At 73.6% G+C, this 112567-nt stretch carries 105 protein-coding genes and 1 pseudogene (2 of these 106 cut by a window edge); 43 read left to right on the top strand and 63 right to left on the bottom strand.

Annotation, left to right across the window (positions count from 1 at the left end; all coding sequences use genetic code 11):
• The 4 genes from HUT06_RS11110 to sodX all read right to left on the bottom strand — a co-directional run.
• Positions 1-332: the 5' portion of a metal transporter gene (locus HUT06_RS11110; RefSeq protein ID WP_176195649.1), read on the bottom strand. The gene continues 190 nt to the left of window position 1, outside the view; 332 of the gene's 522 nt are visible here — the first part of the coding sequence; the start codon lies at positions 330-332; its stop codon lies beyond the left edge, outside the window.
• Positions 333-339: 7 nt separating this feature from the next.
• The gene (locus HUT06_RS11105; protein WP_176195648.1) at positions 340-1359 is read right to left on the bottom strand and encodes an ABC transporter permease subunit; all 1020 of its coding nucleotides are present in this window, start codon (positions 1357-1359) and stop codon (positions 340-342) included.
• Entirely contained in the window at positions 1356-2252 is an 897-nt protein-coding gene (locus HUT06_RS11100; RefSeq protein ID WP_176195647.1) for an ABC transporter ATP-binding protein, read from the bottom strand. Before HUT06_RS11100 ends, HUT06_RS11105 begins: the two co-directional genes overlap by 4 nt.
• Positions 2253-2379: 127 nt before the next feature.
• Positions 2380-2787, bottom strand: a complete 408-nt coding sequence (sodX, locus tag HUT06_RS11095; RefSeq protein ID WP_176195646.1) for a nickel-type superoxide dismutase maturation protease — start codon at positions 2785-2787, stop codon at positions 2380-2382.
• Between the two features lie 180 nt (positions 2788-2967).
• Between sodX and sodN the strand changes: the two genes are divergently transcribed.
• Positions 2968-3369, top strand: coding sequence for a superoxide dismutase, Ni (sodN, locus tag HUT06_RS11090; RefSeq protein ID WP_217711280.1), 402 nt, complete (start codon positions 2968-2970; stop codon positions 3367-3369).
• Positions 3370-3462: 93 nt separating this feature from the next.
• Here sodN and HUT06_RS11085 read toward each other — a convergent pair whose 3' ends face one another.
• The 12 genes from HUT06_RS11085 to HUT06_RS11030 form a co-directional block, all read right to left on the bottom strand.
• Positions 3463-3933, bottom strand: coding sequence for a GNAT family N-acetyltransferase (locus HUT06_RS11085; protein WP_176195644.1), 471 nt, complete (start codon positions 3931-3933; stop codon positions 3463-3465).
• Between the two features lie 10 nt (positions 3934-3943).
• Entirely contained in the window at positions 3944-5179 is a 1236-nt protein-coding gene (locus HUT06_RS11080) for an enolase C-terminal domain-like protein (RefSeq protein ID WP_176195643.1), read from the bottom strand.
• Positions 5180-5196: 17 nt separating this feature from the next.
• Complete coding sequence (locus tag HUT06_RS11075) at positions 5197-8352, bottom strand: glycoside hydrolase family 38 C-terminal domain-containing protein (RefSeq protein WP_176195642.1); 3156 nt, start codon at positions 8350-8352, stop codon at positions 5197-5199.
• Positions 8353-8529: 177 nt separating this feature from the next.
• Positions 8530-9357, bottom strand: a complete 828-nt coding sequence (locus HUT06_RS11070) for a carbohydrate ABC transporter permease (RefSeq protein ID WP_176195641.1) — start codon at positions 9355-9357, stop codon at positions 8530-8532.
• Positions 9354-10322: a carbohydrate ABC transporter permease gene (locus tag HUT06_RS11065; RefSeq protein ID WP_176195640.1), complete on the bottom strand. Its 969-nt coding sequence runs from the start codon at positions 10320-10322 to the stop codon at positions 9354-9356. Before HUT06_RS11065 ends, HUT06_RS11070 begins: the two co-directional genes overlap by 4 nt.
• Positions 10323-10326: 4 nt before the next feature.
• Positions 10327-11583 carry an ABC transporter substrate-binding protein gene (locus HUT06_RS11060; RefSeq protein ID WP_176195639.1) on the bottom strand — a complete coding sequence of 419 codons (1257 nt, stop codon included), beginning with the start codon at positions 11581-11583 and terminating at the stop codon, positions 10327-10329.
• 143 nt (positions 11584-11726) lie between these two features.
• Positions 11727-12509, bottom strand: a complete 783-nt coding sequence (locus HUT06_RS11055; RefSeq protein WP_176195638.1) for a FadR/GntR family transcriptional regulator — start codon at positions 12507-12509, stop codon at positions 11727-11729.
• 30 nt (positions 12510-12539) lie between these two features.
• On the bottom strand, positions 12540-13556 hold the full coding sequence (locus tag HUT06_RS11050; RefSeq protein ID WP_176195637.1) for an alpha/beta hydrolase: 1017 nt from the start codon (positions 13554-13556) through the stop codon (positions 12540-12542).
• A 154-nt stretch (positions 13557-13710) separates the two neighbouring features.
• Positions 13711-15000 carry a DUF5005 domain-containing protein gene (locus tag HUT06_RS11045; protein WP_254715113.1) on the bottom strand — a complete coding sequence of 430 codons (1290 nt, stop codon included), beginning with the start codon at positions 14998-15000 and terminating at the stop codon, positions 13711-13713.
• A gap of 175 nt (positions 15001-15175) precedes the next feature.
• Complete coding sequence (locus HUT06_RS11040) at positions 15176-16003, bottom strand: SDR family NAD(P)-dependent oxidoreductase (protein ID WP_176195635.1); 828 nt, start codon at positions 16001-16003, stop codon at positions 15176-15178.
• Positions 16000-17052, bottom strand: coding sequence for a DUF4432 family protein (locus tag HUT06_RS11035; protein ID WP_176195634.1), 1053 nt, complete (start codon positions 17050-17052; stop codon positions 16000-16002). Before HUT06_RS11035 ends, HUT06_RS11040 begins: the two co-directional genes overlap by 4 nt.
• Positions 17052-17819 (bottom strand): phytanoyl-CoA dioxygenase family protein, encoded by a 768-nt coding sequence (locus HUT06_RS11030; protein ID WP_254715112.1) that lies wholly within the window; start codon positions 17817-17819, stop codon positions 17052-17054. Before HUT06_RS11030 ends, HUT06_RS11035 begins: the two co-directional genes overlap by 1 nt.
• Before the next feature lie 155 nt (positions 17820-17974).
• On the opposite strand from HUT06_RS11030, the gene HUT06_RS11025 reads away from it, so the two are divergent.
• From HUT06_RS11025 to HUT06_RS11015, 3 genes are all read left to right on the top strand, one after another.
• The gene (locus HUT06_RS11025) at positions 17975-18997 is read left to right on the top strand and encodes a sugar kinase (RefSeq protein WP_176195632.1); all 1023 of its coding nucleotides are present in this window, start codon (positions 17975-17977) and stop codon (positions 18995-18997) included.
• 155 nt (positions 18998-19152) lie between these two features.
• Complete coding sequence (locus HUT06_RS11020; protein WP_176195631.1) at positions 19153-19581, top strand: anti-sigma factor; 429 nt, start codon at positions 19153-19155, stop codon at positions 19579-19581.
• A gap of 62 nt (positions 19582-19643) precedes the next feature.
• A complete protein-coding gene (locus tag HUT06_RS11015) occupies positions 19644-20402 on the top strand; it encodes an RNA polymerase sigma factor SigF (RefSeq protein ID WP_024935411.1) in 759 nt (252 codons plus the stop codon).
• Positions 20403-20504: 102 nt separating this feature from the next.
• Here HUT06_RS11015 and HUT06_RS11010 read toward each other — a convergent pair whose 3' ends face one another.
• Entirely contained in the window at positions 20505-21044 is a 540-nt protein-coding gene (locus HUT06_RS11010; RefSeq protein ID WP_254715111.1) for a hypothetical protein, read from the bottom strand.
• A gap of 50 nt (positions 21045-21094) precedes the next feature.
• Between HUT06_RS11010 and HUT06_RS11005 the strand changes: the two genes are divergently transcribed.
• A complete protein-coding gene (locus HUT06_RS11005; RefSeq protein ID WP_176195630.1) occupies positions 21095-22036 on the top strand; it encodes a diacylglycerol kinase family protein in 942 nt (313 codons plus the stop codon).
• A gap of 344 nt (positions 22037-22380) precedes the next feature.
• A complete protein-coding gene (locus tag HUT06_RS11000; RefSeq protein WP_138640679.1) occupies positions 22381-22641 on the top strand; it encodes a WhiB family transcriptional regulator in 261 nt (86 codons plus the stop codon).
• A 105-nt stretch (positions 22642-22746) separates the two neighbouring features.
• Here the strand turns inward: HUT06_RS11000 and HUT06_RS10995 are convergent, their stop codons facing one another.
• Complete coding sequence (locus tag HUT06_RS10995; RefSeq protein ID WP_176195629.1) at positions 22747-24414, bottom strand: PAS domain-containing sensor histidine kinase; 1668 nt, start codon at positions 24412-24414, stop codon at positions 22747-22749.
• Between the two features lie 76 nt (positions 24415-24490).
• Here HUT06_RS10995 and HUT06_RS10990 point away from each other — a divergent pair, with 76 nt between their 5' ends.
• The 3 genes from HUT06_RS10990 to HUT06_RS10980 all read left to right on the top strand — a co-directional run bounded on the left by HUT06_RS10990 (position 24491) and on the right by HUT06_RS10980 (position 27290).
• Positions 24491-25666: an 8-amino-7-oxononanoate synthase gene (locus HUT06_RS10990; RefSeq protein ID WP_176195628.1), complete on the top strand. Its 1176-nt coding sequence runs from the start codon at positions 24491-24493 to the stop codon at positions 25664-25666.
• A 112-nt stretch (positions 25667-25778) separates the two neighbouring features.
• On the top strand, positions 25779-26507 hold the full coding sequence (locus HUT06_RS10985) for a GntR family transcriptional regulator (protein ID WP_254715742.1): 729 nt from the start codon (positions 25779-25781) through the stop codon (positions 26505-26507).
• Between the two features lie 186 nt (positions 26508-26693).
• Positions 26694-27290 (top strand): Uma2 family endonuclease, encoded by a 597-nt coding sequence (locus tag HUT06_RS10980; RefSeq protein WP_176195626.1) that lies wholly within the window; start codon positions 26694-26696, stop codon positions 27288-27290.
• A 36-nt stretch (positions 27291-27326) separates the two neighbouring features.
• Here the strand turns inward: HUT06_RS10980 and bioB are convergent, their stop codons facing one another.
• Together bioB and bioD are read right to left on the bottom strand one after the other, a co-directional pair.
• Positions 27327-28322, bottom strand: coding sequence for a biotin synthase BioB (bioB, locus tag HUT06_RS10975; RefSeq protein ID WP_176195625.1), 996 nt, complete (start codon positions 28320-28322; stop codon positions 27327-27329).
• Positions 28319-29050 carry a dethiobiotin synthase gene (bioD, locus tag HUT06_RS10970; RefSeq protein ID WP_176195624.1) on the bottom strand — a complete coding sequence of 244 codons (732 nt, stop codon included), beginning with the start codon at positions 29048-29050 and terminating at the stop codon, positions 28319-28321. The genes bioB and bioD overlap by 4 nt, the downstream gene beginning before the upstream one ends.
• A gap of 144 nt (positions 29051-29194) precedes the next feature.
• Between bioD and HUT06_RS10965 the strand changes: the two genes are divergently transcribed.
• Complete coding sequence (locus tag HUT06_RS10965; RefSeq protein ID WP_176195623.1) at positions 29195-29941, top strand: hypothetical protein; 747 nt, start codon at positions 29195-29197, stop codon at positions 29939-29941.
• On the opposite strand, the gene HUT06_RS10960 is transcribed toward HUT06_RS10965, so the two are convergent.
• On the bottom strand, positions 29938-31602 hold the full coding sequence (locus tag HUT06_RS10960) for a carotenoid oxygenase family protein (RefSeq protein WP_176195622.1): 1665 nt from the start codon (positions 31600-31602) through the stop codon (positions 29938-29940). The genes HUT06_RS10965 and HUT06_RS10960 overlap by 4 nt on opposite strands.
• A gap of 118 nt (positions 31603-31720) precedes the next feature.
• Here HUT06_RS10960 and HUT06_RS10955 point away from each other — a divergent pair, with 118 nt between their 5' ends.
• Positions 31721-32251 (top strand): GNAT family N-acetyltransferase, encoded by a 531-nt coding sequence (locus HUT06_RS10955; RefSeq protein ID WP_254715110.1) that lies wholly within the window; start codon positions 31721-31723, stop codon positions 32249-32251.
• Here HUT06_RS10955 and HUT06_RS10950 read toward each other — a convergent pair.
• The 4 genes from HUT06_RS10950 to HUT06_RS10935 form a co-directional block, all read right to left on the bottom strand.
• Positions 32233-32424 (bottom strand): hypothetical protein, encoded by a 192-nt coding sequence (locus tag HUT06_RS10950; RefSeq protein WP_254715109.1) that lies wholly within the window; start codon positions 32422-32424, stop codon positions 32233-32235. The two genes, HUT06_RS10955 and HUT06_RS10950, sit on opposite strands and share 19 nt — an antisense overlap.
• Before the next feature lie 10 nt (positions 32425-32434).
• Positions 32435-33781, bottom strand: coding sequence for an acetyl/propionyl/methylcrotonyl-CoA carboxylase subunit alpha (locus HUT06_RS10945; RefSeq protein WP_176195621.1), 1347 nt, complete (start codon positions 33779-33781; stop codon positions 32435-32437).
• A gap of 175 nt (positions 33782-33956) precedes the next feature.
• Positions 33957-35984, bottom strand: a complete 2028-nt coding sequence (fusA, locus tag HUT06_RS10940) for an elongation factor G (RefSeq protein WP_176195620.1) — start codon at positions 35982-35984, stop codon at positions 33957-33959.
• Positions 35985-36092: 108 nt separating this feature from the next.
• Positions 36093-36725, bottom strand: a complete 633-nt coding sequence (locus tag HUT06_RS10935; RefSeq protein ID WP_254715108.1) for a GntR family transcriptional regulator — start codon at positions 36723-36725, stop codon at positions 36093-36095.
• A gap of 140 nt (positions 36726-36865) precedes the next feature.
• Here HUT06_RS10935 and HUT06_RS10930 point away from each other — a divergent pair, with 140 nt between their 5' ends.
• On the top strand, positions 36866-37627 hold the full coding sequence (locus tag HUT06_RS10930; RefSeq protein ID WP_176195619.1) for an NAD(P)-dependent oxidoreductase: 762 nt from the start codon (positions 36866-36868) through the stop codon (positions 37625-37627).
• Here the strand turns inward: HUT06_RS10930 and HUT06_RS10925 are convergent.
• The 6 genes from HUT06_RS10925 to HUT06_RS10900 form a co-directional block, all read right to left on the bottom strand.
• Complete coding sequence (locus HUT06_RS10925; RefSeq protein ID WP_176195618.1) at positions 37620-38573, bottom strand: catechol 2,3-dioxygenase; 954 nt, start codon at positions 38571-38573, stop codon at positions 37620-37622. The two genes, HUT06_RS10930 and HUT06_RS10925, sit on opposite strands and share 8 nt — an antisense overlap.
• The gene (locus HUT06_RS10920; protein WP_217711278.1) at positions 38570-39613 is read right to left on the bottom strand and encodes a 4-oxalomesaconate tautomerase; all 1044 of its coding nucleotides are present in this window, start codon (positions 39611-39613) and stop codon (positions 38570-38572) included. Before HUT06_RS10920 ends, HUT06_RS10925 begins: the two co-directional genes overlap by 4 nt.
• Positions 39610-40317 carry a 4-carboxy-4-hydroxy-2-oxoadipate aldolase/oxaloacetate decarboxylase gene (locus HUT06_RS10915; RefSeq protein ID WP_176195617.1) on the bottom strand — a complete coding sequence of 236 codons (708 nt, stop codon included), beginning with the start codon at positions 40315-40317 and terminating at the stop codon, positions 39610-39612. The genes HUT06_RS10920 and HUT06_RS10915 overlap by 4 nt, the downstream gene beginning before the upstream one ends.
• Positions 40314-41054 (bottom strand): PIG-L deacetylase family protein, encoded by a 741-nt coding sequence (locus tag HUT06_RS10910; protein ID WP_176195616.1) that lies wholly within the window; start codon positions 41052-41054, stop codon positions 40314-40316. The genes HUT06_RS10915 and HUT06_RS10910 overlap by 4 nt, the downstream gene beginning before the upstream one ends.
• Before the next feature lie 62 nt (positions 41055-41116).
• On the bottom strand, positions 41117-42214 hold the full coding sequence (locus tag HUT06_RS10905) for an aromatic acid exporter family protein (RefSeq protein ID WP_176195615.1): 1098 nt from the start codon (positions 42212-42214) through the stop codon (positions 41117-41119).
• Between the two features lie 125 nt (positions 42215-42339).
• Positions 42340-43572, bottom strand: a complete 1233-nt coding sequence (locus tag HUT06_RS10900) for a YncE family protein (RefSeq protein ID WP_176195614.1) — start codon at positions 43570-43572, stop codon at positions 42340-42342.
• A 140-nt stretch (positions 43573-43712) separates the two neighbouring features.
• Here HUT06_RS10900 and HUT06_RS10895 point away from each other — a divergent pair, with 140 nt between their 5' ends.
• Positions 43713-44417 (top strand): TetR/AcrR family transcriptional regulator, encoded by a 705-nt coding sequence (locus HUT06_RS10895; protein WP_254715107.1) that lies wholly within the window; start codon positions 43713-43715, stop codon positions 44415-44417.
• A gap of 71 nt (positions 44418-44488) precedes the next feature.
• Here HUT06_RS10895 and HUT06_RS10890 read toward each other — a convergent pair whose 3' ends face one another.
• The 10 genes from HUT06_RS10890 to HUT06_RS10845 form a co-directional block, all read right to left on the bottom strand.
• Positions 44489-45295, bottom strand: coding sequence for a VOC family protein (locus HUT06_RS10890; RefSeq protein ID WP_176195613.1), 807 nt, complete (start codon positions 45293-45295; stop codon positions 44489-44491).
• Between the two features lie 90 nt (positions 45296-45385).
• On the bottom strand, positions 45386-45943 hold the full coding sequence (locus HUT06_RS10885; RefSeq protein ID WP_176195612.1) for a hypothetical protein: 558 nt from the start codon (positions 45941-45943) through the stop codon (positions 45386-45388).
• Positions 45944-46037: 94 nt separating this feature from the next.
• Positions 46038-46994, bottom strand: a complete 957-nt coding sequence (locus HUT06_RS10880; protein WP_176195611.1) for a DUF5954 family protein — start codon at positions 46992-46994, stop codon at positions 46038-46040.
• A 128-nt stretch (positions 46995-47122) separates the two neighbouring features.
• Positions 47123-48373: an alpha/beta hydrolase family protein gene (locus tag HUT06_RS10875; RefSeq protein WP_176195610.1), complete on the bottom strand. Its 1251-nt coding sequence runs from the start codon at positions 48371-48373 to the stop codon at positions 47123-47125.
• Positions 48374-48529: 156 nt separating this feature from the next.
• Positions 48530-50071: an FAD-binding oxidoreductase gene (locus tag HUT06_RS10870; protein ID WP_176195609.1), complete on the bottom strand. Its 1542-nt coding sequence runs from the start codon at positions 50069-50071 to the stop codon at positions 48530-48532.
• Between the two features lie 73 nt (positions 50072-50144).
• Positions 50145-51380 (bottom strand): TIGR02679 family protein, encoded by a 1236-nt coding sequence (locus HUT06_RS10865; RefSeq protein ID WP_176195608.1) that lies wholly within the window; start codon positions 51378-51380, stop codon positions 50145-50147.
• Positions 51377-55432 carry a TIGR02680 family protein gene (locus tag HUT06_RS10860; RefSeq protein ID WP_176195607.1) on the bottom strand — a complete coding sequence of 1352 codons (4056 nt, stop codon included), beginning with the start codon at positions 55430-55432 and terminating at the stop codon, positions 51377-51379. Before HUT06_RS10860 ends, HUT06_RS10865 begins: the two co-directional genes overlap by 4 nt.
• Entirely contained in the window at positions 55429-56613 is a 1185-nt protein-coding gene (locus HUT06_RS10855; protein ID WP_176195606.1) for a TIGR02678 family protein, read from the bottom strand. Before HUT06_RS10855 ends, HUT06_RS10860 begins: the two co-directional genes overlap by 4 nt.
• Positions 56610-58148 (bottom strand): TIGR02677 family protein, encoded by a 1539-nt coding sequence (locus HUT06_RS10850; RefSeq protein ID WP_176195605.1) that lies wholly within the window; start codon positions 58146-58148, stop codon positions 56610-56612. The genes HUT06_RS10855 and HUT06_RS10850 overlap by 4 nt, the downstream gene beginning before the upstream one ends.
• A 436-nt stretch (positions 58149-58584) precedes the next feature.
• Positions 58585-59523 (bottom strand): LuxR family transcriptional regulator, encoded by a 939-nt coding sequence (locus HUT06_RS10845; protein ID WP_176195604.1) that lies wholly within the window; start codon positions 59521-59523, stop codon positions 58585-58587.
• A gap of 129 nt (positions 59524-59652) precedes the next feature.
• On the opposite strand from HUT06_RS10845, the gene HUT06_RS10840 reads away from it, so the two are divergent.
• Positions 59653-61932 carry a PA domain-containing protein gene (locus HUT06_RS10840; RefSeq protein ID WP_176195603.1) on the top strand — a complete coding sequence of 760 codons (2280 nt, stop codon included), beginning with the start codon at positions 59653-59655 and terminating at the stop codon, positions 61930-61932.
• Positions 61933-62032: 100 nt separating this feature from the next.
• Here HUT06_RS10840 and HUT06_RS10835 read toward each other — a convergent pair whose 3' ends face one another.
• The 3 genes from HUT06_RS10835 to HUT06_RS10825 all read right to left on the bottom strand — a co-directional run bounded on the left by HUT06_RS10835 (position 62033) and on the right by HUT06_RS10825 (position 64386).
• On the bottom strand, positions 62033-62515 hold the full coding sequence (locus HUT06_RS10835; RefSeq protein WP_176195602.1) for a hypothetical protein: 483 nt from the start codon (positions 62513-62515) through the stop codon (positions 62033-62035).
• 331 nt (positions 62516-62846) lie between these two features.
• On the bottom strand, positions 62847-63815 hold the full coding sequence (locus tag HUT06_RS10830) for a TIGR03557 family F420-dependent LLM class oxidoreductase (RefSeq protein ID WP_176195601.1): 969 nt from the start codon (positions 63813-63815) through the stop codon (positions 62847-62849).
• 34 nt (positions 63816-63849) lie between these two features.
• The gene (locus tag HUT06_RS10825; protein ID WP_176195600.1) at positions 63850-64386 is read right to left on the bottom strand and encodes a bacterioferritin; all 537 of its coding nucleotides are present in this window, start codon (positions 64384-64386) and stop codon (positions 63850-63852) included.
• Positions 64387-64614: 228 nt separating this feature from the next.
• Between HUT06_RS10825 and HUT06_RS10820 the strand changes: the two genes are divergently transcribed.
• From HUT06_RS10820 to HUT06_RS10805, 4 genes are all read left to right on the top strand, one after another.
• Positions 64615-64902 carry a hypothetical protein gene (locus tag HUT06_RS10820; RefSeq protein ID WP_176195599.1) on the top strand — a complete coding sequence of 96 codons (288 nt, stop codon included), beginning with the start codon at positions 64615-64617 and terminating at the stop codon, positions 64900-64902.
• A gap of 118 nt (positions 64903-65020) precedes the next feature.
• Positions 65021-65242 (top strand): hypothetical protein, encoded by a 222-nt coding sequence (locus HUT06_RS10815; protein ID WP_176195598.1) that lies wholly within the window; start codon positions 65021-65023, stop codon positions 65240-65242.
• Positions 65242-66588, top strand: coding sequence for a hypothetical protein (locus HUT06_RS10810; RefSeq protein ID WP_176195597.1), 1347 nt, complete (start codon positions 65242-65244; stop codon positions 66586-66588). Before HUT06_RS10815 ends, HUT06_RS10810 begins: the two co-directional genes overlap by 1 nt.
• 293 nt (positions 66589-66881) lie before the next feature.
• On the top strand, positions 66882-67796 hold the full coding sequence (locus tag HUT06_RS10805) for an alpha/beta hydrolase family protein (protein WP_254715106.1): 915 nt from the start codon (positions 66882-66884) through the stop codon (positions 67794-67796).
• 19 nt (positions 67797-67815) lie between these two features.
• Here HUT06_RS10805 and HUT06_RS10800 read toward each other — a convergent pair whose 3' ends face one another.
• Positions 67816-69033: a PP2C family protein-serine/threonine phosphatase gene (locus tag HUT06_RS10800; protein ID WP_176195595.1), complete on the bottom strand. Its 1218-nt coding sequence runs from the start codon at positions 69031-69033 to the stop codon at positions 67816-67818.
• Positions 69034-69080: 47 nt separating this feature from the next.
• Positions 69081-69608, bottom strand: coding sequence for an MSMEG_6728 family protein (locus tag HUT06_RS10795; RefSeq protein WP_176195594.1), 528 nt, complete (start codon positions 69606-69608; stop codon positions 69081-69083).
• Between the two features lie 253 nt (positions 69609-69861).
• Between HUT06_RS10795 and HUT06_RS10790 the strand changes: the two genes are divergently transcribed.
• The 3 genes from HUT06_RS10790 (at position 69862) to HUT06_RS10780 (ending at position 73447) form a co-directional block, all read left to right on the top strand.
• Positions 69862-70725, top strand: coding sequence for an arpA protein (locus HUT06_RS10790; protein ID WP_176195593.1), 864 nt, complete (start codon positions 69862-69864; stop codon positions 70723-70725).
• 11 nt (positions 70726-70736) lie between these two features.
• Positions 70737-71582, top strand: coding sequence for a class I SAM-dependent methyltransferase (locus tag HUT06_RS10785; RefSeq protein WP_176195592.1), 846 nt, complete (start codon positions 70737-70739; stop codon positions 71580-71582).
• Positions 71583-71653: 71 nt separating this feature from the next.
• Entirely contained in the window at positions 71654-73447 is a 1794-nt protein-coding gene (locus tag HUT06_RS10780; protein ID WP_176195591.1) for a choline/carnitine O-acyltransferase, read from the top strand.
• 33 nt (positions 73448-73480) lie between these two features.
• Here HUT06_RS10780 and HUT06_RS10775 read toward each other — a convergent pair whose 3' ends face one another.
• Genes HUT06_RS10775 through HUT06_RS10755 form a run of 5 tightly spaced genes read right to left on the bottom strand, consistent with a single transcriptional unit; the run spans position 73481 to position 77678 of the window.
• Positions 73481-74056 (bottom strand): antibiotic biosynthesis monooxygenase, encoded by a 576-nt coding sequence (locus HUT06_RS10775; RefSeq protein WP_176195590.1) that lies wholly within the window; start codon positions 74054-74056, stop codon positions 73481-73483.
• A gap of 46 nt (positions 74057-74102) precedes the next feature.
• On the bottom strand, positions 74103-75311 hold the full coding sequence (locus HUT06_RS10770; protein WP_254715105.1) for an ABC transporter permease: 1209 nt from the start codon (positions 75309-75311) through the stop codon (positions 74103-74105).
• Positions 75308-76048 carry an ABC transporter ATP-binding protein gene (locus HUT06_RS10765; protein ID WP_176195589.1) on the bottom strand — a complete coding sequence of 247 codons (741 nt, stop codon included), beginning with the start codon at positions 76046-76048 and terminating at the stop codon, positions 75308-75310. Before HUT06_RS10765 ends, HUT06_RS10770 begins: the two co-directional genes overlap by 4 nt.
• The gene (locus HUT06_RS10760) at positions 76045-77172 is read right to left on the bottom strand and encodes a peptidoglycan-binding domain-containing protein (RefSeq protein WP_176195588.1); all 1128 of its coding nucleotides are present in this window, start codon (positions 77170-77172) and stop codon (positions 76045-76047) included. The genes HUT06_RS10765 and HUT06_RS10760 overlap by 4 nt, the downstream gene beginning before the upstream one ends.
• Positions 77172-77678 (bottom strand): hypothetical protein, encoded by a 507-nt coding sequence (locus HUT06_RS10755; protein WP_176195587.1) that lies wholly within the window; start codon positions 77676-77678, stop codon positions 77172-77174. The genes HUT06_RS10760 and HUT06_RS10755 overlap by 1 nt, the downstream gene beginning before the upstream one ends.
• Positions 77679-77834: 156 nt before the next feature.
• Between HUT06_RS10755 and HUT06_RS10750 the strand changes: the two genes are divergently transcribed.
• Both HUT06_RS10750 and HUT06_RS10745 read left to right on the top strand, forming a co-directional pair.
• Positions 77835-78491, top strand: a complete 657-nt coding sequence (locus HUT06_RS10750) for a response regulator transcription factor (RefSeq protein WP_176195586.1) — start codon at positions 77835-77837, stop codon at positions 78489-78491.
• Entirely contained in the window at positions 78488-79684 is a 1197-nt protein-coding gene (locus tag HUT06_RS10745; protein WP_176195585.1) for a cell wall metabolism sensor histidine kinase WalK, read from the top strand. The genes HUT06_RS10750 and HUT06_RS10745 overlap by 4 nt, the downstream gene beginning before the upstream one ends.
• Here HUT06_RS10745 and HUT06_RS10740 read toward each other — a convergent pair.
• Positions 79681-80940 carry an FAD-binding protein gene (locus tag HUT06_RS10740; RefSeq protein ID WP_217711276.1) on the bottom strand — a complete coding sequence of 420 codons (1260 nt, stop codon included), beginning with the start codon at positions 80938-80940 and terminating at the stop codon, positions 79681-79683. The two genes, HUT06_RS10745 and HUT06_RS10740, sit on opposite strands and share 4 nt — an antisense overlap.
• A gap of 121 nt (positions 80941-81061) precedes the next feature.
• Here HUT06_RS10740 and HUT06_RS10735 point away from each other — a divergent pair, with 121 nt between their 5' ends.
• Positions 81062-83839, top strand: a complete 2778-nt coding sequence (locus HUT06_RS10735; RefSeq protein WP_176195584.1) for a tetratricopeptide repeat protein — start codon at positions 81062-81064, stop codon at positions 83837-83839.
• Between the two features lie 142 nt (positions 83840-83981).
• Positions 83982-85022, top strand: a complete 1041-nt coding sequence (locus tag HUT06_RS10730; RefSeq protein ID WP_368406966.1) for a phosphotransferase — start codon at positions 83982-83984, stop codon at positions 85020-85022.
• On the opposite strand, the gene HUT06_RS10725 is transcribed toward HUT06_RS10730, so the two are convergent.
• Complete coding sequence (locus HUT06_RS10725) at positions 84924-85682, bottom strand: hypothetical protein (RefSeq protein ID WP_176195582.1); 759 nt, start codon at positions 85680-85682, stop codon at positions 84924-84926. The two genes, HUT06_RS10730 and HUT06_RS10725, sit on opposite strands and share 99 nt — an antisense overlap.
• Before the next feature lie 227 nt (positions 85683-85909).
• On the opposite strand from HUT06_RS10725, the gene HUT06_RS10720 reads away from it, so the two are divergent.
• Both HUT06_RS10720 and HUT06_RS10715 read left to right on the top strand, forming a co-directional pair.
• Positions 85910-86482 carry a papain-like cysteine protease family protein gene (locus HUT06_RS10720; RefSeq protein WP_176195581.1) on the top strand — a complete coding sequence of 191 codons (573 nt, stop codon included), beginning with the start codon at positions 85910-85912 and terminating at the stop codon, positions 86480-86482.
• Position 86483: 1 nt separating this feature from the next.
• Positions 86484-87272 carry a hypothetical protein gene (locus tag HUT06_RS10715; protein WP_217711275.1) on the top strand — a complete coding sequence of 263 codons (789 nt, stop codon included), beginning with the start codon at positions 86484-86486 and terminating at the stop codon, positions 87270-87272.
• Here HUT06_RS10715 and HUT06_RS10710 read toward each other — a convergent pair.
• Both HUT06_RS10710 and HUT06_RS10705 read right to left on the bottom strand, forming a co-directional pair.
• The gene (locus HUT06_RS10710) at positions 87269-88282 is read right to left on the bottom strand and encodes a LysR family transcriptional regulator (protein ID WP_176195579.1); all 1014 of its coding nucleotides are present in this window, start codon (positions 88280-88282) and stop codon (positions 87269-87271) included. The genes HUT06_RS10715 and HUT06_RS10710 overlap by 4 nt on opposite strands.
• A 98-nt stretch (positions 88283-88380) precedes the next feature.
• Positions 88381-89271, bottom strand: a complete 891-nt coding sequence (locus HUT06_RS10705) for a helix-turn-helix domain-containing protein (protein WP_254715104.1) — start codon at positions 89269-89271, stop codon at positions 88381-88383.
• Positions 89272-89482: 211 nt separating this feature from the next.
• Here HUT06_RS10705 and HUT06_RS10700 point away from each other — a divergent pair, with 211 nt between their 5' ends.
• The 6 genes and pseudogenes from HUT06_RS10700 to HUT06_RS45585 all read left to right on the top strand — a co-directional run.
• A complete protein-coding gene (locus tag HUT06_RS10700) occupies positions 89483-90823 on the top strand; it encodes an ATP-binding protein (RefSeq protein ID WP_176195577.1) in 1341 nt (446 codons plus the stop codon).
• Positions 90820-91254, top strand: coding sequence for a roadblock/LC7 domain-containing protein (locus tag HUT06_RS10695; RefSeq protein ID WP_254715103.1), 435 nt, complete (start codon positions 90820-90822; stop codon positions 91252-91254). The genes HUT06_RS10700 and HUT06_RS10695 overlap by 4 nt, the downstream gene beginning before the upstream one ends.
• Positions 91251-91607, top strand: a complete 357-nt coding sequence (locus HUT06_RS10690) for a DUF742 domain-containing protein (protein ID WP_176195576.1) — start codon at positions 91251-91253, stop codon at positions 91605-91607. Before HUT06_RS10695 ends, HUT06_RS10690 begins: the two co-directional genes overlap by 4 nt.
• The gene (locus tag HUT06_RS10685; RefSeq protein ID WP_176195575.1) at positions 91585-92181 is read left to right on the top strand and encodes an ATP/GTP-binding protein; all 597 of its coding nucleotides are present in this window, start codon (positions 91585-91587) and stop codon (positions 92179-92181) included. The genes HUT06_RS10690 and HUT06_RS10685 overlap by 23 nt, the downstream gene beginning before the upstream one ends.
• Positions 92178-93359: a cytochrome P450 gene (locus HUT06_RS10680; protein ID WP_217711274.1), complete on the top strand. Its 1182-nt coding sequence runs from the start codon at positions 92178-92180 to the stop codon at positions 93357-93359. Before HUT06_RS10685 ends, HUT06_RS10680 begins: the two co-directional genes overlap by 4 nt.
• 95 nt (positions 93360-93454) lie before the next feature.
• Positions 93455-95158 (top strand): annotated as a pseudogene (locus HUT06_RS45585) (cytochrome c oxidase assembly protein); the annotation flags it as partial.
• Between the two features lie 74 nt (positions 95159-95232).
• On the opposite strand, the gene HUT06_RS44470 reads toward HUT06_RS45585, so the two are convergent.
• The 5 genes from HUT06_RS44470 to HUT06_RS10655 all read right to left on the bottom strand — a co-directional run bounded on the left by HUT06_RS44470 (position 95233) and on the right by HUT06_RS10655 (position 100395).
• Complete coding sequence (locus HUT06_RS44470; protein WP_254715102.1) at positions 95233-96564, bottom strand: HD-GYP domain-containing protein; 1332 nt, start codon at positions 96562-96564, stop codon at positions 95233-95235.
• On the bottom strand, positions 96561-97913 hold the full coding sequence (locus HUT06_RS10670; RefSeq protein ID WP_176195573.1) for an HD-GYP domain-containing protein: 1353 nt from the start codon (positions 97911-97913) through the stop codon (positions 96561-96563). Before HUT06_RS10670 ends, HUT06_RS44470 begins: the two co-directional genes overlap by 4 nt.
• A 595-nt stretch (positions 97914-98508) precedes the next feature.
• Positions 98509-99435, bottom strand: a complete 927-nt coding sequence (locus tag HUT06_RS10665; protein WP_176195572.1) for an NAD-dependent epimerase/dehydratase family protein — start codon at positions 99433-99435, stop codon at positions 98509-98511.
• A 61-nt stretch (positions 99436-99496) separates the two neighbouring features.
• Complete coding sequence (gene rsrA / locus HUT06_RS10660) at positions 99497-99793, bottom strand: mycothiol system anti-sigma-R factor (protein ID WP_176195571.1); 297 nt, start codon at positions 99791-99793, stop codon at positions 99497-99499.
• Positions 99790-100395 carry a sigma-70 family RNA polymerase sigma factor gene (locus HUT06_RS10655; protein ID WP_138638246.1) on the bottom strand — a complete coding sequence of 202 codons (606 nt, stop codon included), beginning with the start codon at positions 100393-100395 and terminating at the stop codon, positions 99790-99792. Before HUT06_RS10655 ends, rsrA begins: the two co-directional genes overlap by 4 nt.
• 338 nt (positions 100396-100733) lie before the next feature.
• On the opposite strand from HUT06_RS10655, the gene HUT06_RS10650 reads away from it, so the two are divergent.
• On the top strand, positions 100734-101606 hold the full coding sequence (locus tag HUT06_RS10650; RefSeq protein WP_254715101.1) for a class I SAM-dependent methyltransferase: 873 nt from the start codon (positions 100734-100736) through the stop codon (positions 101604-101606).
• A gap of 61 nt (positions 101607-101667) precedes the next feature.
• On the opposite strand, the gene HUT06_RS10645 is transcribed toward HUT06_RS10650, so the two are convergent.
• Positions 101668-102009 (bottom strand): TraR/DksA C4-type zinc finger protein, encoded by a 342-nt coding sequence (locus tag HUT06_RS10645; protein ID WP_254715100.1) that lies wholly within the window; start codon positions 102007-102009, stop codon positions 101668-101670.
• 54 nt (positions 102010-102063) lie between these two features.
• Positions 102064-102903 (bottom strand): SOS response-associated peptidase, encoded by an 840-nt coding sequence (locus HUT06_RS10640; protein ID WP_176195570.1) that lies wholly within the window; start codon positions 102901-102903, stop codon positions 102064-102066.
• Positions 102904-103015: 112 nt separating this feature from the next.
• Here HUT06_RS10640 and HUT06_RS10635 point away from each other — a divergent pair, with 112 nt between their 5' ends.
• From HUT06_RS10635 to HUT06_RS10610, 6 genes are all read left to right on the top strand, one after another.
• The gene (locus HUT06_RS10635) at positions 103016-103990 is read left to right on the top strand and encodes a DoxX family membrane protein (protein ID WP_176195569.1); all 975 of its coding nucleotides are present in this window, start codon (positions 103016-103018) and stop codon (positions 103988-103990) included.
• A 216-nt stretch (positions 103991-104206) separates the two neighbouring features.
• The gene (locus HUT06_RS10630; protein WP_254715741.1) at positions 104207-104698 is read left to right on the top strand and encodes a sigma-70 family RNA polymerase sigma factor; all 492 of its coding nucleotides are present in this window, start codon (positions 104207-104209) and stop codon (positions 104696-104698) included.
• Positions 104695-105420, top strand: a complete 726-nt coding sequence (locus HUT06_RS10625; RefSeq protein WP_176195567.1) for an anti-sigma factor — start codon at positions 104695-104697, stop codon at positions 105418-105420. Before HUT06_RS10630 ends, HUT06_RS10625 begins: the two co-directional genes overlap by 4 nt.
• A gap of 27 nt (positions 105421-105447) precedes the next feature.
• Positions 105448-106722: a 3-phosphoshikimate 1-carboxyvinyltransferase gene (gene aroA, locus HUT06_RS10620; protein WP_176195566.1), complete on the top strand. Its 1275-nt coding sequence runs from the start codon at positions 105448-105450 to the stop codon at positions 106720-106722.
• A gap of 57 nt (positions 106723-106779) precedes the next feature.
• A complete protein-coding gene (rsgA, locus tag HUT06_RS10615) occupies positions 106780-107745 on the top strand; it encodes a ribosome small subunit-dependent GTPase A (RefSeq protein WP_217711272.1) in 966 nt (321 codons plus the stop codon).
• A gap of 74 nt (positions 107746-107819) precedes the next feature.
• The gene (locus HUT06_RS10610; RefSeq protein WP_176195565.1) at positions 107820-109337 is read left to right on the top strand and encodes a serine/threonine-protein kinase; all 1518 of its coding nucleotides are present in this window, start codon (positions 107820-107822) and stop codon (positions 109335-109337) included.
• A gap of 9 nt (positions 109338-109346) precedes the next feature.
• Here HUT06_RS10610 and HUT06_RS10605 read toward each other — a convergent pair whose 3' ends face one another.
• The gene (locus tag HUT06_RS10605) at positions 109347-110195 is read right to left on the bottom strand and encodes a hypothetical protein (RefSeq protein WP_176195564.1); all 849 of its coding nucleotides are present in this window, start codon (positions 110193-110195) and stop codon (positions 109347-109349) included.
• A gap of 135 nt (positions 110196-110330) precedes the next feature.
• On the opposite strand from HUT06_RS10605, the gene hisN reads away from it, so the two are divergent.
• The 3 genes from hisN to lhgO form a co-directional block, all read left to right on the top strand.
• Positions 110331-111134, top strand: coding sequence for a histidinol-phosphatase (gene hisN / locus HUT06_RS10600; protein WP_176195563.1), 804 nt, complete (start codon positions 110331-110333; stop codon positions 111132-111134).
• Between the two features lie 150 nt (positions 111135-111284).
• Positions 111285-111476, top strand: coding sequence for a hypothetical protein (locus HUT06_RS10595; protein WP_176195562.1), 192 nt, complete (start codon positions 111285-111287; stop codon positions 111474-111476).
• Positions 111477-111502: 26 nt separating this feature from the next.
• A protein-coding gene (gene lhgO, locus HUT06_RS10590; protein ID WP_176195561.1) for an L-2-hydroxyglutarate oxidase crosses the window boundary here: on the top strand, positions 111503-112567 show its 5' portion. Its footprint extends 123 nt past the window's final position; the window shows 1065 of its 1188 coding nt (coding positions 1-1065); it begins with the start codon at positions 111503-111505; its stop codon lies off the right edge, out of view.

Raw genomic sequence — 112567 nt, 5'->3', positions numbered from 1 at the left:
ACGGCCCTGAGGGCGGAGCCGATGAGGACGGCGAGGGCCAAGGCCGTCGTGGGTGCGGGCTCCTGCGGCAGATCCGTCGCCAAGGACACGCCCACGGCACCGGCCGCCACGGTCAGGCCCGCCGCTGCGGGCCACACCCTTCGGCGCCCTCGCAGCAGGGCCAGCCCGCTCACGACCACTGCGACGGCGGTGGTGAAGACGCAGTAGGCCCCGCCCCAGCTGACGGCGAGCATCAACGCCGTGAAGGCGCTGCCCAGGGCGAACATCAGACCCAGACCTATGTTGAGCAGCACGTATGACCGGTCGGCGGCATTTCCGCGGTTGTTCTCCATGAGTGCTTCACACCCGCCTGATGCGGCGTAGGGCGGCGGCGGTCAGAAGCGCGCCGGTCAGCAGGTAGAGGCCCGTCTCGGCCAGTTGGAAGTACCAGTAGCGGTCGCCGGGCTGGTACTCGATGTCGACGTGCAGGTCGAGTGCGGACAGGCACAGCGCGGCGTCACCGAACGTCCCGCCCGCGCCCGTCTTGGACGGGGTGTCGAGGCAAGCGTTGAACTTCTTCTCGCTGAGCGTCCGCCCGTCGGCGGTGCGCATCGGGCTGGTGTCGCTGATCCACGCGTCGGGTGCGCCGGGGACCTGCAGCCCGCCGATGACCGGGGCGCCGGTGATGCTGCCCAGGTTCTTGGCCCCGTTGATGGCCTGCGCGGTCATCGGCAAGGTCACCTCCTCCGACGGCATGAGGTGTGGCCGCACCATGTTCGGCACCGTGAACTGGACGGCGAGGAAGACGACGCCCGTGATGGCCATCGCCGGGAGCGTCCGGCGGACGAGGAGCCCGACGGTGGTGCCGAGGGTGAAGGCGAGGAAGGCATAGCCGATCGGGGCGATGTTGCGGGCACCGAACTCGATCGCACCGAAGCGGTCGGAGGCGACCTGGTCGTACGGGGCGGCAGCCCACGTCAGCAGCAGGGCGGCGAGGCCCGTCACGGCCATCGCGGCCAGGGCGGTGAACGCCATCCTGGCGATCAGCCAGCGGCGGCGGGTCACGCTCTGGCTCCATACCAGCCGGTGGGTGCCGAGTTCCAGTTCCCGGGCGATCAGCGGCGCTCCCCAGAAGGCCCCGAGGACGACGGGGATCAGCCCCAGGCCGGCGGCCATGAACAGCAGCGTGCTCCGGTAGGTCCCCGCGAACTGGCTCGCGGCCTGCGCGCACGCGGCGGTGTCGGCGCACCGGGACCGGTAGGCGTCGTGCGCGTCCCGGATGTCCATGCCGAGGTACAGCAGGTAGGCGGCGATCAGTGCGAGCCCGATGGCGCCGGCGAGCGCGTGGATGCGGAACTGCCGCCAGTTCAGCCAGGTCATCGTGATCCCTCCCCGGCCACGGCGCCGACCCGGGCGACAGGCGTGTTCGCCCGCGACATGTACGCGAGCACCAACTCTTCGAGCGAGACGGGACCGGCCCGGAACGGGAGCTCCGATGGCGGAAGGGCGCCGCGCACGATCGCACCGCGCTGCTCCGCCCGGACGATCTCGACGCCCGCCGGGAGCCGGTCGATATCGCCGGACACCCGGTGATGACGGGCCAGCAGGTCGCGGACGTCCCCGGCGACCTGGACCCGCGCGTCGCACAGCACGATGAGGTAGTCGCAGACCTGCTCGATGTCGCCGAGCAGGTGCGACGACAGCACCGCACTGGCCCCGAGTTCGGCGACGAACTCCATCAGGTTCGCCAGGAAGCCCTGGCGCGCCAGCGGGTCCAGCGCGGCGGCCGGCTCGTCGAAGACCAGCAGTTCGGGACGTTTGGCGGCGGCGATCGTCAGCGCCAGTTGCGCGCGCTGGCCGCCCGACAGCCGTCCCGCCTTCTGGCCCGGGTTGAGTCCGACCTGCGCGAGGCGTCGCTCGGCCATGCCCTGGTCCCAGGACGGGTTCAGGCGCGCCCCCAGACGCAGATGGTCGGCCACGCTGAACGAGGGGTAGACCGGGGTGTTCTGCGCGACGAACCCGACCCTGGCCAGGTGCGCGGCACTCGCCGCCGGTGGGGACCCCAGTACGCGCAGCGAGCCCGACGTCGGCTCCAGCAGCCCGCAGGCCATGTTCAGCAACGTCGACTTGCCCGCGCCGTTCGGCCCTACGAGGCCCACGATGCGCCCGGCCGGAACGTGCAGATCGACTCCGCTCAGCGCCTCTCGCCGTCGGCCATATCGTTTCGTCAGTCCCTCGGCGTGCAGCATCGGGACGGGGTCTTCATGTGGCATGACGGCATCGTCGTCAACGGCGCCGTCCCAGATCACCGGCCCAAAGCATGGTTCGCCCCAGCAGCGGTCGTACTTTCGGCCAGTTCGTCCTGTCCCCGTCCCCGTTCCCGTCCCCGTCCCGCCAGGGCTAGGGCACGCGCTTCACCGGAAGGGGCCAGTAGCGGGCCAGAACACGTCCCATCACGAGGGCGTCGGGGACGGCCCCGAAGTCCCAACTGTCACTGCGCCCAGGGGCGCGCTGGTTGTCGCTCTCCAGCCACCAGCCTTCATCAGTGCGGTGCGTCGCGCGCTTCACGACGAGAAGCCCAGGCCGCTGCGGATGCTCCGCGACAACAACGGCACCGGGCGTGGGACGGGCTCCAGCCCGGACGATGAGCCAGTCACCCGGACGCAGCCCCGGCAGCATCGACTCCCCCGTGACCTCCACCGTCCGCACCCGCCGCACCCCAGCCACCACAAGCACCACCCCACCGGCGAGCGCCACCCCACCGGCAAGCGCCCAGAACACCCCGCGCCGCGTCCCGCAGATTCGCATGATCCTCCTTGGTGGGCCGCATAGTCCGGCGGATGGGGGTGACGAACACTGAAGGTTCCGGGCCGCGTGCGGTCCGGGTCTTAGGCCGAAATACCGAGTGCCCTGGACGGACGCGCCCCGCGGCACAAGGGTAATGTCGGTGCCCTGAGCATGATCCGCAACGAGGGAAGGGATTCGCAGGTGTTGCTCAAGATTCTGCGCCCGAAGACCACGGTGTCCGCGCACTGCGACCTGCCGTGCGGCGTCTACGACCCGGCGCAGGCCCGGATCGAAGCCGAGTCGGTCAAGGCGATCTGCGAGAAGTACGCCGCCAACGAGGACCCGGAGTTCCGCGCCCGGGCGATCCTGATCAAGGAGCAGCGCTCCGAGCTGGTCAAGCATCACCTGTGGGTGCTCTGGACCGACTACTTCAAGCCGCCGCACTTCGAGAAGTACCCGCAGCTGCACCAGCTGTTCAACGAGGCCACCAAGCTGGCCGGCGCGGCCGGCACCAAGGGGAGCATGGACCCCAAGGTCGCCGATGACCTGCTGGGCAAGATCGCGGAGATCGACAAGATCTTCTGGGAGACCAAGCAGGGCTGATCTGCCCAACAGGGCTGATCTGCCCAAGCAGGGCTGATCTGGACGAACGCTGAGGCCCGGCCTGCGGCTGGCCGGGCCTCTGCCATGTCCGGGTCAGGCTCGGGCGGCCTTGGTGAGGGCGTCGCCGGTGAGGCGGTAGACCGTCCACTCGTCCTGGGGGCGGGCGCCGAGGGACTCGTAGAAGCCGATGGCCGGTTCGTTCCAGTTGAGGACGGCCCATTCGACGCGTTCGTAGCCGCGGTCGTCGGCGATGCGGGTGAGCTCGGTGAGCAGGGCCTTGCCGTAGCCGTGGCCGCGGACGTCCGGCTCGACGAACAGGTCCTCCAGGTAGATGCCGTGGGTGCCGTTCCACGTGGAGAACGTGAGGAACCACAGGGCGAACCCGACGACGCGCCCTTCGTGCTCTGCGACGTGGGCGAAGACCTTGGGGTCGTCGCCGAAGAGCCGCTCACGCAGCTGCTCCTCGGTGGCCTTGACCTCGTGGAGGGCGCGCTCGTAGTCCGCCAGTTCGCGGATCAGCCGCAGGATGTCGGGGACGTCGTCGGGGGTCGCGTAACGAATCACAGGTGGCAGGTTATTCGAGCGGCGCCAGTGGGACGGCAGGGTCCGCCCAGCGGTCGTTCGGGATGATCGGGTACCAGCCGGGACGGCCCGGGTCGCGGTCGTAGGGGTAGCCGCCCAGCTCCTTGTACAGCTCCGCGTACTCGGCGAGTTTGTCACGGTCCAGGCGGACGCCCAGGCCCGGCCCGCTGGGCACCGCGATCCTGCCGTCGGCGTACTTCATGAGGCCGCCCTCGATGACGTCGTCGGCCAGGTGGTGGTAGTGCGCGTCGGCGGCATAGGTGAGGTTGGGCAGGACGGCGCCGAGGTGCAGCATGGTGGCGAGCTGGATGCCGAGTTCGCCGGACGAGTGGACGGCGACGCCGATCTGGAACGTCTCGCACACCCCGGCCGCCTTCACGCAGGCCCGGATGCCGCCCCAGAACGTCGTGTCGAGCAGGACGACGTCCACGCTGCGGCGCAGCACGTTCGCGGCGAGCTGCTCGAAGTTGACGACGACGGTGTTGGTGGCGAGCGGGACGTCCACGCGCTCGCGGACGAGCCGCAGCCCCTCCAGGCCGAGGACGGGGTCTTCGAGGTAGTCGTTGTCGAGGTCCTCGATGGCCTTCCCGAAGCGCAGGCCCTCCTTCAGGCTGAGCACGGAGTTCGGGTCGTAGCGCAGGCCGTCGCCGGGGAACGCCTCGGCGAGGGCCCGGTAGCTCTCCAGCTCGTGCTCCGGCGGGAACACGCCGCCCTTGAGCTTGTGGACGCCGAACCCGTGCCGGGCCTTGAGGTCGCGGGCGTGCGCGACGAGCTGCTCCGGCGTGCGGACCTCCGGGACCCCGCCGGGTCCCGGCGGCCGGAAGAACAGGTAGGACGCGAACGGGACGGAGTCACGGATGCGCCCGCCGAGCAGGTCGTGCACCGGGACGCCGAGGTGCTGGCCGATGAGGTCCAGGCAGGCGAACTCGATGGCGGCGAGCATCTGCACGCGGTTGTCGTACAGGCTCGCCGTCGGGTTGGCGATCTTGAAGCGGAGCGCCTCCAGCTCGAAGGGGTCGTGCCCCTCCAGGTGCGGGGCGAGGGCCTGGAAGGCGGCCTCGGCGCTCTGCCCACCGCCGCCCATCTCGCCGAGGCCGATCAGCCCGTTGTCGGCCTCGACCTCGACGATCGTCCGGACGAAGCGGCCCCAGTGGGCGCCGTTGCTGTGCAGGAGCGGCGCCTCCAGCGGCACGGTGACCGTGGTCGCGCGGATGCCTGTGATCTTCATGTGTCCCCGATCCGTGGTCAACGCCGAACGGTGACGGTGGCGACGCCGCAGGCGGGCAGCCGGACCGTCATCGTGCCGTCCCGGACGGGTAGTTCCGCCGGGTCACGCTCCAAACCGCCGCTGAGCCGCGCGCTCACCGCGCCGGGCACGTGCAGTTCCGCCTCCACCGGGCCGGCGGCGAGCGACTGGAGCCGGACGGCGAGGCCGTCGCCGTCGCGGGCGCGGCCCACCGAGGTGACGAGCACGTCCGGGTCGTCGACGCGCAGGAACGTCCCGGACTCGGCCGCGGGCGCGGTGCCGGTGGCGAGGGTGGCGACGAACGGGTCGGTGAGGCCGGCGGCGGTGCGGGCGCCGAGGCGGCGGCCGGAGCCGGCGGCACCGGACGCGAACGCGTACCGGAAGGTCGTCTCCCCCTGCTGCTGGGACGGGAAGTTGGTGTCCCAGATGTTGTTGAGCGCCCACGAGTAGACGGTGCCGTCCTCGTTGTCGAGCGTGGGCGGGAACGGCGCGTACGGCATGTGGATGGAGCCGAACTGGACGAGCGGCGCCTCCAGCGTCGCCCACGCGACGGTCAGCTCGGGGTCCTCGAACGCGACCCAGTGCCGGATCGGGCGCATGTGCTCCGCCGATCCGGGGACGCTCGGGACGCCGGTGCCGCCGACGCCGCCGGTCAGCTCCCAGGCGGCGGGCGGGCCGTCCACGGCGAACGGGAAGGAGAAGAACACCGCCTCCTTCGCGGCGGTGGGCTGCTTGCCGAGCTGGTAGCGGACGTCCACGCGCGGCACGCCCGCGTACAGGTCGATCGTGGTGCGCAGCCAGTCGACGCCCTTGCCGTGCAGTTCGATGACGAGGCGCTCACCGGCGGGGGTGCGCTCGCACTTGGTGACGGTCGCGTGGGTCGCCACGGCGCGGTCGCCGAGCATCGTCTTGTCGTGGACGAGCATGTGCCCGGACATGTGGTTGAAGTGCGGCGCGGTCGCGTACCGGTCGTAGATGTACTGGCCGAACCCGGCGATGCCGTCGGTGTTCACCAGCTCGCGGCCGGCGACCTTGTCGAAGACCGACGCGATGTGGCCTTCCTTGAGGTCGTAGGCGACGCGGTAGAACTCGTTCTCGATCGTCCCGTCCGGGCCGAGGTCGACCGGTTCGGCGGCCGCGGCCCCGGCCTCGGCCTCGGCGACATCGGTGTTAACGACATCAGCGCGGACGACATCAGCGCGGACGACATCAGCGCTGACGACATCAGCGCTGACGACATCGACGCGGACGTGCCCGTGGCCGGGGACGTCCGGCAGGACGGCCTCCAGGTGGCGGCCGATCGGGCGGGTGGGCCACTCGTCCGGGTCGACCTCCTCCTCGCGGTGCGGGACGGGCTCGCCGGTGCGGGCGTCCACGAGCGCGATGGGGACGTCCGCCGCGACGACGTCGCGGGGCAGGAACGCGCGGGCCACATCGGTGCGGGCGGCCGTGCCCGGGTTGACGACGAGGAACGAGGCGAGCGCGTCCGGCGACGGCCCGAACGTCGCGCCGAGCCGCCGCGCGCCCGCCTGGAGCAGGTCGAGGGCGTCGTCGTGCGCCTGGTAGCCGACCTGCGACTTGCGGGTCCACTGCAGGGCGCCGGAGTCGCCGCCCTCCTCGGCGTCCTCCCACGGGTTGGCGGCGCCCCAGGTGTGCTCGTCGAACAGCGCGGCCCGGTCGTAGGCCTCGTCGATCAGCTTGGACGCGCCGGTGTGCTCATCGCCGCGCTCGTCGGCGAGGGCGTGCAGCGTCTCGGCCGACCGCAGGACGTTCTGCGCCCGCCGGACGTAACCGAGCGGCCGGGCGCCGGAGCCGAGGCCGTCGGCCCACCAGTCCGTCCAGTCGCCCTCGTGGGTCTGGAGCCGGTCGCCGTGGTGCTCCTCGACGTACTCGAAGAAGTCGGCGTTGGTCGCCATCCGCAGCCGCGGGTACGCCCAGGTCTCGTTCCAGCGGTGCGCGATGTCGGCGGGGACGATCGACGGCCCGGCGTTGTCGGCGTGGGCGCCCTGCACGCGCAGGTGGACGGCGTCCAGGAAGTCGGGGTCCTTGGCGGCGCCGACCTGGCCGGGCGCCGCGTACCAGCCGAACGTGCCCGGCCCGTACGGGTAGGGGCGGTCGGCGAGGGAGCCGAGGTAGCGGGGCAGCAGGTCCTCGGCGAGGTCGTAGGAGTCGACGAGGCCGACGGTGTTGCCCTCCATGTAGGCCATGCCGTGCGGGGTGTCGGTGAACCAGACGATCAGCTCGCCGCCGCCCGGCGACCGCCACCGGAACGGCCGGGCCAGCTTGTCGCCGCCGGTGATGTAGGGCACGGACCGCCCGGCCCAGTTGTGCGCGGCGGCCAGGTAGCGGACGCCGGCCGCGTTCAGGGCGTCCACCGTCCCGACGACGGCGCCGGGGATGTCGGTGTGCATCGCGGACCGGACCTCGATGCCGTACGTGCGCCGCAGGTCCTCGACGAAGCGGAGCTGGCGGTACAGCTCCTCGGTCGAGCACGCCTCGGTGTGCAGCTGCATCGGGAACGCGGTGACCTCGATGTCGCCCGCGCGCACCCGCTCGGTGAACTCGGCGACCTGGTCGGCGGAGCGGGTCGCGAGCCAGCGCAGCGCCGGCATCGACGACTCGACCGACCAGCGGAAGCGCGCGTCGTCCGGCCGCCCGTCGGTCTCCCGCGCGAGCCGCAGCGCCGCGTCGAGGTAGTCGAGGTGGTGCCGCAGGACGGTGCCCTGGGTGTCGGTGTAGCCGATGTCGAGGTGCGAGTGGTGGACGACGAAGACGTTCCACTTGCGCTGCGGGGTGAGGTCGAGCGGCGCGGCGCCGACGAGCCCGGCGGAGTCGCGCACCTCCAGGGTGACGCGGCGCGGGGCCTCGACCTCGGGGACGAGCAGCGTCAGCGTGCCGCCGTCCCCGGTGGCGGACGCGAGTTCGGCGTCGCCGTCCTTGAGGGCCACCTCCACGGCGCCGCCTCCGGAGAGGGTCACCCGGACGGCCTGCCGGAGCCCGCCGTCCTCACCGCGCTTGAACAGCGGCAGCACGGCGGCGCGGACGGACAGCCCGCGCACGGCGAGCACCTCGGTGGAGGTGTCCTGGCGCAGCGCGTCGCGGATCCCGTCATAGTCGGGCGAACCGAGGCTCGCCTGAAGCAGACGACTCGTCATCGTGAAGCGCAATCCTCTCTGATGCTTCTCATGGTCACGGGCCGGGCGGCCGGAGGGCGCTCTGGCGCCCGGAGGTCGTCCGGCCCGCCGGGCGGGAGGCCGTTTCGCGAGACGCGGAGCGGATCGGGAAACGGCCTCCCGCCCGTGGCGGGGGTTCCAGGGGGTCGCCCCCCTGGGTCAGAACTGAGCGAGGGTGAGGCCGCGGGTGAAGAGGCGTTGGGTCGCCAGGAACAGCGCGACGGTCGGGAGGGAGACCACCAGGCCGGCGGCCAGCGCGATCGGCACGGGGGTCCCGGCGTACACGTCGGTGGTCAGGGCGGACAGCTCGGCCCACACCGGCCGGACCGTCTCCGACTGGGAGAGCGTCAGGCCGAACAGCAGGTCGTTCCAGACGAAGGTGAACTCCAGGATGAACACGGCGGCGAGGGCCGCCGAGGACAGCGGGAGGTAGATCCGCCAGAAGATGCGGAAGGTGGACGCGCCGTCCAGCCGCGCCGCCTCGAAGATCGACACGGCGACGTTGCCGAAGAAGTTGCGCATGACGAGCGCGGCCAGCGGCACGTTGATCGCCGAGTAGATGATGATCAGGCCCAGCTGGCTGTCGTACAGCGAGACCTCGCTGTAGCCGACGAACAGCGGGATGAGCAGCATCTGGAACGGCACGACCGTCCCGGCGAAGATCACCACGAACCACGCGAAGCCGTGCTTGAGGCGCAGCACCACGATCGCGTACCCGGCGAGCGCGCCCAGCAGGACGGCGACCGCGGGCGAGACGACGCTGTACAGCAGGGTGCTGAGCAGCGTGTCGCCGACGGCCGTCCGGTCCCATGCCTGGGAGACGTTGTCGAACAGGCCGAGCGAGGACGGCGGCTTCACCGCGTCCGACGGGTCGTAGTCGTCGGCCGGCCGCACGGCGTTCGCGATGATCAGGTACGTCGGGAACAGCCACGCCAGGCCCAGCACCAGGAGGACGGCGCGCCGCAGGTTCAGCGTCAACCGGTTCATCGGGTCTCCTCCCCGCCGATCTGCCTGCGCAGGTACACGTAGGAGGCCAGGCCGGTGACGGTGGTGAGCAGGACCGCGACCGCCGAGCCGTAGCCGTACTCGTTGGCGACGAACACGTCCCGGTACATGGTCACGGCGAGGGTCTCGGACGAGCGTCCGGGTCCGCCCTGCGTCATCACCCAGACGATGTCGAAGTTCTTCAGCCCGGCGACGAGCGCGAGGCCGAACACGACCGTGGTGATCGGGCGCATCAGCGGCCAGATGACGTGCCGGAACATCGACCAGCCGGACGCGCCGTCGATGCGGGCCGCCTCGATCGGCGCCTTCGGGATCGACTGGAGCCCGACGACGAACAGCAGCATGTTGACGCCGAGCTGCTGCCACGTCCACACGACGATCATCGCGATGGTGTTGCGGGGGCCGTCCTGCAGGAACGCGGTGTCGCCGCCCGGCATCCCGAACAGGGTGAGGATCTGGTTGGCCATGCCGTCCGGCTGGAGGATGAAGCCCCAGATCACGCCGAGGCCGGCGCCCGACATCGCGTACGGGAGCAGGAACGGCAGCCGGAACCAGCCGCCGCCCTTGAGGTCGTAGGACATGACCGCGACGAGGAGCCCGAGCCCCACCGGCAGGACGACGGTCCCGACGACCCACAGCAGCGTGTTGCGGAGGGAGGTGACGAGCGCGTCATCCTCAAGGAGCCGCGTGTAGTTGTCCAGGCCGGTGAACTCCGGTGACGCCAGCCCGTCGTAGCTGGTGAAGCTCAGGTAGGCCGTCCACAGGAACGGCAGGTACAGCAGGACGGCGACGAACAGGACGGCCGGGGAGATGTAGGCGTGCCGGAACCGGCCGTGCAGCGCGAAGCCCTTCCCCGCCCGGCCGCCGCGCCCCGCGCGGCGGCCGGATCCCGGCGCCTTCGCCACCGCCGTCTTCGGGCGGGTGGCGGTGGCCTTGTGCGTGCTCATGGATCTAGTTCGACTTCCAGTACGCCTCGTTCGCCTTCTGGATGCCCTTGAGGACGTCCATATAGGTCTCCGGCTTGTTCAGGAACTTGTCGAAGCCGCTCAGCGCCTCGGTGAGGACGGGCGAGGGCGCGGCCTCGAAGTAGCGCAGCACGAGCCGGTTCTCCGGCGACGCCGCCTCCTTGGTGACCTTCGTCAGCTCGGGGTCGGCGATCTTCACCTTGGGGTTGCCGGACACGTCGCCGCGCGCGTTCGCCCACTTCTCCTGGGCGGCGGGGGTGACCCACCACTTGAGGTACTTGGTGCTGGCGGCCGGGTCGGGGGCCTTGCGCAGCGAGCAGAGCGGGCCGCTCTCGAAGACCAGCGACCGCTTCGGCAGCGCGGGGTCGACGTTGGGGATGAAGAAGAACCCGTAGTCCTTGCCCTGCTTGAGGCCGCGCTGGGTCATGCTCGTGTTGAACCAGGTCCCGTTGATGACCATCGCGGCGTCGCCGGACTTGAAGTGGTCGGCGGGGTCGGCCTTGTCGCCGGGCTTGGAGAACCAGCCCTTGTCGATCATCGACTTCCAGCGCTCCATCACCTTCACCACGCCGGGGTCGGTGTAGGACGCCTGGCCCTTCGACAGCCGCTCGTACAGGTCGGGGTCGGTACCGGCGAGGAGCTGCTCGAACCAGGCGAAGGAGAACAGCGACGTCGGCGTGGTGTGGTTGAAGGGGACCTGCCCCTTCGACTTCAGCGTCGCCGCGGCCTTCTCCAGCTCCGCCCAGGTCGTGGGCGGCTTCAGGTCGTACTTCGCGAAGATCTTCTTGTTGTAGAACATGCCCCAGTAGGCGGTGTTCAGCGGGACGCAGTACTGCTTGCCGTCGACCGTGTAGTACTTCTTCAGGTCCTCGGTGAGGTCGCCGCTCTTGACGGCGCTCTGCCAGATGTCGGTGGTCTCGGCCACCTGGTTCTGCTCGACGATCTCTTCCAGGCGCCCGCCGGTCGACCAGGTGAACAGGTCGGGCTTGACGTTCGTGCGGAACGAGGTCTTGATGAACGCGGTGTAGGTCGGCTCGTCGGTGTAGCCGACGGGCGTCATGCCGAGTCCCGTCTGCTGCTTGCCGAGGGCGGCCATCTGCTCGAAGAAGGGCTTCCAGGCGCCCTTGTCGTTGTACAGCTTGAGCTCGGACTTGCTCCCGCCGGAGTCGCCGGACCCGCAGCCGGCGGCGAGCAGGAGCGCGCCCACGGTGAGCGCGGTCGCCCGCAGTCGCTTGGACACCATGGTGGCCTCCTTCATCGGGCGCCGATGCCCGATCGGGGTGGTCGAAGGTCGGTTTCGGGGATGGGTGAACCGGCCGCGCGGCGCACGGGCCGCGCGGCTGGGGTCAGGGGGCTGGGGTCAGGGGGGCTGGGGGCGGCCCGCGCTCAGGCGAGCCGCTGCTCGATCACGTGCTTGATGTCGGTGAGGTGGGACCGCATGAGCGCCTCGGCGTCCCGCGCCGCGCCCGCCTCGATGGCGGCGAGGATCGCGGTGTGCTCCTCGAAGTCGCGGACGCGGTCGTCGAAGATCCGCTGTATCTCGCGCTGCTCGGACGCGTGCACCGTGAGCAGCGAGTCGATGACCTCGCAGAGCACGGAGTTGCCCGCGACGCCCGCGACCTCGCTGTGGAAGCTCATGTTGGCCTTGTGGAGACGCGCCTCCGCGTCGGACGCGTGCGCGGCGTGCGCAGTGTGCGAGGCGTGCGAGGCGTGCGCGGTGCGTCGCGCGGGCGTGTTCCGTTCGGCGGGTTCGCCGCCGCGCAGGTCCGCGCCCGCCTGGTCGAGGATGGCGCGGAGCAGTTCGACGTCGGCGGGACCGGCCAGCCGGGCCGCCCGGCCGGCCAGCGGCGGCTCGATGAGCAGCCGGGCGTCCAGCAGCTGGAGCAGCCGGTCGGCCTCCAGCTCGCCGACGTTGGGGTTGGGGATGACCACGCGTTCGAGGTCGGCGCCGACGTAGATCCCCGAGCCGTGCCGGAGCTGGACCGCTCCGGTCGCCTCCAGCCGGCGCAGCGCCTCGCGCAGCGTCGGCGTGGTCACCGCGAACCGCTGGGACAGCTCACGCGCGGACGGCAGCCGGTCGCCGGGGCGCAGTCCGTCCGCCCTGATCAGCTCCAGCATCCGCTCGGTGAGCGCGTCCGCCAGGCTCGGCCGGGCCACATCCTGTGCCATCGCCACCTCGTTCCCAAGAAGTAAAGTCATCTAATCACTTAGCGACTGGCCGTGTCCACCCCCTCCGGAGAGGCCCGTGTCCCCCCTTCCGGAGAGGCCCGTGTCCCCCCTTCCGGAGAGGCATCGCCGCAGGACGGCGCGCTCCTCCTCGAACGCGAGCCGCCCCAGCCGCGCCGACATGATGCCGTCGAAGCCGTGGCAGGCGCCCGGCACATGGTGAAGCTCGGTGGGGACGCCCGCGACGATCAGCCGGTGCGCGTAGCCGAGGCCCTCGTCCCGCAGCGGGTCGTACTCGGCGACGAGGACGTAGGCGCGCGGCAGCCCCGCCAGGTCGGCGGCGCGGGCGGGCGCCGCGTAGGCGGGGACGTCCGCGCCGCCCGCAGCCCGCCCGCCGAGGTAGTGCCGCCACATGTGGCCGACATCGGCCCGGTTGAACAGCGGCGGCTCGGTGAACGCCCGCATCGACGGCGTCTCCATGCGATCGTCCAGGACGGGGTAGAGCAGCATCTGGAAGACCAGCGGCGGGCCGGCCTGGTCCCGCGCGCGCAGCGCCACGGCGGCGGCCAGGGCACCGCCCGCGCTCCCGCCGCCGACCGCGACCCGCTCCGGGTCGCCGCCGAACTCGGCCGCGTGCGCGTGCGCCCAGACCGTCGCGGCGTAGCAGTCGTCGAACCCGGCCGGGAACGGGTGCTCGGGCGCGAGCCGGTAGTCGACCGACACGACGGCGATGCCGTCCTCGCCGGCGAACGCCAGGCAGCGCTCGTGCTCGTTGTCCAGGCCGCCGGTGACGAACCCGCCGCCGTGGAAGTACACGAGGACGGGCGCCGGGCTCGGCGCCCCGCGCGGCCGGTAGATCCGCACGGGGACGGGCGGCGCGCCGGGCGGGCCGGGGATCGTCCGGTCCGTCACGTCCGCCCCTTCGGCGGTGGTGGGACGGGCCAGGACGGAGACCAGGTCGCGCATGGCGGCGCGGGCCTCGGCCGGGTCCGCCAGGCCGACGTAGGGCATGCCGTCGAACGCGGCGGCGAGTTCGGCGTCCAGGGTCATGGTCCGGACCTCCTGGTGGGTGGACGGGCGCGCGCCCCCGGGCGGGAGGTCACCCGGGGGCGCGCGGGGAGCGGTCCCACCGTGGACGGAACGGTGGAGCCGCGGCTTAACGGGCGGCCGTCAGCCCTTGCGGGCGAGCCGACCGCACGGACGGTCAGTTGGAGACCGGCAGATTGATGTAGCGCGGCCGGTAGATGCTGACGTCGCGGTAGTTGTCGTTCGTCGGTCCCTTGGTCGCGTCCAGGCTGTTCACGTTGTAGGAGATGACGAGGTTGCCGCTCGACGACAGCGACACGTGCTGATGGGCGTTGTAGGTGAAGATGTCCGGGTCGCCGTAGGAGCCGAACTGACCGGTCTCGGGCGTGCGGTAGACGGTCTGCTCACCGGTGAACGGGCCTGCGGGCGAGCACGAGAGCAGGACGTCGATCTCCCCGCCGAAGGCGATGTTCGCGTCCTGGTTGACCATGATGTAGTGCGAGCCGCGCTTGGCCACGCTGAACTCGTTGGAGACGCCGCTCATCAGCCGGGCCGAGTCGGTCTCCGATGCCGACCAGCCGGTGGCCGTCCGGTACTTCCAGGCTTCGCGCAGGTCGCTGCCCTTCACCCGTGCGACGTGCAGGTACTTGGTGTTGGCCTTGGTGTCGGGGTCGATGTAGTCCTCGGTGCCGTAGACGTAGGTGTAGCCGCCGTCCTTGAACAGCGCCGACCCCCACTGGACGCCCGACGCCGAGGGCATCGCCGTGACCTGCGTGGGCGCGGACAGGTTGCCGGTGGAGAACCGGGCCAGGACGTTGCTCTTGAACGTCATGTCCCAGCCGGTGCCGTTGTCCGGGTCCGGGTCGTAGTACTGGCGGTAGAGCTGCTGGACCTCGGCACCGCTCTGGGTGAGGTCCCCCGCCCAGTACCAGTGCGCCGCCTTCGGCGGCGGCATCACGGCCTTCGGCGCGGCGGCCGTCCCGCCGTGCACGGTGGTCGTCTCGCCGCCCGTCCCCTGGACGACGAACGAGTTGTTGATGAACGGCGTGGTGCCGCCCTCCTCGATGACGACCGAGCGCGACCCGTCCGCGTTGACCTTGCCGAGGAAGGTGTCGGAGTAGGCGTAGACGATGCGCCCGTCCGTGAGCTTCAGCGAGTAGGTCGAGTCGCCGCCGGTCCAGTCGTCCAGCAGCGTGTTGCTGTTGCCGTAGGCGGTGAACTTGCCGTTCAGCGCGGTGTTCTGCGTGGCCGTGCCGAACGTCGGCGGCGCCTGCCCGGAGCAGGTGGGCGCCGCTGCCTCGGCGGCGTGGCCCTTGCCGCGGGCCTTCTCGTGCCCGAGGCCGCGTCCCTGGTGGGCGCCGTGGCCGTGGGTGTCGGCCGCGGCGGGGACGGCGGGCACGGCCGCGAGGCCGGCGCCGAGCAGCAGGGAGGACGCGAGGACGGCGGCGCGCCTGCCTGTTCCGAGCACGCGCCGCCGACGCCCCGCGTGAACGGAAGAGAGCCGGTCGGGAGAGTAAGGACGGGAGGGGTCGGACTCCTGCATGGAAACCTCCGCGAGGTCGCTGCACGCGCCGCTCGGGCACGCTGCGCCAACATCATGAGTGATCAAATGACTTGGTGTCTAGATCTTTCGCGATCCGGGTTCAGGTTTCCGGCGAGCCGACATCCGGAAGGGCGGCGTCCGGAAGGGCGGCGGGGTTGCGGGCGAGGAGCCCGCCGTCCACCCGGTGCTCGGCGCCGGTCACGAACGACGAGCGCGGCCCGGCGAGGAACGCCACGACCTCGGCGACCTCGGCCGCCGTCGCGACGCGGCCGAGCGGATGCGCCCGCCCCCACTCGGCGACCTGCGCGTCCTGGCTCGTCCCGCCGCGGAACAGGTCGGCCGCCCAGCGCAGCATCGGCGTGTCGACCGACCCCGGGCACACCACGTTCGCGCGGATCCCGTCGGCGGCGTGGTCCAGCGCCATCGCCCTGGTCAGCGCGTTGATCGCGGCCTTGCTCGCGCTGTAGGCGGCGACCCGGTCCTGGGAGACGAACGCCTGCACCGACGACATCGTGACGATCGTCCCGCCGCCCCGGCGGCGCAGCTCCGGCACGGCGGCGCGGCAGGCGAGGAACACGCCCTTGACGTTCACGTCGAGGACCTCGTCCCACAGCTCCTCGGTGGTCTCCTCGACCGTCCCGTACCGCTGGACGCCCGCGCACGTCACGACCACGTCCAGGCCGCCGTGCCGGGACACCGCCTCCGCGACCAGCGCGTCCATCCGCGCGGCGGCGGTGACGTCGGCCTCCACGCCGGTGACCTCCAGGCCGTCCGCGCGCAGCTCCGCCTCGGCCCGCCGGACGGCGTCCTCGCCGACGCCGCAGAACACCACGGCGGCGCCGTCGCGCGCGAGCCGCTCCACCACGGCCCGGCCGATCCCGAGCGACCCGCCGGTCACGACGGCGGCCTTGCCTTCGAACTCCCTCACGTGTCCTCCCCCTCGATCACCGCCGCGCGCAGCCACAGGCTCCGGCGCGCGTGCGGTTCCAGCGCGAGCGCGGTGCCGTTCGCGACCGCGGCGGCCAGCCCGTCCGTCGGGCGGCCGGCGAACGGCTCCAGGCCCATCACGTACGCGCGGCCCCACCACGGGTGCCCGGTCGTCGCGCCCAGCTCCTGCCACAGCCACAGGTGCGGCAGGACGGCCGCGTCCCAGCGCACCCGCATGCCCAGGCCGCCGTCCGGATCGACGACCTCGTAGCGGCCCTCGTCCAGGCCGGTGAGGTAAACGATCTCACTCGGCTCGCCGTGAGCTGGGACGACGTCCAGGTCGACGGTGCCGCCGCCGGCCGCCGGGACGCGCGGCCACGCGTGCGGGCCGCCCGCGCGGACCCGCCGCCCGCCCGGCGCGATCGCCGTCTCGTGCGGGACGACCCGCGCGCCGCCCGGCAGCCTGATCCGGTGCCCGGGGCGCAGGAACGGCGCGCCGAACACGATGTGGTGGCCCCACATCGCGTGCAGCGCCACCCCCGACTCGTTGACCAGCTCCTCCTCGATCGCGAGTTCGGGCTCGCCGGAGCGGAGCCGGAGCGTCTTGGTCACCCGCAGCGGCATCCGCCGGGCCCGGACGGTGAGCCGCACAACGACCTCGCCGGCGTCGTCGGCGACGATGTCGTGGTCCCACGGCAGCCCGGCCACCTCGCCGTGCTGCGCGAACGCCGCGCCCTCGTAGGTGCTCGGCGCGCCGCCGTTCGGCAGGACCTCCTGCCAGCCGCCCTCGTAGCCGTCGAGGAAGGCGGCGGTGTCGTCGGCCGCTCCCCCGGCGAGGTCGCGCGGATCGCGCGGGCCGTCCGGCGACAGCCACACGAAGTCCAGGTCGCGCGGCTTGTAGCAGAACTCGGCGATGTCGCCGCCCTTGCCCGCGAGGACGGTCACCCGCAGCAGCTCGTTCTCCAGCACCACGGCGTCCAGCCCGGCCCAGGTGATCTCGTGGACGCGGGCGCCCCAGTTGCGGGACGGCCGGTGCCGCCGGCGCCCCATCAGCTCCAGTTCTCCGCGCCGCGGAACGGGTAGTGCTCGCCGGGCGCGTACCGGGGCCGCGGCTGGTACTCGTTCACGCCCGGGTCGCCGCGCAGCAGCAGCGCGGACGGGAACGGCAGCGGCTCCTCGGTGATCCGGGTCGAGGTCGGGATGTAGCGGATGGTCAGGCCGCAGCGGCGGTGCGGCGACTCGTTGGCGTTGCTGCCGTGCATGATGTTCGGGTGGTGGACCTCGACGTCGCCCGGTTCGAGGACGAGGTCGGCGGCCCGCGACTCGTCCACGCCGACGGCGCTCTCCACGCCGAAGACGGCCCCGGCGTCGTCGCGCTCGCGGACGTCGTGCAGGTCCTCCTTGTGGCTGCCGGGGATGACGCGCAGGCAGCCGTTCTCGGGCGTGGAGCGGTCGATGGCGAGCCAGAGCGTCACCACGCGCATCGGGTCGAGCGGCCAGAACGCGCCGTCCTGGTGCCAGAGCACGGCCTTGCCCGTGTAGGGCGGCTTGGAGATGTAGGCGGACGCGAACAGGGCGATGTCCGGACCGATGAAGCGCTCGGCGACGTCCAGCAGGCGGTCGTCGGAGACCAGCCGCACCCAGAACGGGTCCTTGGCGACCAGTTCGGTGGACAGGTCCTCGCCGGTGCGGTCGGGGTGGCGCTCCTGCAGCCAGCGGACGTGCCCGTCCGCCTCGGCGATCAGCTCGGGGTCCAGAACGCCCTTGAAGATCGCGTACCCGTCGTCGTCGTAGCCTCGCATCGGATCGTTGCCCATGGGCGTCCCTTCTCTGTGGAGCGGCTCTCTGGCGGGAGCGGCTCTCTGGCGGAGCGACATCCGAAGTCTTAGTCATCAGATCACTTGTTGTCTAGATGTATTGTCGCCCTATCGCGGACGCCCCCAGAGTCGCGGACGCCCCCAGAGAGGACGCCATGAGCGCGCTGGACACCCTGGCCGGCGGCGGCCGGCCCGCCCGGGTCGCCCTGATCGGCGAATGCATGATCGAACTGAGCCCGGTCGCCCCCGAGCTGATGGCCGTCGGCTACGCCGGCGACGTCCTCAACACCGCCGCCTACCTCGCCCGCTGCGCGGCGCCGGAGACGGCCGACGTCCAGTTCGTCACCCTCGTCGGCGACGACCCCTACAGCACCCGGATGCGGGAGGCGTGGGCCGAGCACGGCGTCGGCTCCGCCCACAGCCGCACCGTCCCCGGCGGGAGGGCCGGCCTCTACCTCATCCGCACCGACGAGCACGGCGAGCGGACGTTCACCTACTACCGCTCCCAGTCGGCGGCCCGCGGGCTGTTCGGCCCCGGACAGCCCGCCGGGACCGACGACGCCATCGCCGGGCACGACCTGGTCTACCTCTCCGGGATCACGCTGTCGATCATCGGCCCGGCGGCCCGCGACCGGCTCCTGGACGTCCTCGACGAGACCCGGCGGCGCGGCGGCCTGGTCGCCTTCGACGGCAACTACCGCCCCGCCGGCTGGCCGTCCCCCGACGCCGCCGCCGGCGCGATGGCGGCCGTCCTCGCCCGCACCGACGTCGCGCTGCCCACGCTCACCGACGACCGGGCCGTGTTCGGGGACGCCACCGCCGCCGGCGCCGTCGCCCGGCTGCGCGCCGCCGGCGTGTCCGAGATCGTCGTCAAGCTCGGCGGGCGGGGCTGCGTGATCGCCGGCGCCGGCGGCGCGGAGGAGGCCGTCCCCGCCGTCCCGGACGTCGAGGTGGTCGACACCACCGCCGCAGGCGACGCCTTCAACGGCGGCTACCTCGCCGCCCGGCTCGCCGGACGGGGCCGCCGCGCCGCCGCCGAGGCCGCGAGCACCCTCGCCGCCCGCGTGATCGGCCACCGCGGCGCGCTGCTGCCGCCCGTCCCGCGCGGGGCCGAGAGCGGGGCCGAGAGCGGGGCCGAAACCGCCTCCGGGAGCGGGCCGGCGCCCGCGAGGACCTGATCACCGCGTGACGCATGCCTCTCCCGGCACGGGTTTGGAACGCGTCCGTTCAGGTCGGCCCGGCGTTCGTAAGAAAGCCACGCGCGCCGAAGTCTCCCAGTGGGCTCCGCAGGCGGTAGTTTCGAAGCAGCGGGACCATCCTGCGAGGGAGTGACGTGACCGAGGAAACCGCTGCAATGCCGGCCAGTATGAAGTTGTCCGTCCGCGACGTGGTGACGGTGAAGCTGCCGGCCGCGAGCGCGTACCTGTCCGTGCTGCGGACGGCGACCGCGGGGCTCGCGGCCAGGCTCGACTTCACGCTGGACGAAATAGAGGACCTGCGCATCGCCGTCGACGAGGCGTGCGCGATGCTGCTCGCCCAGGCCCTGCCCGGGACCGACCTGACCTGCGAGTTCGAGCTGACCGGGGACGCCATGCGCATCTCCGTGTCGGTGCTCACGGTGGACGGCGAGGAACCGAGCCGCGACACCTTCGCCTGGACGGTGCTGTCGTCCCTGGCGGGCGAGGTCGACGCGGCGGTGGGCTCTGACGACCGGGTCACCGTGACGCTGCAGAAGCGGCGCGGTGCGGCGGGGGCCCCGTGACGGAGAAGACGGAGGAGACGACGACGGTCACCGCCGCGACCAGCGAGCGGTCGGAGTCCGCGGTGCCCGACCGCGCGCGGGCCCGCGCGCTGTTCGAACGCCTCACCGAGCTTCCGGAGGGCGACCCCGAGCGCCAGCGCATCCGCGACCAGCTCGTGGAGCTGCACCTGCCGCTGGTGGAGTACCTCGCCCGCCGCTTCCGCAACCGCGGCGAGTGGCTGGACGACCTGATCCAGGTCGCCACCATCGGCCTGATCAAGTCGATCGACCGGTTCGACCTGGAGCGCGGTGTGGAGTTCTCCACCTACGCCACGCCCACGATCGTCGGCGAGATCAAGCGCCATTTCCGCGACAAGGGCTGGGCGGTACGCGTCCCGCGCCGGCTGCAGGAGCTGAAGCTGTCGCTGACCAAGGCGATCAGCGACCTCGCGCAGCGCGAGGGCCGCGCGCCCACGGTGAGCGAGCTGGCCGCGCACCTGCAGATGAGCGAGGAGGAGGTGCTGGAGGGCCTGGAGTCGGCGAACGCCTACTCCACCGTGTCCCTGGACGCCCCCGACTCCGGCGACGAGGACGCCCCGGCGGTCGCCGACTCGCTCGGCATGGTCGACGAGTCGCTGGAGGGCGTGGAGTACCGCGAGTCCCTCAAGCCGCTGCTGGAGAAGCTGCCCGCGCGCGAGAAGAAGATCCTGCTGCTGCGCTTCTTCGGCAACATGACGCAGTCGCAGATCGCCGCCGAGCTCGGCATCTCCCAGATGCACGTGTCCCGGCTGCTCGCCCGCACCCTCGCGCAGCTCCGCGAGGGCCTGACCGCCGACGAGTGACGACCAGCCGACGAGTGACGAGCATGGGAAGGCCCCGGGACGCGCGTCCCGGGGCCTTCCCATGCCGGCGACACATGTCTCATGCCGGTCAGCACATGCCGGTCAGTTCTTGGTGGGCTGCTCCTTGAGCCGCTCTCTGAGGCGGCGGCCCAGGGAGCGCGGCGCGCCCGGCGTCCCGGTGGCGACGGCCGGTTCCGGCCCCGTCGGCGCGGCGGCCCCGCGCGGCTCGGTGCCGCTCTCGCCATCGCCGGCGCCGTCCTCGTCGTGGTCCTCGATCAGCCAGGCGGTGCTCGGCGGGCTGAGGACGGTGACCAGCGCCGCGACCGCGACCACGCCCAGCGGGATCGCGAGGGCGGGCTGGTCGCTCTGCCACAGCGACCAGGCGATCGGCAGCGCGAACAGCTGGGTGAGGACCGTGGGGGCGCGGCTCCACTGGTCGGCGCGCACCAGGCCACGCGCGCACGCGAGCATGCCCAGCCCGCCCGCGAGGGCGAGGACGGTGACCCCGATCGCGCTGGCCGGGTCGACGGCCGCGCCGGCCGCGGTCTCCACACCGGTGAAGACGCCGAACCCGACGGCGGCGAGACCCTCGGCGCCGATCAGAGCGGCGGCGGCCTGCACGGTGAAGGGGCGCTTGCTCACACCTGAACCCTACTCGTCCGTCCGGCGTGCGCGTCCCATACCCTGACCGCGTGCGCGCCATGCTCATCGCCAACCCCAAGGCGACCTCCACCTCCCGGCGGGCCCGCGGCATCCTCATGCGGGCCTTCACCGGCGACATCGACCTCGTGCTCGCCGAGACGGGGCACCGCGGCCACGCGACCGAGCTGGCCCGGCAGGCCGCCGTCGAGGGCTACGACGTCGTGATCGCGCTCGGCGGCGACGGCACGGTGAACGAGGCGGTCAACGGCCTGCTCGCCGACGGCCCGTCCCCCGAGCTGCCGGCGCTGGCGGTGCTGCCGTCCGGGAGCGCGAACGTCTTCGCCCGCGCGCTCGGCCTGCCGGACGACCCGGTCGGCGCGACGCGGGCGGTGCTGGAGGCGCTGCGCGCGGGCCGGTACCGCTCGGTCGGGCTCGGCACGGCGACCCCGCCGGACGGCCCGGAGCGGTACTTCACGTTCTGCGCGGGCGTCGGGCTCGACGCCGAGGTGATCCGCGAGGTGGAGGCGCGCCGCGCGTCGGGGGTCCGCGCGCTGCCGTCGCTGTACGCGCGCACCGCCGCCCGGCATTTCTTCTCCGGCACGGATCGGCGGCGTCCCGCGCTCACATTGGAGCAGCCCGGACGGCCGCCGAAATCGGGGCTGTTCCTCACCTTCATCTGCAATACCTCGCCATGGACTTTCCTCGGCCGGCTGCCGGTGAATCCGGCTCCGCGGGCGAACTTCGGGCGCGGCCTGGACCTGTTCGGGATGCGTTCGCTGGAGCTCGGCCCGACGGCGGCGGCGCTCGCCCAGATGATGACCGCGCGGACCCGCCCGGTGCAGGGCCGCAACGTCGTGAACGTGCACGACGCGGCCGAGCTCACGGTGCGCGCGGCGCGCCCGGCGGCCTTCCAGCTGGACGGCGAGTACCTCGGCGAACTGCGGAGTGTGACCTTCCGCTCGGTTCCGAAGGCGATACGCGTCGTCATTTGAGGGCACCGGGCCGTTCGGGGCGCGGAACCGTTCCGGTGACGCACGTCATTTGCGGCGCATGGGCGGCCAGGTGAGAGCCAAGTAACACGTTCGACCCACGGGTGTGACACATGCGACACCCATACTTTGAGAATCCTTTCTCAAAGGTCTTGCGTCGTCCGGCGCCCCCCTGACACGCTCAAAGTGCGCCCGCAGGACAGGGACCCCGATGACGCCGGTCCCCCGCTCGCGGCGTCGCCGAACATTCACCCCTGGACCTGGCCGTGGTCTCCCGGGCGTTCGCGACATGTGAAACCGTTCACAAAAGTGGAGTTCCTCCACCACCTGACGAAGGAGTGGACCGCATGGACTGGCGCCACCGAGCAGCCTGCCGTGACGTGGACCCCGAGCTGTTCTTCCCGATCGGCAACACCGGGCCCGCGATCCTGCAGATCGAAGAGGCCAAGCAGGTGTGCCGGCGTTGCGACGTGAGCGACGCGTGCCTGCGCTGGGCGCTGGAGTCCGGCCAGGACTCCGGCGTATGGGGCGGCATGGGCGAGGACGAGCGCCGCGCCCTCAAGCGCCGCGCCTCCCGCGCCCGGGCCCGCGCGAACATCGGCCTCTAGGCCCCGCCGCTCCGCCCCTCCCCGTTCCCCGGCGACGCGGCGCCACCGCCTCAAAGCCCTCCGGCAAGAGAGCCCGTGGCGCCGCCCCGCTCGGAACCTGCGCTGTCAGAACCTCCGGTGGACGTGGTCCAAGGGCACGTCCACCACCACCTCGGTGCCTCCGCCCGCGCGGGGGCGGAAGTCCAGCCGGCCGCCCAGCTCCCCCACGATCAGCGTGCGGACGATCTGCAGGCCGAGGCTGTTGGTGCTCTCCACGTCGAAGTCCGCGGGCAGGCCGACGCCGTCGTCCGCGATGACCGTCACCAGCCGCCGCCCGGACCCGTCCTCCGCCGGCTCATCCTCGTGCGGGGCGCGCGGCTCATGGGCGCCCGGCACCGGCCACTCCCCCCAGACCTCCACCCCGCCCGGCTCGCGGCGCTCCTCGCCCTCGCCGTAGCGGCGCGCGACGACCTCCAGCGTCCCGAACCGGTTGGCGAGGCCGTGCTCCAGGGCGTTCTGCAGCAGCTCGGTGAGCGCCATCGCCAGCGGCGTCGCGATCTCGGCGGGCAGCACCCCGAAGCTGCCGGACCGCTTCGGGGTCACCTTCGTCTCCGGCGTCGACACCTCCCCCGCCATCGTGATGACGCGGTCGGCGATGTCGTCGAAGTCGATCAGCTCGTCCGGGGTGTGCGACAGGGTCTCGTGCACGATCGCTATGGACCCGACCCGCCGGACCGCCTCGTCCAAGGCCGCACGGCCCTCCGGGATCCGCAGCCGCCGCGCCTGGAGCCGCAGCAGCGCCGCGACCGTCTGCAGGTTGTTCTTCACCCGGTGGTGGATCTCCCGGATGGTGGCGTCCTTGGTCATCAGCTCCCGGTCGCGCCACCGCAGCTCGGTGACGTCCCGGCACAGCACGATCGCGCCGATCCGGGTGCCGCCGACGACCAGCGGGATCGTCCGCAACTGCATGATCGACCCGTGCGACTCGACCTCGACCTCGCGCGGCGCCCGCCCGGACAGCACCACGCTCAGCGCCTCCTCCATCGGCTCGCCGGTGTCGCACAGGTCCGCGGTGATCAGGCCGAGCGCCTCGCCGACCAGGTCGGCCGGGAAGCCGAGCCGCCGGTACGCCGACTGCGCGTTCGGGCTGGCGTAGGTGACCTTGCCGGACCGGTCGAGCCGCATCAGCCCGTCGCCGACGCGCGGCGAGCGGACCATGTTCGGCTCCTCGCCCGGCACCGGGAACCGGCCCTCGGCGATCATCGTGGCGAGGTCGCTGGCGCTCTGCAGGTAGGTCAGCTCCAGCCGGGACGGGGTGCGCGCCGAACTGAGGTTCGTGCTGCGCTGGATCACCCCGAGGATCTTGGCGCCGCGCCGGACCGGGATCGACTCCTCCCGGACGGGGATGCCGCTGCCCCACTCCGGGTCGCCCTCCCGGACGATCCGGCGCTCCCGCCACGCCACGTCGATCAGCCCGCGCCGCCCCGTCCGGACGACCTTCCCGACGAGGTCCTCGGGGTAGGCGGTCGGGCCGGTCGTCGGGCGCATCTGCGCGATCGCCACCCAGCCGGGGACGGCGGCGCCGGTGTCGAGCCGGCCGCGCTGGCCGCGGCCGCCGCGCGAGGCGGCCTCGGCGGGCAGCGCGTCGGCCGACCGCAGCGGGACCCACAGCAGCAGGTCCGCGAACGACAGGTCGGCCAGCAGCTGCCAGTCCGACACGAGCGCGTGCAGCCATTCCAGGTCGGTCTCGGTGAGATCGGTGTGATCACGGACCAGATCGGTCAAGGTAGGCACCCGACCATCATCGCCCATCGTTCTTGGTGCCCGGGCGGTTGCCCCGGCCCCCGCGCGACCTGGCAGGATTCCCCGCATGACCGCGGTACGAGACCCCCTGGCCAGGCTCCGGGACGCCGCCGCGCGCCGTGCCGACGCGGGGCTGCGGCGGACGCTGCGCCCCCGCCCGGCCGGGCCTGCCGACGGGCCGACCGACCTGGCGTCCAACGACTACCTCGGGCTCGCCGGCGACCCCCGGCTGGTCGAGGGCGCCTGCGCCGCGGCCCGCGCGTGGGGCACCGGCTCCACCGGGTCCCGGCTGGTCACCGGGACGACCGCGCTGCACGCCGAGCTGGACCGGCGGCTCGCCGCGTTCACCGGCAGCGCCGCCGGCCTGGTGTTCTCCTCCGGCTTCCTCGCCAACCTCGGCGCCGTCACCGCCCTCGCCGGGCCCGGCACGCTCGTCGTGTCCGACCAGGTGAACCACGCTTCGATCGTGGACGCGTGCCGGCTGTCGCGGGCCCGCGTCGCGATCGTTCCGCACCGGGACGCCGCCGCCGTCGAGCGGGCCCTCTCCGAGCGCGAGGAGGACGACGCGCTCGTGGTCACCGACGCGGTGTTCTCCGTGGACGGCGACCTCGCGCCGCTGGGGGCGCTGCACGCCGCCGCCCGCGCGCACGGCGCGCTGCTGGTGGTCGACGAGGCGCACGCGCTCGGCGTCGTCGGCGCCGGCGGCCGGGGCGCCGCGCACGCCGCCGGCCTCGCGGGCGAGCCCGACGTCGTCCTCACCCTCACGCTGTCGAAGTCGCTCGCGTCCCAGGGCGGCGCCGTCCTCGGCGCGCCCGAGGTGATCGAGACGCTGGTCGACACGGGCCGGTCGTTCATCTTCGACAGCGGCCTGAATCCGCCCGCCGCCGGCGCCGCCCTCGCCGCCCTGGACGTGCTGGAATCCGACCCCGGCCTGCCCGCCCGCGCCCGCGACCGGGCCCGCCGGATCGCAAACCTCGCGGCCGGTTCCGGCCTGGAGACCGCCGCGCCGGCCGCCGCCGTCGTCCCCGTCTTCCTCGGCGAGCCGCACGCCGCGCTCCGGGCCGCCGAGATCTGCGCTGAGCATGGGCTCCGCGCCGGCTGCTTCCGCCCGCCGTCGGTCCCGAAGGGCCGCGCGTGCCTGCGCCTGACCGCCCGCGCCACCCTGGACGAGTCGGACCTCACACGCCTCGGTGCGGCCCTGGCTGATGTCGCGTCTTCTACCGGCCGTAGTCTTCACGCATAACATCGGGGAAAACCCGTGATGAACGTGAGGAGATGCCGTGACGGAGGTCAGGGGCGGGCCCCGGCACGGGGGCGGGTTCGAGCACGGCTTCGACCGTGCCTCGCTCGCCGGCATCGGCCAGCGGCATCCGAACCAGGCGCCGCGGATCCCGAAGTACTACAAGCTCAAAGAGCTGCTGGTCGAGCTGATCCAGTCGCTCCCGGCCGGCAGCCCGCTGCCCCCTGAGCGCACCCTCGCCGAGAAGTACGAGACGTCCCGCACCACCGTCCGGCAGGCCCTCGCCGAACTCGTGGTCGAGGGCCGGCTCCAGCGCATCCAGGGCAAGGGCACCTTCGTCGCCAAGCCGAAGGTCGCGCAGGAGCTCCAACTCGTCAGCTACACCGAGGACATGCGGCACCACGGGCTGCGCCCCGAGACCCGCATCCTGGAGGCCGGCTACGTCAGCGCCGACGAGAGCCTGGCGTCCCTGCTGTGCATCCGCCCCGGCGGCCGCGTCCTGCGCGTCCACCGCCTCCGCCTGGCCGACGGCGAGCCGATGTCGATCGACACCTCGCACCTCCCGGCCCGCCGCTTCCCCGGCCTGCGCCGCGAGCTGTCGCGCCACCACTCCCTCTACGAGACCCTCGCGACCGCCTACGACGTCCACCTGACCGAGGCGGAGGAGACGATCGAGACCGTCCTCGCCACCCCCCACGACGCCCAGCTCCTCGGCGTCGACGTCGGCCTCCCCATGCTCCTGCTGTCCCGCCACGCCTTCGACACGACGGGCCAGCCGGTCGAATGGGCCCAGTCCCTCTACCGGGGCGACCGCTACAAGTTCATCACCCGCCTCAGCCGCTGACCCGACCACCCCGCCGCCGCCCGGGGGAGTTCGGACTTCGACCACAAGTTCGAAGCTTTTGACTACGCTGGGTACATCACTTCTCTACGATGACTGGAGCAGATCGTGAGAGGGGAGTCACGGAACGTGAAAGTTCTGTCAAAGGAAGAAGTGGCAAGGTTGCCGGATACGCCCTACAACCTGTGGGTGCGCGGCGAACTTGACGAGCACGTCGATGCCCCCGAAGGATCCCGGATCGAGATCATCGGAGGAGAGGTCGTCGTGTCCCCGCCCCCAGGGCTCCCGCACAACGCCATCGCCGGGGACATCAACTACGCGACGGTCCGCGCCCACGTGCTCCGGTCCGACTTCGGCTGGAAGACCGACCAGGGAAGCGGGCTGTCCCTCGTCGGGGTGGGTGACGGGTTCGTCCCCGACCTGATGATCCTAGACGAAGAGGTGTACCTTGCCGCGCGCCGCTCCCAGGTGCGCACACTGGTCCCCGACCAGGTCGAACTGGTCGTGGAGGTCACTTCGTACAGCAATGCCGAGAACGATCAGGAGCGCACAGGACGGGGCCGCGGCAAGAACAAATGGAACGGCTACGCCAGAGCCGAGATCCCCTACTACCTTCTGGTGGACCGCTCTCCGAAGGTCGCGCGGTCCATCCTCTACTCCATTCCGGACCACGCACTGGGCGCCTACCTACACCAGGAGTCCTGGGCGTTCGGCGAGACGATCCGCCTTCCCGACCCGTTCGACATCGAAATCGGCACCACCGAGTGGAAGCCCTGGGACGCGTGACCATGGCTCGCATGGGCTGTTACGCGGGGTGAGTCCCTACAGGGTCTGGCTGAGGGCCTTGATGGGCATCTGGAGGTCGGTGAGGAGGTCCAGGTCCTTCTGCGCCGGGCGGCCGAGGGTGGTCAGGTAGTTGCCGACGATGATGGCGTTGATGCCGCCGAGCATGCCGTCGCGGGTGCCGAGGTCGCCGAGGGTGAGCTCGCGGCCGCCGGCGTAGCGCAGGATGGTGCGGGGCAGGGCCAGCCGGAACGCGGCGATGGTCGTGAGGGCCTCGGTGCCCTCGACCAGCGGGAGGTCGGCGAACGGCGTGCCGGGGCGGGGCGCCAGGAAGTTCAGCGGGACCTCGTCGGGCTCCAGCTCGGCGAGCTGGGCGGCGAACTCGGCGCGCTGCCCGACGGTCTCGCCCATGCCGACGATGCCGCCGCAGCACACCTCCATGCCGGCGTCCTTCACCATGCGGAGGGTGTCCCAGCGCTCCTCCCACGAGTGGGTGGTGACCACGTTCGGGAAGTGGGAGCGGGCCGTCTCCAGGTTGTGGTTGTAGCGGTGGACGCCCATCGCGGCCAGCTCGTCCACCTGCTCCTGGGTGAGCATGCCGAGCGAGCAGGCGATATTGATCTCGACGGCGTCGTTGATGGCCTTGACGCCCTCGCGGACCTGCGACATCAGCCGCTCGTCCGGGCCGCGCACGGCGGCGACGATGCAGAACTCGGTGGCGCCGGTCTTCGCGGTCTCCCGGGCGGCCTCGACGAGTTCGGGGATGTTCAGCCACACCGACCGCACCGGCGACTCGAACTTGCCGGACTGGGAGCAGAAGTGGCAGTCCTCGGGGCAGCCGCCGGTCTTCAGCGACACGATGCCCTCGACCTCGACCTCCGGGCCGCACCAGCGCACCCGGACCTCGTGCGCGAGCGCGAGGAGGTCCTCCAGCCGGTCTTCGGGCAGGGCCAGGACGTCCAGGACCTGCTGTTCGGTCAGGCCCCGGCCCTCGTCCAGGACCTGGCGGCGGGCGGTGTCGAGGATGTCCGTCACGTGCTCTCCTTGTCGAGACCGAAGCTGTCGCGGAAGGCGGCGGCGTCGAAGCCGCCGCCGAACGAGGGGGCGAGGCCGCGGTGCGCGGCCACCAGGAACTCCGCCGGGTCCAGGGCGCCCGCGCCCGCGGGCAGCGCGCCGGACAGCGGGCGGGCGGCGATGGTCTCCAGGTCGCGGACGTTGCTGCGCATCGCGAGGTCGGGGTCGTCCGGCCAGGCGCCGATCACGACGCCGGCGAGCTGCACCCCGCGGTGCGCCATCGCCTCCAGCGTGAGCGCGGTGTGGTTGAGCGTGCCGAGGCCGGGCCGGGCCACGACGACGACGGCGGCGCCGAGCCAGCGCGCCAGGTCGGCGATCGTGGTGCCCTCCTCGTCGTAGCGGACGAGGAGCCCGCCCGCGCCCTCCACCAGCACCAGCCGGCGGGTGGCGGCGAGGTCCCCGACGCGCTCGGCGGCCTCCGCCAGCCGCACCGGCGGCAGCCCGGCGGCGCGGGCCGCGGCGGCCGGGGACAGCGGGTCGGGGAAGCGCGCGAACTCGTGCACGTCGTCGAGTGCGGCGAGCCGGCGCACGTCGTCGAGGTCGCCGGGCCCGGCGCCGTCCGCCCCGGTCTGGCCGGGCTTGACGACGGCGACCGACGCGCCGCGAGCGGCGGCGACCGCGGCCAGCGCCGCGGTGACGACCGTCTTGCCCACGCCGGTACAGGTCCCGGTCACAACGAGCACACTCACAAGGCGGCACACTAGCGCGGGCCCGCGACGGGGGCGCCCGCCGGATCCCACAGTCTTCGGCGGCCGTTTTTGTAACGGACGGAACCTCGGGCGGCACGGGCGCGTCCAAGCTCCATGGCCGGTCCGTACACACGTTCCCGCTGGGTGCCGGCTCTCGCCTGCGCGGCGCTGACCGCCTGCGCGGCGGCCGCCTGCGGCGAAGGGGCCGGCGATGCCGGGCCTCCGGCGCCCACCACGTCCCCGACCTCGTCTCCCGCCAAGGACACCCCCGCCGGCGAGAAGCTCGTGCTGCGCCGGCGCCAGACCGGAGGCATCGCCGGCATCGGCGGCCCCGGCAGCGTCCCCGACTTCTCGCTCTACTCGACGGGCCGCGCGGTCGCCGCCGCCCGGGGCGGGCTGACCGAGTACCGCCTGACACCGGACGCGCTGCGCCGCCTCCTGGACGAGGCGCGTGCGGCGGGTCTCGACCGCTCGCACACGGTCGGCTCCGACCGCATCGCCGACGCGATCACCACGGTCGTGACCATGGGCGGCGCGACGACCCGCATCATCCAGCCGGAGTCGCAGGCGGGCGCGCAGGCCCGGTTCCTGAAGCGGCTCGACCCGACCGGCTGGTCCGCGTCCGACCAGGCCGCGAAGCCGGCGCCGTACCGGCCCGCGAGGACGGCCGTCCTCGCCGGCGAGGCGGCCGGCACCGGCACCGTGAGGGCCTGGCCGCTGGAACCGCTCGGCGACGGCCTGCCGGTGGCCGGTGCCGTCTGCACGCTCGCCCCGTCCGCGAAGGTCCCGGAGGCGAAGCCCGGCACGGCCTGGCGCAGCGGGGGCAGGACCTACTCGGTCCGCCTGCGCCCCCTCCTACCCGACGAGTCCTCCTGCCGCGACCTGTCCTAGCGTCCGTCCAGCTCGGCGGCGACCTCGCGCGCGGTCGCCGCCAGGTCCGGGTCGAGCCGGTCGAGGCGCTCGTCGAGGTCGTCGGCGAAGCGGAGGCGTTCGGCCTCGGGCGCCGGGACGGCCTCCGGCATCCACGCCGAGTGGATCAGGAACGGCACCGTCGTCCCGCGCGGCGGCGCCAGGACGGCGACGGGGCCGCGCCCGACGTCGGCGGCGTCGAACAGCTCGACGCGGAACCGGTCGTCGTTGTGGACGGCCACGACCAGGTACCCCTCGTGCCCGCCGGGGGCCGCGCCCGCGTAGCGGCTGCCGCCGTGCCCGCGCGGGACGAAGGACGGCGACGTCGGGTAGTCGTCCAGCGCGAACGTCCATTCCGACAGGGCCTTGAGGTCCTCCCGGTCGTGGCTCACCAGGACGGCCGGGGTCTCCTCGGGCGGGAACAGTGACGGGTCGATCCGGCCCGCGTAGTTGCGCATGGCGCGCCGGTTGACCGCCTCCGGGTGGAACCCGAGGTAGATGAGGTGGTGCCGGGTCGGGGCGCACTGCCCCTCGAAGCTCCAGTCGATCGCGGACAGCTCCGCCTGCCACCAGCGCTCGGGGTCGCGGGCGCGGGCGCGCTCCAGGACCCGGCCGGTCTCCGGGTCGAACTGCATGACGGTGGTGAGCGCGGGTGCCATGCCGTGGCAGTACATGCCGCGCAGGGCGGGGTCGATCGGGCGGCCGTGGACGTCGATGTCGTCCTCGCGCAGGTACATGCCGATGTCGACGCCCTCGCCGTGCTCCATGACGACCTGGACGCCGTCGGAGTCGTCGTAGCGGGCGTAGAAGTGGTTGACCTCGGGTGCGAGGCGGAACTGCGCGCAGGGGACGGTCGCCGATCCCGGCGTGAGGTCGTCCTTGCGGATCAGCAGGACGGGACCGTCCGGGTTGTTGGGCGCGGTCCGCTCCCCGCCGAAGACCTCGTCGACCTCCAGCTTGAACGCGGTGTCGGCCAGCACCAGCCAGTCGCGGGTCTGGGTGATGGTGTGCGTGGCCTGCGGCAGTGCCGCGCCCTCGACCTCCCAGCGCCGGACGCGGGTGCCCGTCCCGTCGTAGCGGATCACCGAGACGGCGCCGGACAGCACGTCGCGGCTCACGCTCCACAGGCAGCCGCGCTCGGGGTCGACGACGGGGTGCGCGGTGGTGGCGACGAGCGGCAGGACGGCGTGGTCCATCGCGGGCCGCCAGTCGTCGCGGTGCCCGACCTCGGCGACGAACTCCAGCGTGACCGGGTCGACCTCGACCGGGCGCCCGGCGTCCCAGGTGGCGAACAGCCGGTCGCCCCACGGCAGCGGCGCGGTGTTGGCGGCGTTGACGAACCCCCACGGCGAGTCGGTGCCGACCGGGCCGGCGGTGAACAGGTCGGGCCGCCTCCGGCGCAGCCGGACCGACGGTGTGCCGATGACGCGGGCCCGCCAGGGGAACCGGCCGCCCGGTCCCGGCCGCAGCGGCATCCGCGCGATGATCCCGTCGCCGAAGAACGCGTGCCGGGGCCGGGTGCGCTGGTCGGAGGTGCTGACGACGTAGTGGCCGCGCACGTCGTCCGGCCAGGTCCCGGCGACGACCTCCAGGTCCAGGTCGGTGACGTCCTGCGTGCCGAGGATGGAGCGGGGAACCGGCATCAGTCCTCCAGGGCGTTATTGGCTCCCCGTCAATCAACAGGCGCGGGCGCGGCGCCGTCAAGCCCGGCCGGACACCGCTGTGCGTGGCGAATACCCTGGTTCGGCACATTTGTCGGTCGTGGTGGCAGTTGGGGGGACGCGGATGCTCATGGAGGACGCCGGACAGGTCGTCGTGCGACCGGCGCGGCCGGAGGAGTACGGCCTCGTCGGGGAGCTGACCGTGGAGGTCTACGTGCACGGCGGGCTGGTGTCGCCCGAGTCGTCGTACGTGCGGACGCTGCGGGACGCGGGCGACCGGGCCGCCAAGTCGGAGCTGCTCGTCGCCGAGGTCGGGGGCGAGATCGCCGGGGCGGTGGCGTACTGCCCGCCCGGGAGTCCGTACGCGGAGCTGGCCGGGCCCGGTGAGGCCGAGTTCCGGATGCTCGCCGTCCGGGAGGCGGCGCGCCGGACGGGCGTGGGGCGCGCCCTGGTGCGGGCGTGCGTCGAGCGGGCGCGCGAGGCCGGGTTGACGGGGCTGCGGCTGTCGACGCAGCGCAACATGGCCGCCGCGCAGCGGATGTACGAGCGGATGGGGTTCGTCCGGTCGCCCGAGCGGGACTGGTCGCCCGTGCCGGGGGTCGACCTGCTGACCTACGCGCTGCCGCTCTGAGGCTGCAGTTCGCCGTGCGCGACGCAGCGGGCCGTCCAGCCGAGCGGGGTCACCTGGACGACCATGCGGCGGCGGCAGTGCGCGCAGTAGCGGGGCGGTTCCATCTCGCGGGCGGCGCGGCAGGCGGCGTGGTCGCCCTCGGCGGCGGGCTCGCCGCAGCGGTCGCAGTACACGGGGCCCAGCCTATGCCGGGCCGCCGGCGCGCATGCGGGCGACGGTCCCGGTGTCGTAGGTCCCGTCCGCGAACTCGGGGCGGTCGAGCAGCTCGCGCAGGAACGGCAGGTTCGTCGGCGGCCCCTCGATGCGGAAGGCGTCGACGGCCGCCCGGGCGAGGGCGAGCGCGTGGGCGCGGTCGGCGCCGTGCACGGACAGCTTCGCGATCAGCGGGTGGTAGTACGGGGTGACGGTGTTGCCCTCGGCGTAGCCGGCGTCGATGCGGATGCCGTCGCCGACGGGCTCCTCCCACACCTTGATCTCGCCGGAGCCGGGCAGGAAGCGGTCCGGGTCCTCGGCGTGGACGCGGAACGCGATGGCGTGGCCGCGCGGTTCGGCGGCGGTGAACGAGACGGGCTCGCCGGCGGCGATCCGGAACTGCTGCTCGACGAGGTCGATGCCGGTGACCATCTCGGTGACGATGTGCCCGGACGGCAGGCGGGTGCTCATCTCCAGGAAGTAGCACTCCTGCGCGGCGGGGTCGACGAGGAACTCGATGCTGCCGGCGCCCCGGTAGCCGACGGTCTCGCCCGCGCGGACGGCGGCCGCCAGCATGCGGGCGCGCAGCGCGGGGGTGAGGCCCGGCGACGGGGTCTCCTCGACGATCTTCTGGAAGTGGCGCTGGACGGAGCAGTCGCGCTCGCCGAGCGCGAGCACGGTGCCGTCCGCGAGGCCGAGGATCTGCACCTCGATGTGCAGGGCCCCCGGCACGTACCGCTCCAGCAGCACCTCGCCGTGCCCGAAGACGCGGTCGGCGGCGGCGCGGGCGGTCGCGTACGCGGCCTGGACGGACCGCTCGTCGTGCGCGACGGCCAGGCCGATGCCGCCGTCGCCCGCGGCGGGCTTGAGCATCACGGGGTAGCCGACGCGCGCGGCCTCCTCGGCGGCGGTGCCGGCGTCCGGGACCGGCTCCCACGCGCCGGGCGCGACGGGGACGCCGACGTCCTTCATCAGGTTCCGAGAGTTGATCTTGTCGCCCATCCGGGCGACGGCGAGCGGCGGCGGGCCGACCCAGGCCATGCCGCGGCCGGCGACCTGGCGGGCGAACGAGGCGCTCTCGGCGAGGACGCCGTCGCCGGGGTGGACGGCCCGCGCGTTGGTGCGGTGCGCGGCCTCCAGGATCGCGGCCGCGTTGAGGTAGCCGCGGGCGGGGTCGGCGGGGCCGATGAGGACGGCCTCGTCCGCCTCGGCGACGAACGGCAGGTCGGCGTCGGCCTCGGAGTACACGGCGATGGCCTTGAGGCCCATCGCGCGGGCGGTGCGCAGGATCCGGCCCGCGATCTCACCGCGGTTCGCCACGAGCACGGACTCGAACACTGCGGACTCCTCCTCGCACGCGGCGGGACCGGGCGTCCCGTCCCGGCAGAGACTAGTGCGAATCGCCGCCGCGCGCGGCCCGCCGGCGAGGGGCGGCCCCGCCGGTGACGAGCGGCACCGCCGGTGACGGGCGTCCGGCCCCGCCCCCGGGCGGGGACGGGGCCGGACGGTGTGCTCAGCCCGCCGCGATGATCTTCGCGGCGGCCGCGGGCGGGACCTCGGCGTGCGCCGCGAACCGCATGGTGAAGACGCCGCGGCCGGACGTCATGCCGCGCAGGTGCCCGACATAGCCGAACATCTCCGCCAGCGGGACGAGGGCCTGGACGGTCCGGGCGCCGCCGCGCTCACCCGTCCCCTCGACCCGGCCCCGGCGGCCGTTGAGGTCGCCGATGACCGCGCCCAGGTACTCCTCGGGCGTGGTGACCTCGACGGTCATCACGGGTTCCAGCAGCACCGGGGACGCGCGCCGGACCGCCTCCCGGACCGCCAGCGAACCGGCGATCTTGAAGGCGAGCTCGGACGAGTCGACGGGGTGGAAGTCGCCGTCGGTGAGGACGACCCGCACGCCCGTCATCTCGTAGCCCGCGACGGCGCCGGCGCGCAGCGCCTCCTGGCAGCCCGCGTCCACGGACGGGACGAACTCCTTCGGGATCCGCCCGCCGGTGATCCGGTTGACGAACTCGTACTCGTCCTCGATGGGTTCGAGGGCGAGCTGCACCTTCGCGTACTGGCCCTTGCCTCCCGTCTGCTTGCGGTGCGTCAGGTCGACCCGCGCGACCGCCCGGCGGATCGTCTCGCGGTAGGCGACGCGGGGGCGGCCCACGTTGGCCTCGACATGGAACTCCTCCTTCAGGCGGTCGACGAGGACCTCCAGATGGAGCTCCCCCATGCCGCCGATGACGGTCTGCCCGTCCTCGTCGCGGACCTGGAGGGACGGGTCCTCCTCCGACAGCCGGTGGACGGCCGCGCCCAGCTTCTCCACCTCGCCCCGGGAGCGCGGCTCGATCGCGACCTCGATGACCGGGGCCGGGAAGTCCATGGACTCCAGGACCACCGGATGCGCGGGGTCGCACAGCGTCTCGCCGGTGGCGGTCTGCTTGAGGCCCATGACGGCGACGATGTCGCCCGCGCCCGCCGCGCCGATCTCCACCCGCTTGTCCGCGTGGACGCGGTAGATCTTGCCGATCCGCTCCTTGCGGGCCTTGGCGCCGTTCAGCACCGCGGCCCCCGACTCCAGGCGCCCGGAGTAGATCCGGACGAAGGTGAACCGGCCCAGGTGCCGGTCGGTCACGACCTTGAACGCGAGCGCGGCCAGCGGCGCCTCGTCCGAGGCCGGCGCCTCGCCGGAGACCGGCGCGACGTCCAGCGGCGACGGCAGGTACCGCACGACCGCGTCCAGGAGGGGCTGGACGCCCTTGTTCTTGAACGCGCTGCCGCACAGCACCGGCGTCGCGGCCGACGCGACCGTCAGCCGGCGGATCGCCGCGTGGAGCTGCTCCTCGGACGGCTCGGCGCCGTCGAGGTACAGCGCCATGGCCTGCTCGTCGTGCTCGGCCACCGTCTCGATGAGCGCGCGCCGCCAGCGGAGCGCGTCCTCGGCCAGCTCGGACGGGACGTCCACGACCGTGTGCCGGTCGTCGGGCCAGACGTGCGCCCGCATGGCGACGAGGTCGACGACGCCCTCGAACCCGGCCTCGGCCCCGATCGGCAGCTGCACGACCAGCGGGACGGCCCCGAGCCGTTCGCGGATCATGTCGACGCACCGGTGGTAGCCCGCGCCCGCGCGGTCGAGCTTGTTGACGAAGCAGACGCGCGGCACGCCGTACCGGTCGGCCTGCCGCCACACCGTCTCCGACTGCGGCTCGACGCCCGCGACGCCGTCGAACACGGCCACGGCCCCGTCGAGCACGCGCAGGCACCGCTCGACCTCGATGGTGAAGTCGACGTGGCCCGGCGTGTCGATCAGGTTGACCGTGTGGCCGTCCCAGTGGCAGGTCGTCGCGGCCGAGGTGATCGTGATGCCGCGGTCGCGCTCCTGCTTCAGGTAGTCGAGCGCGGCGGCGCCGTCGTGGACCTCGCCGATCCGGTGCGAGACGCCGGTGAAGAACAGGATCCGCTCGGCGGTCGTCGTCTTGCCGGCGTCGATGTGCGCCATGATCCCGATGTTGCGGACCTTGGCGAGAGCAAGGGCGGTGGTTGTCATCGGGATCCTCCTTTTCGCTCGATGACGACCGCCGCGGGACAAGATCGTCCTCTGCGGCATCCGCGACGGTAACGGCCGGGGGCGCACGCGCGCGAGGGGTTTTCCGGGTCAGGGGCCGGCGCCGCGCTCGACGTCCGGGAGGGTTTCGATGACGCTGCGCAGGTGGGCGCGGGCGGCGCGCTCGGCGGCGCCGGAGTCGCCGGCGGCGATCGCCTCGATGATGTCCAGGTGCTGCGGCAGCGAGGTCTGCGGCCGCCCCGGATGCATGGCCAGCCGGAACTGGTGCCGGACGTTCTGCGCCCGCAGCCGCTCCAGGACGCCGGCCGCCGTCCGCTGCCCGCTGATCTCGCGGACGCGGCGGTGCAGGCGCTCGTTCAGCCGGGAGTAGCCGAGCACGTCGCCGGACGCCACGGCGGCGCGCATCGCCTCCCCGATCTCCCGCAGCTCGGCGGCGTCGGCCGCGGTGGCCCGCGCGGCGGCCTTGGCGGCGCACAGGCCCTCGACCACCATCCGGACCTCGGAGATCTCGACGGCCTCCGCGAGGGACACCGCGCGGACGCGGGCGCCGCGGTTCTGCACGCGCTCGATGAGCCCCTCGCCGGCCAGCTCGGCGAGGGCCGCGCGGACGCCGGCGCGGCTCGCGGCGAACTCCTCGGACAGGTCCGCCTCGATCAGCCGCTGGTTCGGCACGAACCGGCCGCTCAGGATCGCCTCGCGGATCCCGTTCACCACGTCGGTCACCGGCACTCCCCGATTGTCGCCATTTTTGTCGCTGATCTAGGGTAGCCGGTGCGGGACATCTCGGCAGGGACGTCAGGCACGGGCACGGTAGGGACGGCAGGCACGGCAGGCACGGCAGGCACGGCAGGGAGGAGAGCGGCATGGCCATCATCGCCGTACTGGGGCTGGGCGAGGCGGGCGGCGCCATCGCGGGCGACCTCGCCGCGGCCGGCGCGACCGTGCGGGGCCACGACCCGGCCGTCCCCGTGCCGGACGGCATGGCGGCCTGCCGGAGCGAGGCGGAGGCCGCGGCCGGGGCCGATCTCGTGCTGAGCGTCAACAGCGCGCACGACGCCGCCGCCGCGCTCAGGGCCGGCGCCGGGGCGGTCGGCGGCGGCGCCGTCTGGGCCGACCTGAACACCGGCTCCCCCGGCCTCAAGCGGGAGCTCGACGCGATCGCGCGGGAACGCGGCGTCCGGTTCGCCGACGTGGCGATCATGGCGCCGGTGCCGGGGCGCGGACTGCGCACCCCGCTGCTGGTCAGCGGCGCGGGCGCGGCGCGGGTCGCGGACCTGCTCGGCCCGCTCGGCGCCGACGTCGAGGTGATGGACGGCCCCGCCGGGCTCGCCGCCGAGCGCAAGCTGCTGCGCAGCGTGTTCTTCAAGGGCCTCGCCGGGGCGGTCGTCGAGGCCCTCGAAGCCGCGCGGGCCGCCGGCTGCGAGGACTGGCTCCGCGCGAACATCGTCGAGGAGCTGACCGCCGCCGGCGAGCACACCGTGGACCGGCTGGTCAGCGGCACCCACAAGCACGCCGGCCGGCGCGCCGCCGAGATGGAGGCGGCGGCGGCGATGCTGGCGGAGCTGGACGTCCCGCCCGCGATGGCCGCCGCCAGCCGCGACCTGCTGCGCCGCCTGGCTAGCTGACGTCCACCGGCGGCGTGCCGTGGGTGTGGAACGACTCGATCGTCTTCAGCCCCCACGCCTGGCCCTTCGCGCGCTCGGCCTCGGTCCAGGTGATCGTCTTCCAGTCCGGCGCGAGGATGAGCCGTGCGCACGGGTTGCACAGCTCGACGCGGTTGCCGCCCGGCTCGTAGACGTAGAGGAAGAACGTCTGCTGGATGGCGTGCTTGTGCGGCCCGGTCTCGATGAAGACGCCGTTGTCGAGGAAGATGTCGGCGGCGCGGAGGATGTCCTCGCGGGTGTCGGTCGCGAACGCGATGTGGTGCAGGCGGCCGTTGCTGCGCGTCCAGTCCCGCGTGTAGACGAGGTCGTAGGACTTGTTGGTGAAGGTCAGCCACCGCGCGCCGATGGCGCCGTCGTCCAGCCGGATCTGCTCGGTCGGGTGCCCGCCGAGCACGTCCCGCACGAAGTCGGTGCTGGGCTCGACGTCGGCGGCGAGGAAGTTGACGTGGTCGAGGCGGCGGACGCACACGCCCATCGCCGGGTACGCCTGCGCCTGGTTCTTCAGCGACGGCGCCAGCTCGGGCGGCGCCTCGTACCACTGCGACTCCCAGTAGATCTCCAGCTCGTGCCCGTCGGGATCGCGGAAGACGTACGTCGGACCGAGGCCGGGGTCGCCGTCGCGCCAGCCGATGCCGAGCCCCGCGTCCTCGATCGCCCGGACGCGCCGGTCGAGCGCCTCCCGGGAGGACGCGCGCAGCCCGGTCCGCCGGATGCCGGACGTGGTGTGCGCGGTGAGCTTGAGGGTGTGGTGCTCGTAGTCGTCCCAGGTCCGCAGGTACACCGAGTCGCCCTCGGCGCCGACCTCGGTGAGGCCCATGACCCGGGTGAAGAACCACAGGCTCCTGTCGGGCTCGGGGGTGAGCAGCTCGACGTGCGCGACGTGGGCGATCTCGTGCTCAACGCTCATGGGCAGCTCCGGGGGAAGACGGTTCCGTCGAAGAGTTTGCGCGCGGTCCGGACGACGGCGGCGCGCCGGACGGCCGTGCCGTCGAGCTCGACCGCCACGTCCAGCCGGCCGGTCGGGTGCTCGATGCTCAGGGGGGCGCCCGGCGGCGGGAACGCGGCGAGGTCGCGGCCGACCGCGCCGTCCAGCAGCAGTGCGGTCGCGACGGTGACGGCGCCGAGGACGCCGATGGAGGCGTGCATGCGCAGCGGGATGAACGTGCGGGTGCAGATCATCCCGCCGTCGCGGGGCGGCGCGACGAGGGTCGTCTTCGGCACCGAGGACGCCGCGACGTCGCCGAGGCCCATCAGCCCGCCCGCCGCGAGCCGCAGCGACTGGATCCGGTCGCGCAGGTGGGACAGGTCGGTCTCGTAGCCGGTGACGCCGAGGTCGGACGCGGCGGCCACGACGACCGGCATCCCGTTGTCGACGCAGGTGACCTCGACGCCGTCGACCACGTCGCGGACGCGACCGGTCGGCAGCAGCGCCCCGCACGACGAGCCCGCCGTCCCGGCGAAGTCGAGGTCGATCCGCGCCGCCGTGCCGGGCACGCCGGAGATCGCGGTGCCGCCGGCGTAGTCGACGGCGCCGCCCGGCGTCGGGAACGTCGCGGTCGCGACGCTGCCGGAGTTCACCATCCGGACGCGGACGCTCGTCCGGTCGCCGCCCGCCGGCACGAGGCCGCGCTCGACGGCGAACGGGCCGACGCCGGCGAGCAGGTTGCCGCAGTTCTGCCGGTCGGAGACCACCGGCTCCTCGACGCCGAGCTGGAGGAACAGGTAGTCGACGTCGGCGTCCGGGCCGGTGGACGGCGCCACGATCGCGACCTTGCTGGTCAGCGGGTGCGCGCCGCCGATCCCGTCGATCTGCCGGGGGTCGGGGGTGCCCATGATCCGCAGCAGCAGGCCGTCGCGCGCGGCCGGGTCGGACGGCAGGTCCCCGGCGAGGAAGTAGGCGCCCTTGGACGTCCCGCCCCGCATCATCATGCAGCGGACGCCGTTCACGCGTCCCCTCGCCCGATGTAGTCGGCGTGGTCGACGTACTCGATGCCCATCCCGGCGAGCCGGGCCCGCAGCCCGTACCGGTCGAGGCCGAGTTCGCCCCGCTGGAAGGCGGCGCGGGTCGCGGCCTCCTTCTCCTCGCGGGCCCGCGCGGCCTCCACCGCCTCGGCGGCGGACTCCCGCGCGACGCGGACGACCCCGTCGTCGTCGGCGAGCAGCACGTCGCCGGGCCGGACGACCTGCCCGCCGATGGTGACCGGCACGTTCACCGCGCCGGGCGTGGCCTTCACCGTGCCCTGCGCGCTGACGGCCGCCGACCAGACCGGGAAGCCCATCGCGTGCAGTTCGGCGACGTCCCGCACGCCCGCGTCGATGACGAGCCCGCGCACGCCCCGGTGCTGGAGCGCGGTCGCGAACAGCTCGCCGAACATGCCGTCGGTGGACGGCGAGGTCGTGGCGACCACCAGCACGTCGCCGGGGCGGCACTGCTCCACCGCGACATGGATCATCAGGTTGTCGCCCGGCCACGACAGCACCGTCACCGCCGTCCCGGCGACGCGCGACCCGAGGTGCACCGGCCGGATCGACGGGCCGAGGTAGCCGGTGCGGCCCATGGCCTCGTGGACGGTCGCGACGCCGTACCCGGCGAGGGCGTCCACCGCGGCGGCGTCGGCGCGCGGCGGGTCCGTGACGACGACGGTCCTCATGCCAGCTCCGTCGTGGTCTGCGGGTACAGCCGGACGAACGCCTCGGCGCGGGTGTCGTGCGGCAGCCCGAGGTTCGGGCCGGCGTTGCGCTTCAGCTGGACGCCGCGCCGCTTGGCGAGGTCGGTGTAGTAGTCCCACATGTGGACCTGCGCGGGCAGGCACTCCATCGCCTTGCGCTTCTTGTCGAAGACGGGGGTGATGTCGAGCAGCACGTCCGGCTTGAAGTCGCACTGCTCCGGCTGGTGCGGCTCGAAGAAGAACACCGGCGGCGCCCCGAGCGGCTCGCCCGGCGCGTCGTAGCCGATCGCCTGCGCGAGCACGCGCGCCTGCAGCGCCATCCGCGCCGCCGCCGGGTGGTCGCCGTTGTAGGGGTCGGCGAGGGTGTGGGTCAGCACGACGGCCGGCTCGACGTCCCGGTAGAGGCGGACCAGGCGGTCGACCAGCTCCGGCGACTCGACGAGCGGGTAGTCGCCGGCGTCCAGGAACTCGATCTCGGCGCCCAGTTCCGCCGCGGCGGCCTCGGCCTCGTCCCGCCGCAGCTTCTTGATCTCCTCCAGCCGCCTGCCCTCGCGCCACGCGCGGGCGGACTCGCCGCGCTCGCCGTAGCTGAGGCACACGACGACGGCGCGGTCGCCGCGCGCCGCGGCCAGCGCGATCGCGCCGGCGGCGCGCCAGACGAAGTCGCCCGCGTGGGCGCTGATGACGAGCAGGGGGCCGGGAGAGGCGGAAGAACTCATGGGCCGTACTCTCCAACTTGTCACCCAAATTGTCAACAATTCTGCGGACAAGCCGCCGGGCGCTAGGGCGGTGCGCGCAGGCCGTCCAGCAGCAGTCGGCTCAGCCGCAGGAGCTCCTTCTGCGGATCCCACAGGCCGGGGGCGTCCGTGCCCGGCCCGAGGTGCGGTTCCTCCAGCAGGAGCTGCGTCCGCTCGGTCGCGGCGAGCGCCTCCCCCGCCGGCGTCTCCGGCAGCTCGCGGACGATCCCGGCGAGGCCGCTCAGCAGGTCGGCGTAGGCGCGCCGGAACCGCGGGCCGAGCGCCGGCTCCGCCGTGTCCTCGCCGTCCCCGTCGAGCTGGCGCAGCGTCCCGGAGATCGACCGGGCGTAGGCGGCGGTGTGGTCGAGCGTGTTCAGCTCGCGCGGCGCCGGCCACCGGTCGCGGTGGCCCTGCCAGCGCAGCGGGTAGCCGCGCAGCTTCGCGCGCGGGTTGGCGCGCAGCGTCTCCTCGCCCTGCTCCAGCGAGAAGCGCGCCTCCTCCTGGACCCGGGACAGCCGCGTCTCGCGCTCGTCCCAGCGCGCCCGGCCGCCCTCGTCCTCGGCGACCTCCCCGGCGAGGGCGTCGAGCCCGTCGGCGAGCGCGTCCCGCACCTCCCGCACCGCGTACTCGGCGCGGCGCAGGTACAGCGGCGGGAAGAGCGTCGCGTTCACAATCAGCCCGACCGCCAGCCCGAGCGCGACGTCGCCCAGGCGCGGCAGGGTGTAGCCGACGACCTCGTGGCCGCCGAGCAGCAGCGCGAACAGCGCGGTGAACGCGACCTGGGACGACTGGTCGCCGAGCCGCCGCCACCCCGAGGCCATCATCGCCAGGACGAGCACGGCCGCGATGCCGAGCGTGGTGGGGCCGAGCAGCAGCCCGACCGGGATCGCGAGCCCGGCGCCGATCACGAACCCGGCGGCGTACGCCACGCTCTCCCGGACGGACCGGACGACCGACGGGTACACGCCGAGCAGCGCGGCCAGCGGCGCGAAGTACGGCTGCGGGTGCCCGACCGGATACTTCGCGATCAGCCACGCGACGACGGCCGCGACGACGGCCTTGGCCGTCAGCCTGGCCCGCTCCGCCCAGTAGCGGCGCCCCGCGAAGGGCAGCAGCCGGCTTCGAAGTCCTCCGGTCGGCACCGCATGGCGGTTCCCCGCGCCCGCGCGCCCAATCATGGGCCGCCGCGCGGCCCCGCCGGGATGTGGGTGGCGGCGGGGCGCGCGGCGGCCGGTCTCGGAGCGGGCCCATGGCGGGCCCGCGCGGGTCAGCCCTTGGCGGGGTCCAGGGCGGCGATGGCCGCCGGGGTCAGCTTGGCGGCCCGCTCCCGCTGCGGGAAGCGGCCGACGTCGATGCGGGCGACCTCCTTGGCGGTGCGGTAGTCGACGACGGAGATCTGGTCGTCCTCGGCGAGCGAGACGAAGCAGTCGTGGCCGTTGGGGCTCGTCTGCGTCCAGTACGGCAGCGCGTCGGTGGGGTAGTGGACGGTCCCGTCCGCGGTCAGGCCGGGCCGGGAGACGATGGAGACGTAGTCGTCGATCGTCCCGGCCATGCACAGCTTGGTCTCGTCGGCGTTCATCGCCATGCCGTGGTGCGCGGAGTTCTGCGGGTAGTCGTCCGGCTTCATCTTCGCGGCCTTGTCGCTGAACGGCATGTTCACCGTCCGGGTGGTCTTACCGGCCGCCAGGTCGTACTCGATGAACCCGTTGAGGTAGGACAGCTGCGCGTACATCGTCCTGTTGTCGCGGGTGAACACCGCAGGGCGGATCCCGTACTCGAAGGTGTAGGTGCGCAGCGGCTTGAACGTCTGCGCGTCCACCGCCGTCACGGCCCTCGAACCCTTCAGCCCGTTCAGCAGCTTCGGCAGCGAGGTGATGCCGATGCTGGAGTTGTAGAGGACCGTCCCGTCGGGCGAGTAGTCGTTCGCGTGCGGGTAGGTGCCGGTGGCGAAGCTGGTCTGGAGCTTCCCGGTGGCGGTGTCGATGACCTCGGCCTTGCTCGCGGTGGTGGCCGAGACGACGAACTGCTTCCCGTCCGCCGAGAGCGCCGCGTGGTCGGCCTTGAAGCCCTCGGTCTTGTGCCGCCACAGCATCTTCTTGGTGGCGATGTCGAACGCGACGGCGTCCGACAGCACGCCGCGTGAGATGTAGAGGGTCGTGCCGTCAGGGGAGACGGCCATGTCGTCGACGAGCTTGCGGTATCCCTGCGCGGCGTTGACGGCCTCGTAGCCGATCCGCTCGACGATGTTCATCGCGTCCAGGCGCTCTTGCAGGTCCGGGACGACGTCGATGGAGCCGAGGTTCCGGTAGGTCGCGGTGTCGATGAAGCTGACGGTGCCGCCCTGGCCGTTGCCGACGGCCATCACGTCGCGCAGCGCGGCGGCTCCGGCGGGCGCCCCGGCGGGCCGGGCCTGCGCGGGCGGCGCGCCGGACATCGCGGTCGCCGCGAGCACGGCGCAGCCGAGCAGTGCGGTTCGTCTTCGGAGACGTCGGGAAGGCATCGCGTCCTCCAGCGGGGTGGGGGTCTCCAGTGTGAAAACGGCCGTCTTCCGACTTGGTTACTGGACAGTAATGCAGGGTGATGTGCGACACAAGACCCAAGATGAGGGAAAATGCGATCCGAGTGACGGGGAGGGACGAGGTGGCGGGGAGGGACGAGGTCGCGGGGAGAGACGAGGTGGCGGGGAGGGACGAGGTGGCGGGCAGGCGGGCGAGTCCGACCGGCCGGTACGGCGGCAGGTCCGCGGCCGACCGGCGCGCCGAGCGGCACCGCCGGTTCCTGGACGCCGGGCTGGAGATGTTCGGCCGCGGCCCCGGCTACCGCGGCACCACGGTCGCCGCGCTGAGCGAGGCCGCCGGGCTCTCCACCCGCCAGTTCTACGAGGAGTTCCGCACCCTGGAGGACCTGCTCGCCGAGCTGCACCTGGAGGTCAACGACACCGCCGAGCGGGACGTCGTCGCCGCGCTGCCGTCCGTCGAGGGCCTCGGCCTCGCCGAGCGCACGGCCCGACTCTTTCGCGCCTACGCCGCCGCCATCACCGCCGACCGGGCCCGCATCCGGATCGCGTTCGTCGAGATCGTCGGGGTCAGTCCCCGGCTGGACCGCCAGCGCCTCACCCGCCGCTCCCGCTGGGTCGACTTCCTCTGCGCGGAGGCGGCGGCCGCCGCCGCGCGCGGCGAGATCGCCGACCGCGACTACCGGATCGCCGCGACCGCCTTCATCGGCAGCATCAACGGCCTCCTTCACGACTGGAGCGCCGGCTGGGTCGACGCCACCCTCGACGAGGTCATCGACGAGCTGGTGCTGATGCTCCTCGGCCGGCTGCACGCCCCCGACGCGGGCTGAGGCGCGGACAGAGGCACAGGCTGAGGTGCGGACAGAGGCGCGGGCTGAGGCGCGGGCCGGGGGCCTCGGGGTCAGGGACGGGTCCGGGTCTCGGTGACGTCGCGGACGGTCGGGGCGATGAAGGCCAGCCGGGCGCCGGTCGGGTCGGTGATGATGGAGAAGCGGCCCAGCGAGATGTCGCTCGGCGGCACCCGGACCCGGCCGCCCAGCTCGGCGGCCTTGGCCGCCGCCGCGTCGCAGTCGGCCACCCAGTAGTAGGGGATCCAGTGGGGCGGGTAGTCGGGCGGCCAGTGCTGCCCCATCGGCACCAGGCCCGCGACGGACCACTCGCCGACCTTCCAGTCGGTGTAGCCGGCGGTGTAGTAATCGCGTTCCACGGGCCTCCAGCCGAAGACCTCGCCGTAGAAGCGGCGGGCCTGCGCGATGTCGCGGGACGCCAGCTCCACCCAGCACATCGCGGACGGCTCGTCCTGCACCCCGGCGCCTTGCAGGTCGTAGGGGTACCAGAAGGCGAAGTCGGCGCCCTCCGGGTCCGAGCACAGCGCCATCCGCCCGAGGTTGGCGATGTCGGTCGGCTCCACCAGGACCAGGCCGCCCGCCGACTGCACGGCCTCCACCGACGCCTCGACGTCGTCGCTGCGGAAGTAGCACGTCCAGGACGAGGGCAGCGAGTCGTCGGCGAGGGACTGCATCCCGCCGACCTCCGGCCCCTGGAGGCCGCCGAGGGTGAAGATCTCGTAGTCGCCGATGTCGACGGTCAGCGTGTAGGAGTGCCAGCCGAACAGCTCGCAGTAGAACCGCCTGGAGGTGTCCGGGTCGGGGCTGGCCAGCTCCGCCCAGGTCGGGAAGCCCGGGGCGTAGGAGGTCACCTCGGGCATCGCCGGACCCTGACAGCTCGCATGCCACCACCGTAGGGAGGCGCGCGCAATCTGCGCTGTCCGGAATCGCCAAGATCGCTCAAAGCGGTCTCAGGCGCTCACCACCGTCTGGAGGAGACCCCACACGAAATGGGCGACATACCGGTCGCCGTCCGGCAGCGTGATGGTCGCGTGCCAGCGGCTCGGCGCGTCGCCGTCCTGGTGGGCCACCGCGCCGAACCGCGCGTCGACGTCGCCCACCACGCACGACCAGGGGACGAGGTCGTCGACGCCGGCGAGCCGCGGCACGGGGGCGGCGTCGTCCCGGACGAGCCACTCCTGCACGACCGAGCCGTCCGGCGCCATCATGATCTCGAAGCGGAGCCCCGGCCACAGCGGCAGCGGCGGCCACCACGCGGTCGCGCAGGCGACGTCGCCGACACGCCGCTCCGCGGTCCCGGCGGGCGGGCCGAGGACGGCCTCGTAGCGGCGCCGGCCGCGCGGGAACGTCCGGGACCGCAGGACGCGCTGCCAGCGGGCGTTGGCCTCCCGCATCTCGGTGCGGGACGCGCCGAGCGCGCGCACCGCGTCCTCGACCATGCCGGGCTGGTAGTCGGCCATGCGGCGGAGCAGGACGAGCTGGAACTCCCGCCGCGCGAATCCCTTCATCGCCGGCCACGCTACCCCTCCCCCGCGCCGCCCGGACGCCGGGGCGGCGCGGCCGGCGGGTCAGCACGGCCGCCGGGTCAGCGCGGCCGCCGGGTCAGCGCGGGGGCCGTCCGGTGACGGGCTCCTCCAGGTCGCGCTCGGACGGCCGGGGCGGCTCGGGGCCGTCCGGGCCGCGGCGCACGACGTACTCGACGCGGGCCACCCGGAAGCGGCGGCCGCGGACGCCGATCTCGGTGCGCCGCGTGCCGTCGCGCAGCAGCCTCGCCGCCGCCCGGAAGGCGGCGACGTCGCCGGGGGACGGCCCGTCCAGCAGCGGCACGACGAGGTCGAAGTAGGAGGCCAGGTGCTCGCGCACGGCGGCGGGGCTGTGCAGGAACGGCCCCTGCAGGGCCGGGGGTCCGTCGCCCGGTTCGGCGACGGTGAAGCGGGTCGGCAGCCGGACGGCCCGGGGGTGGCTGGCGAGCGCGCGGCGCGCGTCCCTGGCCAGTTCGGGCGGCACCGCGGGCCCGGCGGGGACCCACGCGTCCCCGGGCGGCGCCGCGGGCCCCGGCCCGGGCGCGTCCGGGAGCAGGCCGTGGTCGAACCGGCCGGCGTCGCGGCGGGTGCGCGGCTCGGGGAGCACGTCGGGATCGCCGGGGCGGGGCGGTTCCGGACCGTCGGGGCCGCACCGGCAGAACCGGTCGGCGCGCACCACCCGGAACACCCGCCCGGCGACGGTCAGCTCGTCCGGCCGGTCGCGGTCGAGCCGGCCGGCGCCGCGCCGGTAGGCCGCGCGGGCCGCCGCGGGCACGCCGGGGTCACCGGCCAGGCGGCCGAACCACCAGCCGAGGGAGTCGCGGGCGTCCTGCGGGGTCGCCCGCTCCATTCCGGACATCATCCAGCCGCCGGGTACCCGCTCCATCACCCCGTACGTGGCGCCGCACCAGCGCACCGCGGGATACGCCAGCCGGGCGCGCACCTCGCCGAGCCGCGCCGCTCCGCGCACCGGCACCGGCGGCGGCGGCGCGAGCGGGAGAAGGCCGGCGAGGGCCGCTCCATCACTACCCCTCATGTCCCCATGGTCACAGGGAAGGGCGCTCACCGCTCGTGTTTCGGCGATTCCGAGCGGTCAGGCATTACGGTCAGGCATTACGGTCGGGCAAGAGGGCCCGCGGAAAAGAGCCGCGCCGCGGCCGCCGGTCAGGACTTGCGGGCGCCGATGGCGGCGGCGATGCCCGGCCAGCTCCTGACCAGCTCGCGCTTCCAGTACTTCCAGTTGTGCATGCCGGGCCCGTAGAGGTTCGCGGTGATCGGGACGCCCGCGCGCTTCGCCGCGGCGACGAAGTTCTCGTTCATCGTCCCGGCGAGCTGCTCGCCGACCCGGCCGCCGTCGAGCGGCCCGGCGTTCGGGTTGTCGAAGGGGCCGGGCCGGCCGTCGCCGCAGGAGACGTAGACGCCGATGCCCTTCAGCTTGGCCACGTTGACGGTCGCGTCGTGCGCCCGCCAGTTCGCCCGCGCGATGATCGGGTCGCCCCAGATGGCGGTGCCCGCCTCCCGGTTCATGGACGTCAGGATGGCCGGCATGCCCGGCGCGGTGATGTTGAGGGCGCCGCTGTAGGACGCGGCGTACTTGAACATCCCGGCGTGCCGCTCGGCGTAGGTGATCGCCCCCTGCCCGCCGGACGACAGGCCGATCGCCGCGCGCGACGTCCCGGCGCGGAAGTTGCGCTCCATCAGCGGGATGACTTCCTGGATGTGGAACCTCTCCCACTCGGGGATGCCGCCCTTGCCGCCGTTCCACCAGTTCGTGTAGGAGCCGTTCCAACCGCCGTCGGGCATCACGACGATCGCGTCGTAGGGGCCGACGACCTCTTCGATGTTGGAGTCCCGCGTCCAGGACAGGTAGGTGTTGTTGCCGCCGTGGTAGGCGTACACGGTCGGCCAGGTCCGCTTGGCGGTGGACTTCCAGCCCTTGGGGACCATGATCCGGGTCTTCACGGCCGCGCCGAGCGCCGGCGAGGCGATCGTGATGTCGTACTGCCGCGCCCTGACCTTCGACACCTTGGTGATCGCGGCGCCGTCCGGGGCCTTGGCGTACTTGCTGCTCCCGGCGCCGGGCGGCAGGTGCGGCTTCTTGCCGTGGCTGCGGCGGTCGGTGTCGGGGTCGCCGCCGGCGGGCTTGCCGCCGCCCGTCTTGAACGGGTTGCTGTTCAGCGGCACGCTCGGCAGCTTCGCGGCCTTCGGCGACTTGCTCGGCGACGCCGAGGTCGCCGGCGCCTGCTGCGTCGGCGGCCCGAACGAGGGGATCGGCTGGGAGTCGCCCGACGCCTCCGACCGGCCCGTCGGCACGCCGATGCCGGCCTGCGCGAGGCCGACCATGACGGTCGGCAGCAGCACGGCGGCGGCCGCGGTGCCCGCGATGGCGATCTTGCGGTCGGTACGCTTCTTCATGGACTCCCCAGCCGCTCAGGCCCCCCGGGCCCGACGCTCTGCTTCGTCCGAAGAAACTACTGTCCCGGCAGTCACAGCCGCAAGTATTGGCAGTAAATGCAATAAAGGCGAGACAGAAGGCGCGGCGGCCCCTCGCTTTCCGTGACGTGACCGGGGTCACTCCCCCGTTCCGGGCCGGATCGACTGGGCGTGCCGGAACACCTCGCCCGGGTCCCAGTACCGCTTGGCGTCCTGGAGTTCCGGGTAGGCGTCCTTGTAGTAGAGCGTCTCCCACGACTGCCCCGACGCGTTCCAGCGGTGATCACCGAGATCGGCGTCCGGATACCCGATGTAGCAGCCGTCGGTGCGCTCGCCGTCCGCCACGGGCACGCCGCCGGTCTCCTCGAACACCGCCCTGTAGGCGTCGCGTATCCAGCCGATGTGGGCGTCCTCGCGGGGGTCCTGCTCCGCCCAGTAGACCTGGAATTGCAGTTTCAGAATCGAGTCGCGCTGCCGCACCGCGGTGGGGTGCAGCGGCCTGTTGACGGCACCGCCGTACGAGTCGACCTGGATGAGCGCCCGCGGGCCGGCATAGCCGGCCCCGTCGCCGAGATAAGCCCACATCGCGGCGATCTGCCGGTCGCTGAAAGGTTTCCGCAGATAGGCGGACTTGTGTTTGCCGCACCGATTGTCGCCGCCGGAGTTCAGCGCCCGCGCGGCGGTCAGCCAGGGCATCGTCCGCGGAATGTCCAGGTGGACGAGGTGCTCGCCCATCACCGACCGCATCTTCGTCGCGGGCGGCCGGACCCGACCGCCGAGGGCCGTGACGAAGTCGGCCATCGCCCGCGGCCCGTCGGGGTCGTCCGCGTCCACCTGGGCGAGCAGCCCGAGTTGCCCGTTGCCGACATGGTTGAGCTTGAGCATCGCGAACAGCTTCCCGGCCGCCGCCGACGGGTCCTGGTGGTCGCGGAAGTACTCCCCGAACGCCGTCACCAGCGCGCCGAAGTCGTCCTCGGTGAAGCCCTCCCAGTCCCAGGCCAGAGCGGTCAGCAGCACCCGCTCGGGCGGCTGCGGCAGCCCCCGGAACCAGAACCGGGTGGCCACGCCGAAGTTCCCGCCGCCGCCTCCGGTGTGCGCCCACCACAACTGGCGCAGCCGCGGGTCGGGATCGTCGCGCCGCGCCACCACCAGCCGGACGTTCTTCTCCGCGTCCACCACCGCCGCCTCCACCGCGTAGAGGTAGTCGACGGTCAGCCCGTGCTGCCGCGACAGCACCCCGAACCCGCCCGCCGGAATGTGGCCGCCCAGCCCCACGGAGAAGCACGAACCGCCCGGCAGCACCTTCCCGGTGAGCGGGTACAGCCGGCTGTAGACGTGCCCGTTCGTCGCCCCGGCCCCGACGCAGTACGCCTTCATGGCCTCGTCGTAGGACACGCCGCACATGGGGCTCACGTCCAGGATGGCCCGCACGTCCGCGCCGCACACGAAGTCCTCGTAGCAGTGCCCGCCGCTCCGCACCGCGATCCGCGCCCGCCCCGGGTCGTCCGGCGCCTCCCGCACCGCCTCGGCCAGCGCCGCCCGCGCCTCCTCCGGCGTCCGCACCAGCCGCACGTACTCGGGCGCCGCGATCCACCGCTGGTTGAACCCTCGACACAGCGCCGGATACCTCTTGTCCCCGGGCCGCACGACCGTGGTCGGCAGTGTCGACAGCTCACTCATGACCGCAACGCCTCCGCACATCCGGGACAGCAACCGCGAAGAACCCTTCCCAACCACCCCGTCGGGTAGTCGGTCAGATACACGTAGTTATCGCCCCAGAAAGATCCCCGAGCAGCACGTCGGCGACCTTCTCCTCTAGGACGGCCGCGCGGCGCTCTCCCATGTTGAGGGCCAGTTCCGGGTCCCAGGGAGCCTCGCCGACCCTGCCGGGAGCCGGGAGGGCGCCCTCCTCCGCGCCGTCCAACGCGGCGAGGTAGTCGCCGGACGACATGCGCCACGGCACGGCCCCGGTCTTGGCCATCACGTGCGCGGCGATCCGCAGGCCCTCGCCGTCGAAGTCGCCGTGGTAGCGCAGCGCGGCGCCGGACTCGCCGAGCGCGCGCAGCAGCCTGATGACGGCGCTGTTCGGCCAGCCCGACGAGCACATCAGCGGCGGGCACCGGGCTCCGAAACGCCGGACGGCCAGCGCGAGGACGGTGGGGTTCTCGGTCACCCACACGACCGGCACGTCCACGCGAAGGCCGGACGAGTCGCGCAGTTGCTCCAGGGTCACCGGCGTGGCGTGGCCCGCGTCCGCCCACATCCGGAGCGTCCGGGCGAGGACGCCGTCGCCGGCCGGTCTCAACCCCGCGACGAGAACGGTCGTGGACAGCGTGTCGGACGCCACGCCCGAACGCTCCCACAGCGCCCTGCGGTCGGACGCTTCCGCGGGCGGCTCGATCCCGTACCGGATCGCCTGGGCGCGCAGGACGAGCCCGGACAGCCGTCCGCCGTCGTCCAGCGCGTGCGAGTCGCCGAACAGGCCGGTCGCGAAGGACTGCAGCGGCCTGCCGTCCGACGGCAGCGCGGCGAGCACTTTCAACGCCCGCACAAGAAGAGTGCGAGTGGACGGCACGGAGCCCATGACGAGCCCTTGCCGGCGGACGTCGTCGACCCACCGGGCCAGTTCCGGTTCTCCGCGGACCACCGGATGCGCCGCGAGCCACTCCCAGAGGGCGCTCCGCTCGCGCTCCCGTTCCCTCCTTTCGCGCGCCCGGTCGCCGATCGGCCCGAGGACGGACTCCGTGACCGCCCTGCTGTCCGAGCCGGTGAGTTCTCGCAGGACACCGTCCAGCCGGGCCACCGGGACGGTGACCGTGGAGCCCGGATAGCGGTCCATGCCCAGCAGGTCGGCCAGGGCCGCGCGCTGGCCGCCGTCCAGGTCCTTGATCGTGATCCGGGCGACCGCCGCACCGGTGGAGAACCGCTTGTGCAGCTCTGTCCACAGCGGCCGCAGGTCGGCGTCGCGCAACCGGTCGGGGACGCTCATTCCGCGACGCCCTCCTCGACGGCCTCGGTCCGGTGGCCGTTCCAGATGAACCGCGCCGTCGTGACGGCGTTGTCGCCGTCCCCGTCGGCGCCGGTGATGAGCTGGTGGATGGCGATGCCGTCCAGCTCCCGGTAGTCGCACCACTCGTGGTCCGAGGTGAGCACCATGTCGAGCTCCAGGTTCACCAGGAGGTCGAAGACCTGGCCGCGGTTCGTGGTGTCCACGCCGACGAACACCTCGTCGAGGAGGATGAAGCGCGGGCACCGGGGGTCGGTCTGGTAGTGCGCGGCGACTGCGGCGAACAGGGGCAGGTGCAGCGCGATCGCCTTCTCCCCGCCCGACAGCGCGCCGTGGAGCTTGCGGGTGAGGTCCTGCCAGCCCTTGCCGTCCCCGCGTTCGAGCCGGACGGTGAACCGGTGCCAGGCGGTGTAGTCGAGGACCTCCATGAGCTGCTCCTCCCAGCTCGCCGCGGTGTTCGCGGCCCGCGCCTCCTCCACGCGGTCGCGGAAGAACCGGTAGAGCGCCTCCCGGTCGGCACCGCTCAGCCGTGCCGGGTCGCGGAGCAGCAGGTCGCGCGCCGCGCGTATCCCGGCGCTCTGCTGCGGATCGACCTGCCAGACCAGCCGTACCGCGACCCGCGAGGCCGTCCGCACCCGCTCCAGACGGCGGTTCATGCCGTCCACGAGCTCCGTGGCCTGCCGGATGCGGTCGGCGAGGTGCCTGCGCGTGTCGCCCGCGAGCGTCCGGTCGAACAGGTCGCGTTCCTTGTCGGTGATGTCCTGGCGCCGCCGGTCGCGTTCCGCGCGAAGCGCGGTGCTCAGCTCGGCCGCGCCGACCCGCATCCCGTTCATGGTCGCGGTGAGGACCTTGACGTCCTCGTCCGGGGCGAGTTCGAGGTCGGCCTGATCGGCCAGGACGTCCCGCGCGCGGTGCATCGCCTCCGACAGCCGGTCCTCGGCGTCCCGGACGTTCTTCGGCTCGTACGGCGTCCGCGTCCGATCCAGGGACGCGGCGACCGAGCGTGCGCCTTCCAGCGTGGCCTTCACTCCTCTGTCCGGGTCGAGCCGAGCATCGAGCCCGGCGTCGTCGGCCAGGTGGCCGGTGACCAGATGACGGAACCGGGCCGCGGCCTGGTCCCGGGCGGCGACCGCGTCGTCCCGCGCCCGCTCCGCGACGCCGACGGCCTCTTCCAGGCGGCCGAGGCGCTTCTCCAGTTCGAGCAGGGCGCGGCGGAGCGTCCGGCACCGGGTCTCGCACTCCGCGGCCTCGTCCTTGGCCTTCCGCAGGTTCTCCAGCACCTGCCGGTGCTCGACGCCGATCGAGGCGTCGATGGCCGCGAGCTTCTCGCTCGTCTCGGCGGCCTCCTCGGCGTTGTCCCGGGCGCGTTCCGCGGACTCGGCCGCGGTCGCCTCGTAGTCGCCGGCCGTCCGGGCCGCGGCGGCGGCGCGCGTTCCGGCGGACCGGAGCGCGTCGCAGTGCTGGAGCCACACCTGCCCGTTGTCGCGGAAATCGCGGACCGCGCCGGCCAGTGCGTCCAGCGCCGGTTCGCCGACCGGCAGGCCGTTCTCGGCGCCGAGCGCGGTGAGGGCGCGCAACGCGGTGGAGGCGGCCGACTCCCGCCCGCGCAGCCGTTCCTCGGCGCGCTTCAGCTCGTCGCCGCGCTGGGCGAGCGCGCGCTCGGCGGCGTCCAGGGCGCCGGACGCGGCGCCGAGCGGCTGGTACGGCGGGCGGTCCCCCAGCTCGGCGTCGAGTGCGGCGCGGGCGGCACCGACCTGCCCGAGCCCCTCGTCGCAGGCCGCCTCCTCCGCCTCCAGGGCGCCGATCTCCGCGTCGAGTGCGGCGATGCGGCGGCGCCGGGCGCGCTCCCGGGCGGTGGCACCGATGAACGCGGGCTCCGGTTTGGTCCAGCGGCCGGTGAGGGTACCGAGCCGCCAGGACCCGTCCATCCCGGCCACAGCGGGGTGGTCGGTCTCCAGAGCGCTCGGCGCGCAGGCGACACCGGACAGGACGGCGTGCAGCACCTCCGCCGGCACCGGGCTCCCGGGCTCGGCGACCAGGACCTCGGCGAGGCTGGTCCCCGGCGCGGGACGGGCGAGCAGCGCCGTGGCGAAGGCGTCGTGCTCCTCGTGGAGGAGGGCCCCGTCGGGCAGGACCCAGGCGTCCAGCAGCCCGGCCGCCTGGAGCGCGGCCTCGACGCCGGCCTGCGCGGCGGGCGCGACACCGGGGGCGAAGGCGACCAGGCGCCAGAGCGGGCCGCCCGGCCGTCCCGCCCGGTCGGCGGGGCGTGTCCCCGGTGCGTCCGGTTCGACGGCGGTCTGGGCGGCGAGGTCCGCGCGCCGCCGCCGCCCGGCGGCCAGCTTCTCCAGCACGCCGGCCCGCCGAGCCCGCCACCCGGCCTCGTCCGCGGCGAACCGGTCGACGGCGTCCGTACGGGCGGCGAACACCAGCTCATCGCATTCGCGCTCGTCCTCCACGGCGCCCACCAGCGCCTCGGCGTCAAGCGCCGCGAGCTGGACGCAGCCGCGCGCCCAGCCGTCGAGCGCTTCGGCGAGCCGGTCCCGTTCCTGCTCGTGCCGCCGCCGGGCCCCGTCGCGCAGCGTGACGGCCTCGTCCAGCCGCGCCCGGTTCTGGTCGCGCTCGGACAGCGCGTCGTCGCGGCGTTCCACGGCCGCGCGGTGCCGCTGGATCGCCGCACGCAGCGCGCCGATCTGGTCCTCGCGGCTGCGCACCGCCGCTCGCAGCAGGCCGCGCGCCCGGTGGACGCCGTCCGCCGTTTCCTCGGCGGCGGCCGCAAGGGCCTCTTCGTGGACGGCGGCAAGCCCGGCGCGGTCGGCCGCGCGGCGCGTGTCGGCCAGTGCTCGGCCGGTGAGAGAGCGCTGCGTCGCCGCCTCCGCCTGCGCCTGCTCGGCCTCTTCCCCGCGCCGCTGGGCGTCCGCGGCGTGCTTGTCCGCGGTCCGCCGCGCCTGATCCGCCGCCTTGCCCGCGGCGCGCACTCGTTCGCGGAGGTCGGCCAGCTCGTGGCCGGCGCGGTAGGCGTCGCTCTCCTTGAGGCCGTCGATGCGGGCGGCGAGTGCGCGACCCCGCGCCTCGTCCTCCGCCAGCCGCCCGGCCGTCTCGTCGCGTTCCCGAGACGCCCTCTCGTGCTCCTCACGGCCGGTGCGGGCCCTGGCGGTGAGGCCGTCCATGGTGCTGGTCGCCGAGACGAGCCGGGCCGCGGCGGCGCGCAGGACGCGCTGGGCGTAGGTGCGCTGGCGGGCGGCGAGGCGGCCGGCCTCCTGGACGTGCTCGTCCAGCCGCCGCAGTTCCTCGCGCTGCCGGTCCAGCCGCTCGAAGCCCTCCGCGATCTCGTGGATCTCCCCCTCGCCGAGCGGCGGAAGCGCGCTGGACAGCAGGTCCGAGAGCAGGCCGGGGTCGAGCCGCTCCGACAGCTTCGGCGTGCGGAGCTGCCGCAGCGCGGTGAGCAGCGAATCGTAGCGTTGCTCGGTCAGCCCGCCGAAGAGCGTCCGCCGGACGGCCGTGCGGTACTCCTCCGCCGAGTCGTGGACCTTGCCGTACGCGCCGATGGCGTCGCCGAGGTGCGCCCGGGTGAGGGGCTGGCCGCCGGCGCCGGTCAGGCTCAGCCCGCCCGGGATTCCGACGCGCTGCGCGGTGCTGAAGTAGGCGACCGCGACGTTCCTGGTGTTGGCCGTGGCCTGGAGGCGGGCCCCGCACGTGAACCAGCGGGAACCGTGCGCGAATTCGAGCCACACGTACCCGACGCGGGTCTTGCCGGTGTGGCCGTCGCCCATGAGGTTCCAGTGCATGGTCCGCTCGCTGCCGCCGAACGTCGACAGGCGGCTCGGCTTGAGGCTGGCGTCCAGCAGGTAGGGCAGGAGCAGTTCCAGGGCCTTGCTCTTTCCGCTGCCGTTGGGACCGCGCAGCAGGAGCCGTCCCTTATGGAATTCGAGGACCTCGTCGTAGTAGCGCCAGATGTTGAGGATGCCGGCCCGGACGGGCCGCCAGCGCGCCGCGGTCTCCTCCTTCTCCGCCGGGACGAGCGCGGTGACGGTCACGGAGACTCCTCTCTGATGACGCTGTAGCGGTGTGCCGCGGGCAGCACCTGGACGAGGCCGTCCCGTGGTCTCGCGAGCGCGAACCCGTACAGGACGGAGAGCGCGTCGTCGACCAGCCGTGCGGCGCCGCCCTCGGACTGGTAGGCCATCGCCCAGCGCGGGCGGCGCTCCAGGAGCCGCGCCGCCTCCTCCACCAGCGCCGCACGGGACGACTCCCCGTCCTTGACCAGGCGGTCGAGCAGGAGGAGCGCCGCCACCTTCGCGTGGCTCCCGTCGTCGGGGAACTTCGAGTCGGTGGCGATGGCGTCGGTGTCGACCAGCAGGTAGCCCTCGGCCCGCTCTTCGAGTTCCAGCCCGGCCTCCTCCGCCGCACGGCGGAGGATCTGCCGCCCGGTCAGGGAGCCCGCGTAGGCGATCTCGGCCGGAGACAGATCCGCCCGGTAGACGACGGGGTCGTCCAGCAGCCTGCGCAGCAGGGAGTGCCTGGCCCACAGGTTCTTCTGCGTCTCCGTGGGCTCCTCGGATCCGTACCTGCGCTCGACCGCCAGCCGTCCGAGGTCGGGCCAGTCGGTACCGGCCAGCCGCGACGGGGCGACCGGAGCGGCAAGGAGCCGCATCACGCGGGTCGCGTCGACCCGGTACAGCACCTTGGCCTCGGCGCTGTCGAGGAAGGCGTCCGTCGCGCCGTCGACGGCCGTCACCGCGCCGTAGTGCTCCAGCAGCTTCAGCGCGTCCACGAACGCGGCCCGCTCCTCGCCGCGCACCGGGTCGAAGGGCATGATCCCCTCTTCGGCGCCGGCCGCCTGCACGACCCGCTGCGCGAGCATCCCGATCGTCGTCACCGGCGCGGCGAGCGCCTCGGCCGCGACCAGGCACAGCAGCGTGTACCTGCGCCGGTCGAACGGCGCCCGCGTCGACCGCCGCCGCCTCGCGGGCCGCGACCGGTCCGCGTCCGCGCGGACCTTGACCAGCCGCGCGTAGCCGAGGCGCGGCTCCATGAACAGCCGCCAGCCGCAGTAGTAGTCGAACCACCGGGCGAGGGCGGAGTGGCGCCGCCGGATCAGGTCGAACCCGTCGGGGTCGGTGTGCAGCGAGACCAGCGGCCGTCCGAGCAGCAGCCGGATCGCCCGCGCCACCTCCTCCTTCTCCTCCCGGGCCTGCTGGTTCGCCAGCGTGCTCACGCGCCGGCCGCCTTCCGCGACGGGCCGGCGGCCGTGAAGCGGATGTCGACCACGTAGTCGGGGCCGCGGAACAGGCCGCGCGGCGTGCGCAGCTCGGCGGCGCGGCCGTCCGACGGCGGCCACAGCCGGACCTCGATGCGGCCGTCGGACGTGCCGGCCCGCCGCAGCCCGTCGCCGCCGGGACGCACGGCGAGCGCCCGGCCGACCAGGTCCAGGAGCCGCCGCAGCGTGTCGTGCTCGACGCGCCCGAACGAGGACAGCCGGACCGGGCCGTCGGTGGCGAGCCACTGCCAGGCCGCCTCCAGCTCTGCCCGCTCGCGCCGCGCGCGTTCCCGCCGCTCCGCGCGCAGCGCGCGGACGTCCCGCACCTTGGCGGTCCGTCCCACGCGTTCGGTGCGTCCGCTGGTGCGCAGCAGCGCCGACACCTCCACCGGCGGGGTCTCGTCCCAGCTCGCCCCCGTGGGGATGGGCTCGGCGTCCCCGTGGGCCAGATGCGCGTGCCGCGCGGACGCCAGCCCGAACGCCGCCCCCCACAGCCGGTGGGCGTCGTCCTCGGACGGCGCGTTGGCGAACCAGCGGGCGAGCGTCCGGAAGTCGGCCGCCGCGCCGGACGACCGCCGCCGCGACTCGGTGATCCGGTCGAGCACCTGCAGCAGCGAAACGATCGCCCGGCGCGCCACGTCGTGCAACTGCCGGACGCGCGGCGTCCCCTCCGCGGGCCGGAACCACAGCCGCAGCCCTTCCCATTTCGCCTGCCGCGCGGCCAGCCAGGCGATCCCAGGGTCGGCGCCTTGTACCGGCGGCAGTTCCGCCCCCGCCAGCGCCCGGCCGTGCAGGACGCCGACACCGCGTTCCTCCACGTCCCCGAGCGTGGAGTGAATGGCGTCGGCGCGCATGTCCAGATTGGTGACGAACTCCTGGAGATAGGCGACCGTCGCGCTCTTGACGTCATTGAAGGTGGCGAAGTCGGCGCCTTCCGCGCGCATGAGCCGCTGCAGCTCGCCGTTGAACGACTTGGTGTTGTTCCGCAGCGCGTCGAGATGGCCCTCCAACTCCTGCAGCGTGGTGAAGATGCGCCGGTTGACGGCGGGATCGTCGTCCTTGAGCAGCTCGCCCAGCTCTCCGAGCCGGTCTGCGATCGCGTCCAGCACGGCCGTCTGCAACGCGCCCGACGAGCTGAGCACGGCCAGCGCGTGCTGCACCCCGGCGAACGCGGCCTCACCCCGCTGCGTCAGCGAGTACTGGAGGTTCTTGCGCTCGTACTCCTCGGCCGTCGCGTAACTACCCGCATGGTTCTGCACGACGTCGAGCAACTGCCATTTGACGAGTTGCTGCAAGGCGCGCGTCAGCAGGGCGTCGTCCACGGGCGCGTAAAACCCTGCGTCCCGCAGTCGCTCCCGCACCTCATCGAACGCCAGCGACGTCTCCAGCCGCTCGTTCGCCTCCCCGAACGCGTACATGACCGCGGTGTGCAGGTCGGCGCGCTCGGTGGCGGTGAACGAGAACATCCCCTCCGGAACCCGCGGCAACGCCATCCCCGCATCCCCTCCCGAGCGCGACCCAACGGCAACGGGACGAGCCTACGCAGAGGCGTCGGCGAAGGTCGTCCGGATGTGGTCGTGGGTCACGCCGGGCTTACCCCTGCCGGTGCTGCTGCACGTCGCCGGCCGGAACGCCACCGCGCACCCACGCCTGCACGGCTGGCTGGCCGGACGCCTCTTGCAGGATTACCCAGCCCCGCGCTCTGACCAACTGGGCACCCAGACCGTCCGCGCCCTCACGGTCGGCGGAAGCCGCCGACCACCTCGAACCGGCGCTCCCGCCTGCCCGCACTGCGGTCTGGCATGAATCCTCACCGACCTGCGCACCGACCCGGCGTCCGCGCTCGGCGAGATCACCGCGCCCCCGCTGGGCCTCTGGCTGTTGCGCTCCGTCCATGCGGCCTCAGGTCCGCCCCGGCCCCGCTCGGGGTCAGTGGTCTGGGGGGCGGAGGGAGAGGGCGCCGGCTTGGAAGCGGGTGCGGGCGCCCAGGCGGTCGCACAGTTCGCGGACGCGGCGCTGGACGGTGCGGGTGCTGATGGAGAGGCGGCGCGCGATGGCCTCGTCGGTGAGGCCCGCGGCGAGGAGGGTGAGGACGGCGTCGTCCGGGGCGTCGCCGCCGGGGAGGGGGAGGCCGGTGCGCCACAGGGCCTCGAAGAGGGAGACAAGGGCGTCCAGCAGGGCCGAGGGGTGGACGACGAGGGAGCTGTCGACGCTGCTGGCGTGCTCGGAGGTCAGCGGGAGCATCGCGGTGCGGCAGTCGGCGATGGCGAGCTTGATGGGGACGGCGCCGAGGCGGGCCTCCTCGCCGGCCGCGGCGGCGCGGCGGATCTCCTCCAGGGCGTGCGGCTGGTCGAGCGCCTCGGCGCCGTAGATGCCGCGCACCCGGATGCCGCGGCGCATCGTGCGCTCCTGCTCGGCGCCGGAGAGCGCGGCGTCGGTGGCGAACGGCGGCTGGACGAGGACGCGCAGCTCCTCCCTGGCGCCGCGCAGCAGTTGCATGTAGCGGCGGGCCACGGCGGTGCGGCCGCTGACGACCTCGACCAGCTCCTCGGGGTGCGGGGCGGCCTCGGCGAGCAGCGGGCCGATCGCGGCGCGGCTGCGGGCGATCTCCTCCTGGCGGCTCGCGACAAGGGCCTCCACCGCGACGTGCGGCGGGGTGGCGAGCAGGCGCAGCGGGCGGCCGGCGAGCCGGGTCACGAGGCCGAGCTCCTCCAGGCGGGGCAGGAGGCGGCGCAGGGCGGCGACCGACGTGCCGTGGCGCGCGGCGAGGTCGGCGAGGGTGGACGGTCCCTCCCGCAGCAGGGCGCGGTACGCCGACTCCTCGGCGGCGGCCACGCCGAGCCCCTCCAGCAGGCGCGAATCGGACACGTCCTAAATGTAGGGGTTCCCTGGCCGTTTGGCGGGTTCCCGCCATGGCGGAAGCCGCCACCGCCGTCCCTGGATCGCCGCCGGGCGGCGGCCCGACAATCAAGATCCACTTCTTGGGGAGGGATGGCCATGTGGCTGAAGACCGCGGCGGCCCTGGCGCTCGGCGCCCTCGGGCTCGCGGCGCCCGCGGCGGCGGGCACCGGGCCGGCGGCCGGGCTGCGCGCCGCCGCCGGAGCCTATGACGTCACGCTGCCCACCGGCGACGCGGTGCGCGTCGCGGGCGGCGCCGCGACGGTGAAGCCCGCGCCGGGACGCGCGCCCGCGTTCTCGGTGCGGCACAGCGGTGGGGACCTGTACGTCGTCCCGGACGACCGGCTCACCGACGACCCGGAGCGCTACAACGTGACGGCGCTGCACGAGGGCCGCGGTCCCGCCCCGGCGCGCTCGGCGGCGCCCGCGGAGGACCTGGTCACCGTGCGGGTGCGGAGCATCGCACGGGACGGGCGGCCGGGGCCCGGCACGGTCGGCTTCGTGAACGTCGAGGACGCGGCGCTCGGCAACGCGCACCGGCCGCTGCCGGGTTCCGCCGGCGGCCCGTGCACCGACGAGCGCTGGAACGACTCGAACTGCGTACGGCTCCGGCCGGGGACGTACTCCGTGATGGGCGTCGTCAAGACGATGCCGTCGTGGGCGCCGGCCACCGGTCCCGGGAAGCCGCTCAACTACAGCCTCGTGGGGTACCCGGAGATCGACATCACCGGGGACACCGAGATCGTCCTGGACGCGCGCAAGGCCGAGGAGGTGACCGTCCGGACGCCCGACCACGCGACCAGGCCGAATCTCGGCGCGATCAGCCATCTGATGTGGACCCGCGGCCCCGCGAACGGTCCATCGGTGGACGAGGGCGTCTACCTGAACGCCGGCGCGACGCTGGAGCAGCGGGTGTTCCTGCAGCCGACCCGGCAGGTCCGCACCGGCACGTTCGAGGTCTACACGCGGTGGCGGCTGGAGGCGCCGGCCGTCACCATGCGGGCGCGGGGGCGCTCCCTGCACCCCTCGTACTATCCCGCCGGCTACTTCAGCGACACCTCCGACCAGTTCCCCCGCCTGGACGGCACTGCCCGCATGCGGGTCGCGGACGGGGACGACCCCGGCGCCCGTCTGCGCGGCGCCCTCGCTCTTGTCGAGCGCAAGGACGGCGTGCCGGTCGCCGAGCAGTCCACCAGGGCCGCCAAGGCGGGCGCCCGGATGGTCGCCGTCTACAACGACGAGCCCGGGGTGAACGACGACCCCGGCGGCTACGGGGTCCAGTTGCGGGTCCCGACCGTGCGGCTGTCCCGGGAGGAGGGCCTGGCCCTGCTGCGCCAGAGGCACGCCACGGTGACCGCCAAGGGCGTCGCGGACAGCCCGTACCAGTACGACCTGGTGCTCCCGGAGACCGGACGGATTCCCCGCGACCTCGGCCATGTCGTCCGCACGCGGGACCTGGCACGCGTCGACAGCGCCTACCACGGCAGCGGCGCCATGTCCTTCGCGCGCTACGGCAAGCGCCCGTGGGAGGAGTTCGCGATCGCCTACAGCAGCCCGGTCACCGGCACGCCCCGGACGCGCGCGGAGTACGTCTCGGCCGACCCGCGGACCCAGTGGTCGGCGATGGCGATCACACCGGAGCAGCCGTACAACAACGCCTTCCCCGGCCCGGAGACGCCGCACCTCGTGCTCGGCGAGACGAAGTGGTCGGCGTACGAGCCGCGCGACCGCGAGGCGCACTCCTGGGGCAGGGCACCGCTCGCCGGCGGGATCAACGCGCTGGACCCGATCACCCGCGCCGGCGACCAGATCCGCCTCCACGTGGGGATGGTGGACGCCGCGCGCAACTTCTCCAACGCCTATTCCAGTTCATTCCCGAACGGATTCACCACCGATTTCCGCGTTTACCGGAACGGGGAACTCGTCGCCCAGACTCCGCACCGCGCGAACGGCACGCTGACGACGACGCCGGACGACGCCGAATACCGCGTCGAATACGACTTCGCCAACAACGCCCCATGGGCCAGGCTGTCGACGCGCACCAGGACGTCCTGGAAGTTCCGTTCCGCGCACACCTCCGGCGTGACCGTCCTGCCACTTCTCCAGGTGGAATACGACGCCCGTCTGGATGTGCGTAACAGAACACGTTCTAGAACGCTGCGGCTGGCCGCCGGCTACCAGGACGGCTCCGCCGCGCGGCTGCAGCGGCTGTCGCTCCAGACGTCCTTCGACGACGGTGCGACGTGGACGGACGTCCCGGTGCGGGGCGGTGCCGCGCGGCTGCGCGGCAAGGGTGCGGTCTCCCTCCGGGTCACCGCCGAGGACACCCGGGGCAGCGCGGTGACCCAGGAGGTCATCCGCGCCTACGAGCTGCGCTGACGACGGACGCGGCCGGGCGCCGCGGCCCCGGCGGGGTGCCGGGGCCGCGGCGCGGCACGGTGCGCGGCCGGTGACGTCGGGCCGGCCGCGCACCGCCGGGTCAGGAGGCGGCGAAGTCGTACGTCGCCGACACGGTCGCGGGGTCGGGGCAGAGCCAGCCGCTGGTCTTGCGGACGGTCTGGTTCGCGAACGCGGCGGTCACCGGCAGGTCGGAGCCGGTGAAGGTGCCCGACAGGTTGCCGCCGTAGGTGCAGCCGATGGCGCTCATCGCGAACCCGTTGATGGTCGCGACGCCGCCGTCGAGCTTGCCGCTCCACGGCAGGTTCTGCGGCGTGACCGTGACGCCGCAGCCGCCGACGGACGCCGAGGTGATGGACAGCGTGCCGTCCGAGGCGATCGTGCCGGACAGGGTCGAGCTGGTGCAGGTGGCCGAGACCCCTGCGTTGATGGTCATGTTCCCGTTGAGGGTGGCCGTGAAGTCGCCGGCCGTCCAGGCCAGCGCGGGGGTGGCGGTCATGGCGACGGCGACGGCGGCCGCGGCCGTGATCGAGGCGATCGCGGCCGGCTTCGTGATGCGGGACAAGGGAGTCCTCATTTCGAACGGTGGGCGTCGCGCCTGCACCCGGCGATACGGGGTGGGAGGCCCGCCGCCTCGCACGCCGGCCCCGCCCTGGCCAAGGGCGTGGCGGCGCCGATCCGGGGGCCGGGAGCCGGGCGCCGTCTCGCTTCGTCGCGCGGCACCTGCGACTCCAAGTAGAACGCGTTCTATCCAGAACATAAGAAAGATTCTCCGGCCGGTCAATGATCGGCCGGAGATCTTCTGTTTTCTTTTCCTTAGGGCGTCCGCAACTCGGTGTAATGAACGTCCGTTAGCAGCCCCAAGTCAGGGGTCCGGTCTCGGGCGCGGCCGAGGCTCAGCCGAAGCGTTCGCGGAGCGCGGGCAGCAGGTCCGCCTCCGCCCACGTGCGGAAGTCCTTCTGGTGGTCCGGGCCGGACTGGCAGAAGGAGATGTGCGTGAAGCCCGCGTCGGCCCACTGCCGGACGGCCTCGACGTAGTCGCCGACGTCGTCGCCGCACGGGACGGACGCCACGACGTCCTCCGGCCGGACGGTCTTCGTCGCCGCCTCGAAGTTCACCGGTCCCGGCAGCTCCGACATCACCTTCCAGGCCGGCGCCGAGAACCGCCAGATCCGGTGGGCGCGCCGCTCGCACTCGTCGCGGTCCTCGCCGAACGCGACCGGGATCATGCCGTAGACGGGCTTGCCGGCCCCGCCCTGCTCGCCGAAGAGGCGGACGACGTCGCCGACGGGCTGGTCGGACATCAGGATGTCGGCGTGCTCGGCCGCGAGCCGCCCGGCCTGCGGGCCGAACGCCGCCATCCCGATCGGGACGGGCCGGTCCGGCAGGTCGTAGAGCTTCGCCGAGTCCACCCGGTAGTGCTCGCCCCGGTAGTTGACGTAGCCGCCGCCGAACAGCCGCCGGATGATCTCGACGGCCTCGCCGAACATCGCGTGCCGGACGTCCACCGGCGGCCAGTCCCGCCCGACGACGTGCTCGTTCAGGTTCTCCCCCGCGCCGAGGCCGAGGATGAACCGGCCGTCCGACAGCACGCCCATCGTCGCGGCCTTCTGCGCCACCACGGCCGGGTGGTAGCGCATCGTCGGGCACGTCACCAGCGTCACCAGGGGCACGCGGTGGGTCGCGTGGGCGAGCGCGCCCAGCACCGACCACGCGTAGGCGGAGTGCCCCTGGTCCTCCAGCCACGGGAAGTAGTGATCGGAGATGGTGACGTAGTCGAAGCCCGCCTCCTCGGCCTCCACGCCGTCGCTGATGAGCTGCTTGGGCGGTGTCTGCTCGCAGAGCAGCGAGTATCCGAATTCCATGCGGCTCGCATACCCGAGTGCGCCGGGTGAACCCTCAGTTGCCCAGCAGGTCCATCAGGTCGTCGGCGTGCTCCTCCTCCTCGGCGAGGATGTCCTCCATGATGCGGCGCGTCGTGACGTCGCCGTCGCCGAGCCAGCGGATGATCTCCTGGTAGGACTCGATGACGATCCGCTCGGCGACCAGGTTCTCCTGCAGCATGCCGCGCAGGTCGCCGTCGTCGAACGTCGCGTAGGTGGTGTGGGAGCGCCGGGCGAGGGTCTCGGGGTCGAAGTCGGGGTCGCCGCCGAGCTGGCTGATGCGCTCGGCGGCGCGCATCGCGTGGTCGCGCTCCTCCGCGGCGTGCTCCGCGAACTCCGCGGCGACCTGCGCCCGGTCGATCCCGGTCGCGCTGATCGCGTGCTGCGCGTAGCGCATCCAGCAGACGATCTCGGTGGCGAGGACGTCGTTGAGGACCCCGATGACCTCCTCGGCGCTCCTGCCGTAGCCGGCCGTCACCGGCCCGTCGGTCATCTTGCGCCGGGCGCGTTCCCGGATCGCCGCCACGTCGATGCTGAAGCTGCTTTCGGCCATTCCCGTCCTCCTCCTGATCATGTGCGGGCGTAGCCCGTCCTACCCAGCAGGGCGGCCTCATGCGCCGGTACGCGAAACGACGCGCGGAAGCGGCTGGACACGTCACGCTTGGCCACGGACCGTCACACGTGCTATACGTAGAGCTACCTCGCTGCGACCCTGTGGCGAGGAAGGGACATCCGGTATCCACCTTGAGATCCGGGCGTGACAAGGAAGAAAAGGAACCACATGAAGTCCTTCAGCTACACCGAGCTGGACAAGCTGGCCGGCGAGGTTCTGCCCGAGCGGGCCGTGCTGTCCACCCTTCTCGTCGGTGGCGGCGACGACGACAACCACAACTTCAACCTCAACGCCAACCACGGCGACAACGGCGGCGACGACGGTCACACGGTGACCACCAGCTCGTGCTCCGCCAACTCCAACCAGCCGCAGATGGGCCTCCTCACCCTGTGGCAGACGTCGCCGGCGGCCAACTCGCAGATCTGCACGCCGGCCAGCGCCGCGCTCAACGGCTGAGCTCAGGTCTGACACCGCGGGTTTCGGCCCGCACCGGAAGGGCTGGCGTTCACGCGCCAGCCCTTCCCCCTTTTCCTCGATGAACATGCGGTCAACGGACTGATCCCGAAAGGGAGCCATGAACCCTCAGAAACTTTCGTACAGCGATCTGGACCAGCTCTCGGGCGAGGTCCTGCCACCCCGGCTCGCGCTGTCCTCCGGCGGCGACACGGTCGTCATGTACGCCTGCCAGGCGACGTACTCCTCGGGCACCACGGGGCTGCTCGGCAGCGGGCTGTTCGCCCAGCCGGCCTACTCCACGATGACCTGCGTCCCGGCCACCGTGGTCGAGCACCACTGATGGGCTCTCCCGCGACCCCTGACGTGGCGGGCGGCGGGCGGCCCGCCGCCCTCACCCTGCCCGCCCTCGTCGACGGCGCCGAGATGGTCGGCGAGTTCAAGAACTCCGGCTACCGGGAGCCGCCGCAGCTGGTGCGGCTGCCGGACGGCCAGCTCGTCCGGCTGCCGCCGCTGCTGTTCCTGGTCGCCAAGGCGCTGCACGAGCACCGCGACCTCGCCGGCGCGGACGTCGCGCAGGCGCTCGACCGGGTGGCCGCGGCCGTCACCGAGGAGGCCGGCGCCCAGCTCACCGGCGAGCAGATCGTCTACCTCGCCGACCGCAAGCTCGCCCCGCTCGGCGTCACCACCTACAGCGACGGCACGGCGCCCGCGCCCGTGAAGGCCGACCCGTGGCTCGCGCTGCGGTGGCGGGTCGCGGTCATGCCCGAGTCGTTCACCTGGTTCGTCGGCGGGCTGTTCTGCTGGCTGTTCCGGCCGGTCGCGATCGCCATGATGCTCGTCGCGTTCGCGGTCAGCGAGGCGTGGCTGCTCACCAGCCACTCGGTGGCCGGCGCCATCACCACGGCGATCATGAACCCGGTCAGCATCCTGCTGATCCTCGCCCTCGGCATCGCGTCGTGCGCGTTCCACGAGGTCGGGCACGCCACCGCCTGCCGGTACGGGGGCGTCCGGCCGGGGGTCATGGGCTGCGGGATCTACCTGGTCTGGCCCGCGTTCTACACCGACATCACCGAGTCGTACCGGCTCGGGCGGGCCGGCCGGCTGCGCGCCGACCTCGCCGGGGTGTACTTCAACGCCATCTTCGTGGTGGGGCTGACGCTGGCGTACCTGCAGACGGGGTTCGAGCCGCTGCTCGTCGCCGTCCTCTACGTCAACCTGGAGATGATGCAGCAGCTCCTGCCGACGCTCCGGTTCGACGGGTACTACATCATGTCCGACCTGGTCGGCATCCCCGACCTGTTCAAGTACATCGGGCCGATCCTGCGCCGGGCGCTGCTGCGCCGCCCCGCCGACGCGCGGCTGGACGAGCTCAAGCGCTGGCCGCAGGTCTTCGTCACGGTGTGGGTGCTGACCGTCATCCCGCTGCTGGTCTTCCAGATCGGGCTCATCGTCAGCCAGGTCCCGGCGCTCGTCGCCAAAGACTGGATGATGATGCGGCGGCTCGGCGCCGAGGCGGCGCACGGGGCCGGGGCGCTCGAACTGGTCACCTCCGGGCTGCAGATCATCCTGCTGATCCTGCCGCTGGCCGGCGTGGCGCTGATCCTGTACGGGGTCGGGCGACGGCTGGTGCGGTGGGCCGTCCGCTACGTCCAGGGGCCCCCGCCCCAGCCGATGCCGGACGCCTAAGCCCGCCCGGACGAGCGCCGGACGCCCGCGACGGGCGTCCGGCGCTCGCGCGTCGGGCCTCGGAGAATGCATTTTATACAGTTTTTGATTGGCGCTTCACAATGGCGGCGCACGGGAACCCAATACGTATAGGGAGAGAAAAGACCGCACCACGGCGCTCCCCTTTCCCGCCAAGGCCGGCCCATCCCGCCGGTGTTTCCGGAAGGCCCCCATTGCTTCGCCGCAGCACCCCCGCCGCATGCTCGGCGGCCTTCGCACTGCTCCTCCCCGCACTCCCGCCGGCCGCTTCCCTGGTGCTCGCCTCCCCCGTGCTCGCGGGCGCCTCCGCCACCGGCGCGCGGGTCGTCGCCGAGCGGTCCGTCGCGTCCCGCACCCTGGACCTGACCATCGCCTCGCCGGCCATGGACGGCCGGCAGAAGGTCCGCCTCCTGCTCCCCCGCGGCTGGTCGCGGGACGCGCACCGCACCTGGCCCACGCTGTGGCTGCTGCACGGCGGCGTCGACGACTACACCGCCTGGACGCGCGACACCGACGTCGCCCGGCTCACCGCGGGCAGCGGCGCCATCGTCGTCATGCCGAACGGCGGCCGCTGCGGCAACTACTCCGACTGGTGGAACTACGGGCGCGGCGGCTCCCCGCGCTGGGAGACGTTCCACCTGACCGAACTCCGCCGCATTCTCGAACGCGATTACCGCGCCGGCACCGCCCGGGTGGTCGCGGGCAATTCCATGGGCGGTCTCGGCGCCATGCTGTACGCGGCCCGCCACCCCGGCATGTTCAGGGCCGCCGCGTCGTTCAGCGGGTACGTGGACACCCTCCACGGCCACGAGCCGGGCGACGACTCGACCGGCTGGGGACCGTCGTTCGCCTGCCCCGGCACCGACTGGCGGCGCGTCTGGGGCGACCCCGACGACCAGGCGGCGATCTGGCGTGCGCACAATCCGACGGACATCGCCGGGCGGCTGCGCGGCGTCCGGCTGTGGGTGGCGAGCGGCAACGGAAGGGCGGGGTCGCTCGGCGGGCTGCCGTTCACCGATCCGGTGGAGGCCGCCGCGAACGGCAACGCGCGCGCGTTCACGGCCCGGCTGCGCGCCCTCGGCATCCCGGTGACCGTGCGCTTCTTCGACGGGCAGCACGACTGGCCGTACTGGCAGCGCGACCTGCACCAGGCGTACCCGATGCTGATGGCGGCCCTCGGAGCCGGCTAGCTCGGGTCCGCCGGCCGGCTCAGGTCTGCCGGATCGCCTGCAGCGCGGCCTGCCGCCCGCCCCAGCCGTGCCATTCGAGGAGCAGGACGGTGGCGTCGTCGTCCAGCCGCCCCGCGTGGTGCGCCAGGATGCTGTGGATCAGGCGGCGCAACGTCTCCGGTGCCGCCAGCCCGTCGGCCTCCCGCTTGATGATGAAATCGACGAAGCGGGCCAGCCCGAACTCCCGCTTGCCCGGGTCGCGGGCCTCCACGATGCCGTCGGTGTAGAGCAGGATGCGGTCACCCGGTTCGAGCTGCTCGGTGCACAGCGCCGGCTCGACGCCGAGGCCGGTGCCGAGCGGCGTGCCGGGGCGGCATTCGAGCCTGGTCACCCAGCGCCCCTTGCGGATGATCACCGGCGGGGGATGCCCGTAGGACGCCCAGGACAGCACGCCGGACCGCAGGTCGAGCTCCCCCAGGACGGACGTCACGAAGCGTCCGCTGCTGTCCTGCTCGGCCAGCACCTCCTCGATCCCCTGCCCGACCCCCAGGAGGTCGGCGCCCTGCAGCCGGTGGTTGCGGAACGCGGCGACGGCGAGGCTGGAGGTCAGCCCCGCCGTGGTGTCGTGCCCCATGGCGTCGAAGACCCCGAAGTGCACGGTCTCGCCCGCCAGCGCGTAGTCGAAGGTGTCGCCGCCGAGGTTGTAGGCGGGCTCCAGCGCCGCGCTGATCACCACCTGGTCGTTGGCGAACGTCAGCGGCGGCAGCAGCCGCCACTGCATCTCCGCCGACACCGTCATCTCCCGCGTGCGCACCAGCCGGGAGAACGAGTCGCTGTAGGGGCCCTTGCTGACGACGATCAGCGCGATCATCCCGGCCAGGTAGTCGGCGTCGTCCCTGGCCCGCGGGTCGTCCCGGCGGATGGTCGCCCGGACCACACCGAGCCGCTCGGTGCCGTCGAGGATCGGCAGCCAGTAGTGGCAGGTCCCGTCGCCGAAGGTCTGCCCGACCACCGATGCCATGGTCTGGAACGCCCGGCCCGCGACGGTGCCCTCGATCTTCAGTTCCGGGATCTCGCCGCCGGGGTCGGCACCGGCGTCCGGGCCCCTGCCGGTCAGCAGCCGCAGGACGTTCTGCTGGAGGTCGGAGACGTAGATCACCACGTCGTGCAGGCCCACGTCGGCGGCGTGCCGGGCGGCCGCGCCCGGCAGCTGCTCCATGGACATCAGGTGGCTCTCCGCCACCAGCTCCCTCAGCATCGGCTCACCGTCCTCCGGGACCCCTCGTCCGTGCGGTCGCGGGGTACCTACCCGCCCTCGTCCCCGCCATGAGGCCCGCCCCCGCCGCCCCGCGGCGCGTCCTGCACGCTGGGGCGCCGGTCCGAGTCGGGCCAGACGTAGGGCAGGTCGTCCGGGACGCCGGGGAACTCGGGCCCGTAGAAGGCGGGGTCCTTGCGGACGAGCGCCGAGCGGTGGCTCAGATGGAACGCCGGGTCGCCCAGCCAGGGCGGCAGCTCGCCCGCGGCGGCGAGCCGCTCCTGCCCGCGCGGCTCCCGCACGCCCCGTGCCCCGGCGAGGTCGGCCGCCAGGGTCGCGGCGCAGGTGTCGGCGTGGCCGAGGTCGCACCACCGGGCGCACATCTCCAGGCCGTACCGGACGAGCGCCTCCTCGTAGCCCGTCCACATCAGCGCGGCCGGGTGGTGCCGCCAGCCGTAACCGGGCACCGTGAGCGCGCGCAGCACCTGGATCGTCTCGACGCGCTGCTTGCCGAGCCGCCGCCGGTCCAGTGCCCGGGCCGTGGCGGCGAAGTCCGCGTACGGCAGAAAGGTCTGCACGACCGCCCCCTGTCGCTCCCCCTGTCACTCCCTCTGTGCCCCGGTCCTACCCGCCGCGGGGCACCGCCGCGCACGGCGGGTGAGATGGGACACACCCGGCGCCGTCGCGGCGCGCGCGGCGGAACGTTCGAATCCACAGGTCACGGGCCGGGCTTATCGAATTCTGACAAACCGCCCCGGAAAGGCGGGCCATGAATTCCCGGAAGGACTGTGCTAAAACCCGTCTTGGGTTCGGCGACGCGGAAGGAACGTCATGGGCGCGGCGGAGTCTCTCGCACAGGTGGCCGACACGGAACGCCATCCGCTCGCCGAGCCGGACGGCCCCGGCTGGGCCGCGGCCGTTTCGCACACGCGCGCCGAGCTGGCCAAAACCGGGTGCTGCGTGCTGCCCGACTTCATTCGCCCCGCATTGCGGGACGTACTGCGCACGGAATGTGCGGAGATCGCGCCGTCCGCGCATTATGACGTCGAAACGGTGAACGCCTACAACATCGACATCGGCACGCCTTTGCCGGACGGTCATCCGGGCCGCATCACGGTCCAGCGGGGCAACGCGTTCGTCGCGCGCGACCGCGTCCCGGCGGACGCCGTGATCCACCGGCTCTACGCGAACGGGCTTCTCCAGCGGTTCGTGGCGAGCTGCTTCGGACTGCCGCGCGTGCACGAGCTGGCCGACCCGCTGTCGGGGCTGGTCCTCAACGTGGTCGGCCCCGGGATGGAGCACCCCTGGCACTTCGACACCAACGAGTTCACCGTCAGCCTGCTCACGCAGGAGCCCGAGGACGGGGGCGTCTTCGAGTACTGCCCGAACATCAGGACGGCGGAGCGGGAGAACCTCGCCGACGTCCGGGACGTGCTGACCGGCCGCGGCGAGCGCCTCGTCCGCCGGCTGACGCTGCGTCCCGGCGACCTGCAGCTGTTCAAGGGCCGGTACTCGCTGCACCGGGTGAGCACGGTCCGGGGGGACACGGCGCGGCACACGGCGATCTTCGCCTACAGCGAGCGCCCGGGGGTCATCGGCAGCGTCGCGCGCACGAGGCAGCTCTTCGGCCGCGTCCTGCCCGAGCACCTGGCGGCGGAGGGGCGCGCCGTCCGGGTGGACCAGCTGCTCGACTAGGAGGCCCGCCGTTGCGCGTCGACACGACCGGCAAGATCTCGCTCGACCACATCTACACGCGGCCCGATCCCCGCGCCTATTTCAGCACGCTCCGCGATCTCGACTACAACATCCCGGAACTGGCCAAACCGCATTTCCAGCGGCTCATCGCCGAATACCGGGAGACGCGCGGCGTTCCGGTCCCGACCGTCCTGGACATCGGCTGCTCGTACGGGATCAACGCGGCCCTGGTGAAACACGGCGCCACCATGGCCGAACTGTACGAGCGCTACAGCGGCCGCGACGCCCACCGGCGGACGCGCGCCGCCCTGGTGACCCTCGACCGGGAGCTGGTCGATGCGGGCGCACCGGCGAACCGCGTCCGCTTCCTCGGCCTCGACGCCTCCGACAGCGCCCTCGCCTACGCGCTGGACGCCGGTTTCCTGGACGGCGCCGTCCACGCCGACCTGGAGAACGGCGAGCCGACCGGCGAGCAGCGGACCCGGCTCGCGGCGGCCGACCTGGTCGTCTCCACCGGCTGCCTCGGCTACGTCACCGAGCGCACCATCGCCCGGATCGTCGACGCCGCAGGAGAGCGCACCGGAGAGCGCACCGGGGAGCGCACCGGGGGGCGGCTACCGTGGATGGCGCATTTCGTCCTGCGCATGTTCCCGTTCGACCCGATCGCCGACACCCTCGCCGCCGCCGGGTACGAGACCGTCCGCCGCGACGGCCTGTTCCGGCAGCGGCGGTTCGCGACGCGCGAGGAGCAGGCGTCCGTCCTGGAGCGGCTCGCCGAGGTCGGCGTCGACCCGGGCGGGCTGGAGACCGACGGCTGGTTCTACGCGCAGCTCTACATTTCCAAGCCGGCCGGCTGAGGCGGCGGGCCACGCGCCTACGGCGACTCCGGCACAGACAGCAGCTCCGGCACAGACAGCAGAGGAACGAAGTGAACGCCAGCGAAGAACTCTCGTCCCGCACCTTCGGCAACGAGGCGGGGCTGCCGCGCGTGCCGCTGCCCACGCTCGACGCGACCTGCGAGCGGTTCATGGAGTGGTGCGGGCCGCTGCTGACCGAGGACGAGCGGGCCCGGACGGAGTCGGCGCTGGCCGCGTTCGTCCGGCCCGGCGGCCCCGGCCGGACGCTGCACGCCGCGCTCGAGCGCTACGACGCCGCCGAGGGCGTGCACAGCTGGCTCGACACGTTCTGGCCGTACCGCTACCTCGGCCGGCGCGACCGGATCGCGCTGAACGCCAACTTCTTCTTCCTGTTCAAGGAGTCGCCGGAGGGCCAGGCCGAGCGCGCGGCCGGGCTCATCGCCGGGGCGCTCGACTACAAGCTGCGGCTGGACGGCGAGCGCATCCCGCCGGTCGTGCAGCGCGGCCGCCCGCTGTCGATGGTGCAGAACCGGTTCCTGTTCTCGGCGACCCGCATCCCCGGCGCCGAGCAGGACACCGTCCGCGCGCCCTACACCGACGCGTGGCCGGGCCCGTCCGACGCCCGCCACATCGTGGTGTTCTTCCGCGGCACCATGTTCCGGATGGACGTCCTCGGCCCGGACGGCCTCCCCCACACCCTCGACGAGCTGCGGGCGGGCCTCGGCACGATCCTGAAGGCGGAGGCGGCGGAGGAGCCGTCCGCCGGGCACCTCACCACCAAGGCCCGCGCCGAGTGGGCGGCGAGCCGCGACGCGCTGCTGGACCTCGGCAACGCCAAGGCCCTGGACGAGGTCGAGACGGCGCTGTTCTGCGTCTGCCTGGAGGACTTCGCCCCGGCGGACACCCTCGACGCCTGCGACCACCTGCTCCACGGCGACAGCGGCAACCGCTGGTTCGACAAGGCGGTGTCCTTCATCGTGTTCGGCGACGGCACCGCGGGCATCAACGTCGAGCACTGCGGGCTGGACGGCACCACGATCCTCAGCTTCGTCGACGCGCTGCTCGGCACGCCGGCCGGGGAGCTGTCGCGGCGGTCGGGCGCCGCCGCGCAGGGCCTCCCCGCGATCGAGCCGATCCGGTTCGCCCTGGACGAGGACCTGCGGCGCGACATCGGGAAGGCGGCGGCCGCCTTCGCCGGCTACGCCGCCGCGACCGCCACGGCCGCCGTCTCGTTCGAGGACTTCGGCGCCGCCGAGGCCAAGCGGCTGAAGACGTCGCCGGACGCGTTCGTCCAGATGGCCTACCAGCTCGCCCACAAGCGCGCGAAGGGCCTCACCGGCACCACCTACGAGTCGATCGCGACGCGCCAGTACCGGCACGGCCGCACCGAGGCGATGCGGGTCGTCACCCCGGAGGTGCTGCGCTTCGTCGCGGCGATGGACGACCCGGCGGCCGACCGGGAGGCGCGCCGGAACGCGTTCCGCGCCGCCGCCGAGGCGCACGTGCGCCGCGCGAAGGAGTGCCAGGCCGGGCAGGCCCCCGAGCAGCACCTGTGGGAGCTGCAGCTGATCGCCAAGCGGCGCGGCGCCGACCTCGGCGTCACCGGGCCGCTCCCGCTGTTCGACTCGCCCGGCTGGGTCACGATGCGGGACGACTACCTGAGCACCAGCTCGGCGCCGTCGGTCAACATCCGGTACTTCGGGTTCGGGTCGACCAGCGAGCAGTGCATCGGGATCGCCTACGTCCTGCTGCCGGACCGCTTCAACCTCTACCTGAGCACGCCGCGGCCCGTCGCGGACGCCATGTACGCGTTCGCGGACAGGCTGCGCGAGGCCGTCCAGGAGCTGCGCGACCTGCTCGCCTGACCGCGGGCCTCTCCCGGCCCGCCGCGCGGCGGGTCAGCGGCCCGGCCGGGCGGGGCGGTGGATCCGCCCGGCCGGGTACAGCCAGCGCCGCAGCAGCCGGCTGAGGCCGGGCATGATCACCACGGTGAGCAGCGGGATCACGATCACCGGGAACGTCAGCGCCTGCAGCGGCACCGGCCACGACTTCGTCAGCGGGGTGGCGAACGCGTTCAGCAGCAGGCTGAGCGGATACACCGCGCAGAACGTCACGACGATCATCTTCGCCTTGGACGGTGCCGGGACCGACTCCCCGGGCAGGCTGAACCACGTCTCCAGCCCGGTGGTGTCCAGATGGTGCTCGTCGGCGATGCCGCGGACCCGGTCGATCCACTCGGCCCGCTCCGGCGACCGCAGCCACCGGTCGAGGGCGTCCTGGCCGGCGAAGTGGACGACGGTGTAGTACCGGTGCCGCGCCCCCTCGGCGCGCAGCCACGTCGCGCCCCGGTGCCCCGGATGCTCGGACGCGACCCGGTGGAGGCCCTCTGCCCATTCCTCGAAGTCGCGCTCCCGGCCGGGCCTGACGTCCCAGGTGACCACGAGCGTGACGGGCTCGGTCTCCGCGTTACCCATACCGGAGATCTCACCCGTCCCGCTCCGTCCATGCCCGCCCCCAGGCTCAGGTGGCGGCGAGCGCCTCGGTGGGGCTGAGCCGGGACGCCCGGACCGCCGGGTACAGCCCCGCCGCCGCGCCGATGACCAGCGTGGCCGCGACGCCGCCGAGCACCGCCCAGGCCGGGATCACCACCGGCCACCCCTGGTAGAGGGCGTAGCCGGCGGTCACCAGCGACCCGATCAGCGCGCCGCCGACCCCGCCGAGCGCCGACAGCAGCAGCGACTCGGCGAGGAACTGGGTGCGGATCTGGCCGCGGGTCGCGCCGAGGGAGCGGCGCAGCCCGATCTCCGCGCGGCGCTCCAGCACCGAGATCACCATGGTGTTGGCGACCCCGACGCCGCCGACGAGCAGCGCGACCGCGCCGAGGCCGAGCAGCAGCCCGGTGAACGCCTCGCCCGCCGCCTGCCGCGCCGCGAGCGCGTCCGACGGCCGCGACACCTCCACCTCGTTCGGCGCCGCCGGGTTCGCGGTCGGGCCGAGCACGTCCCGGACGTCCTCGACGCTCGCGTCCGCCGACCGGGTGTAGATCGTCGTCGGATGCCCGTCGAAGCCGAGCACGCTCCGCGCGGCGGGCCAGCCGACCAGCGCCGCGGTGTCCAGCTCCGGCGCCAGCGGCACCGGCGCGAGGATCCCGATCACGGTGAACCGGTGGCCGCCGACGAGCACCTGCACGTCCGGGGAGGCGTGCCCGATGCCGAGCCGCTCGGCGGCCTTCGCGCCGAGCACCACCGCGGGGAACCTCCCGGTCGCGGCGCTCAGCCACACGCCGCGGCTCAGCTCCGCGCCCGTCGCGGCGCGCAGCCCGGTGCGGGCCGCGTACGTCGCGATCCCGCTGGTCTCGGTCGCGGGCACCTTGCCGGACCGGTAGACCTTCGCCTCGTCCAGCAGCCCGATCGCCGACACCTCCCGGACCGGGGCGATGCGGGCCACCATCCGCTCCGACTCCAGCGGCAGCTGCGCCTTCTCGCCGGTGAGGGTGCTGCCCGGCGACACCGTCAGCAGGTTCGTGCCGAGCGCGGCGAGGGCCCGGTCCAGCTCCGCGCGGGACGAGGAGGACACGCCGACGACGGCGACCATCGCGGCGATCCCGATCGCGATGCCGAGCGCGGACAGGAACGCCCGCATCGGACGTGTCCGGAGCCCGACCGCGCCGACCTTGACCACGTCCCCCGGCCACAGCCGCGCGGGCCGCAGCGTCCCGGCGGCCGTCACTGCGCCGCCTCGGGAAGGGCGGCCTCGGAAAGGGCCGCCTCGGCCTGCGCTGGGTCGGCCTGCGCCGCCCCGGTGAGCGCGGAGTCGGCGACGACGCGGCCGTCGCGCATCCGGACGCGGCGCGGCAGCCCGGCCGCGATCTCCCGGTCGTGCGTGATGATCACGACGGTGGTGCCGGCGGCGTGCAGCTCGCGCAGCAGCGCCATCACCCCGTCCCCGGACGCCGAGTCCAGCGCGCCGGTGGGCTCGTCGGCGAGCAGCAGCGCGGGCTCCCCCGCCACCGCCCGCGCGATCGCGACCCGCTGCCGCTCCCCGCCCGACAGCTCGTGCGGTTCGTGGTCCAGCCGGTGGCCGAGCCCGACCCGCTCCAGCGCCGCCGCGGCCCGCCGCCGCCGCGCCGCCGCGCGGAGCCCGGTGTAGAGCAGCCCGTCCGCGACGTTGTCGATCGCGCGCGTCCCCGCCGCCAGGTGGAAGTGCTGGAACACGAACCCGATGCGGGTCGCGCGGAGCGCCGACAGCTTGGCGTCGGTGAGCCGCCCCACGTCGTGCCCGTCGATGTGGACGCTGCCCGACGTCGGCCGGTCCAGCGTGCCGAGGACGTTCAGCATCGTCGACTTGCCCGACCCGGACGGCCCGACGATCGCGACCAGCTCGCCCGCGCCGATGTGCAGCGACACCCCGGCGAGCGCGTGCACGCCGCCCGGATACCGCTTCACCACGTCCCGCAGCGCGATCATTTCGGCACCCCCACGACGGTGCCCGCGGTGATCCCGGGCCCGGAGATCTCGACCTTGCCGTCCGCGAACAGGCCCGTCTCGACCGGGACGTACGAGGAGGCCGCGCCCTTGACGACCTCCACGCCGAAGCCGCCCTCGCTCAGCGCGACCAGCGCGGTCACCGGGACCGTCAGAACGTCCTCGCGCTTGCCCGCGGTGAACGTGACATCGACCGAGGCGAGCGCGTACCGCGCGGCGGACTTCTTCGCCTTCGCCGTGTCGAGCCAGATCGTCACCTCGACCTTCGTCGCCGGGTCCTGACCCTGCTCGCCCGGCTCGATCACCGTCGTGACCTCATCGATCTCCGCCGTGACGGTCTCGTTCTCCGGCAGCGTCACGGTGACCTTCGCGCCCTTCCTCGCCATCCGCTGGTCGGCGGTGTCCAGTGCGACCGTCACGGCCTGGCCGGTGCCCGTGCGGGTGAGCACCTTCTTGCCGGGCGCGGCCGGCTCGCCCGCGCTCGCCTGCACGCTGTCGACCCGGACGGGCCCGTCCGCGAACACGACGCGGCCGAGCTCGACGGTCCCGGTCTCCGCGACGCCGATGTCCTCCTGCCATTCCCGGACGGCGTCGGCGGTGTCGGCGGTGTACTCGTCGTCCACGGTGAAGCCGCCGTACCCGAGCGCGCTGAGGTTCTTCTCGAACCGCTTCACGTCCGCGCCCTCGGTGCCCGCCTTCAGCGGCCGGTAGGACGGCCGCGACCCGTACATCAGCACGACCGGGTCGCCGTCCACTTCGTACAGCTCGTGGCCGCGGGTGATCTCGGCGCCGCTCTCGGGGAGCTTGGTCAGCGTGCCGCGCAGCTGGCTCGTCACGGCGGACGTCGGACCGTAGCCGAGCTGCCCGTCCTCGGTCTGGGCGTCGTTGAGCGTCTGCCGCGCCACCTTCGCGGTGGCGGGCGGCAGCGCCGGGTCCGTCCCGCCGCCGGAGTCGCCGCCGCCGAGCGCCGCCGCGGCCGCCACCCCGCCGCCGGCCGCGACCAGCGCGGCGACCCCGAGCGCGAGCAGCGGCCGGGGCCGCCGGCGGCGGGTGCGCGCGGGCCGCTCCCGTGCCGGGGCGCTCTCGTCCACGGCCGTCCCGCCCATCACTTCCCGCCCTGGAGGATCTTCTGGCACTCCTGCTGGGCGGCCTCGAAGTCGGGGTCCTCGCCGACCTTCGCGTCGATCCGGATGCCGCGCTGGCCCGGCTTCGGGTCGGGGAACGCCTCCACGCCGTGCTGCCGCATGCATTCGGCGTGCTTGCGCGCCCGCTCCTGCATCTGCGGGTCGGGCGCACCGGTCGCGTTCGCCTGCGGGTTGTACTGCCGGCACGCCTCCATCGCCTTGTCGACGGTCTCCTTGTTGCCCTTGACCTTGAGCTGGACGCCCTTGCCGGGCTGGGGGTCGTCCATGTCGACGCCGTGCTCGCGCATGCACTGGGCGAACTTCACGCCCATCTCGTCCCGGTTCGGCTTGGCTCCGCCGCCGGCCGCGCCCTGCTGCTTCGTGCCGCCCGCCGACGCCACACCGGCGTCGCCGCCGTCGTCCGAGCCGCATCCGGTCAGCGCCAGCGCCAGCGCGAGCGGCAGCGCCGCCAGGATCCGCAGTCGCATGTCTCCTCCTCGTCCGCCGGCCGGAACCGTTCCGGCCGGACGCGGAGCGATGCAACCCGGCCGGACGTTTCCCCCGCGTTTCCGCGTCCGCGGAGCCCGGCGGCTAACGGCGACGAAACACGCCGTCGGGCACCATCACCCCTCGGAGGAGGAGTGATGAGAGTTCTGGTGGTGGAGGACGAGCGGCTGCTCGCCGACGCGATCGCCGAGTGGCTGCGGGACGACGCGCACGCCGTCGACCTCGCCTACGACGGCGCGGCGGCGCTGGAGCGCGCCGGCGTCAACGACTACGACGTGATCGTCCTGGACCGCGACCTGCCGCTCGTCCACGGCGACGAGGTGTGCCGGGAGGTGGTGCGGGGCGGGGCGGCGGCGCGGATCCTGATGCTGACCGCCGCCGCCGAGGTCACCGACCGGGTCGGCGGCCTCGGGCTCGGCGCCGACGACTACCTCACCAAGCCGTTCGCGTTCCCGGAGCTGGCCGCCCGCGTGCACGCGCTCGGCCGCCGGTCCCGGCCGGCCGCGCCGCCGACCCTGCACCGCGCCGGGATCACCCTGGACCCGGCGCGCCGCGAGGTGTTCCGCGACGGCCGGTACGTGCCGCTCGCGCGCAAGGAGTTCGCCGTCCTCGCCGAGCTGCTGCGCGCGGACGGCGCCGTCGTCTCCGCCGAGCAGCTCCTGGAGAAGGCGTGGGACGAGCACGCCGACCCGTTCACCGGCGCCGTCCGGCTCACCGTCCTCAAGCTGCGCCGCAAGCTCGCCGACCCGCCCGTGGTCGAGACCGTCAAGGGAGCGGGGTACCGGATCCCATGAAGCTGTCGCTGCGCGCCCGGCTCACCCTCACCTACTGCGGCCTGTTCCTGGTCGCCGGGGTCGTCCTGCTCGGGGTGACGTACGCCCTGTTCAACCAGCAGCTGTCCCGCTCGGGCACGAAGGTCCTCGCGACCCGGCTGGCCCCCGCGCCGCGCACCTCGCCCGCTCCACGGACCACGCCCGCTCCGGAGCGGCGCCTCCCGGAGGAGCAGCTGATGGCGGACGCCGAGGGCTGGATGAAGAAGCAGCGCGCCGAGCTGCGCGACGCCGCCGTCACGTCCCTGGTCACGCAGGGGTCGATCGCGCTGCTGGTCGTCGGCGGGGCCGCGGCGGGCCTCGGCTGGCTGATCGCGGGGCAGGTGCTGTCCCCGCTGCACCGCGTCACCGAGACCGCCCGGCGGATCGCCGGCTCGCCCGCCGCCGACCGGGGCCTGCACGAGCGCATCGCCCTCACCGGCCCCCGCGACGAGGTGAAGGAGCTCGCCGACACCTTCGACACGATGGTGGAGCGGCTCGACCGGTCCTTCGACGGCCAGCGCCGCTTCGTCGCCAACGCCTCGCACGAGCTGCGCACGCCCCTCACGCTGGGCCGCGCGCTGGTCGAGGTCGCGATGCACCGCGCGTCGGCGTCCCCGGACGTCCGGCAGCTCGGCGAGACCCTGCTGCAGATCAACGCGCGGCACGAGCGGCTCATCGGCGGCCTGCTGCTGCTCGCCCGCTCCGAGAACGAGATCACCCACCGGGCGCCCGTCGACCTCGCGGACGTCGTCGCCCATGTCGCGTCCCAGACCGCGCCCGAGGCCAAGGAGACCGGGATCGGCGTGGAGACCGACGCGGCCGAGGCCATGACGTCGGGCGACGCCCTCCTCCTCGAACGCGTCGTGCAGAACCTCCTGGAGAACGGCCTGCGCCACAACACCGAGGGCGGCTGGGTCAGCGTCGCCTGCCGCACCGAGGGCGGCCGCGCCGTCCTGGAGGTCGCCAACTCGGGCCCGGCCGTCCCGCCCTACGAGATCCCGGCGCTGTTCGAGCCGTTCCGGCGCCTCGACGGCGACCGCGTCGTCACCGCGAAGGGCGCCGGGCTGGGGCTCTCGATCGTCCAGTCGATCGTCCGGGCGCACGGCGGCACGGTCACCGCCGTCCCGCGCGCCCAGGGCGGCCTGGCCGTCACGGTCGCCCTGCCCGGCGGCTAACCGCGCGGGACGAGGGCGTCCACGAACGCGTTGCGGAACTTCCCGCCGGGATCCAGCTCGCCCGCCAACGCGGCGAAGTCGGCGGCGCGCTCGTAGCGGGCGGCGACCCGCCCGCCGGGCGTGGTGCTGAGCTTGCCCCAGTGCGGCCGCGCCCCCAGCGGGACGAGCCGCTCCTGCAGCGCGGCGACCGCGGGCAGCACCCCGGCGGGGTCGTCGTGCCAGGTGAAGTGGAGGGTCACCGAGTCCCGGCCGTACGCGGGGCTCAGCCACAGGTCGTCGCCGCGGACGGTGCGGATCTCGGAGATGTGCAGGACCGGCGCCAGGACGTCGGCCAGCTCCCGCACCTCCGCGATCGCGGCGCCCGCCGCCTCTCTGGGCAGGAACCACTCCGACTGCAGCTCGCGTCCGGCGCTCGGCGTCAGCTCGGGCCGGAAGTGGGGCAGCCGCTCGTGCCACGGGCCCGGCTCGCCCAACTGGACGGTGCAGGCCGCCGGGTCCATGCCCGGCACCGGATGCACCGCCGCGCCCGCCGCGCGCCCGCCGCTCCACACCGGCCCCGGCGCGCCCGCGCGGCATTTGAGCCACACGGCGGCCTCACCGCCGCGCCACCCGGTGAACGCGCTGACGCTGTAGGCGGCGCCGAACACCTCGTCGAACCGGGCGGCCAGGTCGTCGAGCGGGACGCCGAGCCGGACGTTCTGCGCGACCTCGAACGCGGGCTCGACCTCCAGCGTCAGCCGCGTGACGACGCCCAGCGCGCCGAGCGCGACGACCGCGCCGGGGAAGGCGGCGTCGGCGTCCCGCCGCAGCTCGCGCAGGTCGCCGTCCGGACCGACGAGTTCGAGCGCGGTCACCGACGCGGACAGGCAGCGCAGGCCGTCCCCCGACCCGTGCGTGCCGGTCGCGCACGACCCGGCGACCGAGATGTGCGGCAGCGACGCCATGTTGGGCAGGGCGAACCCCTTGCGGTGCAGATCCGCCGCGACGTCCGCGTACCGCATCCCGGCCGCGACGGTCACGGTCGACCGCGCCGTGTCGACCTCCACCAGCGGCGGCAGCCCGTCGAGCCGGACGAGGTCCCCGGTGGTGTCGGCGACCAGGCTGAACGAGTGCCCGCTGCCGAGCGCCCGCACCTGCCGCGCGTCGGCCACGATGCGGCGCAGGGCGTCCACGGACTCCGGCCGGTGCACCCGCGCGGCCCCGTAGCCGACGTTCCCCGCCCAATTCCTCAGGCGCGCACCCTCACGTTGATCCACAACGGCACCGTACTTCCGGCGCCGCCCTTCCCATAATGGCCACTTGTGTATTTGTCCATATTTTCCGGACGATTCGCACGTTACGGTGAAAACCAGGTCGATCTAACCGCGGAGGGCCGGCATGACGACCTTGTTCGGCGAGGCGAACGCCGAGGGCGACCTGGTATCCGGCGACAAGCACGTCCACCTGGCTCCGGCCCCCGAAACGGAGGGCCCGCCCCGGCAGCTCCCGCTGGACGTGCCCGGGTTCACCGGGCGCCGGGACGTCCTCGACCGGCTCGACGCCCTCATCGAACCCCCGGGGCAGTCCCCCGTCATCATCGCGCTGACCGGCATGCCCGGCATCGGGAAGACCGCCCTGGCCGTGCACTGGGCGCACCTGGTGTCGGAGCGGTTCCCCGACGGGCAGCTCTTCATCGACCTGCGCGGCTACGCGCGGCGTGGCCCGGTCTCCCCGCGCGAGGCGCTCGGCCAGGCGCTGCGCACGCTGCGCGTCCCGTCCAGCCGGCTGCCGGTCGAGGAGGACGAGCTCGCCGCCCTCTACCGGTCCCGGCTCGCCGGGAAGCGGGCGCTGATCGTGCTGGACGACGCCGCGTCCGCGCAGCAGGTGTACCCGCTGCTGCCGGGCACGTCGTCCTGCGTGGTGGTCGTCACGGCCCGGCGGCGGCTCACCGCGCTGGTCGCGCGCTGCGGCGCCCGGGCGACCGCGCTCGACCTGCTGTCCCCGGCGGAGGCGCGCGACCTCGTCGGCGAGGTCGCCGGCCGGGAGCGGACCCGGCGCGAGCCCGGCGCCACCGCCGAGCTGGTGCGGATGTGCGCGCGGCTCCCGCTGGCGCTGCGGGTCGCCGCCGCGAACCTCGCCACCCGCCCGCACCAGTCGGTGGCCGACACCGTCGACGCGCTCGCGGAGGGCGACCGGCTCGCCAAGCTCGCGGCCGGCGAGGACCCGGACGAGGCCGTCGGGGCCGCGTTCGACCTGTCCTACCGGGGCCTCGCCCCGGACCGGCGCCGGGCGTTCCGCCTGCTCGGGCTCGTCGAGGGGCCGAACGTCGCGGCCGGGGCCGTGGGCGCGCTGCTCGGCACGACCCCGGAGGCGGCCCGGCGGCTGCTCGACGAACTGGAGACGGCCGGGCTCGTCCAGGCGATCGGCGGCGGGCGCCACCATCTGCACGAACTGCTCCGCGAGTACGCGCGGGGGCGGGCGCTCCAGGAGGACGCGACCGTCGTCCGCACCGCCGCCATCCGGCGGTTCGCGATGTGGTACCTCACCACGGCGCAGCAGGCCGGGCGGTTCCTCGACCGGTACCGCCGGACGATCCGCCAGGAGCTGACCGCGCCGCCGGTGGACCCCGACCCCGCCGAGCGGGCCCGCCACCTCGAATGGTTCGCCGCCGAGCAGCAGAACCTCACCGAGCTGACCCGGCAGGTCGCGCGCCTGCACTGGGACCAGCTCACCTGGGAGCTCGCCGACGCCGTCTACGACTTCTTCGAGCTGCGCCGGTACTGCCACGAGAACCTGGAGGTCCACCGGTCCGGGCTGGAGGCGGCGCAGCGGGGCGCGGACCCGCTCGCCCGCTTCTTCATGCACCACCACATCTCCGTCATCTACCGGGAACTGGGCCAGACCCAGGAGGCGCTGCTCGAGGCGGCGCCCGCGCTGCAGCTGAGCGTCCAGTTGCAGGACCGGTACGGGGAGGCGGCCGTCCTGGACAACATGGCCCGGACGCACCTGCAGCTCAGCGACTACCGGATGGCCCTAGACCTCGGCAAGCAGGCGCTCGCCATGCGCCGCGAGATCAGCGACCGGCACGCCGAGGCGACCACGCTGGACACCCTCGCGCGCGGCTACCAGGGCCTCAGCGAGTACGACCGGGCCTACGAGTGCGCCGCCGACGCGCTGGAGATACGCAAGGAGATCAAGGACCTGCGCGGCGAGGCCGAGACCCTCGACAACATGGCCCGCATCTACTACGGATGGGGCCGGATCCGCGAGTCCCAGGCCGCCACCGAGCAGGCGCTGCGGATCCGCCGCGAGATCGGCGACCGGCACGGCGAGGGCGAGACGCTCGCCTTCCTCGGCTACCTCTACATGCGGATCGGCCGCCACCTCCAGGCCCGCGCCCACGCCGAGGAGGCGCTGAAGATCCGCCGCACGATCACCGACCGGCAGGGCGAGGGGCAGGCCCTGGTGTACCTCTCCACGATCAGGCGGCGGCTCGGCTGGCACGAGAAGGCCGTCGAGGCCGGCCTGGAGGCGCTCGACGTCCTGCAGGAGCTGCGCGACCGGCACGGCGAGGCGGAGGCGCTCGACAGCCTGAGCCGCTGCTACCGGCGGATGGGCATGTACACCGAGGCCAGGGAGGACGCGAACCGCTCGCTCGCGATCCGCCGCGAGATCGGCGACCGGCACGGCGAGGCCAACACCCTGAACGCGCTCGGCCTCATCGAGCTGAACGCCGGACGGCTCGGCCAGGCCCGGAACGCGGCGAAGCGCTCGCTGCGGCTGTGCCACACGATCGACGACAAGCGCGGCATCGCCGGCTCCCTCGACCTGCTGAGCAAGGTGTACCTGCGGATGGGCATCGCCGGGAAGGCGCTGCGCACGGCGGAGAAGTGCCTGAGCCTGGAGAACGACCTCGGCCACAGCTACGGCAAGGTCGTCACGCTGCGCAACGTCGGCGAGATCCTGCTGCGGCTGGACCGTCCCGAGGACGCCCTCGTCCGGGTCCGCCTGGCCCGCGACCTCGCGGCCCAGATCGGCGTCCAGCACGAGGAGATCAAGGCGCTCCGCCTGCTCGCCCAGATCCACCAGGCCACCGGCGACCCGTCCGCCGCCGCCACTAAAGCCGAGGCGGACGCCCTCGACCGCCGGCTCAGCCACCTCCTCGGCGACCCCTGACCCGCCCGCGGCCCGACGGCTCGCCCAAAACCCTCTCCCGACTGGTTGTGGATTTTCTATTCATGAGTTTCGGTCGCTCTTCTGTGGTGCAATTTGCTGCTGAGGCCTATGTGGGGCCTGTTATCGCACCCGGGGACGTACCTTGCTCCCGAATGACCGTTTTCTCACTTGCCGTGGGATTCTCAGGCGGCATTACGGCCACCGCCGGCCGCTGTTCCTGGGCGCCCCGCGCCGCCACTACAGCCTGCACTACCTGTACCGGCACGCTGACCGGACGTACCTGATCTCCCAGGTGCGCAGGGAGCGGGGACGGGTCCCTTTCGAGTGGCAATTCGCAATTATGCGAGCACTCGCCGATACGGCGGCGAGTTCCGTGGTGCGGTCCCCAGTCGGGACCCGGAAGGGACATTCCTGGGTGGCGCGTCCGCGACACCACTGGTTCGTCCGCTCCCATACCGAGCACGATCCGGCCCCCGACTGGCTGGCGGCCTCCCTGGTCGGGGACGCTGCGCGCAAGCTCGCCCTGGTGCACCGGAGTGCCGGCGTCGTCGACCGGGCGTCCCTGGACACGGCGCGGACCCGGCTCCACGTCTACGACTGGCCGATGACCCGGGTCCTCCGGAAGGCGGGCCCGCTGATCGACGACATGGTGTCGCGGGGGCGCCCGCCGGCCCACATCGAGGCCGTCACGGCCGGGCTGGACCGGTTGGCCGCCGAGCGGGTCGGGCTCTACCTCGGCCCCAAGGGGCTCACCCACCACGATCTGCGGACCGAGAACCTGCTCGTCCGGGACGGCCGGGTCGTCGAGATCGTCGACTGGGACCGGGCGCACTGGGACGTCCAGTGGTACGACGTCGCGCTCGCCGGGCTGCACCTGGCCCACCTGGGCGCGGACCGGCCGCGCTGGGACCTCGCGGACGCCTTCGTCGCCGCCTACCGGGACGAGACCGAGCACGACCTCAAGGACGAGGCGCTGGCCTGGCTGTTCCGGTTCACGGCGGTGCGCAACCTCGCGGTCTCGCGGTCGCCGGCGAAGTGGGCGCGGCTGCTGCGCGGCGTCGATGAGCGCTGGCCGGACGGGCCGTCAGCGCTCGTGGACGGTCTTGTCGCCGAGGACCATGTCGCCGTGGACCTCGACGTGGTGGAAGACGGTGGTTCCCTGGGGGCCGTCGGAGTCCGGTGAGCGCGGCGCCGGGGCCATGGCCGGGCGCGGTGCGAGATCCGGGGCGGGGCCTGCCAGGTACATCCAGGCCTCGGCGGTGGTCTCCTTCACCGTGACCGTCACGGGTTCGAAGGCCTTCGGGTCGAGTGCGCCGTGCAGGTGCGCGACGTAGGCGTCGTAGACGAACGACGAGACGATGAAGCCCAGGTCGGCGCCCCTCTCGGCGAGGGCGGTCTTGAGGGCCGGGGCCTCCATGAGGCGGGCGGCCTGGATGATGGCCTGGCCGTTCAGGCCCTCGGCGTCGGGCGCGACGGGGCCGACGTGCAGGGCGACGCGGAGCTGGACGCGGACGGCGGCGCTCGCGCGGTGGTTGTGGCGGCGGAGCGCGACGGCCAGGTGCCCGGCGAGCGGGTCGATCAGCGAGGCGGTGGGGACGGCCGGGGAGACGACCACCAGGGCGCCGTCGCTGCGGTCCTCGCGGTAGGTGTCGGCGGCCGGGACGTCCGAGGCCTCCAGGGCGGCCAGGAGGACGCCGTAGGTGACGTCGCGGACGACGCGGCGGTCGTCGTCGTCGCGGGACGGGTCGCCGAAGCCCGCGACGTCGCAGAAGAGCACGGAGCAGTTGAGCCCCGACCAGGTCGCGGGCGCGCGGGCGGGCGCGCGGTCGAGTGGTGCGTCCACGCACTCCAGTGAACGCCGCCGGCGGCGGGGCGTCCAGGTCATCGGGCACAGAGCGGCGGGTATTGCGGCGTGTTATGGCCTGCTGACATTTCCGCGTGTTCGGGGTGCGGTGCGACTTTTGTGGCGTTCCTCGGTTCCTCGCGCGGGGATTTCCGGCCGGAGTTCCCCCGGCACCGGCAGGGAGTCGCGCGGGGGGCGCGCCCCACGCCGGGAGAAATGGCGGAAGCATGAGAACGCGTACCCGACCCGCCCGGGCACGCCGGTGGCTCGCGGCCGGTGCCGCGGGGGTGGCGGCGGCCACCCTCGCGGCACCGGCCGCGGCGGCTTCGGCGCAGGACCTGCCGATCACGCAGCAGGTGCAGCAGCAGAACCAGTGGTGCTGGGTCGCCAGCGGGCTGACCATCGCCAAGTTCTTCGGAAAGGGGAACGTCAGCCAGAACGACTTCTGCAACCTCGGGCGCGGCTACCCGCGCGGGAGCTACTGCCCGAACCAGGCCGGCTACCTGGAGTACGACCAGCGCGCGTTCCAGGCGCTCGGGCTCTCCCCCGGGCAGGTCTCCGGGCCGCTGTCGTTCGCGTCGGTGCAGGGCGAGATCAACGGGCAGCGGCCGATCCTGACCGGCATCTACTGGACGGCAGGCGGCGGCCACGCCCAGGTCATCTACGGCTACTCCGGCCAGACGGTCTCCTACGGCGACCCGTGGCCGTCCAGCCCCCGCTACGGGGAGATGTCCTACAGCAGCTACGTCAGCAACTACCAGTTCCGATGGGGCCAGGCCCTGTCCAGGATCGGGGGTTGAGATGCGCGCCAGTATGAGGATCGCGGCCGGTGCGGTGATCGGCGGCACCGTGCTGATGGGCGGGAACGCGGCGCTGGCCGCCGGCCCGCCGTCCGGCGAGGCCGGCGCGGCGGAGGCCGCCCGGGCGCCCGCGGCGCAGCAGCGGCTCGCGGAGTTCTTCGTCCACCTCGACCAGCACCAGCGCGGCCGGTTGACGAACCAGGCCGTCACCAAGGCGCAGGCCCAGGCCAAGGCACCGCGGCTCCAGGGGGCGGTGCAGAAGGTCTACTCGCTGAACCCGGCGTTCGTGAAGGGTGAGAGCGCGCCGGTCGCGACGTTCGCCTACATGGCGGTCGGCGCGGCGTCGGCGAGCGGGCAGCACGCGACGATGTGGCTGACCCGGTCCGGCGCGAGCTGGCAGGTCATGAACATCATCTCCGGGTCGGACGAGGCGGCCTACCCGGCGCGGGCGAACGGCGGCACGGTGTTCACCGAGCCGCAGATCCACGCCTGGTACCGGCTGAAGGACGGCCGGGTCACCGCCCTCAACGACACCGCGCGGACGTCGGTCGGGAAGGCGGGCGTGACGGTGGCCGCGTACCAGCGGCTCGTGCACGCCCGGTACGCCGACAAGCTCCCCGGGACCGCCTACCAGCGGTCCGGGAAGCTCGGCGGCTACTCGCCCGCGACCGGTGTCCGCGAGCCGGTGCCGGATCGGGGCCCGGCACCGGCCCTGCTGGCGCTCGGCGCGGGCGGCGCGGTGACCGCCGCGGGCATCGCCGTGGCGCGGCGCCGCAGGGGCGGTTACTAGCGGCTCGGCGCGCGGGTCCCGGGGGCCGGTCCCCCTTCCGGGACCCGCGCGGCGAGCAGTGCCGGGTGCGCCTCGGGGTGCTCGTCCCACCATTCGCGGTAGATCCGCTGGGCCTGGACGAGGCCGAGGTAGACACCGGTGAAGGCGGCGCGGAGCCGCTCCGCCGCCGGTTCGGCCTCGGGACGCCACATCAGCACCACGCGCTGCGCCAGCGGGTCGCCGGCGATGCGGCGGAACGCGATCCCGTCGCGGGAGGCGGCGGTCGGCTGGTAGAGGCCGACGGCGCGCCCGGACCGGATCAGCGACGCCGAGATCTGCCAGTCGCTCGACCAGTACCGCACCCGCGGGGTGAACCCGGCGGCCGCGCACACGGCGCGGAAGTGGGCGGGCCACGGGCCGTCGTCGAGCGGGTCGTCCAGCCAGTCCCGGTCGGCGAGGTCGGCGAGGTCGACGGCCGGTCCGGCGGCGAGCGGGCCGGCGGCCGACATCCCGGCGAGCAGCGGCTCGCGCTCCACCAGGACGAGCCGGCGCAGCCCGTCGCGCGGGCGCGGGTCGTGGCCGGCCGGCTCCTGGAACAGGCCGATGTCGAGCGCGCCGGAGCCGAGCAGGGCGGGGATGCGCCCGCCGCCCGGGTCGACCCGCAGTTGCAGCCGCGCGTCCGGGCGCAGCGCGTCGAGGTGCCCGCCGAGCCCGGTCAGCGCGGGACACGCCTGGATCCCGATCCGCAGCAGCGGCGGCGCGGCGGGGAGCCGGTGCGCGAGCGCGGCGTTGAGGTCGTCGATGGCGGCGAGCGCGGCGCGGGCGCGGGTGGCGACCTCCGCCCCGACGGGCGTCGGGGTGACGCCCTCCGGGGAGCGGACGAACAGCTGCGCGCCGAGGTGGCCCTCCACACGGCGCAGCATCGTGCTGACGGCGGGCTGGGTGAGGCCGAGCCGCGCGGCGGCCTTGCTGATGCTGCCGGTGGCGGCGATCGCCTCGATCATCCGCAGATGGTGGGGGCCGAGGTCCACGGGCGCTCCTGACCTGTCGTCGCCCCGTGCCACTGGTTCTCCGCCGCATGCTAGCGGCGGCCCGGCCGCGGCGGAATGGCAATCCGTGCCGACCCGGCTCAGCCGGGCCCGGCGTCGCGGCGCAGGTCGCGGGGGCTGATGCCGAAGCGGCGGCGGAACGCGTGGCTGAGCGCGCTCGCGGAGGAGAAGCCGCTCGCGTGCGCGAGGTCGGTGATCGTGACGTTCCGGTACAGCGGATCGCGCAGCCGGTCCCGGACGAGCCGGAGCCGCTCCTCGCGGATCAGCTCGCGCGGCGTGGTCCCGGCCCGCTGCAGCGCGAGCTGGATCTGCCGCAGCGACCAGCCGAGGTCCTGCGCCATCGCGGTGCCGGTGAGGCCGGGGTCGGCGGCGTGCTCGCGGACGTGCCGGCGCACCACCGCCTCCACCTCGGCGAGGTGGCCGGACGCGGGCGGCCGGGCGCGCCCCGCGACGAGCAGGCACAGCAGCTCGGTGATCCGGTCGCAGGCGGCGTCGAACTGCGGCTCGGACAGGCTGTCGCGCTCCTCCCCGACGGCCCGCACCATGTCGGCGACGACGCGGCCGAGGCCGGCGGTCAGGTCGATGCCGGTCACCGGCAGCGCCGGCACGTTGAGCCGGCCCGCCATCTCGCGCGCCGGGATCGTCAGCACGAGCGCGCGGCCGGGCCGCCGCCGGTCGACCCGCAGCGGCGCGGCCGGCGGGACGAGCCCGCCCGTGCCGGGGCGCAGCCGCGCCTCCGGGCCGCCGTCGAGCGTGAGCAGCTCACCGTGCAGCGGCAGCAGGAACCGGTAGCCCTCCGCGCCGGGGTCGGGGCGGCCCTCCTCGTACAGGACGAGCCGGTAGGCGTCGCGCCGGACCGGCCCGCCGAGGAGGTCGTCCACCCGCAGGCCCTTCCGCCGGTCCGTGCCGCGCCGGACCTGGTCCGGCGCGGTGATCGCTTGCGCGCCCGAGCGTAGTACGCGCGGCGCCACCGATTCACCTGAATCCAGCGGTAAGTAACGCGAATCAGACTGTCGGTGATCTTGCTGTGCGCCCGGCGGCAGGTTCCTTGCGCGCGAGCACAAGCGCGCTCCCGCGAACCCCCCTACGGTGCCGAACCTGTGGCGTGTTCGCGCCATTTCCCCCACCTCCGGCCCCGCGGCCGGTCAACTTCGCCCGAAAACCCTCTGCACCGAGGATCTGATGGAGCAATTCGTCCTGGCGGCGGCGTTCGTCCTCGTGGCGGGCGCCGGCATCGCCGCCGCCGTCCTGCTGGTACGCCAGCGGCGGGCGACCGCCGAGCTGCGCGAGCAGAACTCCGTGCTCGCCCGCGGCCTGGACCTGCGGGAGCGGGAGCTGCGGCACCTCGCCGACGTCCGGCTGCCCGAGCTCGTGGAGTCGCTGACCAACCCGGCCGTGCACGTCACCGGACCGCTGCACGACCTCGACCGCGAGGCCCCCGCCTACGGCCAGGCGATGCGGACCGTCGTGGACCTGTTCGCCGGCTCCGCCGCGGGCGTCCGGGAGCGCGCCGACCGGTCGGCGAAGTCGACGCTGCGCGCGATGATGCGCGCCGTGCAGAGCCTCGCGAACGAGCAGCAGCTCGCCATCTCGCACATGCAGGAACGCCACGACGACCCCGACGTGCTGGAGGGCCTGCTCCACATCGACCACATGAACGCCCAGCTCGGACGGCGCGCGCAGGCCACCGCCGTGCTGTGCGGGTCGTGGCCGGGGCAGCAGCGGTCGGCGTCCTCGCTGACCGACGTGGTGCGCGGCGCGACCTCCCGCATCCGCGACTACCTGCGCGTCAACCTGGAGGGGTCGCTGAACGCCGCGGTGACGAGCCGGGCCGTCGAGCCGATCGTGCTGACCCTCGCCGAGCTGCTGGACAACGCCGCCCGGCACTCGCGCCCCGACACCGCCGTCGAGGTCAACTTCCGCTCCGCGCACAACGGCGTCGCCATCACCATCGATGACGCGGGCGTCGCGATGGACGCCGACGAGCTGCAGCGCGCGGCGGAGCTGCTGTCCGGCGACGCGTCGGTGGACATCCACCGGCTCGGCGACCCGCCCCGCGTCGGGTTCGCGGTCGCGGGCGTGCTCGCCGCCCGGTACGGCTTCCGGGTGTCGGTCGACAGCCACTCCCCCTACGGCGGCGTGCGCGCCGTGGTGTTCGTGCCGTCCGCGCTGCTCACCGAGGTCCCGGACGAGCGGCCGCCCGCACCGGCGGCGGCGGAGCGCCCGGCGGCCGCGGCCGCGGCGGGCGCCGCGACGGCCGGCGGGCTGCCCAAGCGGAGCCGCGTCGCCGTCGCCGAACGTCCCGCCGAACCCGGACCCGAACCCGGCGAGGCACCCGAACCGGACACCGGGGACGCCGCGCCGGCGACCTTGCCCCGGCCGGCGCGGGAGACCGCCGCGGGCCTCGGGGCATGGCAGCGCGGCACGCGGTCCGGCCGCGCCGCGACGCCGTCCGGCGAGGCGCCCGGGGCCGGCGGTGGCGGCAGTGCCGGCAGTGCGGACAGTAAGGATCTGCGGCCATGAACGAGGGGTGGAACGGCGCGATGGACGACGGTACGAACCGGCTCGGCTGGATGCTCGACGACGCGCTGCGGATGCCGGAGACCCGCTACGCGATCCTGCTGTCGGCCGACGGCCTGCTCATGGCGCACTCCGAGCGGATCGGCCGGGACGAGGCAGAGCGGCAGGCGGCCGGCATGGCGGGCCTGCAGTCGCTCGCCCGCAGCACCGCCGAGTTCTGCGGCGACGCGGGCACCACCTGGCGGCAGACGGTCAACGAGTTCGACGACGGCTACGTGTTCCTCGTCGCCGCCGGCCCCGGCGCCTACCTCGCGGTGTCGGCGACGCAGCGCGTCGACATGGAGACCGTGTCGTTCCGGCTCCAGGAGCTGGTGCAGCGGCTGGGCAAGGAGCTGACCAGCCCGCCGCGTCCGGGCGCGGGCAGCACCGCATGACCCCGCGGCGGAACGAGCGCGCGCTGGTGCGCCCGCACGTCGTCACCGGCGGGCGGGCGCACCCGACCCGCAACGTCTTCGACCTCGTCACCCTCGTCATCGCCACCGGCGACCTGCCGCGCAAGGACCTCACCCCGGAAAAGCTCCGCATCATCGACCTGTGCCGCGGCGGCGCGCTGTCGGTCGTCGAGATCTCCGGGCACCTCGGCCTGCCCGTCGGGGTCGTCAAGGTGCTGCTCTCCGACCTCGTCGACAGCGGGCACCTCACCACCCGGGCCGCCGCGCCCGCCGACCGGCAGCCGAAGGTACGGCTCCTCCAGGAGGTGCTCGATGGGCTCCGCGCTCGCCTCTGACCCGTCCTACGTCCGCGACAGCGTCCGGACCGCCGTCAAGATCCTCATCGTGGGGCACTTCGCGGTCGGCAAGACCACCTACGTCGGGACTCTGTCGGAGATCCGCCCGCTGCGCACCGAGGAGCGGATGACGCAGGCCGGCGCGACCGTGGACGACCTCGCCGGCATCCGCGACAAGACCACCACCACCGTCGCGATGGACTTCGGCCGCCTCACCCTCAGCGACGACCTCGTCCTGTACCTGTTCGGCGCGCCCGGCCAGCAGCGGTTCACCCGGCTGTGGGACGACCTGGCGCGCGGCGCCCTCGGCGCGCTGATCCTGGTGGACACGACCCGGCTCCAGGAGTCGTTCGCCGTCATGGACATCGTGGAGAAGCAGGGCCTGCCGTACGCGGTGGCCGTCAACCACTTCGACGGCTCGCCCGCCTTCCCGGAGGCCGAGGTCCGCGAGGCGCTCGACCTCGCGCCCCGCACGCCGCTGGTCACCTGCGACGCCCGCGACCGCAGGTCGTCCACCGAGGCGCTGATCTCCCTCGTCGACCACCTCCTCACCCTGGACACGGAAACCGCATGACCGAGCCGGAGCGCTTCCCCCTGTACGGCCCCGAGTACGCCCGGGATCCCGCCGCCGTCTACGCGCGGATGCGCGCCCACGGCGACCTCGCGCCCGTCGAGCTGGCCCCGGGCGTCCCGGCGACGCTGGTCATCGGGTACGAGGCCGCGCTGGAGATCCTGCGCGACCCGGACACCTTCCCGCGCAGCAGCGAGGTGTGGGAGGAGGAGGTCGGCCCGGACTGCCCGGTGATGCCGCTCATGATGGCGCGGCCCAACGCGATGTTCACCAACGGCACCGTGCACGCGCGGCTTCGTTCGGTGATCGTCGACAGCCTCGACCGCATCGACCCGGCGGCGCTGCGCGACCACACCCAGGTCAGCGCCGACACCCTCATCGACCGGTTCGCGGGCGACGGCAAGGCCGACCTCATCGCCCAGTACGCCCGCACGCTGACGCCGCTGGTGTTCAACGAGATCTTCGGCTGCCCCCGCGACATCGGCGACAAGCTCGTCCGCGGCATGAGCGCCATCTTCGACGCCGTGGGCGGCGTGGAGGGCAACGCGCTGCTCGCCGAGGGCAACTCCGAACTGGTCGCCTACAAGCGGGCCCACCCCGGCGCGGACGTCACGTCGTGGATGATGCGGCACCCGGCGGGCCTCGACGACCTGGAGATGGCCCACCAGCTCACGCTGCTGATCGGCGCCGGCTCCGAGCCGGAGCAGAACCTCATCGCCAACGGCATCCTGCTGCTGCTGTCGGACGACCGGTTCGGCGGCGACCTGGCGGGCGGCGGCATGCCCGTCGAGGACGCGCTCGACGAGATCCTGTGGACCGACCCGCCGCTGGCCAACCTCGGGACGACGTTCCCCCGCCGCGACATCGACTTCCACGGGCACCGGCTGCCCGCCCACCAGCCCATCCTGATCAGCTACGCCGCCGCGAACACCGACCCGTCCCGGGCGGTGGCCGACCGGAAGGGCAACCGCGCGCACCTGTCGTTCGCCGGCGGGCCGCACACCTGCCCCGCCAAGAACCATGCGCGGCTGATCGCGTCCGCCGCCATCGAGGTGCTCCTGGACCGGCTGCCCGACCTGGACCTCGCCGTCCCGAGGGACGCGCTGGAGTGGCGTCCCGGCCCGTTCCACCGCGCCCTGGTCGCCCTGCCCGTCACGTTCCCTCCGGCCGAGCCGCACTGACCCGCTGAACCGGCGGCGGAGGTGCGCGCGTACCACCGGCCGTGACGGCACCCGAGGCGATCCCCGACCCGCCCGCGGCCCGCACCGACCGGACGATGCTCGCCATCGGCGCCGCCGCGCTCGCGCTGGTCGTCCTCGCGCTGGTGGTGCGGCTGGGCGGCGCGTTCAGCGAGACCGCCGTCCCCGGCCTGTCGCGGGCGGGGGCGCTGACCAAGACCGGCCTGTCGGTCGCCAAGCTCGGCGGCGACGCCGCGGCGGTCCTCACGGTCGGCTGGCTGCTGGCCGCCGCCGTGTTCGTGCCGGGAACGTCCGGCACCGGCCGCCGCTGCCTGCGCGCGGCGTCGCTGACCGCGCTCGCCTGGGCGCTGTGCACGCTGGCGCTGATCGTCTTCACCGTCCTCGACCTGTTCGGGACGGGACTCGGCGGCGTCACCGGGAACATGCTGCGGACGCTGCTCATCGAACTGCCGCAGGGCCGGGCGCTGCTGCTCGTCCTCGCCGCCGCGCTCGCCCTGGCCGTCGCCGCGAGCCTGCCCCGCGCGGCGGGCCGCGCCGGGTACCTGCTCGCGGGCGCGCTCGCCGCGCTGCTGCCGCCGCTGTTCACCGGGCACGCCGCGAGCGCCGCGAACCACGCGCTCGCCGTCTGGAGCCTCGCCGCGCACGTGGCCGGGGCCGCGCTGTGGGTCGGCGGGCTCGTCGCTCTGCTCACCCTCGCTCCCGGCATGCGGGACGGCCTGCCCCGCGTCGCCGAGCGCTACAGCGGCCTCGCGCTCGCCGCGTTCGCCGTCGTCGGCGCCAGCGGCGCGGTCAACGCCTGGGTGCGGCTCGGCGGCGTCCACCTCGGATCCCGGTACGGGATGCTCGTCGTGGCGAAGGGCGCCGCGCTCGCCGTGCTCGGCGCGCTCGGCTGGTGGCACCGCCGCGCCACGCTCCCCGCGCTGCGGGACGGGACGGGCCCCCGCCCGTTCCTGCGCCTCGGCGCGGTCGAGGTCCTCGTGATGGCGGCGACGATGGCGCTGGCCGCCGGGCTGTCCCGCACGCCGCCGCCCGAGAACGCCCCGGACACCCTCGACGTCGTCGCGCTGCGCCTCGGCTTCCCGCTGCCCGGCCCGGCCGGCGTCGGCCCGTACCTCCGCGACTGGTGGATCGACCCGCTGTTCGCGGTGCTGATCGTCGCCGCGGCCGTGCTGTACGGGGTGGGTGTCGCGCGCGTCCGGGACTGGCCGTTGCGCCGCAGCGCGGCGTGGGCCGTGGGGCTGCTCGTCCTGCTGCTCGCCACCGCGAGCGGGATCTCCCGCTACAGCATGGTGCTGTTCAGCGCGCACGCCGTCCAGCACGTCCTCGTCGGGCTCATCGCGCCGCCGCTGCTCCTGTACGGGGCACCGGTGCGGCTGGCGCTCCGGGCCATGCGCGGGGAGGGCCGCGCGCTGCTCGACGCCGCAGCGGGCAGCCGGGGACTGCGGGCGCTCGGCCATCCGGCGGTCGCGTGCCCGCTGCTGCTCCTCAGCCTCTACGCGTGGTACGTGTCGCCGCTGTTCCCGCCGTCGCTCGGCAACCACGCGCTCCACTCACTCGCCATGCTGGTCTTCCTCGCCGCCGGGCTCGCGTACTTCCACGGCGCGACGGGCGCGCTCGTCCCCCTGGCCCTGCTGCCGCTGCACGTCATCGCCGGGGTGGCGCTCATGCGGGACGGGACCGTCCTCGGCAACTGGTACGAAACCCTCGGCCGCACCTGGGGCGCGCCGCCGCTCGACGACCAGCGCCTCGGCGCGCTGCTGCTGTGGACCGCCGCGACCGCCGTCACGGCGGTGCACGGCGCCCACGGGCTCTCCCGCCGCTACGGGCACTTCCGGCATCACGGGCCCTTCCGGCGCTACGGGCGGGGGCGCCGGTCGACGACGCGGCTGAGCGCCTCCACGACCGTCGGGTCGTACTCGGCGGCCGAGTCGAGCCGGAGCCGCTCCAGCACGGCGGCGCCCCGGTCGCGGTCGGCGGAGTCGCCGACGAGGTCGTCGTAGGCGTTGGCGACCTTGATGATGCGGCTGGCGAGTGGCGGCGGCAGCGGCCGCTCGCCCGCGTCGCCGGCCGGGTCGCGGCCCGTCCGGTAGGGGTGCGAGGACAGCTGGACGACGTGCGCCACCCGGTCCAGCACGCCGGTCTGCTTGATCACCTCGGCGCCCAGCTCGGCGATGCGGCGCTGCTCGGCCGGGGACGCCAGCACGGTCGCGCCGCCCGGGATCGGGTCGCCGAGCGACAGCTGCCCGATGTCGTGCATCAGCGCCGCGTACTCCAGTTCGAGCAGCTCCTCCTCGGCCATGCCGAGCTCGCGGCCCATCGCGACCGCGAGCCGCGCCACCCGCCGCGAGTGCCCCGCCTCCACGTAGCCGCCGACCTCGGTGACCCGCGACAGCGCGCGAACGGTCTCCAGGTAGGTGGCGCGGATGCCGGCGTACCGGCGGAACGCGAACTGGGTCACCAGGATCGGCACGGTGAAGATCAGCAGCGCGGCCTCGCCCATCGCGGTCGTCGCGACCGCGATCAGCATGGCGGTCGCGCTGGTCGCCGCGCACAGCGCGATCTTCGCCTCGATCTCGTCGCGCAGCGCGATGCCGAACCGCGCCCGGACCGTCTCCGCCCGGATCACCGCGGCGATCAGCACGTCGCTGAAGCAGGACGCGACCACGACGAGCCCCATCACGGCCAGCAGCAGGTACCAGGCGAGGTCGAGGGTCAGCACCGGCCGGAAGCACAGCGCGATGACGGCGACGTTGAACAGCCGGCGGGCCATCGCGTCCGGCCGCGGCATCCGGCCCACCGCGATGTGCGGCAGCGAGCCGACCAGCATGCCGACCGCGGTCACGGCGACGACCTGCAGCGCGGAGTGCGCGGCCGGGACGACGCCGAGCGGCGCGTCCGGCGCGGCGCCCTCGGGGCCGACGCCGACCAGCAGCGCGTACCCCATCGCGCCCGCGGTGGCGATCGGGGCGACCTCCCGGTTGCCCGGCATCACCATGCGGAACAGCTCGCCCAGCGCGATCAGCACGCCGAAGATGATCGCGATGTCGGCCTGCCGGAGCCCGGCCGCGGCGACCTGGGTGACGGCGACGACGACGAACAGCCCGGCGGTCGCGATCAGCAGCAGCTGGCCGGAGTCGATGGTCTGCCACGCCGCCCGCTCCCGGGCGGGGATCTGACCGGTCGTCACTGGTGCCGCACCTCGTCGCCGCCGGTGACCCGCAGCGGCGCGCTCGGGTCGTCGTGGTCCTGCCGGGTGGTCTCGACGACGTCGTCGTCCGGCAGCACGACCGGGTCGGGCGGCTCCCAGCCCTCGCGGTCGAGGGCGCGCAGGAACGCCTCGACCATCTCGGGGTCGAAGTGGTCGCCCATCCCGCGCTCCAGCTCGGCCACCGCCTCCTCGATGCTGCGGGCCGCCCGGTAGGAGCGCGTCGAGGTCATCGAGTCGAACGCGTCCGCCACCGAGATGACCCGGGCGAACTCGGGGATCTCGTCGCCGGCGAGGCCCATCGGGTAGCCGCGGCCGTTCATCTTCTCGTGGTGGTGCATGATCCCGGCGAGCGCCTCGTCCAGGAACCCGATCTCGCGGACGATCTCCAGCCCGCGCATCGGGTGCAGCTGGATCGCGGCGAACTCCTCCTCGGTCATCGGCCCGTTCTTCTGCAGCACCTTGGTGGGGACGCCGAGCTTGCCGACGTCGTGCAGCATCCCGGCGTAGCGGATCGCCTCGACCCGGTCGGCGCGCATGCCGATCTCCTGCGCGATCATCACCGAGCCGCGGGACACCCGCTCGGAGTGGCCGCGGGTGTAGAAGTCCTTGGTCTCGACGGCCTGGCACAGCGCGGCGAGGGTGGCCGAGTGCGCCTGCTGCTGCGCGTACGCCTGGTCCATCGCCCACCGGGCGATGAACAGCGGGAGCAGGACGAGCACGGCGGCGAACGGCCCGACCCGCGGCCACAGCCCGGCGATCAGCAGCCCGACCATGCCGTAGCCGAGGCAGCCGACGGCGAGCTGGCCGCTCTCGTGCAGCAGCTCGCGCGGCGCGGCCTGCCGGCTGAGCAGCAGGACCCCGGCGGTCAGTGCCAGGTTGACCACCACGAAGGCGACCAGCGCGCCGAGGAACGGCCCGATGACGTGCTCGACCCAGCGGGCCTTCTCGGGGTGGAAGCGGTCGCCGCCGAGCAGCTCGAAGACCGTCCCGGAGACGAAGCCGCTGAGCGCGAACTGCGCGCCGTTGAACACGCGCTTGACCGGGGCGAAGAACCGCTGCCCGGTGACCACGGCGACCAGGCCGAGCAGTGCCGCGCCGGTGGGGCCGAGCAGCACCACCGAGGCCAGGCTCGCGGCGAAGCTCAGCGACACCCTGGCGCGCGCGACGGTCAGCCGTGCGGGCGCCGAGTCGCAGACCAGGAACAGCAGGGCCAGCACGACCAGCTTGCCCCAGTCCAGCTCCGCGAAGGACGAGGTCGCGATGAGGCCGGCCGCGACGGCCACCACACCGCTGACGTACGCCCAGGCAGCGAGAGGAAGTCCACGCATTGCCGCCCCTCGGGGAGTGACGAGATGGCGGGCCGCCGCCGGGGTGCTGTGCGCCTGCCGGCACCTAGACCCAGGACACGCCCTTGGTCAGCATCAACGACGACGCCGGGGCGCTCGGGCACCGGCCGTGTCCTGCCGGCGACACGCGTTCGTGCATGGCTCCTTGCCTCCCCCCGCCGATCCGGGCCGTCCCGGCCTCGCGGCCGGCCTTCCGAGGGGCCGGGCGCGGGGCCCGGCTTCCCGGGCGAGCACATACCCCGAATTGCATCGGCGCGCACGTGCTCCCGTCGCTGATTTCGGCATAAGCCTAACGCGAACTGCCCAGGTCACACAGGCGTCAGGGAAAAACTGAGCAAAGCGTGAACCGACCGTCACCATAGGTGATCAATTGCCCCGGCGAATACACCCAACGTAAGCGCACAATCCGGCTGCACACCAGAATGCACGTGCATCGGCAAACGCAGCGCCAACCCGAGCCTTTTTCATCCCGCCGCCCACGGCGGTACGCCATACCGTACCTCTCGGATGAAAAAGACTCACCCCTAGGAAATAACCACAAAGCGACAACCCCGTGTTTTGGGGTACGCACCCGAATTCAGCCGCGGGCGGTGCTTCGCTCGCGTGCCCAGGCGACGGTTTCGGCGATCCCCTCGGCGAGACGGGTCCGCGGCTCCCAGCCGAGCGCCTCGCGGGTCGCCGCCGGGTCGACGGACATCGCGGGCAGGTCGCCGAGCCGGGGCGGGGCGAACTCCGGGTCGTCCGGGGCGCCCGCCGCCTCGGCGACCAGCGTGTGCAGGTCCCGGTCGGTCGTCTGGAGCCCGGTGCCCACGTTGAAGCGGCCCCCGCCGCCCGCCTCCCCGGCGGCGCGGGCGAACGCGTCCACCACGTCCAGGACGTAGACGTAGTCGCGGGTCTGCGTGCCGTCGCCGTAGACCTTGGTCGGACGGCCGGCCAGCAGCGCGTCGGTGAAGATCGAGACGACGCCCGCCTCGCCCTCGGGCGTCTGCCGCGGCCCGTAGACGTTCGCCAGCGTCAGCGTCGTGAAGTCGATGCCGTGGAGCTGCCTGTACATCCCGGCGTACACCTCGCCGGCGACCTTCGAGGCCGCGTACGGCGACGCGGGCCGCAGTTCGGCGTCCGCCGGGACGGGCAGCGCGTCCGGCACCCCGTAGACCGCGCAGCTGGAGGTGACCACGACCTTGCGCCCGCCGGCGGCGCGCGCGGCCTCCAGCACGTTGGCGGTGCCCACCACGTTCGTGCGGGCGTCGCCCAGCGGGTCGGACACGCTCAGGCGCACGCTGACCTGCGCGGCCAGGTGGCAGATCACCTCGGGGCGGCGGACCGCGACCTTCTCGGCCAGCGCGGGGTCGGCGACGTCCATCTCCCACAGCTCGACGCCGGGCCGGATGTTGGTGCCGGACGACAGGTCGTCCACCCCGATGACCTCATGGCCGTCGGCGAGGAGCCGGTCGACGAGATGGGACCCGATGAACCCGGCCGCGCCGGTGACGAGTGTGAGCACAACCCAGCACGATACCGAAGCGCCCGTGCCGCGCCCGGCCGGTTGCGGACGGGCGCGGCGGTCAGACGCTCTCGGACCTGTCGGCGCCGCCGGACGCCTTGATCTCGCCGCAGATCTCCTCGATGCGGCCGAGCACCTTGGCCCGCAGGTCGGTGGGCGCCTGCTCGCACCCGCACGACTTGTTCACCAGTTTCTTGACGGCCTCTTCGAGCCCGTACTCGCGCAGGCACGGCCCGCACTCGTCGAGGTGCTCGCGCACCTCGCCGCAGCCGCCCTGGTCGAGCTCGCCGTCCAGGTAGGTGTAGACCCGCGCGAGCACCTCGTCGCAGGGCGTCTCGTGGTGGTTCCCACAGCTCATGATGACCCCCTGGTGGCGCGCGTCAGGCCGCGCTCCTCAGCGTAGTCCTCCAGCATGCCGCGCAGCTGCCGCCGGCCGCGGTGCAGCCGGGACATCACCGTGCCGATGGGCGTGCCCATGATCTCGGCGATCTCCTTGTAGGCGAAGCCCTCGACGTCGGCGAGGTAGACGGCGATCCGGAACTCCTCCGGCAGGTCCTGCAGGGCCCGCTTCACGTCCGAGTCGGGCAGGTGCTCCAGGGCCTCGGCCTCCGCGGACTTGAGCCCGCTGGAGGTGTGCGACTCGGCGCGCGCGATCTGCCAGTCCTCGATGTCCTCGGTGGCGGCCTGCTGCGGCTGGCGCTGCTTCTTGCGGTAGGAGTTGATGAACGTGTTGGTCAGGATCCGGTAGAGCCAGGCCTTGAGGTTCGTGCCCTCCTTGAACTGGTGGAAGGACGCGAACGCCTTGGCGAACGTCTCCTGGACGAGGTCCTCGGCGTCGGCCGGGTTGCGCGTCATGCGCAGCGCGGCCGAGTACAACTGATCCAAGAACGGGAGCACGTCGCGCTGGAACCGCTCCTGGCGCTGCTCCACGGTCTCCGTGGTGCCCGGTACCTGTCCCACCCCCTCGGCTGTGGCGCCCTCGGCCCTGGCTCGGCCTGCGGCGTCGTGTCCCACAGACGATATCGGTCCGCGCGGCCGGCCGACGCGGACGGGTGGCCGCGCGTCGCCGCGGGTCGCCGCGGTGCCGGCTTCCCGCTGCTGGTCGGCGACGGCTGTGGTCATCGGCTCGCACCTCCGTATTGCTCGTGTGAGACGGTGCAACACCGGAACGGCCCCGCCGATTCCCGGGGTGAGGCCCCGGCCGGATCCCCGCCGCGCCCGGTGCCGCGTCACTCAGGGTGATGATCGGGGCCGGACGGGGAAGGAAGTGACATAGACGGCGAGAACAGGAGCATTTGGTGCACTCCGTGCCATCGGCGCGACCTTCCGAGACCAGCATCGCCAGCCTGCGCGACACCTCCGGAGCCGCGGCCGGGGACTCCCTGGCCAGCTACTGGAGGTTCTACCGGGCGGTGGCGGACGCCCAGCTCGCCCGGTGGCTGCCGCGGCGGCCGTCCCGCGTGCTCGACATCTCCGGCGGCCAGGGGCACAGCGCGGGCCGCGCCGCCGGCGCCGGCCACCAGGTGCTGGAGGTGCGCGACCCCGACCGCCCCGGCCGCCCGCCCGCCCGTGCCCATCAGGACGGCGCGCACCAGGACGCCGCACACCAGGAGAGCGCACGGCAGGAGAGCACGCACCAGGACAGACCGGGGCGCCCGGCGCGGGGGCCGGTCCCGGTCGTCGGCGACTCCGGCACACTCCCCTACCTCGCCGACGCCTCGGTGGACGCGGTGGTCGCCGAGAACCGCGTGCTGTCCCGGCACCTCGCCACCGAGGCCACCGTCGCCGAGATCGCCCGCGTGCTGCGCCCCGGCGGCCGCGTCCTGCTCTGCGTCGACTCGCTCACCCTCGGGATGGCGCTGCTCGCGGAGCGCAACTACTGGGCGCACCTGTCGGACGTCCCGAGCGCCGAGGTCGTGCTCGTCCCCTGGCCGGACGGGACGATCACCCGCTCGTTCTCGTCCCACCAGCTCCGCGAGCTGCTCGCGGACGCGGGCCTCGACGTCGAGTGGATCCGGCCGCGCACCGTGCTGTCCCCCTCGACGGTCGAGCACGTCCTCGGCGAGTCGCCCCGCGCGCTCGCCCGCCTGGTGCGGACCGAGCTGAACGCCCGGCAGACGGACGAGTCGCTCGGCATCCACCTGCTGGCCAGCGCCCGCCGCGCCGGTTAGCCGGAGCCGGCGGCGGCGCGAGGGGCGGGGCGAGGGGGCGGGGCGAGGGGGCGGGGGGCCGTCAGCGCCTGCGGTCGCGCCTGGCCTGGCAGGTGATGCAGCGGGCGGCGTCCGGGCGGGCCTCCAGGCGGCCCTCCGGGACGGCCTCGCCGCAGTCGACGCACCGGCCGTAGGCGCCGGCGGCGACCCGCTCCAGGGCGGCGGCCACCCGGCCGCGGTGGCGTTCGAGGGAGTCCAGCGCGGCCTCCACCCGGTCGTGGTCGGTGAGGCCGGCCCCCGCGTCCGCGGCGGAGTTGTCGCGCGCGGGCGTCTCGCCGCGCAGAATGGCGATGGAACGGTCCAGATCCACGAGCATGGCCTCAAGGCGGGAACGGGCGGCGGCGGTGTCCACGGTCGAGCGCACTCCTCGCACTGGAGCCGCACTCCCCCCGCCAGGCGGCGCGGTCAGAACAAGTGGTCAGAACAAACTGTCGGCCTGATCACCAGAGCTATCCCCAGAAATGACCGGCTCTATGAGTTCCGGCCCGTTGTTTCGCACGCTGTTGACCGCTTTCGACACCGGGAAGGCGTCCATTGTCCCGGCCATCGCCGGCACGAGCAGCCCGCGGACCTGCTCGGTGTCGGTGAGCTCCGGGTCGAGCCAGGCGTCCCAGCGGTCCCGCTCGACGATCATCGGCATCCGGTCGTGGATCCGGCCGAGGTCGTCGGGCGCGTCGGTGGTGATGACCGTGCACGTCCACACCCACTCGCCTTCCTCGATCTGGGAGGACGACCCCCCAGACCCCCCGGAACCGCCCTTGGGAGACTTCCACAGCTCGTACAACCCGGCCATGGCCATGACCTCGCCGTCGTTCGGCCGGATGAAGTAGGGCTGCTTCTGCGGCTTCTTCTTGGCCTTCTTCTCGCCCTCCGCCGGGTCGGGCGCGTCGCCCTGGTCCTGGATCGTGTACCACTCGAAGTAGCCGTCGGCGGGCAGCAGGCACCGGCGGCGGGCGAACGCCCGGCGGTAGGACGGCTTCTCGTGCACGGTCTCGAACCGCGCGTTGATCATCCGGGAGCCGATCGACAGGTCCTTGGCCCAGGACGGGACGAGCCCCCACCGCACCGTCCGCAGCTGGCGGACGGCGGCCTCCTCCTCCGGGGCGTCCTTCGGGCGCCGGTTCAGCACCGCCGGCACCTGCTTCGTCGGCGCGACGTTGTAGTCGGGCTGGATGTCCCCGTCGACCGCGTCGACCTGCACCTGGAACTCGTCCAGGAGCTCCTGACGCGCGCGGGTGGTGGCATAGCGTCCGCACATGGGTCCCATAACACCACGAGCCGACGACACCCGGTCCGCCATGGCGCCACGGCACGCGTGAGTCCCCTCGCGGCCGCGCTTGAGGCGCGGCGCGCTGGGCATGTAGCCGGTCATGCGACCCTTCACGACCATGGCCCGCCCGCTCGTGGCGGCGCCCTACATCATGACCGGCCTGGACGCCATCCGCGATCCGCGCGAGCGCGCCGAGCAGGTCGGCCCGGCCGTCAAGCCGGTCGCCGACCGGATCGAGTGGATGCCCAAGGACCCCGAGACGCTCGTCCGCATCGAGGGCGCGATCAGCCTCGGCACGGGCGCGCTGCTGCTGACCGGCCGGTTCCGGCGGCTGACGACGCTGCTGCTCGCCGCGCAGCTGGTCCCGGCGCTGGCGACCGAGCACCGCTACTGGACCGAGGACGACCCCGAGCGCCGCGCCAGCGAGCGCTCGCACCTGCTGAAGAACGCCGCGCTGTTCGGCGCGCTGCTGATGTCGGCGACCGAGCCGCGCCGCCCGCCGCGCGCCGCGGAGCTGCGCCGCGCGATGCGCGAGACGCAGATCAAGGGCGGCGCCGAGGCGAAGGCGATGCGCCGGGAGGCCGCCGCCACGCTGCGGGACGCCCGCCGGGAGGCCGCCCGCCAGGTGCGGATCGCGCGCGCGGAGGCCGGGCGCAAGGCGGCCGGGCAGGGCGCGAAGGCCGCCAAGATGAAGCAGGGCGCGAAGCCCGGCGGCATGCTCAAGCCGGGCGGCATGCTCAAGGCCGGCAAGGCGGGCAGGGCCGGGGGCAAGGCGGGCGGCATGCTGACGAAGGCCGGCGCCGCGGGCACGTTCAAGGCGGGCAAGGCGACCGGCGCGCTCAAGGGCATCGCGTCCCGGGGCGCGGCGAAGCGGGGCCGGTCCTCCGGCGGCTCCGACGTCCGGGCGGCGGCGGCCCACCGGGCGGGGAAGGCCGCGAAGGCGGGCAAGGCCGCGGGCAAGAGCATGAAGGCGGGCACCGCCACCCAGGCGGCGAAGGCGATGAAGGCCGGCAAGACGGTGAAGACCGGCACGGCGGTGCAGGCGGGCAGGGTCCTGGAGGCGGTCAAGCGCTGACTTCCCGAAGAGAGCCTTAAAAGACCCTCAAGACGGTTGAACCCGGGGGCGGCGCGGTCCCGTACTGCTTGACGACCGCCCGCATACGAGCACCCCGGAGACGCCCCGGCCATGGCACTTCCCGGATCGACCGGCCGCCGGCCCGGCGGGCTGCGGAGCCTGCTCCGCCGCCCCGCCCCGGCGCGCCCGCCCGACGGCGCCGCCACCGGCGAGGACATGGTCACCGCGCTCTACCGCGAGTACCATCGGCCCCTCCTCGCGTTCGTCCTCCGGCTGACCGGCGGTGACCGCCAGTGGGCGGAGGACGTGGTGCAGGAGACCATGATCAGGGCGTGGCGCAGCGCGGACCGGCTGGACGACCGGACCTCGTCGCTGATGCCGTGGCTGGCCACGGTCTCCCGGCGTATCGTGATCGACAACCGGCGGCAGCGCGAGGTCCGGCCGCCGGAGGTCGGCGACGGCCCCCTGGAGAACGTGCCGATGGCGGACGAGCTGGACGGCCTGCTGCGCAAGGTCGTCGTGGCGGAGGCGCTGGAGTCCCTCTCGCCCGCGCACCGGCAGGCGCTGACGGAGACGGTGCTGCGCGACCGGACGGTGAACCAGGCCGCCGAGCACCTCGGCATCCCGGTGGGGACGGTCAAGTCCCGCGTCTACTACGCGCTGCGCGCGCTGCGCGTCGCCTTGGAGGAGAGGGGGGTGACCTCGTGAGCTCCCAGATCGAGCACACCGATGTCGGCGCCTACGCGCTCGGCCTTCTCGAAGCCGGCGACCGCCGGGCGTTCGAGGCGCATCTGGCCGGCTGCGGCCGCTGCCAGGCCGAGCTGGGCGAGCTGTCCGGGACTGCCGGGGCCCTCTTCTCGCTGGTGCCCGAGCCGGGCGCGGTCCCGGGCGCGCAGGAGGCGGAGCCTGGTGAGGACGAGCCGTCCACACCCCCGGCCGCCGTCCTCGACATGGTGCGCGCCCGGCGGCGCGCCGACCGGCGGTTCCGCCGGGGCGCGTACGTGGTCGCCGCCGCCGCGGCGGCGGTGGCGCTGGGCGCGGGCGTCGCGATCGGCGCGGCGCTGAACGAGGAGGGCGAGCCGCGGAGGCCGCCGGTGGCGCAGCCCGTCACGGGCCGGCAGTTCCACGCGACCGACGCGGGCACCGGCGCGTCCGGGACGGTCGGGCTGGTCGACAAGGGCTGGGGCACGCAGGTCAGCCTGGAGCTGCGCGGCATCAAGGGACCGCTGCGGTGCCACCTGGAGGCCGTGTCGAAGGACGGTGAGCGCAGCGTCGTCGCCGGCTGGCGCGTCCCCGACAAGGGCTACGGCGTGCCGGGCCAGCCCAAGCCGCTCGTCATGCAGGGCGGGACGGGCCTCGACATGGAGCAGATCGGCAGCTTCGTGGTCAGACTGGACGGCGGCGGGACGCTCCTCACCATTCCGCTGTGACCTGCCGCGGCCCGATAGCCTGGGGGCATGCCCTCTCCGCATTGGTCCGCCCCGGTCGCGCACGCCCCGGTGGACGCCGTGGTCCCGCTGCCCGGTTCCAAGTCGATGACGAACCGGGCGCTGGTGCTGGCCGCGCTCGCCGCCGCGCCCGGCCGGATCGTCCGGCCGCTGCGCAGCCGCGACACCGACCTGATGGCCGCCGCGCTGCGCGCGCTCGGCACCGGCGTGGCGGCGGACGGCGACGACTGGCTGATCGCCCCCGGTGAGCTGCGCGGCCCGGCGAGCGTCGACACGGGCCTGGCCGGGACGGTGATGCGGTTCCTGCCGCCGGTCGCGGCGCTCGCCGCCGGCGAGGTGTCCGTGGACGGCGACCCGCGCGCCCGGGAACGGCCGATGGGCCCGATCATCACCGCGCTGCGGGCGCTCGGCGCCGGCATCGACGACGGCGGGCGGGGCGCGCTCCCCTTCACCGTGCGCGGGACGGGGTCGGTGGACGGCGGGGCGGTCGTGATCGACGCGTCCGGGTCGTCCCAGCTGGTGTCGGGGCTGCTGCTGGCCGCGCCGCGCTTCGAGAAGGGCGTGGAGGTCCGGCACGAGGGCCCGCCGGTGCCGTCCGGCGCGCACCTGGCGATGACCGTCGAGATGCTCCGCGAGGCGGGCGCGGTGGTCGAGACCGAAGAGGACGTGTGGCGGGTGGCCCCGGGTTCGTTGCGGGGCCGGGACTGGGTGATCGAGCCCGACCTGTCGAACGCGGCGCAGTTCCTCGGCGCCGCGCTCGTCACCGGCGGGCGGGTGACCGTGCCGGGCTGGCCCGCGCGGACGGCGCAGCCGGGCGACGCGCTGCGCGGCCTGCTCGCCGCGATGGGCGCCGAGGTGTCGCACGGCCCGGACGGCCTGACCGTCCAGGGCCCGGCCGGCGGGTTCCGCGGCCTGGACGCCGACCTGCACGAGGTCGGCGAGCTGACCCCGGTGCTCGCGGCGCTGTGCGCGCTGGCCGGGTCGCCGTCCCGGCTGACCGGCATCGCGCACCTGCGCGGGCACGAGACCGACCGGCTGGCGGCGCTGGTCGCCGAGATCAACGGGCTGGGCGGCGACGCGTCCGAGCTGCCGGACGGGCTGGAGATCCGGCCCCGCCCGCTGCACGCCGGCGTGTTCCACACCTACGACGACCACCGGATGGTGATGGCGGCGGCGGTGCTCGGACTGGCCGTTCCCGGCATCGAAGTGGAGAATCCGGAGACCGTGGGCAAGACTCTTCCGAACTTCACCCGGTTGTGGGCGTCCATGCAGGCGCCCGCCTGACGGCAGGGGCGGACACTGGCTCGACGAGCGCACGACTACGACGAGGACGACGTCCGGGTGCGGCCCGGGCGCCGCGGGTCGCGGCCGCGCACCCGCCGCCGTCCCGCGCACGAGGACGCCTCCCCCGGCTTCGTGACGGCCGTGGACCGGGGCCGCTACCGCTGCCTGGCGGACCCCGGCACCGATGACGAGCGCGCCGTGACCGCGATGCGCGCCCGCGAACTCGGCCGCAAGGGCGTGGTCGTGGGCGACCGGGTGGCGCTGGTCGGGGACGTGTCCGGCGCCGCCGACACCCTCGCCCGGATCGTCCGGGTGGAGCCGCGCACCTCGTCGCTGCGCCGCACCGCCGACGACACCGACCCGTTCGAGCGGATCATCGTCGCGAACGCCGACCAGCTCGCGATCGTGACCGCGCTGGCCGACCCGGAGCCGCGCCCCCGCATGATCGACCGGCAGCTCGTCGCCGCCTACGACGCCGGGATGGACCCGCTGCTCTGCCTGACCAAGGCCGACCTCGCCGGCGCGGAGGCGCTGGTCGCCGAGTACGCGCCGCTCGGCGTCCCGTACGTGGTGACCCGGCGCGGCGGCGGCCTCGACGAGCTGCGCGGGCACCTGGCGGGCCGCACCAGCGTCCTCGTCGGGCACTCCGGCGTCGGCAAGTCGACGCTGGTGAACGCGCTCGTGCCGGACGCCGAGCGCGCGGTCAGCCATGTCAACGCGGTGACCGGGCGCGGCCGGCACACCTCCTCGTCGGCGATCGCGCTGGAGCTGCCCGGCGGCGACGGCTGGATCATCGACACCCCGGGCGTGCGGAGCTTCGGGCTGGCGCACATCGACCCGGAGAACGTGATCAACGCGTTCGACGACCTGGCCGAGGGCGCCGCCGAGCGCTGCCCGCCGCACTGCGACCACTTCCAGGACGACTGCGGCCTGGACGGGTGGGTCGCCGACGGGCACGCCTCGCAGGCCCGGCTGGACTCCCTCCGCCGCCTCCTCGCCAGCCGGGAGTCGGACGCCGAATAGCCCGCGCACATGGCCCCCGCCTCGCCCGCTCATTGCCCGCGACGGGCCGCCGCCCGCGTCGGTAAGGTCCCTTCATGCCTCAGTTGATCGCGGCGCGGTACGAGCTCGTGGAGGTGCTCGGCCGGGGTGGGATGGGCGCCGTCTGGCGGGCCCGCGACCGGACGCTGGACCGCGAGGTCGCGGTCAAGGAGGTGACGCTGCCGCGGGGCCTGGACGAGGCGCAGGTCGAGCGGCTGTACGCGCGGACGTTCCGGGAGGCGCGGTCGGCGGCGCGGCTCGACCACCCGGGCATCGTGACGGTCCACGACGTCGTCGAGGAGGACGGCCGCCCCTGGATCGTCATGCAGTTCGTCCGGGCGGAGTCGCTGGACCGGGTCCTCGGGCGGGAGGGGCCGCTGCCGCCCGCGCGGGTCGCGGCGATCGGCCTCGACCTGCTGGACGCGCTCGGCGCCGCGCACGCGGCCGGGGTCGTGCACCGCGACGTCAAGCCGGGGAACGTGCTGCTGCCGGGCGGCCGGGCCGTCCTCACCGACTTCGGGATCGCGACCGTGGCGGGCGACGAGACCCTCACCCAGGCGGGCGCGATCGTCGGTTCGCCCGCGTACCTGGCGCCCGAGCAGGCCCGGCACCAGAAGGCGACCCCGGCGTCCGACCTGTGGTCGCTGGGCGGGACGCTCTACGCCGCCGTGGAGGGGCGCCCGCCGTTCGGGCGGCCGGACGTGTGGGGCGTGATGGCCGCCGTCCTGTCGGACGACCCGGACCCGCTGCGCCTCGCCGGCCCACTGACGCCCGTCCTTCACGGGCTCCTGCGCAAGGACCCGGACGAGCGGATGGGCGCCGAGGAGGCCGGACGGCTGCTCCGCCAGATCGTACAGGGAGGGCCGGGCCCCGGCCCCGGGTTCGCGCCCGCCCCGCCGCACAACCTGACGGTGGATCCGCCGGTGACGGGCCCGACGGTGGTGGCGCCGCCCCCGCGGCCGGCGCGGCGCGTCCCGTGGCCGCTGGTCGTGCCCGCGGTCGTCTTCGCCGCCGCGATGGCCGTCGCCGTCGTCGCGATCGTCGTGTTCACCAACACAAGCGGCGACAAGAACGAGACCGGGCGGCCGGGCACATCGTCGTCGAGCACGGGCACGCCGGCCTCGGCGCCGGCGGGCTACCGCCTCTACAAGGGGTCGTCGTTCACCGCCGCCGTCCCCGAGGGCTGGAAGGCGGAGGCCGAGGGCGACGACGTGACGTTCACCGACCATACGAAGGGCGCCGTGCGCGGGCTGGCGTTCCAGCGGCTCGGCTCGTCCTTCCAGAGCCCCGGGGACGGTCTCAAGGCCGCCATCGACCAGATGAAGAACGACCCGGCCGGCTACCCGGACTTCAGCTATCAGCGCTTCGACAGCGTCGCCTCTTACAGGTTCGGTCCGGCGGCCGAGATGTGGTTCAGCTTCACCGAGAACGGCACGCCGGCCAGCGCACGGGTGCTGGTGTTCGAGTCCAATGACGTCTTCTACCAGGTCCTGTTGGCGACCGACAAGGCGCACTGGGACGAGAGCGTCACGTACTACGAGACGTTCCTGAAGAGCCTGACCATGAAGTCCTAGCGGAGCCGTTCAGCCGCGCGACTCCTCGAACAGGGTGCGGGCCTTGTCCTCGGCCTCGTTCAGCGCCTTGACGTGCTGGGGCGCCAGTTCCTCCACGCAGCGGGTCATCTCCTCGGTGACGTGGCTGAACGCGCTCTCCTCCGCGCCGCGCAGCGCCGCCCGCACGGTCGCCGACCGGGCGCCGAGCGCGGACCACTCCAGCTCCAGCCGCGCGACGGCCTCGTCGAACGCCCGCGTCGTCTCGGCGCCCGCGCTCTTCAGCTCGTCGGGGACCGGCCCGCGCCCGGCCTTGCGGGCGTGGCCCGACAGCGCCGAGATGCGGCTGGCCAGCTCCAGGCCCTCGCGGGCCAGCGGCAGCACGTCGTGGATCAGGTCGGTGACCGCCTTGGCCAGCTCCTCCACGCGCGTGAGCAGCGTCTGCGTCGCCGCCTCCAGCGCCTTGGAGGTGCGTTCGGCGACGCGTGCGGCCACGTCCTCCTGCTGGCGGGTCAGGACGGGCACGATGTCGCGGTCGAGCAGCCGGCGCAGCTCGCGTTCCCGCGCGCCGCGGTCGCCGGGCGCGGCCCGGCCGGCCCAGTCCGCCCAGACCCGCTCGATGCGCTCGGCCCCGGACGCGGCGATCTCCGCCGTGATCTCGTCGAGGGCCTCGCCCACCCGGGCCTTCAGCCGGTCCACGCGCCCGTACAGGGCCTCGCGTTTGAACGGGTCGTTGAGCTCGTTGAGCTGCGCCTGCAACCGGCGGGAGACGTCGATCGCGTGCTCGGCGAGGGGGACGAGGCGGTCGGCGAGCTCGTCGAGCGTTTCCGCCCGGCGCGGGTCGGTCAGCTCGGCCACCCATGCGGGAAGGTCGTGCGCCATGGCCCCCATGCTGCCACCACCCGCCCCCCGAAACCGGCGATCGCGGCCCGGCGCGCCACGTCCGGGCGCCCGAAAAGCCGGAACGGCACGGACGGGTGTGTCCGGGCGCGGGCGATCAGGGTAGCGTTGCACGCCGTGGCGGGCTATTCCGATGACCTGCGTCTCGCGCACGTGCTGGCGGACGGGGCCGACGACATCACGACCAGGCGTTTCCGCGCCCTCGATCTCGACATCGAGACCAAGCCGGACCTGACGCCGGTCAGCGACGCCGACCGCAGCGTGGAGGAGCAGATCCGCGGCACGCTGAAGCGGGCCCGCCCGCGGGACGCGGTCATCGGCGAGGAGTACGGCAAGACCGGCTACGGGAACCGCTGCTGGATCATCGACCCGATCGACGCGACGAAGAACTTCGTGCGCGGCGTGCCGGTGTGGGCGACGCTGATCGCGCTGATGGAGAACGACGAGATCGTGGTCGGCGTGGTGTCGGCGCCCGCGCTGAACCGGCGCTGGTGGGCGGCCCGGGGCGGCGGCGCCTGGACGGGCCGCAGCCTCACCCGCGCCAGCCGGATGAACGTCTCGTCGGTGGGCGATCTCGGCGACGCGTCGCTGTCGTTCTCCAGCCTGAGCGGCTGGGAGGAGCAGGGCCGCCTCACCCAGTTCCTCGACCTGACCCGGTCGGTGTGGCGGACGCGGGCGTTCGGCGACTTCTGGTCGCACATGATGGTCGCCGAGGGCGCGGTCGACATCTCCACCGAGCCCGAGGTGTCGCTGTGGGACCTCGCCGCCCTCCAGGTGATCGTGGAGGAGGCGGGCGGCATGTTCACCGACCTGACCGGCGTCCCCGGCCCGGACGGCGGGAGCGTGGTCTGCACGAACGGCAGGCTGCACGCCGACGTCCTGCGCGCCCTGGGCGGCGGCCAGCTCTCCCTGCGCATCTGACGCGTGCGTCCGACGTGCGCATCCGACCCGCGCGAGCTGGGCATACCCACTCCGGGGCAGATCATCATGGCCATCCGCCAACTCGCGACATATCGTGGAACAACCGTCATGGCACGGTCGTTTTCTCGGTAGGAGCCCGGAGGTGCAGGTATGGGAACGAAGGTTGTCTACGTCATCGGCGGTGTGGTGGTCTCACTCATCGCCCTCAAGATTCTCGGCCCGCTCATCGCCCTCCTCATCGTGCTGGGCGTGGTGGCGCTCCCCGTCGTCGGCTACATGATGCTCGACCCGTCGCAGCGCAAGCGGGTCCGGGCGCAGGGCCGCAAGCGGCTCGGGAGCTGACGCCCGGCGCCCGTTAGGGTGCGGGGGTGGCGGAAACACGGGTCGGCGTCGTCGGCGCGGGGATCCTCGGGCTGGCGATCGCACGCCGGCTGGCCGAGACGCGCCCCGGCGTCCAGGTGACGGTCCTCGACAAGGAGGACCGCGTCGCGGCCCACCAGACGGGCCACAACAGCGGCGTCGCCCACGCGGGCCTGTACTACGCGCCCGGCTCGCTCAAGGCGACGCTGTGCAGGCGCGGCATCGGGCTGCTCAAGGAGTACTGCACCGACCGGAACCTGCCCTACGAGGAGTGCGGCAAGGTCGTCGTGGCGCGGGACGCGTCCGAGGTGGCCGCGCTCGACGAGATCGAGCGGCGCGCGACGGCCAACGGCGTTCCGGGGCTGCGGCGCCTGACGGGCGGCGGGCTGCGGGAGATCGAGCCGCACGCCGCCGGGGTCGCCGCGCTGCACTCCCCCACCACGGCGATCGCCGACTTCCCGGCGGTCGCCCGCGCGTTCGCCGCGGACGTCGCGGCGGCCGGCGGCGAGATCAGGCTCGGCTTCGAGGTCGTCCGGCTCGGCCGGGCCGGCGACCGCGTCACGGTCGCGTCCCCGCACGAGGAGCTGGTCTTCGACCGCCTCGTCGTGTGCGCGGGGCTCCAGTCGGACCGGGTGGCGCGCCTGGCCGGCGACGCGCCCGCCCCGGCGATCATCCCGTTCCGGGGCGAGTACTACCGGCTCGTCCCGTCCCGGACGGACCTGGTCCGCGGCCTGATCTACCCGGTGCCCGACCCCCGCTACCCGTTCCTCGGCGTGCACTTCACGCGCCGCGTGGACGGCGGCGTGGACATCGGCCCCAACGCCGTCCTGGCCCTGGCCAGGGAGGGCTACCGGCGGCGGGACGTCCGGCCCGCCGACGTGTGGGAGACGGTCCGCTGGCCCGGCTTCCGGCACCTGGCGCGGCGGCACTGGCGGACGGGCGCGAAGGAGCTGTACGGGTCGGCGGTGAAGCGGGCGTTCGTCGCCGAGGCGCGCGGGTTCGTCCCGGCGCTCGCGGCGGCCGACGTCGTCGCGGCGCCCGCCGGGGTCCGCGCGCAGGCGGTGGACCCCGAC

The organism is Actinomadura sp. NAK00032 (assembly GCF_013364275.1).
Classification (GTDB): Bacteria; Actinomycetota; Actinomycetes; order Streptosporangiales; family Streptosporangiaceae; genus Spirillospora.
The sequence above is the reverse complement of the archived record's forward strand: the minus strand, read 5'-3'. Positions and strand labels throughout refer to the sequence as shown.

What these genes read in the sequence shown, in the direction of transcription:
- HUT06_RS10670 (WP_176195573.1), bottom strand. Translation starts at nt 97,913, where the DNA reads ATGCGTGGACTTCCTCTCGCTGCCTGGGCGTACGTCAGCGGTGTGGTG.
- HUT06_RS10640 (WP_176195570.1), bottom strand. Translation starts at nt 102,903, where the DNA reads ATGTGCGGACGCTATGCCACCACCCGCGCGCGTCAGGAGCTCCTGGAC.
- HUT06_RS11030 (WP_254715112.1), bottom strand. Translation starts at nt 17,819, where the DNA reads ATGGGCAACGATCCGATGCGAGGCTACGACGACGACGGGTACGCGATC.
- HUT06_RS10880 (WP_176195611.1), bottom strand. Translation starts at nt 46,994, where the DNA reads ATGAGGGGTAGTGATGGAGCGGCCCTCGCCGGCCTTCTCCCGCTCGCG.
- HUT06_RS10720 (WP_176195581.1), top strand. Translation starts at nt 85,910, where the DNA reads ATGAGAACGCGTACCCGACCCGCCCGGGCACGCCGGTGGCTCGCGGCC.
- HUT06_RS11100 (WP_176195647.1), bottom strand. Translation starts at nt 2,252, where the DNA reads ATGCCACATGAAGACCCCGTCCCGATGCTGCACGCCGAGGGACTGACG.
- HUT06_RS10960 (WP_176195622.1), bottom strand. Translation starts at nt 31,602, where the DNA reads ATGCCGGTTCCCCGCTCCATCCTCGGCACGCAGGACGTCACCGACCTG.
- HUT06_RS10875 (WP_176195610.1), bottom strand. Translation starts at nt 48,373, where the DNA reads ATGAAGAAGCGTACCGACCGCAAGATCGCCATCGCGGGCACCGCGGCC.
- HUT06_RS11065 (WP_176195640.1), bottom strand. Translation starts at nt 10,322, where the DNA reads ATGAGCACGCACAAGGCCACCGCCACCCGCCCGAAGACGGCGGTGGCG.
- HUT06_RS10820 (WP_176195599.1), top strand. Translation starts at nt 64,615, where the DNA reads ATGAAGTCCTTCAGCTACACCGAGCTGGACAAGCTGGCCGGCGAGGTT.
- HUT06_RS10825 (WP_176195600.1), bottom strand. Translation starts at nt 64,386, where the DNA reads ATGGCCGAAAGCAGCTTCAGCATCGACGTGGCGGCGATCCGGGAACGC.
- HUT06_RS10750 (WP_176195586.1), top strand. Translation starts at nt 77,835, where the DNA reads ATGAGAGTTCTGGTGGTGGAGGACGAGCGGCTGCTCGCCGACGCGATC.
- HUT06_RS10715 (WP_217711275.1), top strand. Translation starts at nt 86,484, where the DNA reads ATGCGCGCCAGTATGAGGATCGCGGCCGGTGCGGTGATCGGCGGCACC.
- HUT06_RS10685 (WP_176195575.1), top strand. Translation starts at nt 91,585, where the DNA reads ATGGGCTCCGCGCTCGCCTCTGACCCGTCCTACGTCCGCGACAGCGTC.
- HUT06_RS10865 (WP_176195608.1), bottom strand. Translation starts at nt 51,380, where the DNA reads ATGAGCGTCCCCGACCGGTTGCGCGACGCCGACCTGCGGCCGCTGTGG.
- HUT06_RS11060 (WP_176195639.1), bottom strand. Translation starts at nt 11,583, where the DNA reads ATGGTGTCCAAGCGACTGCGGGCGACCGCGCTCACCGTGGGCGCGCTC.
- HUT06_RS10885 (WP_176195612.1), bottom strand. Translation starts at nt 45,943, where the DNA reads ATGAAGGGATTCGCGCGGCGGGAGTTCCAGCTCGTCCTGCTCCGCCGC.
- HUT06_RS10870 (WP_176195609.1), bottom strand. Translation starts at nt 50,071, where the DNA reads ATGAGTGAGCTGTCGACACTGCCGACCACGGTCGTGCGGCCCGGGGAC.
- HUT06_RS10800 (WP_176195595.1), bottom strand. Translation starts at nt 69,033, where the DNA reads ATGCTGAGGGAGCTGGTGGCGGAGAGCCACCTGATGTCCATGGAGCAG.
- HUT06_RS11025 (WP_176195632.1), top strand. Translation starts at nt 17,975, where the DNA reads ATGAGCGCGCTGGACACCCTGGCCGGCGGCGGCCGGCCCGCCCGGGTC.
- HUT06_RS10635 (WP_176195569.1), top strand. Translation starts at nt 103,016, where the DNA reads ATGCGACCCTTCACGACCATGGCCCGCCCGCTCGTGGCGGCGCCCTAC.
- HUT06_RS10735 (WP_176195584.1), top strand. Translation starts at nt 81,062, where the DNA reads ATGACGACCTTGTTCGGCGAGGCGAACGCCGAGGGCGACCTGGTATCC.
- HUT06_RS10755 (WP_176195587.1), bottom strand. Translation starts at nt 77,678, where the DNA reads ATGCGACTGCGGATCCTGGCGGCGCTGCCGCTCGCGCTGGCGCTGGCG.
- HUT06_RS10775 (WP_176195590.1), bottom strand. Translation starts at nt 74,056, where the DNA reads ATGGGTAACGCGGAGACCGAGCCCGTCACGCTCGTGGTCACCTGGGAC.
- HUT06_RS11075 (WP_176195642.1), bottom strand. Translation starts at nt 8,352, where the DNA reads ATGACGAGTCGTCTGCTTCAGGCGAGCCTCGGTTCGCCCGACTATGAC.
- HUT06_RS10690 (WP_176195576.1), top strand. Translation starts at nt 91,251, where the DNA reads ATGACCCCGCGGCGGAACGAGCGCGCGCTGGTGCGCCCGCACGTCGTC.
- HUT06_RS10680 (WP_217711274.1), top strand. Translation starts at nt 92,178, where the DNA reads ATGACCGAGCCGGAGCGCTTCCCCCTGTACGGCCCCGAGTACGCCCGG.
- HUT06_RS10830 (WP_176195601.1), bottom strand. Translation starts at nt 63,815, where the DNA reads ATGGAATTCGGATACTCGCTGCTCTGCGAGCAGACACCGCCCAAGCAG.
- rsrA (WP_176195571.1), bottom strand. Translation starts at nt 99,793, where the DNA reads ATGAGCTGTGGGAACCACCACGAGACGCCCTGCGACGAGGTGCTCGCG.
- HUT06_RS11050 (WP_176195637.1), bottom strand. Translation starts at nt 13,556, where the DNA reads ATGACCCTGGACGCCGAACTCGCCGCCGCGTTCGACGGCATGCCCTAC.
- HUT06_RS10630 (WP_254715741.1), top strand. Translation starts at nt 104,207, where the DNA reads ATGGTCACCGCGCTCTACCGCGAGTACCATCGGCCCCTCCTCGCGTTC.
- HUT06_RS11035 (WP_176195634.1), bottom strand. Translation starts at nt 17,052, where the DNA reads ATGGGGCGCCGGCGGCACCGGCCGTCCCGCAACTGGGGCGCCCGCGTC.
- HUT06_RS10900 (WP_176195614.1), bottom strand. Translation starts at nt 43,572, where the DNA reads ATGCCTTCCCGACGTCTCCGAAGACGAACCGCACTGCTCGGCTGCGCC.
- HUT06_RS11070 (WP_176195641.1), bottom strand. Translation starts at nt 9,357, where the DNA reads ATGAACCGGTTGACGCTGAACCTGCGGCGCGCCGTCCTCCTGGTGCTG.
- HUT06_RS10815 (WP_176195598.1), top strand. Translation starts at nt 65,021, where the DNA reads ATGAACCCTCAGAAACTTTCGTACAGCGATCTGGACCAGCTCTCGGGC.
- HUT06_RS10990 (WP_176195628.1), top strand. Translation starts at nt 24,491, where the DNA reads ATGACCGCGGTACGAGACCCCCTGGCCAGGCTCCGGGACGCCGCCGCG.
- HUT06_RS10745 (WP_176195585.1), top strand. Translation starts at nt 78,488, where the DNA reads ATGAAGCTGTCGCTGCGCGCCCGGCTCACCCTCACCTACTGCGGCCTG.
- HUT06_RS10595 (WP_176195562.1), top strand. Translation starts at nt 111,285, where the DNA reads ATGGGAACGAAGGTTGTCTACGTCATCGGCGGTGTGGTGGTCTCACTC.
- HUT06_RS10700 (WP_176195577.1), top strand. Translation starts at nt 89,483, where the DNA reads ATGGAGCAATTCGTCCTGGCGGCGGCGTTCGTCCTCGTGGCGGGCGCC.
- HUT06_RS11055 (WP_176195638.1), bottom strand. Translation starts at nt 12,509, where the DNA reads ATGGCACAGGATGTGGCCCGGCCGAGCCTGGCGGACGCGCTCACCGAG.
- HUT06_RS10610 (WP_176195565.1), top strand. Translation starts at nt 107,820, where the DNA reads ATGCCTCAGTTGATCGCGGCGCGGTACGAGCTCGTGGAGGTGCTCGGC.
- HUT06_RS11105 (WP_176195648.1), bottom strand. Translation starts at nt 1,359, where the DNA reads ATGACCTGGCTGAACTGGCGGCAGTTCCGCATCCACGCGCTCGCCGGC.
- fusA (WP_176195620.1), bottom strand. Translation starts at nt 35,984, where the DNA reads ATGACAACCACCGCCCTTGCTCTCGCCAAGGTCCGCAACATCGGGATC.
- HUT06_RS11080 (WP_176195643.1), bottom strand. Translation starts at nt 5,179, where the DNA reads ATGAAGATCACAGGCATCCGCGCGACCACGGTCACCGTGCCGCTGGAG.
- HUT06_RS10760 (WP_176195588.1), bottom strand. Translation starts at nt 77,172, where the DNA reads ATGGGCGGGACGGCCGTGGACGAGAGCGCCCCGGCACGGGAGCGGCCC.
- HUT06_RS10790 (WP_176195593.1), top strand. Translation starts at nt 69,862, where the DNA reads ATGGGCGCGGCGGAGTCTCTCGCACAGGTGGCCGACACGGAACGCCAT.
- aroA (WP_176195566.1), top strand. Translation starts at nt 105,448, where the DNA reads ATGCCCTCTCCGCATTGGTCCGCCCCGGTCGCGCACGCCCCGGTGGAC.
- HUT06_RS10765 (WP_176195589.1), bottom strand. Translation starts at nt 76,048, where the DNA reads ATGATCGCGCTGCGGGACGTGGTGAAGCGGTATCCGGGCGGCGTGCAC.
- HUT06_RS10695 (WP_254715103.1), top strand. Translation starts at nt 90,820, where the DNA reads ATGAACGAGGGGTGGAACGGCGCGATGGACGACGGTACGAACCGGCTC.
- HUT06_RS10925 (WP_176195618.1), bottom strand. Translation starts at nt 38,573, where the DNA reads ATGAGCGTTGAGCACGAGATCGCCCACGTCGCGCACGTCGAGCTGCTC.
- HUT06_RS10910 (WP_176195616.1), bottom strand. Translation starts at nt 41,054, where the DNA reads ATGAGTTCTTCCGCCTCTCCCGGCCCCCTGCTCGTCATCAGCGCCCAC.
- HUT06_RS10915 (WP_176195617.1), bottom strand. Translation starts at nt 40,317, where the DNA reads ATGAGGACCGTCGTCGTCACGGACCCGCCGCGCGCCGACGCCGCCGCG.
- sodX (WP_176195646.1), bottom strand. Translation starts at nt 2,787, where the DNA reads ATGCGAATCTGCGGGACGCGGCGCGGGGTGTTCTGGGCGCTTGCCGGT.
- HUT06_RS11000 (WP_138640679.1), top strand. Translation starts at nt 22,381, where the DNA reads ATGGACTGGCGCCACCGAGCAGCCTGCCGTGACGTGGACCCCGAGCTG.
- HUT06_RS10605 (WP_176195564.1), bottom strand. Translation starts at nt 110,195, where the DNA reads ATGGCGCACGACCTTCCCGCATGGGTGGCCGAGCTGACCGACCCGCGC.
- HUT06_RS10850 (WP_176195605.1), bottom strand. Translation starts at nt 58,148, where the DNA reads ATGGCGTTGCCGCGGGTTCCGGAGGGGATGTTCTCGTTCACCGCCACC.
- HUT06_RS10930 (WP_176195619.1), top strand. Translation starts at nt 36,866, where the DNA reads ATGGCCATCATCGCCGTACTGGGGCTGGGCGAGGCGGGCGGCGCCATC.
- HUT06_RS10890 (WP_176195613.1), bottom strand. Translation starts at nt 45,295, where the DNA reads ATGCCCGAGGTGACCTCCTACGCCCCGGGCTTCCCGACCTGGGCGGAG.
- HUT06_RS10810 (WP_176195597.1), top strand. Translation starts at nt 65,242, where the DNA reads ATGGGCTCTCCCGCGACCCCTGACGTGGCGGGCGGCGGGCGGCCCGCC.
- HUT06_RS10840 (WP_176195603.1), top strand. Translation starts at nt 59,653, where the DNA reads ATGTGGCTGAAGACCGCGGCGGCCCTGGCGCTCGGCGCCCTCGGGCTC.